Genomic DNA, 113636 nt, shown 5'->3' with positions numbered 1-113636 from the left:
GTGACCGCGATCAACGGCATGGCGCTGGGTGGTGGCTTTGAAATGTGCCTGGCCACCGATTACCGCGTCATGGACAAGAAGGCCAAGGTCGGCCTGCCGGAAGTCAAGCTGGGGATCTTCCCGGGCTTCGGTGGTACCGTTCGACTGTCCCGTCTGGTCGGCGTTGATAACGCCGTTGAATGGATCAGTGGCGGCACCGAGAACCGCGCCGACGCCGCGCTGAAGGTCGGTGCCGTTGATGCCGTGGTCGATGCCGACAAACTGGTCGATGCGGCCGTTGCCATCATCAATCAGTGTAACGAGGGTAAGCTCGACAACCAGGCCCGTCGTGAAGAGAAGAAGGGCAAGATCAAGCTGAATGCCATGGAAAGCATGATGGCGTTCGAGATCTCCAAGGCGTTCGTCGCTGGCAAGGCTGGCAAGAACTACCCGGCGCCGGTCGAGGCCATCAAGGTGATGCAGAAGCACGCCGGCATGACCCGCGACAAGGCCATCGAAGTGGAAGCCAAGGGTTTCGCCAAGATGGCGAAAACCAACGTGGCGGCCTGCCTGGTTGGCCTGTTCCTGAATGACCAGGAACTGAAGAAGAAGGCCAAGGCCTGGGAAAAGGAAGCCAGTGACGTCAATCTGGCCGCCGTACTCGGCGCCGGCATCATGGGTGGCGGTGTCGCCTTCCAGTCGGCCCTGAAGGGCACCCCGATCGTCATGAAAGACATCAATCAGGACGGCATCAAGCTGGGCCTGGAAGAGGCCAAGAAGCTGCTGGCCAAGCGCGTGTCCCGTGGCAAGATGGACGCCAGCAAGATGGCGGACGTTCTCAACAGCATCACTCCGACCCTGAACTACGGCGATTTCAAGAGCGTTGACCTGGTGGTTGAAGCCGTTGTCGAGAATCCCAAGGTGAAGGACGCGGTGCTGCGCGAGACCGAAGACGCGGTACGCGAGGACACCATTCTGACCTCCAACACCTCCACCATTTCCATCGATCTTCTGGCCAAAAACCTGAAGCGTCCGGAAAACTTCTGTGGCATGCACTTCTTCAACCCGGTGCACATGATGCCGCTGGTTGAGGTTATCCGTGGCGAGAAGACCAGTGATCGCGCCATCGCGACCACCGTGGCGTACGCCAAGGCCATGGGCAAGACCCCGATCGTGGTCAACGACTGCCCGGGCTTCCTGGTCAACCGTGTCCTGTTCCCGTACTTCGGCGGCTTTGCCGGCCTGGTCCGCGACGGCGCCGATTTCCAGAAAGTCGACAAGGTCATGGAGAAGTTTGGCTGGCCGATGGGCCCTGCCTACCTGCTCGACGTCGTCGGCATGGACACCGCCAAGCACGCCAACGAAGTCATGGCGGAAGGCTTCCCGGACCGCATGAAGGACGAGAACAAGTCCGCCATCGATGTGATGTTCGAGAACAACCGCTACGGCCAGAAGAACGACAAGGGTTTCTACAAGTACGAAACCGACAAGAAAGGCAAGCCCAAGAAGGTTGTAGATGAAGAAACCTACAAGCTGATTGAGCCTGTGGTTCAGGGTAAGAAGGACTTTGATGACGAAGACATCATTGCCCGGATGATGATCCCGCTGTGCCTGGAAACCGTTCGCTGCCTGGAAGACGGCATCGTCGAGGATCCGGCAGACGCGGATATGGGTCTGATCTTCGGTATCGGCTTCCCGCCGTTCCGTGGTGGTGCCCTGCGCTATATCGACGACATGGGTGTCGACACCTTCGTCGAGCTGGCAGACAAGTTTGCAGACCTTGGTCCTCTGTACCACCCGACCGAGAAGCTGCGTGAAATGGCCAAGACTGGCAAAAAGTTCTTTGGCTAACCCTGAACGAGATTTCCGAACGGAGAAAGATCTATGAGCCTTAATCCGAGAGACGTTGTCGTCGTCGATTGCGTGCGGACTCCGATGGGTCGTGCCAAGAATGGTTGCTTCCGTAACGTGCGTGCCGAGACCCTGTCCGCCGCCCTGATCGAAGCACTGTTTGAGCGCAACCCGAAGCTCGACCCGAAAGAAGTGGAAGATGTGATCTGGGGCTGTGTGAACCAGACCAAGGAGCAGGGCTTTAACGTGGCCCGGCAGATTTCCCTGCTGACCCGTATCCCGCACGAGTCTGCGGCCCAGACGGTGAACCGTCTGTGTGGTTCTGCCATGTCCGCGATCCACACCGCCGCCCAGGCCATCCAGACCGGTAACGGCGACGTGTTCGTGGTCGGTGGTGTCGAGCACATGGGCCATGTACCCATGACCGAAGGCTTCGACCACAACCCGGCCGCGTCCAAGTACTCTGCCAAGGCCTCCAACATGATGGGCCTGACCGCAGAAATGCTGGCCAAGATGCACGGTATCTCCCGCTCCCAGCAGGACGAGTTTGGCGCACGCTCACACCGTCTGGCCCATGAAGCGACGGTTGAGGGTCGGTTCAAGAACGAAATCGTGCCGATCGAAGGCCACGACGAGAACGGCTTCAAGACCCTGATCGAGCAGGACGAAACCATCCGTCCCGAGACGTCGGTTGAGTCCCTGGGTCAGTTGCGTCCGGCGTTCGATCCGAAGAACGGCACCGTGACAGCCGGTACCTCCTCCCAGCTCACCGACGGTGCCGCTGCGATGGTGCTGATGTCGGCCGAGCGCGCCGAGGCCCTGGGCCTCAAGCCGCGCGCACGGATCGTGAGCATGGCCGTTGCAGGTTGTGATCCCGCTATCATGGGTTACGGCCCGGTTCCGGCCACCAAGAAGGCGCTGAAGCGTGCCGGTCTCAAGGTCGAGGACATCGACTTCTGGGAACTGAACGAAGCCTTCGCCGGTCAGTCGCTGCCGGTCCTGAAAGACCTGAAGCTGCTGGGCGTGATGGAAGAGAAAGTGAACCTGAACGGCGGCGCGATTGCTCTCGGCCATCCGCTGGGCTGTTCCGGTGCGCGCATCTCCACGACTCTGCTGAACGTGATGGAAGCCAAAGGCGGCAAGCTGGGCGTCTCCACCATGTGTATCGGTCTGGGTCAGGGTATTGCGACCGTGTGGGAGCGTCTCTGATTCTCGTTTGAGGATTGGAAGCGCTTTCCGAAGGGCCCGGCATAACGCCGGGCCTTTCTGTTTCTGGCCGGTTTGAAGCCGGCTCCGGTCTGGAATAAAAAAGCAGGGCAGAAACCAAAGAATGGGTTGTCTTGCTATTCTTGACCCTGTAAAACAGTGAGCCTATACACAATAGCGGCAGTTGTTTGTTTTCTAGCCGACTGATTTTACAGCGAGTTTACGGTTTGCTGCTTGTTTGACCGATTTATCGCCAAGGATACAGATCTCCGATATGGGTAAAAGTCTCGTAATTGTCGAGTCACCAGCGAAAGCGAAGACCATTAATAAGTACCTGGGTTCCGATTTCATTGTGAAATCGAGTGTCGGGCACATTCGTGATCTTCCCGTCAGTGGCAGTGGGTCCCAGACCGACCCGAAAGAGCGCGCCCGGCAGGCCGCACTTACTCGCAAGATGAGCCCGGACGAGAAGGCCGCCCACAAGAAACGCAAGGCCCGGGAACAGCTAGTGGCGCGCATGGGCGTGGACCCGGACAAGAACTGGGACGCCCGCTACGAGATCCTGCCCGGCAAGGAGAAGGTGGTCAGCGAACTCAAGCGGCTGGCCAAATCGGCCGACCACATCTATCTGGCGACGGATTTGGACCGCGAAGGGGAGGCCATTGCCTGGCACCTGCAGGAAACCATTGGCGGCGAGCCCGACAAGTACCGCCGTGTGGTGTTCAACGAAATCACCAAGCGCGCCATCCAGGAGGCGTTCAAGGATCCCGGCGCCCTGGACAACAACCGGGTGAACGCGCAGCAGGCGCGGCGGTTCCTGGACCGGGTCGTGGGTTACATGGTGTCGCCGTTGCTCTGGGCAAAAATTGCCCGCGGGCTGTCCGCCGGTCGGGTTCAGTCGGTGGCGGTGCGCCTGATCGTCGAGCGCGAGCGCGAGATCCGCAAGTTTGTCCCGGAAGAATTCTGGCAGTTGCACGCTAACCTGGCGCCCGCCAAGGCGGATCAGCCGGTCCGCTTCGAAGTTACCCGGTACGACGACAAGCCGTATCGCCCGGTCAATGAAAGCCAGAGCAATGACCACGTCGACCGCCTGAAGGCGGGCGCATTCAAGGTTGCCAAGCGCGAAGACAAGCCGACCCGGTCACGGCCGTCGGCACCGTTCATTACCTCGACCCTGCAGCAGGCGGCCAGTAACCGCATGGGGTTCAGCGTCAAGAAGACCATGATGCTGGCCCAGCGGCTGTACGAGGCGGGTTTCATCACTTACATGCGTACCGACTCCACCAACCTGAGTCAGGACGCGGTGAACGGGTGTCGTGACTACATCCAGAAGCAGTTCGGTGACCGCTATCTGCCAGAGAAGCCGCGGGTTTACGGCAGCAAGGAGGGCGCCCAGGAAGCGCACGAAGCGATCCGACCGACCGAGGTCAGTCGCCGTCCGTCCGACATCAGCGGCCTGGAGAAAGACGCCGAAAAGCTGTACGACCTGATCTGGCGCCAGTTCATCGCCTGTCAGATGGCCGACGCCGAATTCCTGAGCACCTCTATCGTCGTCGCCAACGGCGATTACGAGCTGCGTACCCGTGGCCGTATCATCAAGTTCGAGGGTTTCCTGAAGGCTGCGCCCCAGGCCGCGAAAAAAGACGAAGACGTGGCTCTGCCGGACATCAAGGTCGACGAGGTCCTGGATCTGAAACAGCTGGACCCGAGCCAGCATTTTACCAAGCCGGCACCGCGCTACACCGAGGCCAGCCTGGTCAAGGAGCTGGAGAAGCAGGGCATCGGTCGGCCCTCGACCTACGCCTCCATCATTTCCACCATTCAGGATCGCGGCTACGTGCGCTTGCAGAACCGCCGTTTCTACGCGGAAAAGATGGGGGAGATTGTCACTGAGCGGCTGTCCGAATCCTTCCCAAACCTGATGGACTTCGATTTCACTGCCCGCATGGAGGATGAGCTGGACGATATTGCCGAGGGCGACGTCCAGTGGAAGCAGGTGCTGAACGATTTCTACGGCCGGTTCAAGCAGCAGCTGGAAACTGCCGAAAGCACGGACGAAGGTGGCATGCGGGCCAACACCCCGACTGAAACCGACATTCCGTGCCCCAGCTGTGGCCGCAACATGCAGATTCGGGTCGCCAGCACCGGGGTGTTCCTCGGATGCTCCGGTTACTCGCTGCCCCCAAAAGAGCGTTGCAAAACCACCATCAACCTGGTGTCCGGCGACGAGGTGGTGAGCGCCGACGACGATGTCGAGGGCGAGGGCGAAAGCCGGTTGCTGCGCAAGAAACGGCGCTGCTCCAAGTGCGGTACCGCCATGGACAGCTACCTCATTGATGAAGCCCGCAAGCTTCACGTGTGCGGCAACAACCCGGATTGTTCCGGGTTCGAGGTGGAGCAGGGCACTTTCCGGATCAAGGGTTACGACGGGCCGACCCTGGAGTGCGACAAGTGTGGTTCGGAGATGCAGCTGAAGACCGGACGTTTCGGCAAGTATTTCGGCTGTACCGGTGATACCTGCAAGAATACCCGCAAGCTGTTGAAAAATGGTGAGCCGGCACCGCCCAAGATGGATCCGGTGCCGATGCCGGAACTGCAGTGCCAGAAGGTGGACGACACCTATGTGCTGCGGGACGGGGCCTCCGGCCTGTTCCTGGCGGCCAGCAAATTCCCGAAAAACCGGGAAACCCGGCCGCCGTTGGTCAAAGAGATCAAGCCCCATCGTAAGGAAATCGACCCCAAGTACGATTTCCTGATGAAGGCGCCGGAGGCGGATCCCGAGGGCAACCCCACGGTGATTCGTTACAGCCGCAAGACCAAGGAGCAGTACGTGATGTCGGAGAAAGACGGCAAGGCGACTGGCTGGTCAGCCTGGTACGTCAAAGGCAAGTGGGAGCCCAAGGAGAAGTAGTAGGGGTCATCGTTGCCGGTCCAGCGGTCAGTATGAAAAAGGGGGCGTGAGCCCCCTTTTTTTGTGACCGGATGGCCCGGCGGGCCGCCGATCAGCGCAATTTACGCAGTCGCTGGATCAAGGAGGAGGTGTCCCACCGCCGTCCGCCCATGGCCTGGACGTCGCCGTAAAACTGGTCCACCAGGGCGGTAACGGGCAGTGAGGCGTTGACCTTGTTGGCCTCGGCCAGGCAAATGCCCAGGTCCTTGCGCATCCAGTCCACCGCGAAACCGTGGTCAAATTCCCCCGCGATCATGGTGGCTGACCGGTTCTCCATCTGCCAGGACTGGGCCGCGCCCTTGGAGATGACATCCACCACCTTGGTTACATCAAGATTGGCTTTCTCGGCGAAGTGCAGGGCCTCGGACAGGCCCTGGACCAGGCCGGCAATGGCAATCTGGTTGACCATCTTGGTCTTCTGGCCGCTGCCGACCGGGCCCAGCAGGGTGACCGCGCGTGCGTAATGGTCAATCAGCGGCCTGGCCTTGTCGAACGCTGAGTCCGTGCCGCCGCACATCACCGTCAGCTGACCTTTCTCGGCGCCTTGCTGGCCACCGGAAATGGGGGCATCGATGAACGCCTGATTGCGGCTCCCGGCCGCTGCGGCCAGGCGTTCGGCAACGTCCGCCGTGGCGGTGGTGTGGTCGATCAGGGCGGCACCATCTGCGGCGTTGGCGATGATGCCGTGTTCACCCTCGTACACTTCAATCAGGTCCTTGTCGGCCCCGACGCAGGTCATCACGAACTCCGCCCCTTGCACGGCGTCGGCGACGGTCTCGAAGGCCTGGCCCGGGTACTCCTTCGCCCATTGTTCGGCCTTGGCGTGGGTCCGGTTCCAGACCCGGACCTCAAGGCCGGCGTTGGCCAGGTGGCCCGCCATGGGGTAGCCCATCACCCCAAGGCCGATAAAGGTAACTCTGGTTGTCATAATCATCTCCGGGTTGTTGTTAGTGGCTGAATGGAATTGGAGAGATGTGTCTGGCAAGTCGAACGGTGAGCTTAACCCAAATTGACGCCCGATGGGACAGCGAGACCGGCCGGGCTCGCTGCCCCAAAGGCCAGGGGTGGCTTGATCAACTGGCGGAATCAAGCATGCCAAGGGCTTCCCTGAGCACTTTGACCGACTCCGCGTGTTTGCCCTGGTCGTGCAGTGCTTGGCCCTGGTCTCGCAGGGCCTGAACTTCCATCTTGCGCTCCTCGCCGATCTGGGCCGACGCCAGTTTCTGGTCAATCTGTCCGATCAGGGACGGGCATTGACCGGCCATGGCGGCCGCTGAGAAGAGTGCGGTGAACATCAGTGTCGCGATAAGTTTCATGATCCGTGCCTCCTGTGGAGTGTCTCTCCAAAGGATAGTTGAGCGCGGGCGGGGTGTCGGTGGGGAAGCGGGCAAAAAAAAGGCCGCTGAGGTCAGCGGCCTTTTCATGCGCTCCCGGTGGGGAGGCGTGGAGCTTACTTCTTCGGGTAATCCCGCGCGTCGGAGCCAGTGTACAGCTGACGCGGACGGCCGATGCGGTAGTTGCCACTGACCATTTCGTTCCAGTGGGAGAACCAGCCGATGGTCCGGGACAGGGCGAAAATCACCGTGAACATGGACGTCGGGATGCCAATGGCCTTGAGAATCAGGCCGGAGTAGAAGTCGACGTTCGGGTAGAGTTTGCGCTCGACAAAATACTCGTCCTCGAGGGCAATCTTCTCCAGGCGCTGGGCGATCTTCAGCAGGGGATCGTTTTCGAGGCCCAGCTCGGTCAGTACTTCGTGCGCGGTTTCGGCCATGACCTTGGCGCGCGGATCGAAGTTCTTGTAAACCCGGTGGCCGAAGCCCATCAGGCGGAACGGGTCGTCCTTGTCCTTGGCCTTGGCGATGTACTTCTCGATGTTGGACTCGTCGCCGATCTCGGCCAGCATGTCCAGAACCGCCTCGTTGGCGCCGCCGTGAGCCGGTCCCCACAGCGCGGCAATGCCGGAGGCAATGCAGGCGTACGGGTTGGCGCCGGTGGAGCCGGCCAGGCGTACGGTGGACGTTGATGCGTTCTGCTCGTGGTCCGCGTGCAGGATGAAGATCTTGTCCATGGCCTTGGCCAGGATCGGGTTCGGCTTGTACTCCTCGCAGGGTACGCCAAACATCATCTGCAGGAAGTTCTCGGAGTAGGACAGGTCGTTACGCGGGTACATGAACGGCTGACCGATGCTGTACTTGTAACACCAGGCCGCGATGGTCGGCATCTTGGCGATCAGGCGGTGCGCGGTGATTTCTCGCTGGTGCTCGCTGGTCACGTCCATCTGGTCGTGGTAGAAGGCCGACAGGGCGCCGACAACGCCGCACATAATGGCCATCGGATGCGCGTCCCGGCGGAAGCCGTGGAAGAAGTTGCGCATCTGGTCGTGCAGCATGGTGTGGTTCTTGATGGTGTCGTGGAAGCGCTTGTTCTCTTCCGCGCTGGGCAGTTCGCCTTTCAGCAGCAGGTAGCAGACTTCGAGGTAGTCTGAGGACTCGGCAAGCTGTTCGATCGGGTAGCCCCGGTGCAGGAGAACGCCATTTGCACCGTCGATGTAAGTGATGGCTGAATCGCAGGCTGCGGTGGAAACAAAGCCTGGGTCGTAGGTGAAAACGCCTTCCTGGACTAGGCCTCGTACGTCGATAACGTCAGGGCCGACGGTGCCGGAATATACCGGTAACTCAATGGACTTATCCCCCACCGAGAGCGTGGCTTTCCTGTCGGTCATGGTGCTCTCCTATATGTCAGCTTGTCAGCTTTTCAGCATTTATAGATGCGCTAGAAGGCGCGTATTATCGCAAAACTGGCGGCAAAATATAGGGCGTTGGCTTTTTTTGTCAATGGAAGAGTCCGGAAAAGCCAGTTTTTGGGCCCCGGGTGTCAATCAGGGAAATCCCAAATGAACGGGAAATGGGGTAGGAATAACTTTTGTCAATAGGCCTTATAGCTGGCGCAGGACCCGTAATCACGCGGTTTGCGCCGTGTTGCCCGTTTGTAATTAGTAGGGGTACTCCTTATAATCCGTAGCCCGGAATCGGGGATATGCCTAGCTCCGGCGCCATATTGCCGCCGGAATTCAAGTGTATAGTCCTTCCTCCTGAGCCAATCTCGTGCGGTCCTCGTACCTGCACGCTGATCCTTACATACCAACCACCCGCAACCGGTCCGCCGGCAATTGCGGATTCAAGAGAGAGTGTGAGAGCGCTGTGAATAGCAAACGACCAGTAAATCTCGATCTCGGCAAGTTTCATTTCCCGCTGCCAGCCATTACGTCCATCCTGCACCGCATCAGCGGCATCATCATTTTCGTTGGTGTTGCGTTCATGCTGTATGGACTCCAGCTTTCCCTGTCCGGGGAAGAAGGCTTCAGCCGGGTAAGTGAGCTGCTGGACAGCTTCCTGGCCAAGCTGATTACCTGGGGCATTTTGTCTGCTCTGCTGTACCACCTGGTTGCAGGTATCAAGCACCTGTTCATGGATATGGGCATTGGTGAAGAACTGGAAAGCGGTCGCCTCGCCTCCAAGATCACGATCGTCGTTTCCGTCATTCTCATCGTTCTTGCAGGAGTTTGGGTATGGGCATGAACAGTGTCACGAACATCGGCCGCAATGGCATTCAGGATTGGATCATCCAGCGTGTGACCGCCTACGTACTGGCTCTGTACACGCTGTTCCTGCTCGGCTTCTTTGCAACCACCGAGGTGGACTACCAGTCCTGGTCAGCGCTGTTTGACCAGTTGTGGTTCCGGATCTTTACGCTGCTGGCGTTGCTGTCCATCGGTGGTCACGCCTGGGTTGGGCTGTGGACCGTTTCAACCGACTACATCAAATCCGCTGGCCAGCGCATGCTGTTCCAGGGAATCGTCGTGCTGGCGATCTTTGTGTATGTGGTCTGGGGTATTCAGATTATTTGGGGGCTTTAATCGATGGCTAACATCAAGACGATGTCTTTTGATGCGATTGTAATTGGTGGCGGCGGCTCCGGCATGCGAGCTGCCCTGCAATTGACCGAGTCCGGCATCAACACCGCCTGTATCACCAAGGTGTTCCCGACTCGTTCGCACACCGTGTCGGCCCAGGGCGGCATCACCTGTGCCATCGCCAGTGCCGATCCCAACGACGACTGGCGCTGGCACATGTACGACACCGTCAAGGGCGGTGACTACATTGCCGACCAGGACGCCGTTGAGTACATGTGCTCCGTGGGCCCGCAGGCCGTGTTCGAGCTGGAGCATATGGGGCTGCCGTTCTCCCGTACCGAGCAGGGCCGCATCTACCAGCGTCCGTTCGGTGGCCAGTCCAAGGATTACGGTAAGGGTGGCCAGGCTGCCCGTACCTGTGCCGCGGCCGACCGTACCGGTCACGCGCTGCTGCACACCCTGTATCAGGCCAACATCAAGGGTGGCACCACCTTCCTGAACGAGTGGTACGCCGTTGATCTGGTCAAGAACGGCAAAGACGAAGTGGTTGGCGTTGTTGCCATCGAGATCGAGACCGGCGAAGTCGCCTACATCAAGAGCAAGGCCACCGTTCTGGCGACCGGCGGTGCGGGTCGTATCTACGCGTCCACCACCAACGCCCTGATCAACACCGGTGACGGCATTGGCATGGCCCTGCGTGCCGGCTTCCCGATGCAGGACATGGAAATGTGGCAGTTCCACCCGACCGGTATCCACGGCGCGGGCACGCTGGTGACCGAGGGTTGCCGGGGTGAGGGTGGTTACCTGATCAACTCCGAGGGCGAGCGTTTCATGGAGCGCTACGCGCCCAACGCGAAAGACCTGGCCGGTCGTGACGTTGTCGCCCGTTCCATGGTCATCGAAATCCTCGAGGGTCGTGGCTGTGGTCCGGACAAGGATCACGTGCTGCTGAAACTGGATCACCTGGGTGAAGAGACCCTGAACCTGCGTCTGCCGGGTATCTGTGAGCTGTCCCGCACCTTTGCCCACGTGGATCCGGTAAAAGAGCCGATTCCGGTTGTGCCGACCTGCCATTACATGATGGGTGGCGTTCCGACCAACGTTGGCGGTCAGGCTCTGACCCAGGACGAGAATGGCAATGACAAGCCGATCCCGGGTCTGTTCGCCTGTGGTGAGGCGGCCTGTGTGTCCGTGCACGGTGCCAACCGTCTGGGCGGCAACTCGCTGCTGGACCTGGTGGTCTTTGGTCGTGCGGCTGGCCTGCACATCGAAGAGCAGCTGCGTGGCGGTTTTGAGGTTGACGGTGCCAGCGAGGAAGACATCAAGCGCGCCATGGCACGCCTGGAGCGTCTGAACAACGCCTCCGAAGGTGAGAGCGTGGCAGAGGTTCGCAAGGACCTGCAGAGCTGCATGCAGCTGTACTTCGGCGTATTCCGTGACGGCAAGAGCATGGAAGAAGGCCTGAAGAAGCTGGAGGCAATTGGTGAGCGGGTCCGCAACACCAAGCTGGCCGACACCAGCAGCGCCTTTAACACCGCGCGCATTGAAGCGCTGGAGCTGGACAACCTGTACGAAGTTGCCCTGGCGACCGCGATCTCCGCGTTCGAGCGTAAAGAGAGCCGTGGCGCTCACGCCCGTAACGACTACACCGAGCGTGACGACGAGAACTGGCTGAAGCATTCCATGTTCTTCCCGGCAGACAAGCGGGTCGGGAAGCGTGACGTGAACTTCGCGCCCAAGACCGTGGACACGTTTGAGCCGAAGGTCCGGACTTACTAAGGGGAGTGTTGAAAATGTTAGTAAGCCTTTATCGTTACAACCCTGAAGCGGACAACGCGCCCTACATGCAGGACGTGGAACTTGAGCTTCCGGAAGGCAAGGACCTGATGGTCCTGGATGTGTTGAACCTGATCAAGGAGCGCGACCCTTCCATGGCGTACCGCCGTTCCTGCCGCGAGGGCGTTTGTGGCTCCGACGGCATGAACATGAACGGCAAGAACGGCCTCGCGTGCATCACGCCGGTGTCCCAGGTTGTGAAGAACAACAAGCTGGTCCTGCGTCCGCTGCCGGGTTTGCCGGTCATTCGTGACCTGGTGGTCGACATGAGCCTGTTCTACAAGCAGTACGAGAAGGTCATGCCGTACCTGGTGAACGACAACCCTGCGCCGGCGATCGAGCGACTGCAGTCGCCCGAGGATCGGGAGAAGCTGGACGGCCTGTACGAGTGTATTCTCTGTGCCTGCTGCTCCACCTCCTGTCCGTCGTTCTGGTGGAACCCGGACAAGTTCATCGGGCCGGCCGGCCTGCTCCAGGCTTACCGCTTCCTGGCGGACAGCCGCGATACCGCCCAGGCCGAGCGTCTGGCCAACCTCGATGACCCGTTCAGCGTATTCCGCTGCCGGGGCATCATGAACTGCGTTAGCGTCTGCCCGAAAGGCCTGAACCCCACAAGGGCAATCGGCCACATCCGTAACCTGCTGCTCCAGCGGGCAACCTGACAGCAGGTTCTGCGGTAGACGCTATACTGTTCTGACCAAGGTTAGGCACCCCGAAGGCCCTGCAACGACGCAGGGCCTTCAACCAAAGGCTTATAGTCAAAAGTCTTAGCCGGGTGCACACTACGCAAGCCGTGGCGGGAGCTTAAAAGGTTGTCGCACGTTTTTGCAGAGTACAAAAACCACCGGGGAATGGAAAACATCCACGCTCGGTCTGGTGGCCAAAGTCGATCCCGTAAAAACCCGTATTGACTGAGTCTTACCCCTGGCCGACCATATCGGGCTCCCCGCACCAGCCCAAGGTGAGCTATTCAAAATGCACGAAAGCATCATGGAGCAGTTATGGCAGACTTCCCACTTGCAGGGTGGAAATCTCGCCTATGTTGAACAGCTTTTTGAAACCTACCTGACAGACCCCAACGCCGTTCCCGAAGAGTGGCGAAGCTACTTCGACAAGCTTCCCAGTATCGATGGTCACCACGGCCGTGACGTTGTCCACTCCTCCATCCGCGAACAGTTCGAACACATCTCCCGCAATCAGCGCTTTTTGGCCAGCGGTGGCGTCCCAGCCAGCGCAACCTCAGACGCGGACAAAAAGCAGATTCGTGTTCTCCAGCTGATCAATGCCTACCGTTTTCGCGGCCACCAGGAAGCCAAACTCGACCCCCTGGGTGTTTGGGACCGTCCCAAGGTAGAAGACCTGGACCTGTCTTTTCACGAGCTCTCTGACACCGACAGCGATCTTGAGTTCCAGACCGGTTCACTGAATTTCGGCTCCGAGACCATGAAGCTCGGAGACATTGTCGACGGCCTGCGTCGCACCTACTGTGAAAGCATTGGTGCCGAATACATGCACGTGGTCGACACCCGCATCAAGCGCTGGTTCCAGCAGCGCATGGAGCCGGTCCGCTCACGGCCGGACTACGAAACCAAAACCCGCAAGCACCTGCTCGAACGGCTGACCGCCGCCGAAGGCCTGGAGAAGTACCTGGGCTCCCGGTACCCGGGCGTCAAGCGCTTCGGCCTGGAAGGCGGTGAAAGCCTGATTCCCTGCCTGGATGAACTGATCCAGCGGGCCGGTGGTTACGGCGCGAAGGAAATCGTTCTGGGCATGGCCCACCGCGGCCGTCTGAACGTGCTGGTCAACACCCTGGGCAAGAACCCGAAAGAGCTGTTCGACGAGTTCGAGGGCAAGAAGCTGGCCGATTCCGGCTCCGGTGACGTGAAATACCACCAGGGCTTCTCGTCCAACGTGATGACGCCGGGCGGCGAAGTGCACCTGGCCATGGCCTTTAACCCGTCGCACCTCGAGATCGTGTCGCCGGTGGTTGAGGGCTCGGTGCGTGCCCGCCAGACCCGCCGGGACGACAACGACGGTACCCAGGTCGTGCCGATCATCATGCACGGTGATGCCGCCTTTGCCGGCCAGGGCGTGGTGATGGAAACCTTCCAGATGTCCCAGACCCGGGGCTATGGCGTTGGTGGTACCATCCACATCGTCATCAACAACCAGGTTGGCTTCACCACCAGCAAGCAGGAAGACGCACGGTCGACCGAGTACTGCACCGACGTCGCCAAGATGGTGCAGGCGCCGATCCTGCACGTGAACGCCGACGACCCCGAAGCGGTCATGTTCGCCACCCAGATGGCGATGGATTACCGCAACGAGTTCAAGAACGACGTGGTCATTGACCTGGTCTGCTACCGTCGTCGCGGCCACAACGAGGCCGATGAGCCGGCGGCTACCCAGCCCAAGATGTACGAGAAGATTCGCAAGCTGAAGACCACGCGCAATCTGTACGCTGAAAAGCTGGTCGCCGACGGTGTCATCACCGAGGACGAAGCCAAGCAGATGGAGAACGACTACCGTGACGCGTTGGACGACGGCGAGCACGTGGTCAAATCCCTGGTCAAGGAACCGAACAAAGAGCTGTACGTCGACTGGACGCCTTTCCTGGGCCACGAGTGGACCGCCAAGTGTAAGTCCAGCGTCGCCCTGAAGACCATCCAGAAGCTGGGCAAGAAGCTGACCTCGGTGCCCGAGGGCTTCAGCGTTCAGCGCCAGGTGTCCAAGATCGTCAGCGACCGCGAGAAAATGACCGCTGGCGCGCTGCCCATCAACTGGGGCTACGGTGAGGTCATGGCCTACGCCACCCTGCTGGATGAAGGCCATCCGATCCGGATCACCGGCCAGGACGTCGGCCGCGGCACCTTCTCCCACCGCCATGCGGTGCTGCACAACCAGAAGGACGGTTCCACCCACATCGCGCTGGAACAGCTGTCCGACGACCAGCCCAAGTTCGAAATCTACGACTCGCTGCTGTCCGAAGAAGCGGTCATGGCGTTCGAATACGGCTACGCCACCACCGCCCCCAACGGCCTGATCGTCTGGGAAGCGCAGTTTGGCGACTTCGCCAACGGCGCCCAGGTGGTGATCGACCAGTTCCTCACCAGCGGCGAGCACAAGTGGGGCCGCCTGTGTGGTCTGACCCTGCTGTTGCCGCACGGCTACGAGGGTCAGGGCCCTGAGCACAGCTCTGCGCGTCTGGAGCGGTTCCTCCAGCTGTGTGCCGAGCACAACATCCAGGTCTGCGTGCCCACCACGCCGTCCCAGGTGTTTCACATGCTGCGCCGTCAGGTGAAGCGTCCGCTGCGTAAGCCGCTGGTCGCCATCACACCGAAGAGCCTGCTGCGCCACAAGGAAGCCACGTCCGATCTGGACGATCTGACTTCCGGCACCTTCCAGACCGTGCTGCCCGAGAAGGAGCCGTCCGATCCGAAGAAGGTGACCCGACTGATCATGTGCAGCGGCAAGGTCTACTTCGACCTGCTGGAAAAGAAGAAGGCGGACGAGCGCGACGATGTGGCGATTCTGCGCATCGAGCAGCTGTATCCGTTCCCGGCAGACGACCTGGATGCGTTGTTGGCTCAATACACTAAGCTGAAGAACGTGGTTTGGTGTCAGGAAGAGCCGATGAACCAAGGTGCCTGGTACCCGAGCCAGCATCACATGAGAAATGCCCTGCAGCGGCTGAACCCCAAGCTGTACCTCCAGTACGCCGGTCGCGAGGCCTCGGCGGCGCCAGCTTGTGGGCACATGTCCGTGCACATCGAAGAGCAGAAAAAGCTGGTAAACGACGCGTTTGAAATCTGACGAGCTACCGAACTAAGGATCCGTAATGTCAACTGAGATTAAAGCCCCCGTTTTCCCGGAGTCGGTCGCAGAGGGTACCGTTGCGACCTGGCACAAGCAGCCGGGCGAAGCCTGTTCACGCGACGAACTGATTGTCGATATCGAAACCGACAAGGTCGTCCTGGAAGTGGTTGCCCCGGCCGACGGTGTCATCGAGGAAGTCCTCAAGGGTGAGGGCGATACCGTGGAAAGCGGCGAAGTGATTGGCAAGTTCAAGGAAGGCGCGGCAGGTGAGTCCAAGCCGGCCGGTAACAAGAGCGCCGACGCGCCGAAACAGGAAGAAGCCCCGAAAGAAGAAGCCGCGGCTTCTGGCGATGCCATCCTGAGCCCGGCCGCCCGCAAGCTGGCCGAAGAGAACAGCATCGATCCGAATTCCGTCAAGGGCACCGGCAAAGATGGCCGCGTGACCAAGGAAGACGTGCAGAACGCCATCGACAACAAGCCGGCTGCTGGTGCAGCGGCCAAGCCGGCCGCCGGCATGCCGGAAGTCAATGTGGCCCCGGGCGAGCGTCCGGAGAAGCGGGTACCGATGACCCGCCTGCGCGCCAGCATTGCCAAGCGTCTGGTGGACGCCCAGCAGACCGCCGCCATGCTGACCACCTTCAACGAGGTGAACATGGCTCCGATCATGGAGCTGCGCAAGCAATACAAGGACAGCTTCGAGAAGCGTCACGGCATCAAGCTGGGCTTCATGTCGTTCTTCACCAAGGCCGCGACCGAGGCCCTGAAGCGTTTCCCGGCCGTCAACGCCTCCATTGATGGCAACGACATGGTCTACCACGGCTACCAGGACATCGGCGTTGCCGTCTCCACCGACCGTGGTCTGGTGGTTCCGGTTCTGCGCGATTCCGACGCCATGGGCCTGGCCGACATCGAAAAGAAAATCGTCGAATACGGCACCAAGGCCAAAGAAGGTAAGCTGGGCATCGAGGAAATGACCGGTGGTACCTTTACCATCACCAACGGCGGTATTTTCGGCTCACTGATTTCCACGCCGATCCTGAACCCGCCGCAGACGGCGATTCTGGGCATGCACAAGATCCAGGAGCGTCCGATGGCGGTCAACGGCAAGGTGGAAATCCTGCCGATGATGTACCTGGCGCTGTCCTACGATCACCGCATGATCGATGGCAAGGAAGCGGTGCAGTTCCTGGTGGCCATTAAGGAAATGCTCGAGGACCCGGCGCGTATTCTGCTGGACGTGTAAGCCGACACTTAACGAATCAGAAAACGGGATCAAATATGTCTGATAAGTACGACGTAATTGTCATTGGTGCGGGTCCGGGTGGCTACGTTGCCGCCATCAAGGCCGCTCAGTTGGGCCTCAAGACCGCATGTGTCGAGTCCTGGACTGGCACCGACGGAAAGAGCCAGGTACTGGGCGGTACCTGCCTGAACGTAGGCTGTATTCCGTCCAAGGCGTTGCTGGAAATCTCTCACAAGTACGAGGAAGCAACCCACGATTACGAAGCCCAGGGCATCGTGGCCAAGGATGTCAAAATGGACATCGGCAAGATGATGGAGCGCAAGGGTGGCATCGTGAAGCAGCTGACCGGTGGTATCGCCGGGCTGTTCAAGGCCAACGGCGTGACCTCCATCCACGGCCACGGCAAGCTGCTGGCCAACCGCAAGGTTGAGGTTACCGACAAAGACGGCAACGCCAAGACCTACGAGGCAGAGAACGTCATCCTGGCCTCCGGTTCCAAGCCGATCCAGATTCCGCCGGCACCGTTCGACGGCGAGTACATCGTCGACTCCGAAGGCGCCCTGGAATTCTCCGAAGTGCCCAAGCGTCTGGGCGTCATCGGCGCCGGCGTCATCGGCCTGGAGCTGGGCAGCGTCTGGGCCCGTCTGGGCTCGGAAGTGACCGTTCTGGAAGCCCAGGACACCTTCCTTCCGGCCGTGGACCAGCAGGTGGCCAAGGATGCCAAGAAGCAATTCGAGAAGCAGGGCCTGAACATCGTCATGGGCGCGCGTATGACCGGCGCTGAAGTCAAGCGCAAGCTGGTCAACGTCACCTATGAAGACTCCAAGGGCAAGCACGAAGCCAAGTTCGACAAGCTGATCGTGGCTGTGGGTCGTCGCCCTTACACCGACAACCTGCTGGCAGAAGACGCTGGCGTGCAGATGGACGAGCGTGGTTTCATCTTCGTCGACGACAACTGCAAGACCGAAGCGCCCGGCGTATGGGCCATCGGTGACGTGGTTCGTGGTCCGATGCTGGCGCACAAGGCCTCGGAAGAGGGCGTCATGGTCGCCGAGCGCATTGCCGGCCACAAGCCGCAGGTCAACTACGACTGCATTCCGAACGTGATCTATACCGCGCCGGAAGTGGCGTGGGTTGGTAAGACCGAGGAAGAGCTGAAGGCCGAAGGTGAAGACTACAACGTCGGTACCTTCCCGTTCGCCGCTAACGGTCGCGCCATGGCCGCCAACGCGGCATCCGGGCTGGTCAAGATCATCGCAGACGCCAAGACCGACCGGATCCTTGGTTTCCACGTGGTTGGTCCCCAGGCCTCAGAAATCGTCGCCCAGGGCGTCATTGCCATGGAATTCGGCTCCAGTGCCGAAGACCTGGCCCTGACCTGCTTCGCGCACCCGACTCTGTCCGAGTCCGTGCACGAGGCGGCCCTGGCCGTCGCCGGCGGTGCGATTCACGTCGCCAATCGCCGGAAAAAGAAGTAACGCAATCCCGGAAGCAGAGGCGCCAATGACGGCGCCTCACTGCCATAAAACGGCTGGCTTCCCGTTGCGCTCAGCGCGGGCTGAGGTGATCCCCGGCCCGCCAAGCCGAATTCGCAACAGCAGCCCCCCATGGCCGGGGGCTTGCGCGGGTTCTTTTCCGTACGTGGTTATCCTCCATCAAAAAGCGGGACATTAACTATGAATTTGCACGAATATCAGGGCAAGCAGCTGTTCGCTGAGTATGGCCTGCCCGTATCCAAAGGCATCGCCTGCGATACACCCAAGGAAGCAGTGGCAGCTGCCGATGAAATTGGCGGCGACGGCTGGGTGGTTAAGGCCCAGGTTCACGCAGGTGGCCGTGGTAAGGCCGGCGGCGTAAAGCTGGTCAAGAGCAAAGACGAGATCCGCGAGTTCGCCGAGCATTGGCTGGGCAAGAACCTGGTAACTTACCAGACCGATGAGAATGGCCAGCCGGTAAGCAAGATCCTGGTTGAATCCCTGACCGACATCGATCAGGAGCTGTACCTGGGCGCGGTTGTTGACCGTGGTACCCGCCGGATCGTGTTCATGGCTTCCACCGAAGGCGGTGTTGAGATCGAGAAGGTGGCCGAAGAGACCCCCGAGAAGATCCTGAAGGCCGAGATCGATCCGCTGGTCGGCGCGCAGCCGTACCAGGGCCGTGAGCTGGCGTTCAAGCTGGGCCTCGAAGGCAAGCAGATCGGTCAGTTCACCAAGATCTTCGTAGGTCTGGCCAAACTGTTCGAAGAGAACGACCTGGCGCTGGTGGAAATCAACCCGCTGGTGATCACTCCGGCTGGCGACCTGCACTGCCTGGACGCGAAAGTAGGCGTCGACGGTAACGCCCTGTATCGCCAGAAGAAAATTCACGAGATGCACGATCCTTCCCAGGAAGATTCCCGTGAAGCCGAAGCGGCCAAGTGGGAGCTGAACTACGTGGCGCTGGAAGGCAACATCGGCTGCATGGTTAACGGTGCAGGCCTGGCCATGGGCACCATGGACATCATCAAGCTGTCCGGCGGCCAGCCGGCCAACTTCCTGGACGTAGGCGGCGGCGCGACCAAAGAGCGCGTATCCGAAGCGTTCAAGATCATCCTGTCTGACGACAGCGTTAACGCGGTTCTGGTCAACATCTTCGGCGGCATCGTGCGTTGCGACATGATCGCCGACGGCATCATCGGTGCAGTGAAAGAAGTCGGCGTCAAGGTGCCGGTCGTGGTTCGCCTCGAAGGTAACAACGCCGAGAAGGGCACCCAGGTACTCGCCGACAGTGGCCTGAACATCATCGCCGCCACCAGCCTGGCGGATGCCGCAGAGCAAGTCGTTAAAGCCGCAGGGGGTAAATAATGAGCATCCTGATCAACAAAGACACCAAGGTTATCTGCCAGGGCTTTACCGGCGCTCAGGGTACCCTCCACTCCGAGCAGGCGATTGAGTACGGCACCAAGATGGTTGGTGGTGTAAGCCCGGGTAAGGGCGGCACTGAGCACCTGGGTCTGCCGGTGTTCAACACCGTGCGTGAAGCCGTAGAAAAGACCGGTGCCGAAGCCACCGTGATCTACGTACCGGCCCCGTTCTGTAAGGACGCCATCATCGAAGCCGCGGACGCTGGTATCCAGCTGATCGTGTGCATCACCGAAGGCATCCCGACCATCGACATGCTGTACGCGAAAGAGTACGTCGATCGCAAAGGCGTGCGGATGATCGGCCCGAACTGCCCGGGTGTGATCACCCCGGGTGAGAGCAAGATCGGCATCATGCCGGGCAACATCCACAAGCCGGGCAAGGTGGGTATCGTATCCCGCTCTGGTACCCTGACTTACGAAGCGGTCAAGCAGACCACCGACTTCGGTTACGGTCAGTCTACCTGCGTCGGCATCGGTGGTGACCCGATTCCGGGCTCCAACTTCATCGACATCCTGCAGCTGCTGCAGGACGATCCGCAGACCGAAGCCATCGTCATGATCGGTGAGATCGGCGGTACTGCCGAGGAAGAGGCTGCGGCCTTCATCAAGGAGAACGTAAGCAAGCCGGTGGTGTCCTACATCGCTGGTGTTACTGCGCCTCCGGGCAAGCGTATGGGTCACGCTGGCGCCATCATCTCTGGTGGTAAGGGCACCGCGGACGAGAAGTTCGCCGCCCTGAACGACGCCGGTGTCAAAACCGTGCGCAGCCTGGCCGATATCGGCAAGGCCCTGAAGGAAGTAACTGGCTGGTAAGTCAGGCTTCTTTCCCGAAACCCCCGTTTCTGCCCTGCAGAGCGGGGGTTTTTTATTTATAATGCCGGGTCGCCTGACATATGATGGCGATCTAAATTCAAGATGAGGAGTTCGTGCTTTGAGTTCTGTAGATTCCCAGCAAAGGGTTTTGTCCGGCATGCGTCCGACCGGCAAGCTGCACCTTGGTCATTACCATGGTGTGCTGAAAAACTGGGTGAAACTCCAGCACGAATACGAGTGCTTCTTCTTCGTCGCCGACTGGCACGCGCTGACCACTGAGTACGACAACCCTGCCGGGATCGAGCAGAGCGTCTGGGACATGGTCATCGACTGGCTGGCGGCCGGCGTCAATCCCGGCTCCTCGACCATGTTCATCCAGTCCCAGGTGCCGGAACACGCGGAACTGCACCTGCTGTTGTCGATGATCACCCCACTGGGCTGGCTCGAACGGGTGCCCACCTTCAAGGACCAGCAGGAAAAGCTGCGGGAAAAGGATCTGGCCACCTACGGCTTCCTCGGCTACCCGCTGCTGCAGAGCGCCGACATCCTGGTGTACCGGGCCGGTAAGGTGCCGGTGGGCGCCGATCAGGTCTCCCACGTCGAGATTACCCGGGAAGTGGCGCGCCGCTTCAACCACCTGTACGGGCGCGAGCCGGGCTTTGAGGAGCAGGCGGAAGGCGCCATCGTGAAGATGGGCAAGAAGAACGCCAAGCTCTACCGCACCCTCAAGAAGCGGTATCAGGAAGAAGGCGATCTGGATGCCCTGGAAACCGCCCGGGCCCTGCTGAAAGAGCAGCAGAACATCTCCCTGGGCGATCGCGAGCGTCTGTACGGTTACATCGAGGGCGGTGGCAAGGTGATCCTGCCGGAACCCCAGCCGCTGCTGACGCCCGAATCCAAGATGCCGGGGCTGGACGGCCAGAAGATGTCCAAGTCCTACAACAACTACATCGGCCTGCGGGAAGAGCCGGACAGTGTGGCCCAGAAGATCCGCACCATGCAGACCGATCCCCAGCGCGTGCGTCGGACCGATCCGGGCGACCCGGACAAGTGCCCGGTGTGGGAGATGCACAAGATCTATTCCGACAGCGAAACCCAGGACTGGGTCCAGCACGGCTGTCGCAGTGCCGGCATTGGCTGTCTGGACTGCAAGAAGCCGCTGATCGACGCCATCGTGGAAGAGCAGCGTCCGCTGCATGAGCGGGCTCGCGAGTACGAAGGCAACCCTGACCTGGTGCATTCCATCCTGCAGGAAGGCCGGGAACAGGCCCGCGATGCCGCTCGGGATACCCTGGAGGAAGTCCGGGCCGCCATGGGTCTGCATTACCGCTGAACCGGTCCGGGCCCAGAGCCGGGCGCGGGCGGTGATTCCTGAGGGAGGTCGATGATGGACGACAGTGCAGGCGTGACAGAGCCAGATGCCGGGCAGGCCGAGGCGGATCCATCCCCGTTGGCCCGGGTGTCCGGCAAGCCGGTTGTTGACCTGCCCAAGGACCTGTACATCCCGCCCGATGCGCTGGCGGTGTTCCTGGAAGCCTTCGAGGGGCCCCTGGACCTGCTGCTGTACCTGATCCGCCGGCAGAACATGAACATCCTCGACATTGACGTCAGCGAGATCACCCGCCAGTACATGGATTACATCGGGGCGGTGGAAGCCATGCGCTTCGAGCTGGCTGCGGAATACCTGGTCATGGCTGCGACCCTGGCCGAGATCAAGTCGCGGATGCTGCTGCCACGGCAGGAGACCGAGGATGACGAAGAGATCGACCCGCGGGCCGAGCTGATCCGGCGCCTGCAGCAGTACGAGCGATTCAAGCAGGCGGCCGAAGACATCGATGAGATGCCCCGGCTGGAGCGGGACAATTTCGAAGCCTCGGCGGCGCTGCCGAAGCTGCCATCCTCCCAGCCCCATCCAGACGTGGATATGCGCGAGATGCTGCTGGCGCTGCAGGGCGTGCTGCAGCGCGCCGACCTGTTCACCAGTCACCAGGTGGAGCGGGAGCGCCTGTCCACCCGGGAGCGGATGTCGTCCATTCTGGCAATGCTCCGGGACGACCACTTTGTCACCTTCGAAAGCCTGTTCACCCCGGAAGAGGGCAAGCTCGGGGTGGTGGTGTCGTTCCTGGCCACGCTGGAGCTGGTCAAGGAGCAACTGATCGAGGTGGTGCAGGCCGAGGTGCTGGGGCCGATTCATGTCCGGGCCCGGGCGGCCAACTGATCGCGCCGCCGACGGCGAACGTGGAAAACGGTTGATCACTATGAACGAAGAGCATCTTTTACGGATCCAGGCCATTGTTGAGGCGGCGTTGCTGGCCGCTGGCAAGCCCCTGTCCCTGGATCAGCTGCGGGAGCTGTTCACAGAAGAGGAGCGCCCGGCCCGACAGGTCATGGAGCACGTCATGGTGCTGCTGGAAGCGGCCTGTGAGGGGCGCGGCTTTGAGCTGAAAAAGGTGGCCAGCGGCTATCGGCTGCAGGTCCGGGAAGAGTTCGCGCCCTGGGTCGGCCGGTTATTCGAGGAGCGACCTCAGCGCTACTCCCGGGCATTGTTGGAAACCCTGGCCCTGATTGCCTATCGCCAGCCCATCACCCGCGGCGAGATCGAGGAAATCCGCGGTGTTACGGTAAGCAGCAATATCGTTCGAACGCTGCTTGAGCGAGAGTGGGTGCGGGTGGTGGGCCACCGCGACGTGCCTGGCCGGCCCGCGATGTACGCGACCACTAAGCAGTTCCTCGACTATTTCAATCTCACCGGTCTGGATCAGTTGCCGCCCCTGTCCGAGGTGCGGGACCTGGAAGAGATCGGTCGGGAGATCGAGAAGAACATGCAGGCTGAAATTGAATTCGATTCGCCCACCGAGGACGAATCGGATCAGCAAACACTTCACTGATTCCGGCGTGCTTTCACGCCGTCACAAAGGATTTATTCATGGGTTCAGAACGCCCGAGAGCGGCCGCAAAATCTGCCGGTGACAAGGTCACCGAAGCCGGCCCCGAACGCATTCAAAAGCTGTTGGCCCGGGCGGGCGCGGGCTCGCGACGGGAAATTGAGGGCTGGATGGAAGCCGGCCGGCTCACGGTCAACGGTCAGCCGGTGGCGCCCGGCCAGAAAGCCACCGTGGACGATCGTTTTGAGCTGGACGGGCGCCGGTTGGACGTCTCCGGCGCGGCGGAAGTGGTACGCCGGGTCCTGATTTACAACAAACCCGAGGGCGAGGTCACCACCCGCAAAGACCCGGAAGGCCGGCCCACCGTGTTCGACCGCCTGCCACGGCTGAAAGAGCACCGCTGGATCTCCATCGGCCGGCTCGACATCAACACCACCGGCCTGGTGTTGTTCACCACCGATGGGGAGCTCGCCAATCGCCTGATGCATCCGTCTCGTCAGATTGATCGGGAGTACGCGGTGCGGGTCTTCGGCGAGGTCGACGACGCCATGATCGAGCGCCTGATGCAAGGGGTGCTGCTGGACGATGGTCTGGCCAAGTTTACGGACATCACGCCCGCCGGTGGCAGCGGCATGAACCGCTGGTTTCACGTCACTCTGCTCGAGGGGCGGAACCGGGAGGTCCGGCGCCTGTGGGAGTCCCAGGGCGTCAAGGTCAGCCGCCTGAAGCGGGTGCGCTACGGGCCGATCTTCCTGCCCAGCCGACTGACCCTGGGCAAGTGGGAAGAGTTGGACCAGAAGGCCGTCGACACCCTGAGCCGGGTGGTGGATCTGGCCACCGTTGAAATTCCGAAGAAAACACCAAATGAGCAGGCGGCCCAGGATCGTCAGCGTCGCAAAAGTCCGGGGCGCAATCCCAAGCGTGGTGGCAGTCGCTGGCAGGTTGCCGATTCCCGGCCCGCCAAGGCGGCCGGCAAGCGCAAGCCGCCGCGCAAATAGCCCTCAGCTGATGGCGGCAAACACCCGGGTGCAGTTCCGGCCCTGGCGTTTGGCCTGGTAGAGCGCGTCGTCGGCGCGCGCCAACCACTGTTCGGGAGATTCCCCGGCAAGGTGGGTGGCCACCCCGCAGCTGGTGCTGACCGACAGGGTTTCCTCGCCGCAATCCACCCTGATCTGTCCCACTGCCTTGCGGATCCGCTCGGCCACATCCCGGGCGTCCGCGTCCGCGGTGTGGGGCAGGAGCACGGCAAACTCCTCACCACCAAAACGATAGACGCTGTCCGAGGTGCGCAGGGAGCGCTCCAGGCATTCCGCGGCCAGTTGCAGTAGGTGGTCACCGACGACGTGGCCGTGGGTGTCGTTGACCGATTTGAAATGATCCAGGTCGCACAGGACCAGCGAAAAGTCCCCGTGTTTGCGGTCAGACAGCTGGCTGGCTCGCAGCAGTACGTCGTCCAGTGCCCGTTTGTTGGGGATGCCGGTCAGGGCGTCGGTCAGTGCGGCCTGTTCGATGGCCATGTACTGGCAGGCATTGCGCAGCGGGCAGATCGCGGCCCCCAGTATGGTTTCCACCCCCTGCAATTCCTCCTCCGAAAAACGCTGGCGCCGGTTCAGGGTCAGGGTGCCATAGTGAACCCCTTCCAGGTTGAGGCGGTACTCGGACCGATGCTGTCCGCCCAAGCCGGTCGCAAACACGAAGTCCTGACGGGCAATCCGGTGCCGGTAGTGGAGCGAGTCGAAGGGCACCACGTCGTTGAGCTCATCCGCCAGGATGCCCAGTTGGGTTTCCAGGGACAGGGTGGTGGACAGCCGACGGGTCAGCCGGGTGAGGACGTCCGACGAATTGCTCCAGTCCTGCTGGGCTTGACGAAGCGCGGCAAGCTTGCGGGGCTGGGAGGTGGATCTCTCGATGGAAGGTATGTTTTTCACGTCGGCTCACTCTGCTGGTAGTGATCTTTGTTTACATTGCCCTTAGCAGGAACCGTGCCTGAAATATAATTAATATCCAAAACATATAGATATGAGATGTTTTTGATCTGATTTCCGGGTTTTGGCCCGGGCCCGGCGCGGGCGCGCCAAAAAAACGGCAGTCCCTTGCCGGGACGCCGGTGCCTCGGGGTCAAATTGCCAGCGTGGGGGATTGGGGTGGGGCCCGCCTGTGGTAAACTCCTGCGCTTATATCCATCGCGTCTGAAGAAGTGAGCGACTTACTGTATGAGGTTTCAGGCCCCGGAGAGTCTGTCCGAACAAATAGCCCAACATCTTGGCCAGCGGATCATCATCCGGGACCTGCCCCCGGGCGAGCGCATCCAGGAACTGAAGGTGGCCGGTGAACTCAATGTCAGTCGCGGTTCCGTGCGCGAGGCCCTGCTGATCCTCGAGCGCCGGCACCTGATCGAGATTTTTCCGCGCCGGGGGGCGGTGGTGTCGAGTCTGACCCCCGAGAGCGTGAACAGCCTGTACGACATTTACATCGATTTGCTGTGCATGCTCGGTCGCAAGGTGCTCGAGCGCTGGTCCGGTCGGGAGCTGGAGGGCGTCATGGGGCAGGTTCAGGAGCTTCAGACGGTCATTGATGCCCTCAACACCCGCAGCCCCGATGCCGCCGAGCGCGTCATCGAAGCCGGTTTCGGGGTGATGCGTTACGCTTATGGGCTCGTTGAGAACCCGTTTCTCGAGGAAACCCTGGAGAATTTCCGGCCGGCGATCAGCCGAACCTATTTCGTCGCCCTGGAGCATTTTCGCGACGAAATCGATGCCACCGCCACCTTCTTTCGGCAGTTGGCGGACGCGGCGGTCAATGATGACGCGGCCAAGCTGCAAGCCGTGATCCAGGCCTTTGGCGAACACCAGCGCCAGCAGGTCCTGACCATTCTCAGGGAGGAGGCAAGCGCCTGATATGCGCCTGAAGTCGATCAAACTGTCCGGTTTCAAATCCTTCGTGGATCCCACCACGGTGCCGTTTCCCTCCAACATGACGGCGGTGGTGGGGCCGAACGGCTGTGGTAAATCCAACATCATCGACGCCGTGCGCTGGGTCATGGGGGAAAGCTCCGCCAAGTACCTGCGCGGTGAGTCCATGACCGACGTCATCTTCAACGGCTCCAGTGCCCGCAAGCCCGTGGGCCAGGCCTCGATCGAACTGGTCTTCGACAACAGCGACGGCTCCGCGCCTGGCGAGTTCGTCTCGTTCAACGAGATTTCGGTGCGGCGCCGGGTGTCGCGGGAAGGCCAGTCCGAATACTTCCTGAATGGCTCCAAATGTCGCCGTCGCGACATCACCGACCTGTTCCTCGGCACCGGCCTGGGACCGCGCAGCTATGCCATCATCGAGCAGGGCATGATCTCCCGGCTGATCGAGGCCAAGCCCGAGGAGCTGCGGGTCTACATCGAGGAGGCGGCGGGAATCTCCAAGTACAAGGAACGTCGCCGGGAAACCGAGAACCGGATTCGCCGGACTCAGGAAAACCTGGAGCGCCTGACCGATTTGCGCGACGAGCTGGGCCGGCAACTGCAACACCTGGAGCGCCAGGCCGCCGCCGCCGAGAAGTACAAGGCCTACAAGGCCGAGGAGCGCCAGAAGAAAGCCGAGCTGACGGTGCTGCGCTGGCAGTCCCTGGACAACGATCTGCAAACCTGGCGTGGCAAGATCCGGGACACCGAGCTCGAGCTGGAAAAACTGTTGACCGAGCGGGTCAATCTGGAGACCTCGCTCGAATCCCTGCGCGAGAACCATCTGGACCGGACCGAGCACTTCAACCGGGCCCAGGCCAAGTATTACGAGGCGGGGGCGGACATCGCCCGGATCGAGCAAAGCCTGGAGCATCAGCGGGAGCGCAGCCGGCAGACCGCGGCGGAGCTGGATCAGGCCATGGCCAACCAGCGGGAGCTTGCCCGCGAGCTGGAGCAGGACGAGGACAAGCTGGCCGGCATCCAGGAAGAACTGGACATGATTGCCCCGGAACAGGAGGCACTGGCCCTGCGCTCGGAAGAATCCGGTGAGAAACTGCAGCTGGCTGAAGATGCCATGAGTGACTGGCAGCAGCAGTGGGAAGACTTCAGCAGCCGGTCGTCGGACGCCCGCCGACAGGCGGAACTGTCCCAATCCCGTATCCGGTCGCTGGAAGACGCGATTGAGCAGCTGCGCACCCGGTCCCGGAAACTCGACGACGAGCGCGCGCTGCTGGACGGTCAGATGGATCGGTCGGAGCTGGAGCAGTTGCAGGAGCAACAGGAAACCCTGGAGCTGCAGCGCGAGGAAGCGGCCGAGCGCATCGCCGCCATTCAGGATGATCTGTACGAGGCCCGCCAGAACCAGCGTGAGGCCGAGCAGGTGGTTTCCGAGGAGCGCCAGCGGGTGCAGAGTCTGCGGGCCTCACTGGATTCCCAGCAAGCGTTGCTCGACGAACAGTTGGGCGGCCAGGACAACGCGCTCCAGAACTGGCTGTCCGAGCACGGTCTGGCCGAGGCGCCACGGGTGGCCAGCCAGCTGAGCATCGAAACCGGCTGGGAGTTCGCGGTCGAGCAGGTCATTGGCCGGTTTACCCAGGGGCTGGCCCTGCCGGGCCTGGGGGACGTGACTCAGGCCATGGCCGGTGCGCCCAAGGGCGTGGCGGTGGTCAACTCGGGCGCGGCCTCACAGCACGACGGCGCGCCGGGTGATCTGATCAGCAAAGTCTCGGGCCTGCCTGCCGTGGCCTCGCTGATGGTGGGAATCAAGGCGGTCGAAACCCTGTCCGATGCACTGGGCATGCGCGATGGTCTGGACGAGGGCCAGAGTGCCATAACGCCCGAGGGAGTCTGGGTGTCGCGGGACTGGGTACTGATGCCCGATTCCGACGCCGGCCAGGTCGGTGTCATCGAACGCCAGAAAAAGGTCAGCGAGCTGACCGAACAGTTGGCACAGGCGGAAGAGGCGCTGGAGGCGGCCAGCGAGCGGCTGGACCACCTGCAGGAACGCGCCGAGCGGGCCGAGGCGGCCCGGGACGACGCCCAGGCCACTCTGAGTGACGCTGAACGCGAACTCAGCGGCCTGTCGTCCCGCATCAGCGGTCTGCGGGCCCGGGCCGAGCAGATCGATGCCCGGCTCGTGCGTATCCGGGAGGATCTCTCCGATGTGGCGCTCAACCTCGAGGATCAGGAAGAGCAGCTCCAGCAGGCCCGGGAAGAGTGGCAGCAGGCCCTGGCGTCCAGCGAGGACAGTGACGAGGAGAAGGAGCGACTGCTTGAACAGCGCGACAGCTTGCGGGAGAACCTGGATCGGCTTCGGCACGACGCCCGCCACGACCGCGATCACGCTCACCAGCTCCAGTTGCAACTGCAGTCCCTGAACAGTCAGCGCGATGGCCTGAAGCAGACCATTGAGCGCATGCAGCTGCAGAAAGAGCGGATTGAGGAGCGCCTGGAGGTGCTGCGGGAATCACGGGAGAGTGCCGAAGAGCCCATCGAGGACCTGCAGATGCAGCTGGAGGGCCTGCTGGACCGGCGACTGGCCGAGGAAGAGAAGCTCGGGGCGGCACGGGACGCCCTGGAAGATATTGATCGCGAGGTTCGGGCCAGGGAGCAGGGCCGCAGCGGTATCGATCACAAGATCCAGGAAATCCGGTCCCAGCTTGAGAAGCTCAAGATGGAATCCCAGGCCCTGGAAATCCGTTCCGGCAACCACATCGAGCAGTTGCAGGAACTGGATGTGAAGCTGCAGGAAGTGCTGGCGCAGCTGCCGGAAGGTGCCAACGACAAGGAGTGGGCAGAGGAGCTGGAGAAAATCGGTAACCGGATCCAGCGCCTGGGCGCCATCAACCTGGCCGCCATCGAGGAATACCAGGTCCAGAGCGAGCGCAAGACCTACCTGGACAGCCAGAACGACGACCTGCTCGAGGCTCTGGAAACCCTGGATAACGCCATCCGCAAGATCGACCGGGAGACCCGGCAGCGCTTCAAGGAGACCTTTGACCAGGTCAACGGCGGGCTGCAGGCCCTGTTCCCCAAGGTGTTCGGTGGCGGCAACGCCTATCTGGAGCTGACCGGCGAGGACCTGCTGGAAACCGGCGTGGCGATCATGGCCCGGCCTCCGGGCAAGAAGAACAGCACCATCCACCTGCTGTCCGGCGGTGAGAAGGCACTGACCGCGATTGCGCTGGTGTTCTCCATCTTCCAGCTCAATCCGGCGCCGTTTTGTATGCTCGATGAGGTCGACGCACCGCTGGACGACGCCAACGTGGGCCGCTATGCCAATATGGTCAAGGAGATGTCCAAGCAGGTGCAGTTCATTTACATCACCCACAACAAGATTGCCATGGAGCTGGCGGATCAGTTGATGGGCGTCACCATGCATGAGCCGGGGTGCTCACGCCTGGTGTCGGTGGATGTCGAGGAGGCGGCCGCTCTGGCGGAAGCCTGAGCATTAATCCGTCAACAATGACAATAACGCCATCTGGCCCGGCTGTGCGTTGTATTCATTACGGGCTTTTCTTAGAGTAGCAATGTTACCCGAGCCGCGAACAGGACAGCAGGACTATGTCACTTAGGGAATGGTTAATTGCCATCGGTACCCTCGTCATCATCGGTATAGTTATCGACGGAATTCGCCGTGTCCGTCGGGCGCGCAAGGAATCCCTGGCGATTTCCTCCGGCATGGGCGCCGATGAACTGGAAGAGTCTCCGCTGGACGAACATTACAACCCGGAACTGCCCAATGGGGGCGCGCGGACCATTTCCCGCGACACCCTGGAGGAGCGGGGCTATGTCAAACGGGAGCGTTCCGACCGGTTCGGTACGCCCAAGCCGAAACCCACGCGTCCGGTCACGGCCAGTGCCCGCAGTGCCCCGGTTGCCGAGGCCACCGACGCCGATCAGGACTGGGATTCCGGCTTTTCCGCCCGCGATGAGGGCGGCGCTGAGCTGGACGACGGCTGGGGCGTCACCGACGATGAACGCTCAGTGGAAGTGGCGGCAGACCCCCGGTCGGCCAGCCAGCCCCAGGATGTTCTGGACGACGAGGGTGTTGATTTCGATGCGGACGAGGCCGAGCCCTGGGATGCGCAGGACGCACCGCCGACGGTGACCAGTGAGGTCGAGGAAGACACCGCCCGCCGGGATCCGGTGGCGAAGAAGGGCAGCCAGCCGTTGGCCGGGGCCAACCGCCCCGAGGCCCGCGAAGTGATTGTCATCAATGTCCTGGCGCGGGCCGAGGAGGAGTTCAGCGGCGTCGCCCTGAAGAAGCTGTTCGAGGCCTGCGGTCTGGAATTCGGCGATATGGACATCTACCACCGGCACGAGGCGGCCGACACCACCAGCCCGGTGCAGTTCAGTGTCGCCAACGCGGTGGAGCCCGGCACCTTCAGGCCGGAGGATATGACCGCTCTGACCACGCCCGGCATCAGCTTTTTCATGAGCATGCCCGGTCCGACAAATGCGCTCCAGGCCTTTGATTTCATGTTGGAAACAGCCCAATGCGTGGTGCGTAACCTGGGCGGTGAGCTGAAAGACGAGCGTCGCAGTGTGATGACCCCCCAGACCATCGAGCATTGCCGCCAGAGGATCCGCGAATTCGACCGCAAGCAACGGTCCCAGCGGGTGTAGCCCAACAGCACAGTGTGACCAACGATGCCCGGACACGTCCGGGCATTTTTTTGACAGGTGAGCCCACAACGTTATGAGCCAAGCCTCCCCCGAGCAAATCCAGCGAGTTGCCGACCTGCGGTCCGCCATCGAGGACCACAACTACCGTTACTACGTGCTTGACGATCCTCGTATACCGGACGCCGAGTACGACCGGTTGTTCCGTGAGTTGCAGCAGCTTGAATCGGAGTTCCCCGAGCTGGCATCGGATGAGTCGCCGACCCGGCGTGTGGGCAGCAGCGTGGAAACCAGTTTTGCCGAAGTGGTCCATCGCATCCCGATGCTGTCGCTGGACAACGCTTTCAGTGAGGACGAACTGCGGGACTTTGATCGCCGGGTGCGTGAGCGCCTGGGCACCGAGGACGGCGTGGAGTACGTCTGCGAGCCCAAGCTGGATGGCCTGGCGGTCAGCCTGCACTACGAGCACGGGCTGCTGATTCGGGCCGCCACCCGCGGCGATGGTTACGCCGGCGAGGATATCACCGCCAACATCCGAACCATTCCTTCCATTCCGCTCAAGCTGCGCGGCGAGCAGGTTCCTGAGTTGGTGGAGGTCCGAGGGGAGGTGTACATGCCCAAGGCCGGCTTCGAGAAACTGAACCAGAAGCTGGCCAACCAGGGCGAAAAGACCTTTGTGAACCCGCGTAATGCGGCAGCGGGCAGCTTGCGCCAGAAAAAATCCACCGTGACCGCCAAGCGGCCGTTGGAAATGTGTGCGTACAGCGTGGCCGTGACCGACGAGGCGGAGCTGCCCGACACCCACTGGGAAGGCCTGCAGCGGGTCCGGGACTGGGGCTTTCGGGTCAATCCGGAGATGCGCCTGGCCCAGGGGGTCGAGGACTGCCTGACGGCCTATTCGGAACTGATGGACAAGCGCGATTCACTGCCTTACGAGATCGACGGCATTGTGTTCAAGGTCAACCGGCTCGATCTCCAGAACCGGCTCGGCTTTGTCTCCCGGGCGCCGCGCTGGGCCATCGCCCACAAGTTCCCGGCCCAGGAGGAGCTGACCGTCATCGAGGACGTCGAGTTCCAGGTTGGTCGCACCGGCGCCGTGACCCCGGTGGCGCGGTTGAAGCCGGTGTTCGTCGGGGGCGTGACCGTTAGCAACGCCACCCTGCACAACATGGACGAAATCCGCCGTCTGGACGCCCGCATTGGCGACACGGTGTTTATCCGCCGTGCCGGCGATGTGATTCCCCAGGTGGTCAAGGTGGTCGTCGAGAAACGCCCGGCCGATGCCCGGGAAGTGCATTTGCCGGCGCAGTGCCCGGTGTGCCAGTCCGACGTGGTGCAAATCGAGGGCGAGGCGGTGGCCCGGTGTTCAGGGGGGCTCTACTGCCCGGCCCAGCGCAAGGAGGCCATCCGCCACTACGCCTCCCGCAAGGCCCTGGACATTGAGGGCCTGGGCGACAAGTGGATCGATATCCTGATCAACCACGAGCTGGTGCAGACGGTGGCCGATCTCTACCGCCTGAAAAAGCAGGACCTGACCGGGCTGGAACGGATGGGCGACAAGTCCGCCGGCAACCTGATTGCCGCCATTGATCGCTCGCGCAACCCGGTGCTGTGGCGGTTCCTGTACGCGCTGGGCATCCGTGAAGTGGGTGAGGCCACGGCCAAGGCCCTGGCTTCGCATTTTGGCACCCTGGAGGCCATCGCCGAGGCCGACGAGGAAACCCTGCAAACCGTACCCGACGTCGGCCCCATCGTGGCCGGCCACATCCGCAGCTTCTTCGAACAGCCCCATAACCAGGAGACCCTGGCGGCGCTGAAAGCAGCGGGCCTGGTGTGGCAGGAGGAAGAGGTGGTCGAGGGCGAGGCGCCGCTGCAGGGGCAGACCTGGGTGCTCACCGGCGCCATGTCGCAGCTGACCCGGGACGAAGCCAAGGAAAAGCTGGAACGACTGGGTGCAAAAGTGGCGGGGAGTGTGTCCAAGAAAACCGCCTGCGTGGTGGCCGGGGAAGCGGCCGGGTCCAAACTGGCCAAGGCCGAAAAACTGGAAATCCCGGTGCTGGACGAAGCGGCGTTCCTGGATCTGCTGCGGGACCACGGGGTCCTGGACTCGTCGGCCTGACCTGGACCGGGCCGCCGCATCGGCCAGTGGCGCGCTGGCCGGCGAATCTGAGAACTCGCGCAGATCCCGGGTGGCACAAATTGGCTACCATGGCGTTGTTCTGTAACGGTGTGTAAACCGGCTTAGCCGGGAAAGCCCGCCACTGCCATAACAACAACGCTTAAACGGACTTTTTCATGCGCGCCGATCTCGTCTCCCGCCTTGTCTTCGCCGCCCGCCTGTCACTGCTGGTCCTCGCCTTGCTGGGGTTGGCTGGGTGCAAGACCGAGAAGGATCCCGACCAACCGACCATCCTGGGCATACCCCCGGCAACCGCTTACCTCGGCGTGGAGTACTACTACAATTTTGGCGCTTACGGCGGCGAAACCATTCTCGACTACTCCCTGACCAACGCGCCCTCGTGGCTGGCGTTAGAAGACACCAACAACAAGGCACGGCAGGGCATCATCATGCGCGGGGTGCCCGGCCTGTCCGGTGGTAACCGCGGCGACCAGGACCTGGGTAAAAACGAGGGCGTGAACCTGGTCACCACCGATGGCCGGATGTCCGGCGTCCAACCGTTTGATATCGAGGTCAAGTACAACCCCCTGTCCCTGGAGGCATCCAATTTCACCGAGGGCGAAGCGTCCGCAACCTCCGAGTCCAGTGACACCCGCTGCGAGACCCCGGCTCTGGACGGCGAGGGCCAGCACAGTTTCACCATCAACGAATACGACGAGAATGGCCAGGTTACCGGCAGCCAAGACGTCAGTTTCAAGACCCGTCCGGTCATCGTCCGGGTGGCCCTGGACCAGCCCTCGGTAACCCGGGTGACGGTGGCGTTTGAGCTCAGCTCCCAATACGATGACTCCCAGTGCGATGACGGTTTCAGCGCCCCTCATCAGCGCTGCGATTTTGGCGAAGCCAACGTCGGGGACGCCATTGTCGGCCAGGATCTGGTCGCGCTCGGGAGCGGCAGTGGTGGCCGCCTGGAAGAACTCGGTTATTTGAATTATCGCAACGACGGCCTCGGCGGCGAGGTCACCTTCGAACCGGGCATCACCGAATGCTTCATCCGCCTGGAGGTCATCGACGACACCTTCGCCGAGCCGGTGGAGACCGCCCTGATCACCTTGACGGAAGTGCGTGAGGGGCTGGCGGGTTTGGGGGAGAGCAACGCTGGTGAACGGCTGAACCTGCTGATCGAAGACGACGAGCCCCTGCTGACCCTGCGTACCCGCGCCGGCGGAACCCGGGATGCCCTCAACACCAATGGGTTCCGAGAATACGTGGCGCGCCTGTCCGGCGATCGCGACGGCATCTTCCGGGCCAGGCTGATCCACACCGAGGATTCCACGGCCCGACTGGACTCCGAATTCGTCATCGAGCAGGAGCAGGGCGGCACCTGGCTGAGCAACGACGAGCTGGCGTTTCCCGAGTCGGTGGATGAACTCACCTTCCGGATTCGGGTCCTGTCCGACAGCTACAGTAATCCCGATCTGAACGACCGCTTTATCCAGCTGGGCCTGGACAAGGACTACCAGGCGGGCCGGCAGAACTTCGCCTGGGCGCGGGGCGACAACCTGCTGCGGGTCAGCCTTAATGAATTGACCGCCGCCCTGGAACTTGACTCGGCAAACGGCTTCGTCGCCACGGATCTGGCCCTGGCGCATTCGGGCAGGGCCTTCGTCGCCGGTTACGACAGCCTGGACAATGACCGCATTCGGGTACGGATCTACGATCAGAAAGGCGATCTGCTGCAGGACATCGCGGTGTCCGACCCGGGCGATTCGCTGGCGGGGCCGGCGCCGGTGATTGCCACGGTGAAACGCAAGGTCGCCAAGGGCAACGCCAGGGTCGACCGGTTCGAGTTCGTGGTCGCCTACAGCACCGATCAAGCGGTTGCCGGCACCACCGGCCAGGGCGGTGAGGATGTGGTCGCCACCCGGTACCGATTCGATCCAGACAGCAACGGCGGCGAATACGTGCACAACTGGACCCTCCGTACCGGCACCGCCGGTGATGACCGGGTTCGATCCGTCGCCATCAACAGTCTGGCCGGCTACGTGGCCATCGCGGGCACCACTAACGGTACCTGGCCCGGTCAGAGACGGGCCGGCAACCAGGACAGCTTCCTCCAGCGCATTGATACCCAGATCGATGGCAGCGATGAAATCCCCAAGGTGGCCTGGACCCGCCAGGTAGGTTCCACGGCCGACGATTCGGTGGCCGGAGCGGCCGCCGAACAGGCGTCGCCGCTGCTATTCGGGTCGGCGCGGGGGCAGGTGAACGGTGAGTCGGTGCTGGGCGGCGAAGATGCCTTTTTCTACAGCGCCTCCAGCGCCGACGGCGCTCTCTCGATCTACCAGGTGGGTACCGACGCCGACGAGCCGGTTTCGGCCGGAACCTTCGTCGCCAATCAGCTGTGGTTGGTGGGGGCGTCATCGAGCCTGTATTCGGTGACTGAGAACGACGACGGCGAGACCCGCCTGACGCGCGACCCCACCGCCAGTGCCGCTGGTTTTCTGCTGGCCTATTCTCCAAACGGTACCGTAAACCGGGCCTTCAGCCTGAATGACCCGGGCGATGCGGCCACGGAGCGACTGGCGGCGCTGACCGCGTTTGATAATGACATGGTGGTGGCCGGCGCCACCGATGGGGTTTTCCGCAAGACCGCCGATAACCTGGGGGGCGGGCAAGCCATTCTGGCGCGGGTGTCCCTGGCGGGCGAGGACGCCGATGTCGAGGCGTCGGCCGCGACCAGTCCCTGGCGTTACCAACTGCCCAAAGCCGACTCGGAGATCCTGGCCCTGGCCAACTACCGCGACGATGAAATCCTCGCCCTGGCCCGGCAAGGGGGGGAGCGATTGCTGCTGGTGTTCAGCCCCGAGGGCCGCCTGCTGACCGCGTTGGATTAGGGCAGCGCAGCGTTGGCTTGGGATATAGGGGTGGGGCAGAGTAAGGTTAGACAGCGCCTTGCTGGCGGCTGGCACTGGCGTAAAGCCGAAGGTAGTCGGTACTGGTGACGATACCCGCCGGCTGGCCCTGGGCGTCCACCACCAGTGCGGCATTCAATTGATGGGCCAGCATCAGCCGCGCGAGCTGGTGGGCATCGGTTTCCGGGGACGCGGTCAGGAAGGCGGGCAATTCCATGTGCGTGAGGCTCTGGTTCATGGCATCGGCCTTGTGCTCATGCAGCCAGCCCAGGAGCCAGCGGAGGTCCACCAAGCCCGCCACGTTGTCGTCGGCGGTAACCACCAGGTGGGACACGCCGTGTTCATCCATGATCGAGAGTGCTTCGGCGATGGTCGCGGTGGCCGGCAGGGAATAAAGCGCCGGTGAACTGATCGACGAGACCGGCAGATAGGCGCGCTGGGATTTCGGTTCGCCCGCGGCCGAAGCGCCGTATTGCTCCAGGGCTCGTTGCCGGCCAGAGTTGGCGGCTTGTTGGTATTCCGCGTCCGTCGCTGTGCCGTCGCTTTCGCGACTGGCGTGGGTCTCCGTCAGTTCAGTGACATCATCCACCCGGCGCGCCCGGAGCGCCTGCGGTAATCGGGTTCCGATCGGACGCCCGGGTTCACTGACGAAGATTGACATGGCTTTGACTTCCCGTCTGTACGTTCTCTATTGACCGGTTATCGGCCGGCGTTCAGGTTTCTGTAGTTTTCTCCGACTTCGACGTGGCAGGGCGGCCGGCGCGCAGGCGCGCGCTGGCCAGGCGTCGGACCAGCCGCCCCGGCAGGCAGCCCGGTTGCCCGGTCAGCCGGTCGGCCAGGAATTCAGCCAGCACCGGCGCGTAACTCAAGCCCTTGCTGCCCAGGCCGGTCATCAGGTACAGGCCGGACACCGGGGCTCCGTCGGCATCGTCCACACCATCGGTGACCGGCAGGTAATCGTGGGTTGTGCAGCGGAAGGCAACACGCCCGTCGCAGCGGTCCAGGGTTTCGGCGTTTGGCGTGACCACGCCCGGCACCATGGCGTCCAGCTCCGTCAGGTTTTGCTCGTGACTGGCCCGGGTTGGCGTCGGGTTGTCGTCCCGCAGATCAAAGGTGGCGCCGGTCAGGGCTTGGCCACCGTGGGCGGGGTTCAGGTAACGGGCGCCACAGATGACCGCGTCGGGCGCCTGCACCTTGGCCTCCTCCAGATGGGTTACCTGACCCCGGATCGCCTTGAACCGGTAGCCGTCGCCGTCGGGCAATAGGGCCGGGGAGCGGTGGCCGCCGCAAATCACCACCCGATCGGCAGTGAACGACCGTCCGTCGCTGGCCACGGCGCGCCATGGGCCCTGGTTCGTCAGGCGGTCGACCTGCACGCCAAAGGCCGAATCGATGAGCGGATGCTGGCACAGGGTTGCACACAGTCGGGCTGGCTCCAGCCAGCCACTGCCAGGGAACCACAGCCCCCCGGTTCGAACCTGGAGGCCGGTCAGTGCCCGGGCTTGTTCCGGGTCCACCAGAAACAGCACTTCCTCCGGGTAGTCATTGCGTTCGAGGAACTTGTGCTGGCGCTCCTGCTCTTTGGCGTTCCAGGCCAGTTGCAGCAGGCCCGTCGGATACCAGCCCTGATCGCGGTAGGGCTGGTAAAAGCGGTGACTGAAGGTGAGGGCGGTCAGTGCCAGCTCGGTCTGGTCGTTGAATTCGACGCCCAGTTTTACATAGGTCGCACCCTGCCGGTTACCGGACGCACCGGCACCCGGATGGGCCGCGGAATCCACCAGGGTTACCGGGAACCCGCGCTGAGCCAGGTTGTGCGCCAGCAGGCAGCCTGCAATCCCGGCACCAACGATCAGGGTCGAGGGTTTGGGGGTATCGGCACCGGCGTCGGTGCTGGCGGGTGCGTTACCGGGAATGGCCGGGGTGTCCAGCGTGCCGGTCAGCATCTCCCGCTTGCGGCCGAAGCCCCGGGTCTTGCGCATGTCGAATCCGGCGTTGGCCAGGGCTCGACGCACGCGACCCACCGAGGTAAAGGTGGCGAGGGTGGTGCCGGGCCCGCTGTGGGCCTTGATCTGCGCCATGGTTTCATCCAGCCACATGCCCGGATTGCTGGCCGGCGCGAAGCCGTCGAGGAACCAGGCGTCAGCGGTGAACGCCAGTGCCTGCCAGGCCTCCACGATGTCGCCGAAATAGAGGGTCAGGCGAACCCGGCCACCGTCGAATACCAGCCGGTGCACGCCGCGGGTGAGTGGCGGGTACCGGCTCAGCAACGCCTCGGCGTATGGCGCAAGTTCCGGCCAGTGGGACAGCGCCTGGCTCAGGTCGTCGCGCCGCAGCGGGAAGCGCTCTACCGACACAAAATGCAGTGTCGCCGGGTGGTCGGGTTGGTGTTCCCGCCAGGCCTGCCAGGCGGCCAGGAAGTTCAAGCCCGTACCAAATCCGGATTCGGCAATCACGAAGTGGCCACCGGGTGCTACCTGGCGGAATCGCTCGGGCAACCGGTTGTGGTCGAGGAACACGTAACGACTTTCAGCCAGGCCATTGTCCCGACTGAAATAGATGTCGCCAAACCGGGCCGATTCAGGAACGCCGTCCTGCCAGCTGAGTTCGGCCGCTTCAATGCTCGGTGGCAGGACGGTGGCGGTCATGGCCTTATTTGGCGGGTGCCAGCACGGAAACCCGTTCGATCACCACAGGGGCAACCGGAACATCGGCCATACCCCGGGCCTGGCCGGTCTTGACCCCGGCGATGCTGTCCACGACCCCCATGCCCTCGGTGACCTTGCCGAATACGGCGTAGCCGGCGCCGCGTACGCCAGCGTCCAAGAAGCCATTGTCCACCAGGTTAATGAAGAACTGGGAGGTGGCACTGTCCGGCGCGCTGGTGCGGGCCATGGCGACGGTGCCTCGGAGGTTTCGCAGGGTTTGACTGGCTTCGTTGCGAATCGGCTGCTCGGTGGGTTTGCGGGTGAGTTCCTCGGTAAAGCCGCCGCCCTGGATCATGAACCCCGGAATGACCCGGTGAAAGATCGTGCCGTCGTAAAAACCGTTGTTCACATAGCCCAGAAAATTGTCCACGGTGTCGGGCGCCACATCGGGCCGCAGCTGCAGGACGAAGGAGCCTTCACTGGTCACGAACCGCACTTTGGGCAGGGCCTGGTTGCTGTCCCCGGCCGCGTCCTGGCCGTGGGCCGAAGTCATGGGCAGCCACGCAGCAACGACCAGAAGCAGGGCAGGGATCACACTACGGGACTGTTTTACGGAATTTAGCATTTTATTACGACTCTCCTGGTTAGCTGCAGAGTGGTTTCCTGCAATAATTCTTGGGCGGTCCTGATTGATACCGGATTTTACCAGATTGTTGTAGCGTTTCGGTCAGGGGCCAGCGGTTAAGTCCATGGCGAGCTACTAGGCTCTGGAGCCGCCTTCCCATTCAGTATGTCACGCCGGGCCGAGTTGTACGGTTTTCACCAGGTAAAAGGAGAGACGAGTGAGAATCCGCCAGGGTTTTGAAGAGAAATCGCGACTCGGCCGATTGCTGGTCAATCGGGGCTATCTGTCCGAAACACAGCTTGAAGACGGCCTGCGTTTGCAGCGGGAAACCGGCCAGCGTCTCGGTGAAGTCTTTATCCAGTCAGGCTGGATTTCCGAGAAGGAACTCAACCGGGTCCTGAAACACCAGTCACGCTACCGCAACGCGGCTGCGCTGGTCACCGTGGTTGCCTTGCCGTTCCAGCCACTGGTGAGTTTTGCGGCCAGCAACAGCGCCAGCGGGGCGCAGGTTCCGGCCGAGCAGGGTGAGCTTTACGCCAGTGCCGGGCTCGTTCCGATGGACGAGGACGAAATGGCCTCTGTTGCCGGTCAGGGGGATCCGGCCCTGCTGGATCGCCTCACACGCGTTGCCGCCATGGTCGACGGCGCCTCCGGGGATGGTGACAGCGAGGTGGATGTAGTGGAGGGGATCAAACTCACCGCCAATGTGTTTGTCCCGGTCCTGAATTTCCTGGACTCGGATTTTTCCATTGCCGGCGTGCACTACCGGGAGGGTGAAGAGCGCTATTCCCTGCGTGACGACGGTGCCCTGACCCTGGCGTTTCCGGAGCGGATCGAGGAGATCCAGATGAACAACATCCGGGTGAGCGGAAGCCGGGGGCCGTCCATGGGCAATGTCAGCATCCAGGACATCCGGTTCGCGCCCGGCTCCCAGATGACGATCTACACCCGTTGATCATCAGCGCATAAAAAAACGCCCGGGAAACCGGGCGTTTTTTGTTACGCAGACGGATCGCACGATCAGGCGCTGGCGAGCATGGTCCGGCTGGATACCGAGGTGTGCTGGCCCTTCTGACCGTAGAGCTTTTGCTGGCCAGTGGCGCCACGGAAGATGTCGGTCAGGCGCCCCAGACGCTTCTGGAGGTGGCCGACCACGCGGCCATTGTGCTCATTGAGGCCCTGGCAGTGGCGCATGGCGGCGTCGGCCTGCTTCCAGAGGTCAAACAGATCACTCATGCCGGCACTCTGGATGAAGCGCGAGGGCTCGCCGTGGTCCGGCTTGTAACCCATGGCCACCAGGCAATGGATTTTCTGCTTGGCGCGTTCCCGCACATCGCTGAGAATACGGTTCTTTTCCGAGGTCAAATCCTGCAACGCCCGAACATCGGAGGCGGACAGGCAGGCTTTCTCCTGCTCCAACACATCCGTCAGTTCCCGCAATTGCTGGAGGTCCTGAGTCAGAAGGTTCTTCAGATCGTCGTTAACGGCCATAATTCACTCACCCGAATATGCTTTCATCCATCTCAAGCATTTTCTGGGCCAGCTTCTCGGCGTCGATCTTGTAGGTGCCGTTCTCCAGGGCGGAGCGAATCTCGGCGATGCGATCGTCGTCCATCTCCGGGTAGTCGCCCAGCTTCTGTTCCAGCTGTTTCAGGTTCTTGGCCTGGTTGCTCAGGCTGACACTGTCGCCGCGTGCGGACTGGGCTGAAGATTTCGCCTGTTCAGCGGATGCCGGCTGGCTGTTCTGGGTGCCGGAACCCTTGTCGGCCGTGGTTCTCTGGGTGTTGACCTGGCCTGGGCCAATTCCATTTAAGTCAACTGACATATCGTTACCTGCTTGCCTGTGGCGTCATTCCTGGGCATGACTAACTCGAGTGTGTATCTGTGTAACGGCCGACGTGGCCAAAGCTTTAGCGATTTTTTTCGGGGATTTATTACCTTTTCTCCATGTGGGCGGTGCCCTGGAGCCGAGGGCGGCAAGACCTTGCCGCTGGGCATCGGCTTGCCGGCGAAGCGGCCTACATGGGGATCTCGACCCGCCCGGGGCCAACCACATTGGCGCGGACGGTGCGTGCCGATCTCAAATTTTCCACCAGTACCTGCTCGCCCACGGAGGCGCTGGCCAGTGCCTTGCCCCGGGAAGTCACCGCGAACGCGCCGCGCCGGGCCACGATGATAACATGATCGCCCCGTTCCACGGCGTCCGGCGCCGCCAGCAGGTCCGGAGTGATGACCGAACCCGAGTTCACCGGGCGTCGCACTTCCATACCCTGTACCTTGCCGGCGTCCCGCATCACTCCCCTTCGGCTGGCGTTAACCTGCACGGATTGGGTCGTCAGCATGTCTAAGGTGACGCGCTCGCCCCGGGCCAACGGGCGGGCGGCCACCAACGCCGGCCCCTCAATGGCAACCGAGGCGGTAACGAACATGCGCCAGGGCCGTTCGCCCTCGCAGGCGACCTGCAGTGATGGCTGGGCGCTGCGCCAGGGGTCGCCAGTAAATTCCACGGCCAGTGGCGCCTGGCAGGACGCCAGGGCCAGTCGGCTGTCGATGGTGCCGGTCTCAAAGGTCACCGTGTAGCCGCGCTCCGACTGTTCATCGGCAAAGGCCTCCAGAAAACGATGGGCGGCCTGCTCGATGTCCTCGGCGCTGGTTTTGGCGAGCGCCGCGTTGCCGAGCCCCAACATCAGGAGCGCAAAGGCAAAAATGGTGGTGCGCATACGTGTCACTTTGTCCTATGCTGTCAATGACCCGCGAAAACACCCGAAAAACGCTAAGGATTCGGGGCAGGTGGCCGTTACACGCTGTGTGGCTAACGGACCCGACGGTTTTTCGTCAGCTCGTGATTTGTACGATAGATAAAAGCAAGATGCATGCCGGTGCGTGGCCGGCAGGCCGGGGGAGACTTTGATGGCAGGGGTATTGGATAGCGTTAACCAACGGACTCAGTTGGTCGGAAAAAACCGGCTTGAGCTGCTGATGTTCCGCCTGCGCGGGCGGCAGATGTACGGCATCAACGTGTTCAAGGTGAAGGAAGTGCTTCAATGCCCGAAGCTGTCCTCCATCCCCAACAGCCGCTCCGTGGTGCGGGGTGTGGCGCATATCCGGGGTGAGACCATTCCGATCATTGATCTGAGCATGTCCATTGGCCTGCCTGGCATTCCCCAGGAGGACCTGGCCACCAGCTTCGTGATCATCACCGAGTACAACCGGAAGACCCAGGGGTTCCTGGTGGCCGGGGTCGATCGCATCATGAACATGAACTGGGAGGACATCCTGCCGCCGCCGAAGGGAGCCGGTAAGGATGTCTATCTCACGGCCGTCACTAAAATCGACGACAAGCTGGTGGAGATCATCGACGTGGAGAAGGTGCTGTCCGAGGTTTCTCCGCTCAAGGAAGACGTCACCGAAGCGGTCCTGAGCAAGAGCGCGGATCGGGTTCCCGGGCATTTGCCGATCCTGGTGGTGGATGATTCCTCGGTGGCCCGGCGCCAGATCGAACGCTGCCTGACCGCAATCGGCATGGAGGTGGTCACCAAGAACGACGGCAAGCAGGCGTACGAGTACCTGAAAGACATTACCCGGGATGGCTCCAAGGCTCGGGATCATCTCGCGCTGATCATCTCCGATGTCGAGATGCCGGAAATGGACGGCTACACTCTGGTTACCCGTTGCAAGGAAGACCCGGCACTGAGCGAGATGTTCATCATGCTGCACACCTCCCTGAGCGGGGTGTTCAACCGCGCGATGGTGCAGAAAGTGGGCGCCGACGACTTCATGGCCAAGTTCAGTCCGGACGAATTGGCCGAGCGGGTAATGGAAATTATCGACCAGGGGTGATACCACTGCCCATTGATCCACTCAACACTGAGATGCAATGAAAGCGGAAATAACCCCACAGGAATACGACGCCTTCAAAACATTCCTGCAGGATGCGTGTGGTATTTTGCTGGGTGAAAACAAACAGTATCTGGTCAAAAGCCGCCTTCGTCGGATTCTCGAAGACAACGAACTCAATACCCTCGGCGACCTGCTCGAACGCCTGAAGCGTCCGGGCAGGGGCAGCCTGCGGGAGGTGGTCATTGACGCCATGACCACTAACGAGACTCTTTGGTTCCGGGACAATCACCCGTTTCGCATTCTTCAGGACAAGCTGTTGCCCGAGTTTGCGGAGCGCAAGAGTGTGCAGCCGCTGCGTATCTGGTCGGCGGCCTGCTCGACGGGGCAGGAGCCTTATTCCGTGGGCATGATCCTGGAGGAGTTCCGGCGCCAGCGGCCGGGCAAGCTCAGGGACGTCCGGATCACCGCAACCGATATCTCCAAGAGTGTGCTGGAGGTGGCGCGCCGGGGCGAGTACGAGATGATTGCCATCGGCCGGGGACTGTCGCCCGAACGGCAGAAGCAGTTCTTCACGCCCTCGCTGAACGGCGGCTGGCAGATCCGGCCGCAACTGAAAAGCATGGTGGACTTCAAAGAGTTGAACCTGCTGGACCGGTTCATCCTGGGCAAGTTCGACATCGTCATGTGCCGCAACGTGCTGATCTATTTTTCCGCCGATCTCAAGAAAGACATACTGACCCGCATCCACGCCACCCTCAATCCGGGCGGCTACCTCATTCTGGGTGCCTCCGAATCCCTGAATGGCCTGCCGCACCTGTACGAGATGGTGCAATGCCACCCCGGTATAATCTATCGAAAGAAATAACCGATTCCGCAGCCTCGAAGGGGAGCACGCATGTTTATCGATTTCGAGGGGATGAACCCCACGGATGCCTACCACACCCTGACCCAGACGGTGATCCCCAGGCCGGTGGCCTGGGTGCTGAGCGAGAATCCCCAGGGTGACTACAACCTGGCGCCGTTTTCGTTTTTCACACCCATCACCAGCAACCCGCCTTTGCTGATGTTCTCGGTCGGCCGCAAGCCCACGGATAACGCCTTCAAGGACACCCGGGTCAATATCGAGGAGCGCCGGGATTTCGTGGTCCACATCGCCCACCGCGAGCTGGCCGGCGCCATGACCGAAACCTCGCGCACGCTGCCCCACGGTGAATCCGAGCTGGCCAACCTGGGCCTGGAGCTCACCGAGCTGGAAGGGTCCCGGCTGCCGCGGCTGAAGGACTGTCACGTGGCACTGGCGTGCGAGCTGTATGACATCAAGGAAATTGGCGCGGCACCGCAAAGCCTGGTGTTTGGCCGAATCAAAGGCGTGTACGTGTCCGATGACGCGGTCCACCATGACGACAAGAACCGCCTGAAGATCGATGGCGCCAAAATCGACCCGCTCGGGCGCCTCGGCGGCAGCGAATACGTGACCTTCGGCGATGTACTGAAAATTCCGCGGCCGTCCTGAGCCAGGCCGGCTGACGGCGGGAGAGGGCCCGTGGACCAGCTCAATCTCAAGCACCTTTATTACTTCTGGATGATCAGCCGCGAGGGCTCGATTGCCCGGGCCAGCGAGGTGCTGGACCTGGCGCCGCAAACCCTCAGCGGCCAGCTCGCCACCTTTGAGGCCTCGCTGGATGGCCTGCTGTTTCAGCGCGAACGCCGTCGCCTGATCCTGACGGACCTGGGCCGGACGGTGCTCGGCTACGCCGACCAGATCTTTGCCCTGACCGGCGAGCTCAACGATACCCTGCGTCTGGCACCTTCGGACCGGCCGCTGACGCTGTCTGCCGGGGTCTCGGCCTCCATTCATAAACTGATTGCCTACTATCTGTTGCAGCCGGCGATGGTGTTGCCCCGTCCGGTACAGTTGAATTGCCAGACCAGCGGCATCGAAGAGCTGATGCTGCGGCTCAAGCGCAAGGAGCTGGACGTGGTGCTGGCGGACCGGATTCCGCAACTGGACGAGCAGGGCAGTTTCACCGTGCATCCGCTGGCAGGCTCGACGATCAGCCTCTATGCGTCGCCCGAGCAGGCGGTGACCTTACGGACCGGCTTTCCCGGTTCCCTGAACGGCGCGCCGTTGCTGGCCAACGCTACGGACGCTCCCTATTTCGACAAGCTGATGAATTGGTTTTCCCTGCAGGGGGTGCGGATGAATGTCGTCGCCCGAATTGACGACAGCGCCCTGATCAAGGTGTTCGGGCGTCAGGGTCTCGGCGTCTTTGCCGCACCGACCGCCATTCGAGATGAGGTCTGTCGCCAGTACGAGGTGGAGGAGATCGCCTCCATCAACGAGGTCAAGGACGAGCTGTTCGCCATCACCCGGGGCAAGAACCCGGCGCACGAGGGGGTGCGCGCCATCTGCCACGGCAATGTCAGCTTCCAGCCGCTGCTCAGAGCATCGAAAAAATCGAGCAATTCGAATTAAAAAAGCTTGTTTTACCGAGCAAAGTTTCCCACCAAGATAAGGCTGTACTGGGTTCAAACGCAGAGGAGCAGCCGCCATGAAGACGATTCACAAATTCCGCCTCGACTCAGGCAAAGAGCCAACCACCTTGTCCCTGAAAGAAGGTTTCCGGGTGGTACGCTGTGAGTTCTTGGTGCCCGACAAGTCCGTGTACATCTGGGTGGAGCAGACCCTGAGACCCGGTGTCAAGTCCGGAGAACACCAGTTCCGCGTCGCGCACTCAGGCGAGCCGGTGCCGGATAATTTCGAGTACATCGACACCGCGCTGGACCCGTTTGGTCCTGAGGCCTACCACGTGTTCGAAGTGCCAGTCGCCGGACATGACCTGGACGCTGGCGCCCGGGGCACCATGGCGAACTCCGGTTGGCATCCGTCCGCACTGTCCTGAGCGGACGCCCGGCCTGACCGCGAGCCTGGACCCTGCGGGGTCCAGGTTGCCCCGTTTGTGCAAAATCCCCGTACAGTACTCCTTTGGCGATAAACCGGCCTCGTGCCACCGAACCGAAGGAGCCCTCCCATGGACTTAGTCCGCTCAGTGGCCATTGCCGCTGGCCTGACCCTGACCGCCTGTACCGGCGTGCCTGACGGTATCACCCCCATCAGTGAACTTGACGCAGAGCGCTACCAGGGTACCTGGTATGAGATTGCCCGGCTGGATCATTCCTTCGAGGAGGGCCTCAGTCGGGTCACGGCCGAGTACGAGTTGCAGGAGGATGGCAGCCTGACGGTCATCAATCGCGGCTACGACACGGTGGAGAGGCGCTGGAGTCAGGCGGAAGGCACGGCGAAATTCGTCGGCGAGGGCCAGAGCGGACACCTCAAGGTGTCGTTCTTCGGGCCGTTTTACAGTGCTTACGTCATCTTTGAGCTGGACCAGCCGGATTACCAGCTCGCCTACATCACCGGCTACAACCGGGACTACCTGTGGTTCCTGGCGCGCACGCCCGAGGTCAGCGAGGCCGCCATGGCAAGGTTCCGGGCGCGCGCCGAAGCGGAGGGCTTTGATCTGTCTGAGCTGATTGTGGTCGACCAGGGCCCCGTGCCGAGGCAATGAGTGCGGTCCGGATTCACAGGGGCAGGTGCCCGGTTTTCACCCAGATGATGGTTTCCGTCTCAACAAACGGGTGATGCTGGCTCAGGTGCGGGCTGCGCAGCCAGGTCTCGGCCGGGTAGCGCCCGTGTTCGTCGCAAAACTCCCCGGACAGCACCAGGATTTCCTCGCCGCCAAAATGCCGGTGCGGCTGGAACCGTTCCCGGGCCGGCCATTTCACCAGCGCCACGTGCTCATGCTCGAAATCGTGCAGTGGCATGACCTCGAGCCCGCCTTGGCCCGGCAACCAGGCCGTCGAACGGGTATCCACCCGCACGGTTGTGCGATCCCGATCGTCGAACTGATGCAGCTTGACGAACAGGGTGCAGCCGCCCTCGCTGAATGGCGCGTGGCCGGTGCCCGGCGGATTACGCAGGTAGGTGCCGGCCGGGTAGTCGCCGGTCTCGTCGGAAAATACCCCGTCCAAGACCAGAATTTCCTCGCCCAGCGGGTGTTCATGGCGCTGAAAGGACGCCCCCGGTTCATAGCGGACAATGCTGGTGGCATGACCGCGTTCGGCCTCTTCCCGGGCCAGGGGCTTGCGCAACACACCCCCGGCCGGGCTGGGGACCCAGTCCATCGCTGAGGTATTGACCACCACCCGCTCGGTAAAGTCCATGTTCAGCATGGTTCGACCCTTTTTACGTCGGTTCGGTTATTTGATCAGCGCCTGCACATCCCGGAACCGGGGGTGTCCGGCGTGGCGCATCCACTCGAACGCCAACATCTCCACGGTAACGATCCGGGCGCCGCTCTGGTGCAGCCGATCCAGGGCCACGTCCCGATCCAGATCGTGGCGGGAGCCGGTGGCATCGGCCACCACCCAGACCTTGAAGCCAGCTTCAAGCAGGCTCAGTGCCGTCTGCATCATGCAGACATGGGCTTCACAGCCGGCAATGACGATCTCCTGCCGGCCTTCCGGGAGCTGATTGATGAGTCCATCCGGGCAGGCATCGAAATGGTCCTTGGTGATGACCTGCTGGCAGAGCTCGGCAATGGCCTCGACGTTATGGCCCAACTTGTCCGGCATCTGTTCCGTGGCCAGCACCGGCACGCCCAGCAAGCCGGCAATGGTGGCCAGGGTGTGGCTGCGATCAACCACCTCCTGGCCCTGGCTGATGGCGGGCATGAGCTTTTCCTGCAGGTCGATCAGGACAAGGGTGGATTGGTCGGCATTCATCATCATAAGGGCGCGGTCCCGTCGTCGGTTCGTCAATGGAAGCTTCTGGGTAGGCTTCTAGGGTACGACCTTGTACGGGCAAAAAATACTCGCCGATCCGGTGCGGACAGAAAAATTTGGTCGATTTCAGGAAAGGGAGTTGCCAAACGCAGGAAAAACCATTAGAGTTTGCGCCCTCAAATGAGCGACGAGATCGCTGATTTGAAACAGTTTATTGGAGAGGTGGCCGAGTGGCTGAAGGCGCACGCCTGGAAAGTGTGTATACGTTAATAGCGTATCGAGGGTTCGAATCCCTCCCTCTCCGCCAATACAAAACCCCAGCAAAAGCTGGGGTTTTTTATTGGCCGATTGGGTGGGTAGAAGCACCCTCGCGGGTTCGACCGAAGCCTGCGCCGCAGGCTGAGGAACGTCGGAGCAGAGCGACGACGGCCCCGAAGGGGTGAGGGCCGAAGGCCCGAATAATCCCTCCCTCTCCGCCAACATAAAACCCCAGCAATCGCTGGGGTTTTTTTATGCCCGAATCACTGCTTTCGCCACACCAGCAGGCGGTTGTTCGCCGGCAGGTCAAAGTCCTGGGTCAGGACCAGGCCCGTGCTGGCGCCCAGGCGTCGCAAGTCCTCCAGATCCCGAATGCCCATGTGCGCGGCCTGCGCCCGCAGCGATTGGTTAAACCGCCGGTTGCTGTCGCTGGTGTGGCGGCCACTGTAGCTGAATGGTCCATACAGGCAGAACAGCCCATCCGATGGTAGGGTCTGCGCGACCCCGGCGAACATTGCTTCCACTTCCTTCCAGCTCATGATGTGCGCGGTGTTGGCGGAATAGGCGCCTTGGGTCGCGGGCAGGCCTGCCCAGTCATCACTGGCGACGTCCAGCGGGTACGGCGGATTGATGTTGGTCAGGTAGGTGTCGCGGATCCAGGCCAGACACAGCCGGTAGTTGTGCGGGTGGTCGCTGGGCTGCCAGGTCAGGTGCGGAAGATGCTGGGCAAAGTGAACGGCGTGCTGGCCCGTTCCTGAGCCAATTTCGAGGATGGTGCCGGGCTGGTCAAACAGCTCGGAGAGCCGGTCCAGAATGGGTTGCTTGTTGTTCTCGCAGGCCTGGGAGAAGGGCTTGTCCATGGCTTGGCTCTGGTGTGTGGTCGGGATGAGGCTCAGTGGCGAATGCCGAAATCGGAAAACTCGCCGGTGGCCGGTTGTTCGGTGATCTCAACGCTCTTTACGATCGCCGCGTCCGGGCCTTGCTGGCACCAGACTTTCAGTTGGGACAGTTGTGCGTCCGTGCCCTCGGCCACCACCTCGACCCGGCCGTCCGCCAGGTTGCGGGCGTAGCCCAGAACCCCGAGACGACTAGCCTCCTGGACCGTCGAGGCGCGGTAATACACCCCTTGCACGCGGCCGGACACCAGCAGTTGCCAGCGTTTGGTTTCCATGAGTTGCTCCCTTTGGTTCCGTCATGTCAGGCTTTGGTTCAATCTAACGGTTCTGGTTGGACCACTGCAAGGAGCCCGATGCCCGTGGACCGCACCCACATCAAACGCGATGCCTCCGGCTACGCCGAGGCCCTGTCGTGTGAAGCCGAGGGCCTGGACTGTCTGGCCAAGGCCCTTGCCGAGGCGGGGGTGACCGGCATCGGTGTGCCCGAGGTGTATCGGGTGGATGAGACCGAGTTGGAAATGACCGCCATTCAGGCGTCGTCCGGCAGCGAGCGGGGCCAGCGGATCCTCGGTGATGGGCTGGCGCGGCTGCACGAACTCCGGCAGGCCCAGTTTGGCTGGGGCCGGGACAATTTCATCGGATTGTCGCCGCAACCCAATCGCTGGTGCCAATCCTGGGGTGAGTTCTTCGTGCGGGACCGACTGGGGTATCAGGTGTCCAGAATACGGAACCCAGGCGTGCGGAGTCGGTTTGAAGCAATGCTGGCGCAGCAAGGTGACGCAGTGGCGCGGTGGCTGGACCGGCATTGCGCCCACCCCAGTCTGCTGCATGGCGACCTTTGGAGTGGCAACGTACTGTTCGACGGCGACCAGCCCTGGCTGATCGACCCTGCGATCTACTGCGGGGACCGGGAAGCGGATCTGGCCATGACCGAGATGTTCGGCGGTTTTGGCCGCGCCTTTTACCAGGCCTACGACCGGCGCTACCCGCGCACGCCAGTCTACGAACGCAAGCGGGATCTGTACAACCTCTACCATTACCTGAATCACTACAACCTGTTTGGCGGCGGCTACCTTGGCGGCTGCGAGCGCGGCTTCGACGCGGTTGCTGCGATCGGTGGCAGCGCCGGTTAGATCAGCCCGGCGCTGCGCAGAATGAACACGCCCAGGGTCACGGTCACACTGGCCACCAGGGTGGTGAGGGCAATGATGTTGGCGGCCAGGCGGTCATTGCCGCCCAGGGCCTTGACCATGACAAAGCTGGCGGCGGCGGTCGGGCTGGCAAAGTAAAGGAACATCAGGCCCAGTTCCGCGCCGCGGAAACCCACCAGCCAGGCGGCGGCGGTGCACACTGCCGGCAGCACCACCATTTTCATCATGCTGGAGCTGGTGGCGGTGCGGCTGTCGGTGCGCAGGGCGCTGAGCGACACCGTGGCACCAATGCACAACAGCGCCAGGGGCAGAGTGAGAGAGGCGAAGTAATCGCCGGAGGTCATGACCCAGCTCGGGAACTGAATATCGAGCCAGGCCACCGGGATGGCGGCAACCACCGCAAGGATCAGCGGATTGCGCACGATGTCCTGGCCGATCCGGCGCCAGCTGGCGGTCTGGCCCGGTTGGTAGGCCAGCAGCACCATCACCGACAGGGCGTTGTAGGAGATGATCACCAGGCCCAGCAGGATCCCGCCGGCGGACAGGCCGAAGTCGCCATACAGGTTGGCGGCCAGCGCCAGCCCCACGATGCCACAGTTGCCCCGGAAGGCGCCCTGCACGTACACGCCACGATCTTCCGCCTTGACCCGCCAACTCGCCCAGAGCCAGACCAGACCGAAGCTGGCCAGGGTCGCACACAGGAAAAACACCAACAGGCCCGGGTTGAGCGCGGTGTCCAGGTCGGCCCGGATGATGCTCAGGAAAACCAGGGTCGGCAGCGTGGCCTTGAACACCAGGCTGGACGCGGTGTTGACGAAGGCGTTGTCGATCCAGCCAACACGGCGCAGGCCCAGGCCGATGAAGACCATGGCGAAGACCGGCAGGGTGGTCTCCAGGGTTTGCAGAAAGATCGCGGTCAGATTCATGCAGATTCCAGCTTATTAATCGAAAGGTAATCAAATCGTATGCGTCATGGCCAGCGTCCTGGGCTATAGTGTCTACCCGTTGCAACCGAACCAGAGGACCAGGATGGACGCCATAAATCCCACGCCCGAGCAGTTGCAGAAAGTGCTTGCCGACACCCCCAAAGACCAGCCCATCGTGATGCTGAACCTGTTGCGGTTCCGCGACCGGGCCAAGTACACCGACGCTCCCCAGGAGCTGTCCGGTCGTGAGGCCTATCGGCTGTACATGCAGGAAGCAGCGGCCTGCGTCAAAGCCGTGGGTGCCGAAGTCATCTGGTCCGGCCGCAGTGTCGGCGCGCTGATTGCGCCCCCAGACGAATCCTGGGACCAGGTCCTGCTGGTTCGCTACCCCTCCATCGATGCCTTCATGGAGATGATCGAGAGCCCCGAATACCACGGCGTCGCCAAGCACCGCACGGCCGCGGTCAGTGACTCCCGACTGGTTGCCAACATCGAAGCCCAGGCCTAACCCGTCAACAGGCCGGTCTGCTGCATGGTCATGTAGCAGGCGGTGCCGGCGGCAATCGAGAGCAGGGCGTTGCCTCGCCACAGGTGGACCAGGACCACCAGCAGTCCGGCCAGCACTCCGTCAGCACCGGGTACTATCAGAGTCCAGTCCGCCGAGCGCTGCAAAAACACGGTTGCCAGCAGCGCCATGACCGCCGCGGGCAGGTAGCGCCCCAGGTGCTGTATCAGCGGGTGGTCCGTGTGCCGTTCCAGAAACAGGAAGGGGATGACCCGCGTGGCGAACGTCGCCGCCGTCGCTACCGCAATAAAGGCAGCGATGTAACCAGCTTCACCCATGGTTCACCACCGACTCCGCTGTGTCACGCCGTCCGGCCCGGCGGTAATGCAGCAGTAAAACCCCGGTCACAATAGCAATGGCGCCGATCAGTTGATGGGCGGCTGGCAGCAACAGCATGGCGATGCCGGCGGCGGCCGCCCCGGTCCAGATCGGCAGCGCGTCGCCCAGGGCCTTGAACTGTTCGATGGTCAGGACGATGAACAGCGCGACCAGGGCAAACTCAATCCCGGTGCTGTCGAAGCTGACGTTGTTCGCCAGGAGCGCACCGAGGGCGCAGCCAACCACCCAATAAAGCTGGTTGAGCGCGGTGATCTGAAAGTCCCGGATTTGCTCGGCGGCCCGATCGGGGCCTCTGGGGCGACTAGTCAGCAGCGAGTAGGTTTCGTCGGTCAGGCCGAAAATCAGGTACGCCTTGCGCCAGCCCGCTCCGCGAAACTGGCCCAGCAGTGACAGGCCGTAGAACAGGTGCCGCGCGTTCAGCACGAACATGGCGACGAACACTTCCAGCAGGCCGGCCTGGGCCGCCAGCAGGCTGACCGCCAGGATTTGCCCGGCCCCGGCGAAGATCAATACGCCCATCAGTGGGGCTATCCACCAGGCATAGTCCAGCTGGGTAGCGAACAGGACCCCGAACGCCATGCCCAGCGGCAGGTAGCCAAACAGGATCGGTAAGGTCAGACGGAAAACCGATTGATTCATTAGCTTCCAACATTTATTAAAAGCCGATGATAGGCAATCCCGCCGTGTTTTTGAAGCTGGAAAAAGGTGGTAGGGCGGGAACTTAGACCAAAGAAGCCCGGGAAGTGCCATAAATCTGTCACAAAGCGCGGATAGCCTTGCAGGCAAAGCCCCTTGCTGGAGTTGTCATGCTTGGCACTGTCCGTACCCGCATCCTCTGTTTTGCCTTTCTGTGTGTGTTTGCCCTGGCCGGGCTGGCGGCCCTGTCCTGGGCCATTATCCTGAAAGCTGAGGGCGCGTCGGATACCCTGATTCGCACCAACCTCCAGGAAACCTGGCTGCTGGCGGACCTGGAACAGTCCCATCGCAAACTTCAGGACCTGGCTTACAAGATCAAAGCCCAGCTGTTGCTGTGGGATGAAATCCAGCCTGCCTTTGCCGGGCTGGAAGACGCGCTGCCGGCCCATTGGGCCGCAGTTCAACAGAATCCGGAGCTGCAGGCCTGGGCGCAGCAGCACGACGAGGCGTTCGAGCGGGTATTGGCGTTGATGGGCGCCATGGCGTCGGGCATTGAGGAAAAAAGCTACTACCGGGTTGGCCAGGTGGTGGATTTCGACCTGTTTCCAGCCCTGGAGCCGATGTTGTCCGCGATCAACCAGCGGCAGCTGGAAAGCCGCGAAGCGGTGGGTACCGGCGCAGACGAGTTGCTCCAGTTCCTGTCGAACCAGCAGACCTACCTGGTCGCCGGTTCCCTGGGCTTTTTGCTGCTCGTGGTGCTGATGACCCTGTGGTTGCGGGGCTCGGTCATCCAGCGTCTGCAGACCATGGCGCGGGAACTCACCGCCATGGAAGAGCAGAGTGACCTGACCTGGGTGCCCGTGCTTGATGGCCGGGACGAGGTGGCCGGGGTCAGCCGAGCGCTTGGGGGCCTGGTCAGCCGCTTTGAGCAGTTCATTTCCGATATTCGTGGCGCCGCCGGTGGCCTGAACCAGCGCTCCGGCACCCTGGACGCCGGTGCGGAATCCCTGCAGGAAGCGTCCGAGCGTACCCGGCGCCAGATCCAGGACGTCAGCCAGTCCATGGCCACCATCGCGGACCAGGCCTCGGCCATCGAACTGGCCACGGACAACTCGGCCCGCACCGTCAGCGAGGCGGTGTCGGCCAACGCCGAAGTGCAGCAGCGCCTGGTCACCAGTGAAGCGGCTGCGGAGAACACGGTGGAGGTGATTGCCCGTGTCGCAGCCTCCATTCAGGCCCTGTCCGACTCCTCCGGTAAGATTGAGCAGGTGATCGGAGTGATTGCCGAGATCGCCGAGCAGACCAACCTGCTGGCGCTGAACGCCGCGATTGAAGCGGCCCGGGCCGGGGAACACGGCCGCGGATTCGCCGTGGTCGCCGACGAAGTCCGTACCCTGTCACGGCGCACCTCCGACTCCACCCGGGATATTTCCCAGTGGGTCCAGGACCTGGTGGCCGGGGTCAGTAATGCCGATGGTCAGTTGGAGGCCATGCGCGAGGCTGGTAGCCAGAACCGGGAGCATCTTGTGGCGCTGCGTGAACACCTGGAGGGGCTGGCGGTCCGCTTCGACAGCCTGGAGGCTCATAGCGAGGAAATCACCGCTGCTGTGACCACCCAGCGCGACGAAATCGGTCGGGTGGGGCGCCGCTCGGCCATGCTGGATGAAAGCGCCGATTTCCTCATTGAGAGCGTCGAAAACACCCGCTCGATCAGTGAGGCCCTGCGCCAGGAGTCCCATTCCATGCGCCAGCTGATTGCCCATTTCCGAACCGCCCACGACGCGGCCTGAGCCCCGGGCCGCGTATTTTCCCTGATAGGGCTTCTCCCTCCGTGTCTTAATCCTTACCATGTCGGGCTCGACAGGAGGATGAATGACCGACGACGCAGCCCATCAGCCCCAACCCGACCCGCGACAGGAAAAATTCGTCGTGGACAGCGAGCTTCTCACCGAAGATCAGCTCAATGGACTGGTCGAGGAATACTGTACCCGTTACCATGGACTGAACGATACTGAAGACCCCTTCGCCGAACGCAGTCGTGTCCGGGCTGCCGTCAAGCGCGGCGATTTGGTGGTCTGGTTTGATCCGGTCGAGAATACGGCCGGTCTGGGTAGCCCGTCGTGAATCCCGTTCGGGCGCCGGAGTTTCGGGTTGTACCTACGCAATGGTAAGGTGGCCGTCAGAATTCCGTTGTTTTCCCCGTAGTCCGTGTGCGAGGTGAAAGTTGATCAGGGTATTGGTTGTCGATGACCACGAGCTGGTGCGTTCGGGCATTACCCGGATGCTGGCGGATAACCCCGACCTGGAAGTCATCGGCCAGGTAGCCTCTGGGGAAGACGCCATTGAATTTGTCCGTCGGGCCCGGCCCGACATTGTCCTCATGGACATCCGCATGCCCGGTATCGGTGGCCTGGAGGCCACCCGTCGCATCCTTCGCATCGACGACACCATCCGGGTGATTGTGGTGACCGCCTGCGCCGACGACCCGTACCCGACCCGGGTTATGCAAAGCGGTGCATCCGCCTACATCACCAAGGGCGCGGATATCAAGGAAATGGTCCGGGCCATCCGCATGGCGCACTCCGGCCAGCGCTACATCAGCCCCGAAATCGCCCAGAAAATGGCCCTCAAGCAATTGAGTGGCGACCGCGATGACGATGGCGAGTTGTCGCTGTTTGAGCGCCTGTCCGAGCGGGAAATGCAGATCGCGATGATGGTGGTGGATTGCCAGAAGGTTCAGGACATCTCCGACAAGCTGTGCCTGAGCCCGAAAACGGTGAACAGCTATCGGTACCGGATCTTTGAGAAGCTGGAGATTTCCAGCGATGTTGAGCTGGCCCTGATGGCCGTGCGGCTCGGGTTGCTTGATGCCGACAAGGTCTGAATCGGTTCAGCAGCCAGCGGAGTTCGACAGTAAGAACTTCCTGAAACGGCTCACGGAACGGCCCGGCGTCTATCGGATGTACGACGAGGCTGGCTCCGTGCTGTACGTGGGCAAAGCCCGCAACCTCAAGCAACGGGTCAGCAGCTACTTCCGCAAGACCGGCCTGGCGCCCAAGACCGAGGCCCTCGTCGGCAAGATAGCCTCCATCGAAGTGACCATCACCGGCAGCGAGACCGAAGCCCTGCTGCTGGAACAGAACCTGATCAAGTCCCTGCGCCCGCCCTACAACATTCTGCTGCGGGACGACAAATCCTACCCGTACATCTATCTGTCTTCCCACAGCGATTATCCGTCGCTAACCTTCCGCCGTGGCCGCACCAAGAAAGGAGGCGGTACCTGGTTCGGCCCCTTTCCGAGTTCCGGGGCGGTCAAGGAAAGTCTTAACATTCTGCAGAAGGTATTCCGTATAAGATCCTGTACTGAAAGCTATTTCAGAAATAGGACCCGGCCGTGTCTGCAATACCAGATTAACCGCTGTACCGCGCCCTGCGTGGAGTACATCAGCCCGGAGGAGTACCAGGAGGACATCCGTCACGCCGCCATGTTCCTCGAGGGCAAGAACCCGGCCATCATCCACGACCTGATGCAGGCCATGGAGACGGCGTCCCAGAACCTCGAATTCGAAAAGGCGGCGGCCTACCGGGACCAGATCAACCACCTGCGTCATGTCCAGGAGCAGCAGTCCGTGGACGGCGAGGGTGGCGACGCCGATGTCCTGGCCATCGCCCAGGATGCCGGCATTGTCTGCATCGTGGTGATCATCGTGCGTGGTGGCCGGGTGCTGGGCACCAAGGACTACTTTCCGCGCTATTCGATCGAACAGACCGAAGGTGAGCTGCTGAGCGCCTTCCTCGGCCAGTATTATTTTGGCGGCAACACCCGCCGGGAGATTCCCCGGGACATCCTGGTGCCGGTGGACGTGGAGGGCCAGGAGCTGTTGGCCCAGGCGCTGTCAGAGGCGGCCAACCGGGAGACCCGAATTCGCGGCAACGTCCGGGGCGAACGCCGGCGCTGGTTGGAACTGGCCATGACCAACGCCCGCCAGACCCTGCTGACCCACCTGGCCAGCAAGGAAACCGTGTACCGCCGGTTGCTGGCGCTGCGGGACATGCTGGAGCTGGCGGAGACGCCGGCGCGCATGGAATGTTTCGACATCAGCCACAGTCACGGGGAAAATACCGTCGCATCCTGCGTCGTTTTCGACGAGAATGGCCCGCTCAAGAGCGATTATCGGCTCTATAACATCGCCGACATCACCGGTGGCGACGACTACGCCGCCATGCGCCAGGTACTGACCCGGCGCTACAAACGGGTGGTGGCCGGGGAGGGCAAGCGGCCCGACCTGGTTTTCATCGACGGTGGTAAGGGGCAGTTGAACATTGCCAGGGAAGTCTTTGATGAGCTTGGTATTTCCGATATTCCGCTGATCGGGGTCGCGAAGGGCGTGACCCGGCGCGCGGGGATGGAGCAGTTGATCGATGCCATGACCGGTGATGTGTTCCGGGTTCCGGCCGACTCCCCGGCCTTGCATCTGATTCAGCACATCCGGGACGAATCGCACCGGTTTGCCATCACTGGCCACCGGGCCCGCCGCGACAAGAAGCGGCGGCAATCAACGCTGGAGGGGATTGAGGGTGTGGGGCCGAAGCGGCGCAGGGACCTCATTCGCTACTTTGGCGGCATACAGGAAATCCGCAAAGCCAGCGTGGACGAGATGACCAAGGTTCAGGGCATCAGCAAGGCCCTGGCGGAAAATATCTACGCAGCACTGCATGACGAGTAAGGACAGCATGAATTTACCGAACATACTCACACTCTCTCGCATCATCATGATCCCGGTGTTCGTGATGATTTTTTATCTGCCGGTGGAGTGGAGTTATCTGGTCAGTGCCTGCATCTTCGCCCTGGCGGGCCTGACCGATTGGCTGGATGGCTATCTGGCGCGCAAGTTGGACCAGAGCACCCCGTTCGGTGCCTTCCTGGATCCGGTGGCGGACAAGCTGATGGTGGCCGTGGCGCTGGCGGTGCTGATCGAAGAGCACTCGAGCATCCTGCTGACCATCCCGGCAACGGTGATCATCGGCCGGGAAATCGTGATTTCCGCATTGCGGGAGTGGATGGCGGAGATTGGCAGCCGCGCCAGTGTCGCGGTGTCCTACATCGGCAAGATAAAGACCACCGCGCAGATGGCGGCCATCGTTGGCCTGCTGGCGTTTCCGCCCGGCGTCGCGCTGGCGGACGTTTCCATCGGCCTGCTGTACATTGCCGCGGGGCTGACCCTCTGGTCCATGGGGCTCTACCTGAAAGCAGCCTGGTCGGATCTGTTTCCCGCCACCTAGGGCTTGCTCCGCCGGCACGCCGACGCCCATCGGGCCACCGCGTTCGCCAGCTGCTCGCCGGCCTTGCCAAACGCCGCCACCACCTGCTCGATGCTGGCGCCCGGGGTTGGCTCCCGGGCCTGAAAACTCTCGGCGCACAGGGTCTTCCGGGACCGGTTGTCGATCATCTGGCCATGCAGTTGAATCACCGCCTTCACCTGGCTGTCGTTATTCTCGGTATGGAATGAGGCCAGCTCGCTCACCAGGGTCCAGTCGGCATCGGCCGGATTGCTGTCGCTGATCACGTGGGCAAAGCCGTTACTGGCCCGCAGGGTCCGGATCAGCAGATCCCGGATCACCACCGGGATGGTGTCGCGCCAGCGCACCTCATCGTACACCTGGAATTCGAACGGGTTGGGCTTGGCCAGTATGCGGTTGCTGTTGATGGGGTCGGAGGCGTAGGGCAATTCGACCCGAACACTCAAAGCCTGGGTCTCTTGGGCACGGAACTCCGGCTCGGGAACGGAGAAATCCATCACCCGGGGTGGCTCGGGGCTGGGAAACAAGGTGCACCCCGTAACCAGTCCTGCCAGAACCGCCACCAGGGCCCATCGATTCGCTGACTGTCTCACTGCGATAACTCCTTGATGGTTTCGCCGCCCCAGATGGTTCGGGTTGGGTCTTCACCGAGCCGGCGGGTGAACTGGTTCAGGTTGCGCAGGGTGCTGCGCAATTCCCGGAGCGCCGGCGCCAATTCCCCCATGCCCTGAAGCCCGGAGTCCATGGCACCTTCGTTTTCCCGGGTCAGCCGGTCGATGCGCGCCGCGGTGGCCTGAATGGTGGTCAGTGTCTGCTCCAGCGAGGCCAGGGCGGCTTGCCCGTCATTGGTGAGCAGGGTATTCACGGTGTCCGACACCTGGGCCACCTTGACCGAGGCCTCGGCGGCCCGCTGGCCGGCGGTGTCCAACCGAGTCAGCAACTGTGAAAACTCGGCACGCTGGGCCATCAGGGCTTCCACGGCTTCCCGGGTGGTGGTCAGGATGCTCGACAGGTTGTCGGTGTTCTGTTGCGAGAACATCCGGTTGGCGTTGGTCAGCAGCGCATCGGCTTGCTGCAGCAGGTCCTGGCCGTTTGCCATCAGGTTGTCGAAGGCGGAGCGCCTGGCCATGATCAGGGGCGGGTCCTCCATGCTGCCCTCGAGAATTGGGCTGTCCAGGGTGCCGCCGGTGAACTGGATGCTCATGCTGCCGGTGATGTTCGCCAGTACCAGTCCGGCCCGGGTGTTTTCGCGAATGGGGATGTCCTGGTCGACCCGGATCAGCACCCGGACGTGGCTCGGGTCCCGCGGGTCCAGATGCAGATCCACCACATCGCCCACCTGGACGCCGCTGTAGAGCACGGGGTTGCCCTTGGAGAGCCCGCTGACCGGGTGGTTGAAGCCAATTTGGTAGAACGACCAGTTCCGGTCCGCCGAGGACTTGGCCAACCACAGGGCAAACAGCAGGGCGGCGGCGAACGCCAGCAAGGTGAACAAACCGATGATGATGTGGTGGGCTTTCGGCTCCATACCCCTCCCTTACTCCTTCTGTCCGTGGGTGTTGCCCGGCACGGCGTGACTGGCGGCCCGTCCCCGGGGCCCGTTGAAATAGTCCTGGATCCACGGGTCGTCCACGGCCGCCACCCGTTCGATGCGATCGGCCACCAGGACCTTTTTCTGGGACAGCACGGCGATGCGGTCGCAGGTGGCGTACAGCGTGTCCAGGTCGTGGGTGACCATAAAAACCGTCAGCCCGAGCGCATCCCGCAAAGTCACGATCAGCCGGTCGAAGGCGGCGGCGCCGATGGGGTCGAGGCCGGCGGTTGGCTCGTCCAGGAACAGGACCTCCGGGTCCAACGCCAGCGCACGGGCCAGGGAGGCCCGTTTCACCATCCCGCCCGACAGTTCCGAGGGGTACTTCAATGCGGCCTCGGGCGGAAGTCCGGTCAGCGCCAGCTTCATGCGGGCCAGCTGTTCGGCGTCCGCTCGGTTCAGCCCGGCGTGCTCCATCAGCGGAACCGCGATGTTCTCCTGCAGGTTGAGCGAGGTGAACAGGGCGCCGCCCTGGAACAGAACGCCCAGGCGCTGCTGGGCGACCGACCGTTCCCGCTCCGGCAGTTCCTCCAGATCCTTGCCAAAGACATGGATGTGGCCGGCGGCCGGTCGGATCAGGCCGACAATGCTGCGCAGCAACACGGTCTTGCCGGTGCCGGACCCACCCACCACGCCCAGAATCTCGCCGGTCATCAGGTCCAGGTCCAGGTTTTCGTGGATGGTGTGGGGACCAAAGCGGTTGCACAGCTGGCGCACCTGGATGACGGTCTCGCCCAGGGAGGCCGGATGGGGTTCGAGTCGGTGACGCTTAACCATGACTCACCACCCCATTTCCATGAAGAACATGGCCGCGATGGAGTCGAGCAGAATGACCATGAAAATCGACTGCACCACACTCGAGGTGGTGTGTTCGCCCACCGACTGGGCGCTGCCGCTGACCTTGAAGCCCTCCAGGCAGCCGATCACGGCGATGATAAAGGCGAACAGCGGGGCTTTGCCCAGTCCCACCAGAAAATGCCGGACCTCGATGCTGCGTTCGATGATGGCCAGGAACTGGGTGAGGTAGATGTCCAGGGCCAGGGCACAGACGGTGGCACCGCCGGCGATGCCGGAAATCATGCCGACAAAAGCCAGGATGGGCAGGCTGACCATCATCGCCAACACCCGCGGAATGACCAGGAGTTCGATCGGGCTCAGGCCCAGGGTGCGGATGGCGTCCAGCTCCTCGTTGACCTTCATGGCGCCGATGTGGGCGGTAAAGGCGCTGGCGGTGCGACCGGCCAGCAGAATCGCGGCCAACAGCACCCCGAATTCCCGCAGGAAGGAAAACGTCACCAGATTTACCGTGTAAATGGTCGCCCCGAAGCTCTGCAGTACGGTGGCGCCCAGAAAGGCCACCACCGCACCGACCAGGAATGTCAGCAGCGCCACGATGGGCAGGGCATTCAGGCCGGTTTCCTGAATGGCGGCAATGAACGGGGTGATGCGCCAGCGCCAGGGGCGGGGCAGGATCCAGAACAGGGTGCCCAGGGTCTGGCCGATAAAGCCATTGAGGTCCTTGAGCAAGCCAACGATGTTTTCGGTGCGCTGGCCGGTTTCGGCCAGCAGGCCCGTCAGAAATGACACCCGGGGCGGCGCCGGTTCGGTCCGGTCCATCATGGCCTCGCAGACCGCCAACAGCAGGGCGCTTTTTTCGCGCGCCAGGTCTCGGCCCTCGCTGGCCAGCCGGTGCAGGCGCTCCGGTCCCAGAAACGACACCAACAGGGAGGCGCCGGCGGTATCCAGGCGACCGAGGCCGGCCAGATCCACCTCGGCAATCGCGGTACCTGGCGAAAACTGCGAGTCCAATGAGGCGAGGGTGCGTTTGAGGTGCTGATGGTCGGTGAGGGTCCAGTCGCCAGAGATGGCCAACGAATCACCGGCAAATACGACACTGCCCGGCGTCGTCGTGCTCGCCGCAAAAATCGGATGGTCTTCTTTGGCGGGCCTGGTCACGTTGGCTTAAGATCCGTCGGTTATTGTTGGCTTCCGTCTTACTTCCAGCTTAGAAACACTACCGCCTCTTCGCCAGTGAGCAGGGGGTAGCCCAATCGGACAAAAAATGCCCAAAATAGCCTATAAAACAAAAAGTTGAAAAAAGAGGTTGACGGAAACGGTCGAATCCGTAGAATACGCCCTCGTTGACCAAGCGGGAATAGCTCAGTTGGTAGAGCACAACCTTGCCAAGGTTGGGGTCGCGAGTTCGAATCTCGTTTCCCGCTCCAATTTCTCTCCGGTTCGCCGGTTGGAAATCACAATCCAAGTCTCTCACGCCTCCTGAGAGCAAGAGCCAAATTCAGGCTTTCCCGGCGCGGTGGCAGAGTGGTTATGCAGCGGACTGCAACTCCGTGTACGCCGGTTCGATTCCGACCCGCGCCTCCAATTTCTTCCTTATTTAATAGAGCAAAGGTTCCACCAGTGTTGTCCATTTCCGAGTGGAATGACATCGGGGCTTTATACCTGTCGCTTGGCCTATTCTCCTTCCTTTTTCTACTTCTCTTTCTCGACTCGCCGCTGGCAGCAACCCAGCCATTCGTGATTAAGTAACCTCCATCGAATGGCGAACGTGGTAATCAGCATTCAATGACAATCAGCCCATACAACCGTAACGCTCAAGCTTTTTTCACCCAATACCAGTCCCTGAATTTCGAGCAGGTCCACCGCGACTGGATTAGCCAGTTAAATGGGCAGGGTGGCCTGGCATTAGATGTTGGGGCCGGGAGTGGCCGTGATGCTCTAGGTCTTGCTGAGCGGGGTTGGGATGTGATTGCCGTGGAGCCTGCTTCGGAGCTTCGCCGGCTTGGGCAGTCCGCGACTTCTGAGAAAACTATCCAGTGGATGGATGATGCCCTTCCCGAGTTAGCCCGAATCCGTAAGCTCAGTTATCGCTTCGATCTCATTCTTGTTTCTGCTGTCTGGATGCATTTACCGCCGACTTCCAGGCAAAGGGCTTTTCGAATTCTTACTGAGTTGTTGGCGCCGTCCGGGCTTCTGGTCGTTACGCTCCGGCATGGCCCAGGGGACGGTGAAAGGCAGTTCTATGAGGTTAGCAGGGCAGAGTTGGACAGCTTTGCCCGCCAGCGGGCAGTGATCCCGGTCCTTCTGTCTGACGTGCGTCAAGCAGATGAGTTAGAGCGCAAGGATGTTTGGTGGGAAACGGCCGCCTATAGGCTTCCGGACGATGGTACCGGCGCGCTTCCAACGTTGCGCCACATCATCGTTAACGACAATAAGTCCTCAACGTACAAGTTGGGCTTACTTCGAACTCTGGTGAGAATTGCTGATAGTTCACCGGGATTGATACTCAACAGATCGGATGACTGGGTGGAGCTTCCGCTTGGTGCCGTTGGGTTGTTCTGGCTGATGCTTTATCACCCACTGGTGCTTAAGCATCGGCTCCGTCAGGCCCCTGGAGCTGCGGGCTATGGTTTTGCCCGTGAAGATTTTTACGAGTTGGAGAAGTTGTCGCCTTTGGATTTCAGGGTTGGGTTGGCCCTCTCGGAGGAGCATGCCCCTGTAGTGATGAGAGCCATAAAAGTTGCTTCGGCAAATATTCTCAAGAACCCCGCAAAATTTACAACCTGGCCAGGGACGAATCGGCAGATTTTTGAAGGCGGCAGCAGCAGGTTTCCGATTCGAGAAGAGCCAGTAAGGCTGGATAAAAAGACGCTTGAACAATTTGGGCGTTTCCGTGTTCCCGCGATGCTGTGGGATACCTTCAGTCGATATGCCTGCTGGGTTGAGCCTGCCATTGTGAATGAATGGGTTAACCTGATGGGGAGCTGGGAAATACGTTACTCCATGGATACCTTCCATCAGGCGCTGCAATGGGCAGAAGGCCGCCGCGACACTGCGTTCGTAAGGAAAATGGTGGAGGGGCAACTCTCGAGTGGGTCAGTGGAGTGTGTTTGGACAGCGCGCAATCTGAGGGCATTGAGCTACGATATTGATCATTGTTTCCCTTGGTCTCGCTGGAGCAATAACGACCTCTGGAACCTGTTGCCCGCCTCGCATTCAGCAAATGCCGCAAAGTCGGAAAAACTCCCTGCAGATTCCCTTCTGAAAGCGGCCAGACCGAGGATCATCGAATGGTGGCAGAGGGCAGTTGTTGGTACCGATCGGGAATCGCAGTTTTTCAGTGAGGCCGAAGCGGCGCTGCCGCTGTTAGGTAGCAGCCCAACTGTTGATTGTGTATTCGAGGGAATGCTTCAACAGCGGCTTCGACTGAAGAACAATCTTCAGTTGACCGAGTGGCTCGGGATGTAACCGTTCAATCCCAAGTTGAATCGTCCAATTACTTTATCTAGGTCAGAGGCAGGCAGACGGGCAGGGGGCGCCGGGGAGCAGCCGCCCCGTTACATTGACGGGCGGTGCCGTGGGATCCAATCTGAAAAGATGTTACCCAACGGACGACCACCCCATGCCCCAGGATGACTCCCCACCCACGTCTTTGGATCCCCAGGAAAAACGGGACGCGCGTCGCCGGGAGTCCCCCAGTGCCGCCGTGGTCTATGAGGCCATCCGCGGTGAGGCCGAGAACGAGCTGAGCCGGCCGCTGGTGGCCCTGGCCTGGTCGGCGCTGGCCGCGGGTCTGTCCATGGGCTTTTCCTTTATTGCCCAGGCCCTGCTGTACAGCTATTCCGGCGATGTGGCCTGGCGGCCGATCGTCAGCAGCTTCGGGTATTCGGTGGGGTTTCTGTTTGTCATCCTCGGCCGTCAGCAGCTGTTCACCGAGAACACCCTGACTCCGGTCTTGGAGGTTCTGCGGGTTCGGGACTTGGCCACCACCCTGGGCACCCTCAAACTGTGGGCCGTGGTGTTGTGCTTCAACATGCTGGGGACGGCCGTCTTTGCTTTGGTGTTAACCCAGTTCGACCTGCTCGCGCCCAAGATAGACGAGGCCCTCGAAGCCATCGCGGCCCGGGAGTACGGCCACGATTTTGGCACCATGTTCGTCCGGGCCATATTCGCTGGCTGGCTGGTGGCGCTGATGGTCTGGTTGATGCCTTTTGCCGAGTCGGCTCGGGTGGGGGTGATCATCCTGGTCACCTTCGTGATAGGCCTGGCGCACTTCCCGCACATCATCGCCGGCTCCGTGGCGGCGCTCTATGGGGTGTTTCAGGGCCCGCACGGATTTGGCGACTTCCTGTTCGGGTTCTTCGCACCCACGCTGCTGGGCAACATGGTCGGCGGCATCATGCTGGTGGCGGCCATCAACTACGCCCAGGTGAGCTACAGCAAGCCGGAAGCCGGTGGCTAAACTTTTGCCAAACCGAATAATTTGCTATCTTCCGTTCTGTGCTGGTCACCACAACGACCAGACGTGTCAGCGGGAGAGACCGTTTCGCAGTGAACACTGAAACGGCGCCGAAGGAGCAACTGCCCCGGAAACTCTCAGGCAAAAGGACCGCTCACACGAAGACTTTCCGAAGAGTTGCCGGCAATCGCGTCAGTCGGCACACCGAAGGAGCAAGCGGCGGCCCCGAATCCCGGGGCGCGTGAATCTCTCAGGTTCAGAGACGGAAGGGGTGCTTCCTGCCACATCGCGCAGGGAGGAAACCCTGGACGCTCCCTGGAGAAAGTATGAAGCGAATTGCAGTCATTGGTGGCGGTATCACCGGTATTACCACCGCCTACACCCTGGCCAAGCGTGGTCTGGACGTCACCGTTTTCGAGAAGCATCGCTACGCGGCGATGGAAACCTCCTTTGCCAACGGTGGTCAGCTGTCGGCCTCCAACGCCGAGGTCTGGAACAACTGGCAGACCGTCCTCAAGGGCATGAAGTGGATGATGCGTCCCGATGCCCCGCTGCTGGTCAACCCCAAGCCGTCCTGGCACAAGCTGAGCTGGTTCGCCGAGTTTATCGCCGCCATTCCCCAGTACGAGCAGAACACCACCGAAACCGCACGCCTCGCCATTGCCGCCCGGGAACACCTGTTCGAGTGGGCCAAGGAAGAGGGCATCGATTTCGATCTGAAGAAGCAGGGCATCCTGCACATTTACCGCGACAAGGCCGGCTTTGATCACGCCGCGAAGGTGTCCAAGCTGTTGGCAGCCGGTGGCCTGGAGCGCCGGGCGGTGACCCCGGACGAAATGAAGGCGATCGAGCCGACCCTGGCCGGCAACTACTACGGCGGTTTCTTCACCGAGAGTGACTCCACCGGTGACATCCACAAGTTTACCCACGGTCTGGCCGAGGCCATCCTGCGTCTGGGCGTCAAGACCCAGTACGGCCATACGGTGACCGAGCTGAGCGCCGACCAGAACCACGCCTGGGTCACTGCCCACGATGGCAAGGAACAACACCGCGACACCTTCGACGGCGTGGTGATTTGCGCCGGCGTCGGCAGCCGGGCGCTGGCCGCGAAACTCGGTGACCGGGTCAACATCTACCCGGTCAAGGGTTACTCGATTACCGTGGAGCTGAACGACGAGGCCTCGCAGAAGGCGGCCCCGAGCGTCAGTCTGCTGGACGACGCCACCAAGATCGTGACCAGCCGGTTGGGCGATGGCCGCTTCCGGGTGGCCGGCACGGCCGAATTCACCGGTTACAACCGGGACATTCGGGACGACCGCATTCGCCCGCTCACCCGCTGGGTGGAGGAGTGCTTCCCGGGTGTCAGTACCCGTCGGGTCATTCCCTGGGCGGGCCTGCGCCCCATGTTGCCGAACATGATGCCGAGAGTGGGAGCAGGGCGCTTGCCGACTGTGTTCTACAACACCGGCCACGGCCACCTGGGCTGGACCCTGTCCGCCATCACCGCCACCATGCTGGCGGACACCGTGGAAGCCGCTTCCTCGGGTCAGCCCATCAGCGTCACCGGCTAACGCGTGTATCAGGCCCGGTCCCCAGCGACCGGGCCTTTTCATTTCCCACCTTTATGGCTTGACGGTCCGTCATTGCCTCTCTATATCAAATAGAACACGGTACCTACTTCGGTTCCGTGTCCGATTCCCTGAGGGGGCGTTTGATATGGATCAAGAGGCCGCCACCAGCACCGAACCCAATCGGCAAGACCGACTCAACCCGATCGTTTTCTACGGCTCAGCCGCCGGCATCACCGCTTTCGCGGTACTGACCATCCTGTTTACCGACGCCGCCAGTGCCGCGATCTTCGCGGTGTTGGGCTGGATTTCCAACAGCTTCGGCTGGTTCTATTTCCTGGCGGTGGTGGTCTACCTGGTGTTCGTGATTGCCATCGGCCTGTCGCGCTTTGGCAAGCTGCGCCTGGGGCCGGCCCATTCGACCCCGGATTTCAGTGTCCTTACCTGGGCCGCCATGCTGTTCTCGGCGGGCATCGGCATCGATCTGCTGTTTTTCTGCATTGCCGAGCCGGTGACCCAGTACCTGGCGCCGCCCAGCGGTGATCCGGAGACCCTGGCGGCCGCCCGTCATGCCCTGGAGATCACCTTTCTGCATTGGGGCCTGTCCGGTTGGGGCGTGTACACCCTGGTGGGCATGGCGATGGCGTTCTTCAGCTACCGCCACGGCCTGCCACTGACCATCCGGTCCACCCTGTACCCCATCTTTGGCGCCCGGGTACGCGGTGCCATCGGGCATTTTGTGGACTCGGCCGCGGTGCTGGGGACCGTGTTCGGTATTGCCACCAGTCTGGGCATCGGCATCATCCAGCTGAACTTCGGGCTCAACTATATGTTTGGCGTGGCCGAGAGCACCGTGACCCAGTCCTTGCTCGCGGTGGCCATCGTCATCTTCTCCGCCATCTCCGCCTTCACCGGGGTCGAGCGGGGCATTCGCCGACTGTCCGAGTTCAACATGCTGTTGGCGCTGCTGCTGATGCTGTTCGTGCTGTTTGCCGGCGACACCATCTTCTTGCTGAACGCCCTGGTGATGAACGTGGGCGACTACCTGTCGAATTTCATCAGCCTGTCTTTCAACACCTACGCCTTTGACCCGCCCACCGACTGGCTGAACGCCTGGACGGTGTTCTTCTGGGCCTGGTGGATTGCCTGGGGGCCCTTCGTTGGGCTGTTCCTGGCGCGGATTTCCCGCGGGCGCACCATTCGCCAGTTCGTCGCCGGCACTCTGATCCTGCCGCTGGCCTTCATGATGGCCTGGATGTCGATCATGGGGAACAGCGCCATTGACCTGGTGATGAACGATGCTGGGGTGTCCGGTTTCGGCCAGCAGGCGATGGATCATCCGGGCTCGTCCATTTACCTGTTCCTCGAGAGCTACCCCTGGGTGGGACTGACCACGGTGGTGGTGACCATCCTGGCGGTGGTGTTCTTTGTCACCTCCGGCGACTCCGGCTCACTGGTACTGTCGAATCTGACCTCCATCCTGACCGATCCCAATCACGACGCCCCCGCGTGGATGCGCATTCTCTGGGCCGGCATCATCGGGGTGCTCACCGTGGCGCTGCTGATGGCGGGCGGGCTCAGTGCGCTCCAGAGTGCGGTGGTGGTGATGGGGCTGCCGTTTGCCTTCGTGCTGTTCCTGATGATGCTCGGGCTGTTCAAGGCGCTGAAACTGGAGGGCCTGAAGGAGGACAGCCACCGGGCCAGCATTGCCGGGCACCTGTCCGGTCGGACCGGTGGCGAGAAACACGCCGCCCTGAACTGGCAGCAGCGGCTGGGCCGAAGCGTCAGTTTCCCCGATCTGGCCCAGTTGAAACGCTTCCTGTCCGTGACGGTCAAACCTGCCATGGAGGAAATTTGTGAGGTGCTGGCGTCCAAGGGGTTCCCGGTGAAGATTGAATCGGGCGACGAGGACACCGCCTATCTTGCCTTGCACGTGGATCTGGGCGGCGAGTTGGACTTCACCTATCAGGTCTGGCCGGCCAAATGCCGGATGCCGGCGTTTTCGATCAGGGCGACCCGGGCCGACACCCATTATTTCCGGGCAGAGGTCCATCTCTCCGAGGGCGGGCAGGGCTACGATCTTTACGGCTACACCCGGGAGCAGGTGATTGCCGACATTCTCGACCAGTACGAACGGCACCTGTTCTTCCTGCATAGCCAGCGGGAGCTTCCAGGTGGCGATACCATCATGCCGAGTGGCTCGGACGAACCCTAATGTGTGAGACAGGAGGCGGGTCATGAGCGAGGCCACACCCGAGGATCACTTCGACTACATCATTGTCGGCGCGGGATCGGCCGGGTCGGTACTGGCCGACCGCCTGAGTGCCGATGGCCAATACCAGGTGCTGGTGCTGGAGTACGGCGGCAAGGACAACTCCATCTTCATCCAGATGCCCACGGCCTTTTCGATCCCCCTGAACAAGCCAAAGTTCGATTGGGAGCTCTACACCGAGTCGGAACCGGGGCTGCACGGGCGCCGGATCCATCAGGCCCGGGGCAAGGTTATCGGCGGTTCCTCGTCCATCAATGGCATGGCCTACGTTCGCGGCTGCGCCGGCGATTTCGAGGAGTGGGTGCACGAGGGTGCACAGGGCTGGAGTTACGAGGAAGTACTGCCGTATTTCCGGCGCGCCGAAGACTGCATTTACGGCGCCGACGACTACCGGGACGTCGGCGGCCCGCTGGGCGTATGCAACGGCAACAACATGAAAAATCCGCTGTATCGTGCGTTTATCGAGGCTGGTCGCCAGGCCGGCTACGGTGAGACCGAGGACTACAACGGTTACCGCCAGGAAGGCTTCTGTCGCATGGACATGACGGTCCGGGACGGACGCCGTTGCTCCACCGCCAATGCCTACCTGAAACCGGCCCTTGGTCGCAGCAACCTGACCTTGCGCATGCACGCCCTCACCACTCGCATTCTGCTGGAGGGTAAGAAAGCCACCGGTGTCGAGTACCGGCAGGACGGCAAGATCTACCAGGTCAAAGCCCGGCGGGAGGTCATCCTGAGCGCCAGTGCCTTCAACTCTCCCAAGCTGTTGATGCTCTCAGGCATCGGGCCGGCCGAGCATCTCAAGGAGGTGGGGATTGAGCCGGTGCACAATCTGCCGGGGGTGGGCCAGAATCTGCACGATCACCTGGAAGTGTGGATCCAGCAGACCTGCCGCCAGAAAATTACCCTGAACGGTTGGCTCAATCCGTTTGGCCAGGCCTGGATCGGCGCCCGCTGGCTGTTCTTCAAAAAGGGCCTGGGGGCGTCCAATCATTTCGAATCCAATGGCTACATCCGCAGCCGGGCCGGGCTGAAATACCCGGACCTGCAATACCATTTCCTGGCCGGGGCCATCGCCTACGACGGCTCCAGTGCCTCGGAAGGCCACGGCTTCCAGGCGCATTTGGGCGCCAACAAGCCCAAGAGCCGGGGCTGGGTCAAGCTGGCCTCCCGCGATCCGGCCGCACCGCCCAAAATGTTCTTCAACTACCTGCACGCGGAGGAGGACAAGCAGGCCTATCGGTCCGGCATTCGTCTGACCCGGGAGATCTTTGCGCAACCGGCGTTTGACCCCTATCGGGGCGAGGAATTGATGCCCGGCCAGTCGGTGCAGAGCGACGACGAGCTGGACGACTGGGTCGCAGACAACGCCGAAACCGCCTACCACCCCTGCGGCAGTTGTCGCATGGGGCTTGATGCCATGGCGGTGGTGGACCCCCAATGTCGGGTCCATGGCATCAAGGGGCTGCGGGTAGTGGACTCGTCCATCATGCCGACGGTCACCAACGGTAATATCAACGCACCCACCATCATGATCGCGGAGAAAGCCGCCGATCACATCCTGAACCGCAAACTGCTGAAACCCTCCGAGGCAGGCGCCTACCACGCCGAAAATTGGGCCGAGCGCCAGCGCGAACATGAGCCGGTTAGATCAACGGAGTAGTCTCGAAGGGTCAATGCCTTAGGCACGTCCTGACGGGCCGGGGACTGGCTTATCCTGCCAACCCACGCCAAAATCGGTTTGACATGTCGTTGTCCTCTACCTATGCCTATATGTAAGAACTGGTTAACAAAAACAATCATTTGTTGTAAAAAAAGTTGACGGTTTTAGTTCAGGGTGCGATGAGGTAACGAGCATGGAAGATGCAGTCGTTGTCATGGTCGATGCAACGCAGTATGGGCCTGATTCGGAGTTGGCCCAGCTGATCGGGACGCAGTTTCGGCTTCGTCAGGTTAAACAGCGCAACATGCTTAAGGATTTCATCACTCAGGATCGTCGAACCATTATCTGTTTCGAGTTTGATTTCCCCGATATCTCCACGTTGTCCCAGCTGTCCAACATCAAACGCGATTATCCCTCAATTCCCATTGTGATGTTTACCGAGCAGCACTCTGAAGCTCTGGCGGTCTGGGCGCTCAGGGCCCGGGTGTGGAATTATTTTGTCAAACCGGTGACCCCGGATGCCGTGCTCTCGTCTTTGGGTATGCTGGCTAGAACCATGGCCGGGGGAAGGGAATCAGAGGGTAGGGATATGGCCTTTCCGCCCCAGGCGCTGCCGGACGACGCCCGGTTCCACAAACACAGGGCTGGAGACAAACTGGTCGACCTTGCGGTTGCCCACATCGAGCAGCACCTGCACGAGAAACTCTCGCAAACGGACATCGCCGACCGGTGCGGCACCAGCAGTTACCACCTCAGCCGGGCCTTCAAGGAGTATTACGGCATCACCTTCCAGGACTACATCATGCGCCGGCGGCTGGATCGTGCCTGTGAACTGCTGCACAACGCCAGTGCCTCGGTGGCGGATGTGTGCTGGAGCGTGGGCTTTCGGGATGCCTCCTACTTCACCAAGATGTTCCATCGCCACACCGGTATGACGCCCTCGGAGTACCGGCGTCAGTGGCTGGGTAGCCGCTCCGAGGCGCCCCAGACCGATCTGAACGTGCCCCTGGCCCTGCGCCGACTGTAAAAAAATCGTACGCATAATTCTCCTGTTTTTCCCCAAGAATCCTCCTAACCAACTTCGACGCTCCTTTCTATTCTCCCAATACGGCGCAAGGAAAAGGCCGTAAGGGAACCAAAAATCAATAGCAGGAGCTAACCAATGAAAAACCTCAAAGCGAAAGTGTTGCAGTTTCTTCAGGAAGAAGAAGGCCTCGAACTGTCCGAATACGCAGTTGCCGGTTCACTGATTGTTCTGGGTGCAGTCGCTGCTTTCACCACCCTGGGTGGCGATATCGCTGTAGCCATTGGCACCATCTCCGATGTGATTACCACTGCCGGAGCTGGCGCCCCGTAATCAATCCGAGCTTTACAGGAAGTAAGGCGGGATCGCTCCGATCCCGCCAGTCCCAACGGAAGGCAGGGCTTGAGATGGAAACAACCTGGATGTGCATTCTCCTGACAATGGCGCTCACCGTCGCCTTGATCACCGACTATTCCACGCATCGTATTCCCAACTGGCTCACCCTGGGTCTGCTGGTTGCTGCAGTGATTGCGCAAGGTCTGGCTGATCAATGGTCCGGTCTGTTGAGTGCCCTGGCGGGGGCCTGCGTCGGGTTGCTGTGTTTCCTTCCCCTGCACATCTTCGGCGCCATGGGGGCGGGTGATGTGAAACTCATGGGCGCCGTAGGTGCGGTACTGGGGCCACAGCCAGCGTTGATTGCAGTGCTGGCGACCCTGGTATTCGGCGGTGTGATTGCACTGGTGTTCATTGGCCTGAAGGGCGGGTTGGGGCAGATGGCCCGCCGTTACGCCCGGATGGCCACGCTCGTGGCCCAGCGCCAGCCAGCGTACCTGGCACCAGCCAGTGCCGAGCCCGCCGCCCAACGAATTCCATACGCCCTGGCCATTGCCAGCGGAGCCCTCTTCGCGCTCTGGTCACTCGCCTGACTGTCGGTCAGCCAAAGGGAGATGAATGTCATGGAAGCTGAACATCTGGCACTCGAGGAAGCTCTGCTTGCTGATCATCGCAAGCCTCCGTGTCCTCGTCCGCACAGTCTGGAAGACACTGGTTTGGATTTCTTTTTCGTCGCGGACCTGGTGCTCAAACATCTGCACCAGATCAGCAACCAAACCCTCACTCAATTGGCCCGGAACATCCGCCTGCCAGGCGCGGTTCTGGAGCCGGTGCTCAACGCCCTGCGCAAAGAGGCGCGGGTAGAGACCCGGGGAGCCGCGATCGGCGACGAGGGCATCCGGTATGCGCTCACCGATCGCGGCTACGCCGGGGCCATGAAGGCCCTGTCCCACGACGGCTATTGCGGTCCGGCGCCGGTGCCACTGGCCGATTACGCGGCCCTGATTGAACAGCAGTCGGTCAGCAAATGCCTGGTGACCGAGGCCGATATGCACCGGCTGTTCGAAAACACCGTGCTGGACGAAACCCTGGTCGCCCAGTTGGGCCCGGCGGTGCACTCCGGCCGGGCCATCTTCATTTATGGCCCCCCGGGCAGCGGCAAAAGCTACATTACCCGGCAGCTGGTGAGCCTGTTGAAAGACCAGGTCTACGTGCCTTACGCGATTTCGGTGGGCGGCGCGGTGATTGCCGTGTTCGACCCCGAGTTCCACCACCCAATCAACCGCCACGACCAGGATCCGGTCCGGCTCATGGAGGGGCACGATCCCCGTTACCAGCTGTGCCACCGGCCGCAGGTCGTGGTTGGCGGCGAACTCACCATGGACCTCCTGGACCTGACCTTCGACGCCGACCGGAAACAGTACCAGGCGCCGCTTCAGCTCAAGGCCAGCAACGGCATGTTCCTGATCGACGATCTGGGTCGCCAGACCATGCCACCGATGTCGCTGTTGAACCGCTGGATTGTCCCCATGGAGGAAAAGCGGGATTACCTGCACCTCCAGGCCGGCCAGCATTTTGCGGTGCCGTTCGACATGATGCTGGTGTTTTCGACCAACCTGAACCCGCTGGAGCTGGCCGATGAAGCCTTCCTCCGCCGGATCGGCCACAAAATCCGGTTCAGCACCATGGAAAGCGAACCTTACCTGCGACTGTGGCAGCAGGTGTGCGAACAGTACGGAATTGAGAACAAACCTGAAGTGACCCGTTACCTGATGACGGAACTCTACCCAGTGCAGGGAAGCGCTTTGCTGCCATGCCATCCCCGGGATCTGCTCAGCCTGGTCAGTGACTATTGTCGCTACCAGGGTCAGGCCCCGGAACTGAGTATCGAAGCTATTCGCTGGGCCTGGAAAAGCTACTTTGTGCAGTTTAAGGATGAGAGGTGATCGCCATGTTCAAGAAACGGACTATCGTCATGCTGGTTTTCGCAATGGCCATGGGGCTGGCGGCGGCATTTGTCGCCAAGGGCTGGGCCATCAAACGCCTGACCGTGTCAACGGAAGACCCGGGTACGCCGGTGGTGGTTGCCGCCCTGCAGATTCCCTTTGGTAAGAAGCTGGAGGAAACCGATCTGCGGGTGAAAAACATGCCCAGCCACCTGGTTCCGTCCAGTGCCTACACCGACGTTGAAAGCCTGAACGGCACGGTGGCCATGGGCACCATCTACCCGGACGAAATCGTCATGCGTGAAAAGGTCACGCCGTTCGGCGGCGGCAGTGCGCTGTCCGCGGTGATCGAGCCCAACAAGCGGGCCGTGACCGTCCGGGTCAACGACGTGGTCGGTGTGGCCGGCTTCCTGATGCCGGGTAACCGGGTCGATGTGGTCGCGGCCAAGCCCGATGGCAGTCGCACCAACTACAAGTCGGAAACCCTGCTCGAAAACGTCAAGGTGCTGGCGGTAGACCAGACCGCCTCTCCAGAGAAGGACAAGCCGGTCATCGTACGGGCGGTCACCCTCGAGTTGTCCCCGCAGGATGCCGAACTTTTGGTGGAAGCGACCCAGGAAGGTGTGGTTCAGCTGGCGCTGAGAAACCCCCTGGACGACAGCAAGAAGCCCAAGGCGGAAGTGGTTGCCGAGGCGCCGAAGCCCAAGCCGGTTCGCAAGCGGGTCGTGGCAACGTCCCAGCGCGTCACCATCATTCGCGGCACCGACGTCAGTACCTCAAGAGTATCCATGTAAACGGACTGTCCAAGAAAAATCACGCAGGGAGAAGTGGGTGATGAAAACAAACAGGAAGGTGACAGGAAAGAACGGGCCAGGACTGCTGGCCGCAAGCCTCATGGCACTGGTATTCCTCGGCGCAAGCACCGTGGCCGTGGCCCAACAGCTGACACTTTCGTCAGGCCTGGAGCGTCAAATGCTCGAGGTGGCGCTGAACCAGTCCCAGATTCTCTATCTGGAGGACCCCGTGGCCAAGGTGTCACTGGGTAACCCGGACATTGCCGATATCCTCATCCTGAGGTCGCGCCAGCTCTATGTGGTTGGCAAGCAGCTCGGCTCCACCAACGTGACCCTCTGGGACAACAACAACACCGTTGTTGCGGTCCTGGGCATTGAGGTTACCCACGACCTGGAAGGCCTGAAAGCCCGCCTGTACGACATACTGCCCGATGAAACCATCGAAGTGCGTTCGGCCCAGGGCGACATCGTCCTCAGCGGGGAAGTCAGCAGTGCCCCCCGGGTGGATGCCGCCGTGCAACTGGCACGCAGCTTCCAGGGCACCAGCAAGGATCGTGGCAATGTCCTGAACATGATGCAGGTCGGTGGCGCCCAGCAGGTGATGCTGGAAGTCCAGGTGGCCGAGGTGTCCCGGGACCTGTTGAAGAACATTGGCGCCAAGTTCGAGGTTCTGAACGTTGCCAATAACATTACCTCCGGTGCCAGCCGGGGTGCCACCGCCGTCATCGGTGCGCCCATCCTTGGCGGTGGTGCCCCGATTACCGGCGACGTGTCCGCGATCGTCCGGGAACCCCTGAGCTACGACACCAGCGGTCTGTTCGCCAGCTTCCTGGATGGAACCACGCTGTTTGATCTGGTGATCGAAGCGGCCGAGGAGAACAACCTGGCCAAGGTACTGGCGGAGCCGACGCTGACCACCCTGACCGGGCAGGAAGCGACCTTCCACGCTGGCGGTGAATTCCCGGTTCCAGTAGCTGGCAAGGACAACGAGGTGACCATCGAGTTCAAGGACTTCGGTATCAGCCTCGGTTTCCTGCCCACCGTCCTGGATTCCGGAACCATCAGCCTGAAGCTCAACATCAAGGTCAGCGAGCTGAGCAACCAGAACTCAATTGCCCTCGAGATCGAGGAGGCCGGTGCCACCTTCTTCATCAACGCACTCACCAGTCGCAGTGCCTCCTCCACCGTGGAGTTGGGTAATGGCCAGACCATCGGTGTCGCCGGCCTGATCAACGAAACCCTGCGCGAGCGGGTGAACAAGTTCCCGGGTCTGGGTGACATTCCGGTGCTGGGCCAGCTGTTCCGCAGCCAGGAGTACATCCAGGGCAAAACCGAACTGGTGATCCTGGTCACGCCCCATTTCGCCAAGCCTGTCGATCGCGACCAGTTCACCCTGCCCACCGACCAGTTCGTCGACCCCAGTTCGCTGGAGTTCTACCTGCTGGGCTGGACCGAGGGCTGGGGCGCCGGGGATCCCCCGAAAGCGAAGCCGGTTAGCAAGGGTGGTGTGGAAGGTCAATTTGGACACGAACTCTAAGGTGAACGAGATGAACAGGATCAAGATCAAGTATCAGCCCGTGTTAGTCGCAGTGATGGTGGTGGCTTTGGCCGGATGTGCCTCACCGTCCTCGGAGTGGGATTTCGGCAACTCGGTTCGCAAGATGGTCGCCGCCCAGAAGCACGTCCCGGAAGGGCAGGAGCCCCCGGCCATTCCCACCATGGATGGCGCCCGGGCGGCGGGTGCGGTTGAGCGGCAACGCACTACACCGCCGGCCCAGCATCGCATTTACCAGGGCATGGGTGGCGCTGAGCTCTGAGCCCACAACCGGATGATGACAAGGAGGCACATCATGCAAGGTAAGGACGGCACACAAGGAATGGGGCAACGGCAGGACGGCGCGATCATGCCCCTGTTCGCCATCTCAGCGGTGGCGATCCTGGGCATGTCTGGCTTGGCTCTGGATATGAGCCATGCTCATCTCCAGAAGACCCGCCTGCAGAACAGCCTGGATGCGGCCGCACTGAGCGCCGCAAAAGTCCTGGACCAGACCGGCAATACCCTGGTGGCGGAAACCGCGGGCCGGGATGTGTTCACGGCCAACGTCAATGCCCCGGGTAATGCCGCCCTGGGCGAGGCGCTGTCCGGGGGCGACATGACCGTAGCGGTGGAATTCTCCTCCAGCCTCAACCCCTTTGTGCCGGCCACGGCGCCCGCCCGCTATGTGCGGGTGCGGGCCGCCGGCATGGAAGTGGACCACTGGTTCGCGCCCCTGTTCGGCCTGAACGAGACCGAGGTTCCGGGGTCGGCGGTGGCCGGTCCCAGCCCAACCCTCGGCAACGTCTGTAATGTGGCGCCCATGATGGTCTGCGGCACACCGCCGGCGTCGGCCCCTCCCGGCACAACTTATGGTTATTCCCGGGGTGACGTGGAGATGCTGAAAATCGGCGCGGGAGATTCGTCCTCGGTCGGCAATGGCAACTTCTACCTGGTGCGCCTGGACGGCAACGCCGGTGGTGCCGATGTTCGCCACGCCGCCGCGGGCGGCTATGAAAACTGCATCGAGACCGGAAACGACATTGAAACGGAGCCGGGCAACACCGTAGGCCCCTTTGCCCAGGGCATCAACACTCGGGTAGGGGTTTATAACGGTCCGGTCAATGCCAGCGATTATCCCCCTGACTGGTTCACCAACCACGACAGCTACACCGAGGCGGATTACAACGCCAACGTTGATCCCAACTACGACCTCGACTGGTACCTGAACCAGATGGCCCAGGTGAACCCGGCGGCGCCGCCGGCGGGCGTGCCCGGACGCCGGATCCTGACCTTGCCGGTTGGTCACTGCGACGGTCTGGCCAATGGCCAGAGTAGCGTCGAACTGCTCGGCTTTGCCTGCTTCTACATGATTACCCGGATGCAGCAAACCGGACAGGCGGTGTTCTTTGGCCAGTTCAAGGACGAGTGCAGTGGTAATGGTGTGCCGGGGCCCAACCCGGTGACGGGACCGGGCCCCCACATTATCCAGCTCTACAAGGACCCGGACACCGCGGATAGCTGACCGACGCCGATCGCCAGCGGCAGGGGTACAACCAAAGGAGTGGTCAAATGAACAGAATATCCCCCATCGGGTGCAAACAGCGCGGCATCGCCGCCCTGGAATTCGTGGTCTCGGCACCCTTACTGATCTTGCTGGTGTTTGCAGTCACCGAGTTGGCCTGGGCCTTTCACCAGTACCACACCATGACCCGGGCCACCCGGGACGGCGCCAGATACATGGCCGCCAATGCCACCGTCGGCAGCGTCGGCATGATTTACCTGGACGCCACCCGAGTCCAGGAAACCGGCAACCTGATCGTCTACGGCAATGTGACGGGGGCCGGCGCGCCCCTGCTGCCAGGCTGGACCCAAGGCGACGTTGCCGTCACCAGTCCCGATGCCATCCACGTTCGGGTCTCCGCCACCTACGACTACATGCCTCTGGTCGGAACCCTGCCGACCTTCTACGGCGGCGAGCCCCTGAACCTTCAGTTTGCGATGCAAAGCACCGTGGAGATGCGCGCCTTATGAACAGTCATAGCCGGACTCAGTTGGGAGTCCACACCGTAGAGTTTGCGATCGTCGGATCCATGTTCTTCATCCTGCTGTTCGGGGCGATTGAGTTTGGCCGGCTGATGTTTGTCTGGAACACGCTGGATGAAGTCAGCCGGAAAAGCGCCCGGGTTGCCGCGGTATGCCCCATCGACCACAGCGCCATCCGCCGGGTCGGCATGTTCGACGTGGCAGGTTCAAGCGGGGCCAGCCCGGTGCTGCCGGCACTGGACGAATCGAACATCCGGATTGAGTACCTGAACGCCGCCGGCGCTCCGGTCGATCCGGCCACCAACTATCTCGACATTGCCTTCGTGCGGACGGAAGTGAACGCCGTGCGGCATCGTCTGATTGTTCCGTTTTTTATGCGGGAGTTTGATTTGCCCCCGTTCACCACCGTGTTGCCCAGGGAAAGTCTCGGTGTCTCCCCGGAAGGGACAGAGTGTTTCGGCACCGTAGGCTGACATAGCAGGGATGAGGAGAGCGTTATGATCCCCACAATGAGAGTGCTTCTGGCTGGTCGCGACGCCAGCCAACTATCGGAACTGGAAAAGGTGCTGGTCAGCGGAACCTCGCACATTCTGAGCCTCAGACACATCACCTCCGGTAATCCGGACCCGCTGTTGAACCTTCCGGAGCCACCGGAAACCCTGATCTTCTGTGTGACCAAGGCCTGGGAGGAGGAGCTCCGGGCCCTGGATCAACGCCCGGCCGCGCGCCGCCCGCCGACCATTGTGGTGGGCCCGGAGAATACCGCCGTCATGCGCATGGCCATGCAGGTGGGGGCGCGGGACTACTTCAGTCTGCCGGTGCCGGAGTACGAGCTCCGCTCGTCCCTGAAGCGCATCGCCGAGGGCGCCCAGGCTGACGCCGGCATTCGCTGTGCGCCCCTGACCGCAGTGATCAACGCCAAGGGCGGGTCTGGCGCCAGCATCATCGCTGCCACCCTGGCGCACAGCCTGGCGGACCGGCTCGAACAGCGGGTGGCGCTGCTGGACCTGGATTTCCAGTTCGGCCACCTGTCATCGCTGTTCGATCTGCCCGCCGACGGCGGCCTGATTGATGCCATTGTCCGGTCCGACAGCATGGACGCGGTGGCTCTTGAGGGCCACATGCTCAAGCACAAGAGTGGCCTCCACATTCTGGGCGATACCTCCCAGCAGCTCATTGTTCCGGGCGACATTGACGAGGGGCAGCTCAAGAAGATGATCGGCGTGGTGCGCACCGGCTACGACTACGTGGTGGCCGACCTGCCGCGGCAGATCGACCCGGTGGCCGGCGTGGTGCTGGAGTCCGCCGACACCATCCTGCTGGTGGTGCAGCAGAGCATCGCCCACATCCAGGATGCCCGCCAGATGGTCCGGTACCTGACTACCTACCTGGGCATCGCGCCACAAAGGATGAAAGTGGTGGTGAACCGTTGGGAAAAACGTCTGGACCTGGATGTTACCGACATCCGCAAGACCCTGGAAATCGAGGATGTGGTCTGCATTCCCAACGATTTCGCCAAGGTTGCGGAGAGCGCCAATCTGGGCACGCCGCTACTGGAGTTTGCACCGTCATCTCCGGTCAGCCGCAGTGTCGTGAGTCTGGCGGAAAGCCTGAGTGGCAAGAAGGTCGAGAGCGGATTCGGACTTGGCCGAGTGCTGCGCAAACTGGCCCGTACATGAGGTGGATGCGATGAATACCAATGGAATGAATGAACCGTCCCTGGCCCGTTTCGGGGTCAACGGCCAGCGCCACGATGTCGAACAGGCGCGGCGGGTGGAAGAAGAACAGGAACGTCTTTGCAAGAACGCCTTGCGTAAGAAACTGATGAAGGTGCTCGACCTGTCGCTCATCAGCACCCTGGGGCGGGCCGAGGCGGAAAGCCAGATCCTGGCCATCGGCCAGCAGATGATGAACGAGGACTCGGTGCCCCTGAGCCTGAATTCCCGGCAGAAGGTGCTGAAACAGATCCTCGACGACATCCTGGGCCTGGGGCCCCTGGAGCCCTTGCTGGCGGACAAGAGCATCGCCGACATCCTGGTGAACGGATTCGACAATGTCTACGTCGAGCGCAACGGTAAGCTGCAACGGGTCGATGTCAGTTTCAGCAGCGACTCCCATTTGATGAACGTGATCGACCGCATAGTCTCCAGCGTCGGCCGCCGGATCGACGAATCCTCCCCGATGGTGGACGCGCGCCTGCAGGACGGCTCCCGGGTCAACGCCATCATCCCGCCGCTGGCGGTGGATGGACCACTGCTGTCCATTCGGCGCTTCTCCATTGGCCGGCTGACGGTGGATGCGTTGATCGAGAAGCACACCCTGACCGAGCCCATCGCCAACCTGCTCGATGCCATTGTCCGGGGCCGGATGAACGTGCTGATCTCGGGCGGCACCGGTTCGGGTAAAACCACCTTGCTCAACGTGATGTCGGGGTTCATTCCCCATAACGAGCGCATTGTCACCATTGAGGACTCGGCCGAGTTGCAGCTGCAACAGCCCCATGTGGCCCGCCTGGAAACCCGGCCACCGAACATTGAAAGCAAGGGCGAGGTGACCCAGCGCGACCTGGTGCGCAACAGCCTCCGGATGCGGCCGGACCGGATCATTGTCGGCGAGGTGCGCGGCACCGAGGCCCTGGACATGCTGCAGGCCATGAATACCGGCCACGACGGCTCCATGACCACCCTGCACGCCAACTCCCCGCGCGATGCGCTGACCCGGATCGAGAACATGGTGGCCATGGCCAGCGCTGGAATGCCGATCCGGGCCATCCGCAACCAGATTGCCTCTGCCATCGATGTGGTGTTGCAGGTAGAGCGCCAGGAGGACGGGGTGCGGCGGCTGATCAGTGTGCAGGAAATCAATGGCATGGAAGGCGATGTGATCACCATGTCCGAGCTGTTCGCCTTCAAGCGTCGTGGCAAGGATGAGGACGGCATGGTGGTCGGTAACTACGTGGCCACCGGCATCGTGCCCCGGTTCCACGAACACCTTCAGCAGCGGGGGATCGAGCTGCCGCTGTCGCTGTACAACCCGGACTGGGAGGGCTGAGCCATGGAAACGTTGGGAGACAATCTCTGGGTGTTCGTCGCCTTGGTGTTCACCGCGGTGTTCCTGCTGTCCCAGGGGCTGGTTATTCCGGTCTTTGGCGAGAGCCGAAGTGCCCGAAGACGCATGAAGCGACGCATGAAAACCCTGGTGTCGGAGTCGGAGAACCAGCAGCGGGTCTCCCTGCTGCGTGAGCATTACAGCAAGCATCTCAGCCCCCTGGAAAAACGGCTGGAATTCTCCGTGGTGCTCGAACCGCTCCGTAACCTGATCGCCCAGAGCGGATTGAAGACCGCGGCCTACAAGGTGGTCCTGCTCGCCATCGTCCTGGCGACAGTGCTGGGAGCCATCGCCTGGAACTTCAACAAGGTCTACTGGGTGCCGCTGCTGGCGGCACCGGTGGGCCTGATCCTGCCCTTCCTGTACATCCGAAGAAAACGGGCGGAGCGGATCGCACGGATAGAGGAGCAATTGCCGGATGTGGTGGACGTCATCATCCGGGCCTTGCGCGCCGGGCACCCGTTCGTGGAAGCCATTCGCCTGGTGTCGGCGGAAATGCCGAAACCGGTGGGCGAGGAATTCCAGATCACCTTTAACGAGATCAATTACGGTGGCGACGTCCGTACCGCGCTCATGGGCTTGCTGCAGCGCGTGCCCAGCATCCTGGTGATGGCGTTGATCACCGCCGTGCTGGTGCAGCGGGAGGCGGGTGGCAACCTGGCGGAGGTGCTGGAGAAGATTGCGGCCGTCATTCGGGGCCGGTTCCGGTTCCAGCGCAAGGTCCGCACCCTGTCGGCCGAGGGCCGGATATCCGCCTGGGTACTGACCCTGACGCCCTTCGCGCTGTTTGTGCTGATTTCCCTGATCAACCCGGACTACATGCCCATGCTCACGGAGAGTACCCGTGGCGCTGACATCGTCATGATTGCCCTGGGGTTAATCGTTGTTGGGGTGTTCTGGATCAAACGGATCCTCAACCTCAAGGTGTAAAGGAGAAACGCCATGGACTATTTGATGGGATTGCTGAACGCCACGCTCCAGAACCCGGAGCTGGCCGAATGGGTGTTCGTGTCGCTCATGGGCGCGGCGGTGTTCTGCGTCGGGCTGGCCGGCATCTTCCTGATCTCGACGGTATTCAACCCGGTTCGGGAGCGGCTGCAATCGGTGGTGGGTTCCGGTGCTGAGACGGAAAACCGGAAACCCGGCGCCATGGTGCTGCTGGCCGGAAAGGTCGCACCGTTTGTGCTGCCGAAAAAAGCGGGGGAGCGCAGCCGCACCAAGGAGCGGCTGATACACGCCGGTTTCCGCGGCGACAACGCACTGCCGACCTTCTACGCCATCAAGACCCTGCTGTTCATCGGCTTGCCGGTGCTGGTTTTGCTGACGATCAACTGGATTCCGGGGCTGACGTCCGAGCAAACCCTGCAGGCGGCGGCCATCGCCGTTCTGGTCGGAGTCGGTGCACCCAACTTCGTGCTGTCCAAGCTGATCAAGCGGCGCCAGCGCCTGTTGTACAACGGCTTTCCCGACGCCCTTGACCTGCTGGTGGTCTGCACCGAGGCGGGGTTTGGCCTGAAACCGGCGATGCAGCGGGTCGCGGACGAAATCTCCGTGGGTCATCCGGAACTGGCCCAGGAATTCGCCCTGGTCAACGCGGAGATGCGAGCCGGAGTGGAGCGGGCGGAGGCACTGCGCAACCTGGCCGACCGTACTGGCCTGGAGGCCATTGCGGGCCTGGTGACCCTGCTCAGCCAGAGCCTGCGTTTCGGTACCAGCATCGCCGACTCACTGCGGATCTACTCTGAGGAGTTTCGCGACAAGCGGATGCAGAAAGCCGAAGAGGAGGCTGGAAAGATCTCCACCAAACTGATTTTCCCCCTGGTGCTGTGCATGTTCCCGGCGTTCTTCGTGGTGGCCATCGGCCCCGCGATCGTCGGCTTGCTTGACCACTTCAAGGGCTAGGCCGGATTACGACGGCGACACACGACATTAACTGGTAAAAGGAGTAACACCCAATGAACGGATGTATTCGGGTGGTAAAGGGAACAGGTGTGGCCATGACACTGGCCGTGATGGTCGGTTGTGCGTCCAATCCGACGCCGGCGGGCAAGGATTACTCGGGCCTGTACAGCGGCAAGTCGGAGCTGACGTTTTCGACGCTGATGCCCATCGGCTCGGCGGAAGAGGGCATTGCCCGGGGCGACTCCGCGCTGGCGCGGGGCGAACCGGACCAGGCGATCTTCGAGTACATCCGGACCCTGGAGCTGGAGCCGGATAACGCCGAGGTGTTCTACAAGATTGGCAGCATCAACCTGCAGAAGGGCGAGCTGACCAAGGCGCACAGCGCCTTCCAGAAGGCCCTGGAGCGGGATCCCGAGCACTCACGTTCGCTTGAGGGCATGGGCCTGGTGCTGATGCAGATCCGGCAACCGGAGCAGGCCAGGATCGTGCTGGAGCAGGCGGTCAGCCTGAATGAGACCCTGGGGCGGGCCCACAATGCCCTGGGTATTCTGGCCGATCTGCGGGGCGAATTCGGCCAGGCCAGCGTGCATTACGAAAATGCCCTGCGCCTGTCGCCCCTGAGTGCGCGCATTCAGAACAACCTGGGCTACTCCCACTACCTGGCGGGGCGCTGGAACCTGGCGGAGCGGGCTTACCTGGCGACACTGAACATCGACCCCCGGTACAAGAAAGCCTGGCAAAACCTGGGGCAACTCTACGCCCGGCAGGAACGGTATGATGAAGCCCTGGATGCCCTGACCGAAGTCATGACCAAGGCGGAGGCCCTGAATGTGGTGGGTTACATTTGCATGAATGCCGGCAAGCTTGAGGACGCCGAGCGGTTCTTCCGCTATGCCACCGAGGCCTCGCCGAGCTACTACGTGGCGGCCAACCAGAATCTGGAGCAGGTACGGCGGGTGATGGCCAAGCGCTAAGCGCTTAGACCATAGCGCGGACCGGGGACCAGGAGGCACCGGCTACGCAGGGTAGCCGGTGATCTCGCGGATCTTCTGGTACAGCGGGCGCAGCTGCGGGTACATCTTCAGGTACACCTCCGAGTACAGCCGGTCGTACAGCGCCTGGGTCTCGGGTTGGGGGTAGAACACCTTGCCCACCCGGGTCATGGCCGCGACCGCGGTTTCGAAATCCGGGTGTAAACCCAGGCCGACCGCTGCGTCGATGGCGGCGCCCAGGCCGGAGGTTTCGTAGGTGTGGGGCCTCTCAGCCGGCAACCCAAAAACGTCCGCGGTCAACTGCATGGCGGCATCGCTCTGGGACCCGCCGCCGGCAACCCTCAGGGTCCGGATCGGGACGCCGGTGCGCTTCTCGATCTTCTCCCGGCCCTCACGCAAGGCGTACGCCAGCCCCTCCAGGATGGCCCGGTAGATGTGGGCGCGGGTGTGGACGTCCCCGAACCCGATGATCGAGCCTTTCGCCTCCGGTCCGGGCTGGCGCACACCCGGCGACCAGTAGGGCTGCAGCATCAAGCCCATGGAGCCGGCGGGTACCGAGCGCACCAGCTCGTCGAACAGCGCTTCCGGTTCGATGCCCCGTTGTTCGGCGATTTTCCGCTCCCGCAGCCCGAATTCCCGCTTGAACCAGCTCACCATCCAGAAGCCCCGGTAGATCATGACCTCCGTGGAGTAATGGCCGGGCCGCGCCGACGGGTAGGGCGGCATGAGGCGAATCGGCTCCACGTAGCGTTGGCTGGTGGTGTTGATGGTAGCGGTGGTGCCGTAGCTCATGCAGCCAATGTCCGGCGACAGGCCGCCGGAGCCAAGTACCTCGCAGGCCTTGTCCGAGGCCGCGGCAATGACCGGCAGTCCGGCCGCAAGGCCCAGATGCCGGGCGGCGGCTTCGGTCAGGGTCCCCAGGGATTCACCCGGTGCCACCAGTTCCGGCAGCATGTCAGCGGTGACCGGCATGGTCTGCCATTTGAAGTCCCGTCGGCCGGCCCAGCGATGCCGGCGGTAATCGAACGGCAGGTAACCGACCTGGCTGGCGGTGGAATCCCGGAACTGGCCGGTCAGTCGGTAGGTCAGGTAGCCGGACAGCAACAGGAAATGCCGGGTCTGTTGCCACACCTCCGGTTGGTTCTGGTAGATCCAGTTAGCCTGGGTTTTCTCCCGAAACCGGTTGATGGTGCCCTCCAGGCCGGTCAGCTTGAACAACCAGCCCCAGGCGCCGCCCAAGGGGCGGTCGACCCGGGCGTGGCGTTGGTCCAGCCAGATGATGGCCGGGCGCAGGGGCTGGCCGTCAGCATCGAGATTGACCACGGTGCCCCGCTGGGTGGTCAGGGTCACCCCGGCGACCTGCCCGGGCGTGGCTTCGGTACTGGCCCAGAGTTTCTGGCAGGCCTGGCCGATGCTGTCCCAGAAATACGCGGGGTGCTGCTCGGCCCAGCCGGGCTGGTCCGAGAAATAGGCTTCGATGTTCTGTTTGCCCTTGCCCACCAGATTGCCCCGGGTGTCGAAGAGCAGGGCGCGGACGCTTTGGGTGCCGTTGTCGATGGCCAGAATCAGGGAATCACCGGTCATCGTTCCGCTCCCTCTGTGGCGGGGAGCGGCAGGCTGTAGGCCTGCTGCCAGATCGCCCGGTAGCGGTCGGCTTCCCGCTGCCACTGGTCATCGGTCCAGCCGAGCACTGGTTGCAGGCGCTGTTTCAACTCCGACATCAGATCGTGGGCGCCATCGGGCAGGATGAGTCCGAGTCGGGTTCGGCGCAGCAGCAGGTCGTCCAAATGCCGGACGTCCTCGCGACCGCAGGCCCAGGCCAGCTCGGTCCACAGCAGATCGCAGACCGCCGGATCGGCGCACACCGCTTGATGGTCGCCGGCGGCCAGGACCTCGGTCAGCTCTGGCCCGTAATAGCCTTGCAGGCGCTGCCAGGTAAGGTGACTGATGCCGGTGGGGCGCGGTGCCGACGGTTGCGCCGCGAACACCGGGCGGTCTTCGTCCCGCAGCCGTTCCGACCCGGACGGCTCCAGCCCGGCATACAGGGCTTCCCGGGCGATGAGCCGAAAGGTGGTGAGCTTGCCGCCGGCGATACTGATCAGGCCCTTGTCGTTCCACAGCTGATGTTCCCGGTTTTCCTTGGACGGCGCCTTCGGGCCGCCATCGGACACGACCGGACGCACGCCGGCCCAGGTGGACAGGATGTCTTTGGCGGAAATGTCGCTGCCGGGAAAAAGCCGGGCGCAGATGCGCAGCAGGTAATCGACTTCCGGTTGGCTAATGGCGGGCTCCTGGTCCAGCGACTCGCGGTGATCCAGATCGGTGGTCCCGAGCACGGTGGTCCCTTGCCAGGGAAAAGCAAACACCGGGCGCCGGTCGTCCGGGTGCAGCAGCGACACCGAACAGGACACCGGCAGGCGTTTCCAGGGCAGCACCAGATGGCTGCCCCGCAGGGGACGGATGGTTTGCCGGTCGTCGGCGTTTTGTTGCAACTCGCCCGCCCAGGCGCCGGTGGCATTGATAACCAGTCGGCCAGCCACGGTCATGGGGCTGTCGGATTCTTCCGGCTGGATCTGCAGACCGGTGACCTGGCCCTCGGTGTCGCGTTGAACTTCAAGCGCTTTCACGTAGTTCAGGCAGAGGGCGCCGTCCCGACGGGCCTCGGCCAGGATGCGCAGCACCAGGCGGGCGTCGTCGGTGACCGCGTCGGTGAACACGCTGGCGCCCATCAGCCGGTCCTGGGCCAACCCGGGGACCCATTGCAGGCTTTCACCGGCGGTCAGGAGCCGGCGCGACCGCACACGGGCGATTCGGTCGTAGACCCGAAGCAACATCTGGAACAGCCGCGGGCCCGGGAACTGCCGGTGATAATGCGGCAGCACGAACCGCAGCGGCTCGATCAGCCCTGGCGCTTCCGCCATCAGGCGCTGGCGTTCCTGAACCGCGTCCTGGGTCAGCCCGAATTGGCCGCTGCCCAGGTAGCGAAGGCCACCGTGGACCATCTTGGAGGAGCGGCTGGAGGTGCCCCAGGCGAAATCCTTCTGCTCGACCAGCAGGGTGCGCAGGCCGCTGCCGGCCGCTTCCCGGGCGACCCCGGCTCCGGTGATGCCGCCCCCAACCACAATGACGTCGAAGGGCGCTGCCCCGGCCCGTAACGCTTCCAGGCTCTGCTCTCGGGTCACGGTCATGATCAGTCCACCAGGGTCTGCGGGTTGAGCAGGGCGTCCGGGTCAAAGCTCTTGCACAGGGAGCGCAGGGCCATCATCCCCAACTCGCCCTTTTCCACCGGCAGGTAGGGGGCGTGATCCTTGCCCACGCCGTGCTGGTGACTGATGGTGCCGCCATTGTGGACGATCACCTCGGAGGTCTGGTGCTTCAGGGCCTGCCAGCGGGCCAGGGTTTCCTCATAGGTGTCCGCCACCCGGTACACGTAGGTGGTGTAGATGCTGCACCCCTGGCCGTAGAAATGGGACAGGTGGGTAAACACGTGGGTGCTTTCTTGGCGGTCGGCCAGTCCGGTTCTGAGACTGTCTTCGATACGCCCGAGCAGGTTGTCGACGTTGTCCCAGTCCGTGGCGGTCTCCAGGGTGTCGACGGCATACCCGAGCTGCCACAGGGCCTCCCGCAGGTAGGGCATGGTGAAGCGTTTTTCGGCCCACTTGGCGCCCAGTCGGGTGCCGGTGTAGACGCCCTTGTACTCGGCGCAAATCCGGCGTGCATCGCGCAAGGCGCTTCGGCACTGGTGCCGGCTGCCGGTCAGGCCGAAGGTCATCATGCACTTGCCGTCGCCGGTGCCACGCAGGGACAGGAAGGATTCGAGCATGCCGATCAGGCGGGGATGACCGGCCAGCGCCAGTTGGGTTTCGGTTTCCACCGCGTTGCTCAGGCGCAACATGGACAACTGGGTGCGGTTCTGGACCAGCTTGCGGCAGGCCGTTCGGGCCTGGCTCCAGCTGGGAAAGAACACCACGTGGAAGCTCTCCCGGTCGGGCAACGGACTGATCCTGACCTTGACCTCGGTGATCAGTCCCAGGCGGCCTTCCGAGCCCAGGATGATCTCCCGGATGTCCGGGCCGGCACTGGAGGCGGGAATGGTGGGTATCTGCAGGGTGCCTTTCAAGGTCTCGACGGTGCCGCCGGCGAACAGCTGCTCAATGCGGCCATAGCGAAGGGATTGCTGGCCGCTGGAGCGGGAGGCCACCCAGCCCCCGACCGTCGACAGTTCGAAGGACTGGGGGAAATGGCCCAGGGTGTAGCCGTGGGCCCGAAGCTGGGATTCCACCAGGGGGCCGGGTGTGCCCGCGCCGAACGTGGCGATCTGGCTGTCCGGGTCCAGGTCCAGCAAGCGATTCATCGCGCTGAGACTCACGGTCAGAATCGGCCGGTCCAGTTCGACCGGGTTGATGTGGCCGGCCACGCTGGTGCCGCCGCCATAGGGGATCAGATGCAGGTTGTGGCGGCTGGCGTACTGCAGCAGCTGGCGAACCTCGGCCCCGGTGGAAGGCGTGGCGACCCCGTCGGGAAAGACGCCAAAGTCGCCGCTGCGCATGGCCAGCCAGTCGGCCAGGCTCTGGCCCCGGGCGTGGCGGACCCGGGTTTCGGCGCCGGTATCAATCAGCCCATCGATTGCTGGATCCTCGGGCAGGCGGGAGCGGGGCACCTTCGCGCACACGGATTCCAGAGTGGCATCGTCGAGGGGTTGGCCGGCGCCAATCCGTTCGCTCAGAAACTGATGGCCATCCGAGGGCAGTGTCAGGTTAAAGGTGTCGTCACCCCAGCCGTTCCAACGTCGCATTTCGTTACTCCATGAAAGTGGTCAGGGGGCATTCTAGACCGATTGCCCGCGAGCCCGCTGTCGTTTCCCGACATCCGGGGTGTCATATACCGACACCTGGGCAGCGACCGAAATCAGGGGCGGAGGGAATCGGTGAGGCGGGTATTCAGCTCCTGCCAGCGCGACAGCTTCTCGGCCTCGCCAATGCGCTTGCGTTCGCCGCCGGAATTGTTGAGCCAGAGCCCTTCACCATTGAAACTGTAAACAGGTTCAAGATCAGTGCGTTGAGAGGCAGGTTTAATCTCGTTTATGAGGTTGTCGAGGATCAGCGGATCGTCATCGGGTTCGGCGTACCAGGCCAGCACCATGTGGGCCTGGTTCAGCTCCAGGGCCTTGACGTAGACGATGCGCAACTGATCGTCCGGCACCCCGAGGGATTTCAGGGTCAGGTACTTGGCGATGGAGAAATCCTCGCAGTCGCCACCGTTGGTGGTCAGCAGTTCAACCGGGGTGGCCCAGTAATCCTCCTCACCCCAGTGCCGGATATCGTTCACGAAGTTGACCCGGTTGAAGAAGCGATTGACCAGGCGAAGCTGGCGGTCAACCGGGGCGTTGGCCGCCAGCTTGTGCAGGCGTTGCCAGTTTTCCAGGCGTTCGTAGGCCTCGCTGCCGAACTCCTCCTGGACGTAGTTCATCAAGCGGCTGCTGAGCTCGAACGCGCCCACGAGGGCAGCCGCCAGCAACAGCATTGGCAGGAGTGGGGCACGGCGCCAAAGCACAGGAGCAGCCGTGACCATGCCGGGCCTCAGTTACTGTTATTCCGGAGGCGTTCCCTGAGTTGCTCAAGGCGCCGGCGAATTTCCTCCCTGCGCTGTTCGTTATCAGCGGCAGACTCGGGTGTCTGGGTGGTCGAGGGTGACTGGGCAGTCGGTTCGGCCCGAGGTGGTGGCTCGCCCCGGTCGGCCGCCACGGACAGGCCAGAGCGGTTGTTTTCTTCCGGGAAGAACAGGTTTTCCAGTTTGCCGCCCCGTTCAATGACCACCCGGTTGGGGTGCACGGACCGCAACTTGGCGTTGCCCGGTAGCTCCTCGCCCACGGGGTAGGCTTCGGTGTTGCCTTTCTGGTCCTCAATCAGGGCGCTGCCGGGGAATTCGCCGTCGGCGGCGAGCACGCCGCGCAGGAACAGGCGCAGATTGGTCTCGGGCAGGTTTTCGGTCTCCAGCGGCTGGCCGCTGGCATCGCCACTGAGGGTGCCGAACAGGGCAAGAGAGGCCAATTCCACTTCCGGTGGCTCATTGGCTCCGCGGCCGCGCTCGGCCAGGTTCTCGGTGCTGGTAACGGCGGTTTGCTGCTGTTGGGCCTGCCAGAAACTAACCACCTGCCAGGCTGTCAGACCCACCATGGCGGCGCCTGCGACCAGTGCAAGCAAGAGCGGAAGCCGTTGGTTTTCAAAAGGCATGGATCATCCTGGAGCAAGTGGTGGGCGGTGAAAAAGCCCACAGGTTATCAGACGGCGATGTTTTATTGGGAGTATAGTGTATAGAGTTATTCAGCGGGTCCATATCCTGTGGTAGCCTTTCTGAATTGATTGAATCGAAAAGAATTTCAGGACGGGGAAGACCGTGACTACAGAATCCGAAATGCAGCAGCAGGATGCTCCGTTAGGTCGTCTTCCTTTCACCTTTGCCAAACGCAATGGCGTCATCCTGACGCGCTCCGAAGACGGCGACCCCATCATCCTGGTGCGACCGGGTGCCTCGCACTCGGCCCTGGCCGAGGCCAACCGGGTCAGCGGAGGTCGAGCGCGGTTCTCGACCATCGACCCGGACCGGTTCGACCACGCCCTCAACGCCGCTTATCAGAACGATTCGGCCGAAGCCATGCAGATGGTGGAGGGCATCGGCGATGACATGGATCTGGCGTCCCTGGCCGAGTCGGTGCCCGAGACCGAGGACCTGCTGGAGCAGGAAGACGACGCGCCGATCATCCGGCTGATCAACGCCATTCTCACCGAAGCCATCAAGACCAACGCCTCTGACGTTCACATCGAAACCTATGAGAAGCGTTTGGTGGTGCGGTTCCGGGTCGACGGGGTGCTGCGGGAAGTGGTGCAACCGAAACGGGCCCTGGCGCCGCTGCTGGTGTCCCGGATCAAGGTCATGGCCAAGCTGGACATCGCCGAGAAGCGGGTTCCCCAGGATGGCCGGATTGCCCTGCGGGTGGCCGGCCGGGAAGTGGATATCCGGGTCTCGACCATGCCATCGTCGAGCGGCGAGCGGGTGGTGCTGCGTCTGCTCGACAAACAGGCCGGGGCCATCCGCCTGGAATCCCTCGGCATGTCCGGGGACGACCTGAAAGTCCTGCGCAAGCTGATCAACCGTCCCTACGGCATCCTGCTAGTCACCGGTCCCACCGGTTCCGGTAAATCCACCACCCTGTACGCCTCGCTGCAGGAAATCAACGACCGCAGCCGCAACATTCTCACCGTCGAAGACCCGATCGAGTACGACCTGCCGGGCATCGGCCAGACCCAGGTCAATCCCAAGGTCGACATGACCTTTGCCCGGGGCCTGAGGGCGATCCTGCGTCAGGACCCGGACGTGGTGATGATCGGTGAGATCCGAGATCTGGAAACCGCCGAAATCGCGGTTCAGGCCAGTTTGACCGGCCACCTGGTGCTGTCCACCCTGCACACCAACACCGCGGTCGGCGCCATCACTCGCTTGATGGACATGGGCATCGAGCCGTTCCTGATTTCCTCGAGCCTGGTGGGCATCATTGCCCAGCGTCTGGTCCGGGTCCTGTGCACCGAATGCCGCGAAGCGTACACGCCGTCCGAGGAACACTGCGAATTCCTGCAGCTGGACCCGGCCCTGCCGCCCACCATCTATCGGGCCAAAGGCTGTGAGCACTGCAACGAGCTCGGCTACCGGGGCCGTATCGGTATCTACGAGGTGGTCGAGGTGACCGAGGAACTCAGCAGTCTGATCGACAAGCGCGGGGGCGAGATGGAGCTGGAGCGGTCTGCTCGCAAGCGCGGGCCGAGCATTCACGCCGATGGGGTCCAGAAGATCCTCGACGGCGTGACCAGTGTCGAAGAGGTCCTCCGCGTTACCTACCGGGGCCGCTAAACCATGCCCGCATACGACTACAAGGCGCTGGACGCACGGGGCAAACAAAAGCAGGGGGTCATGGAAGCCGACGCCCCTCGGGCGGTTCGCCAACAACTCCGTGAAAAGGGCATGACTCCTCTGGCCGTGGCGCCGGCCACCGAGAAGCAGGCCCGGGCCAACCCCCTGAGCAGTCGGGGCTCCCTGGCCGCCGCCGATCTGGCGCTGGTGACCCGTCAGCTGTCGACCCTGATCCAGTCCGGCATCCCGGTGGAGCAGGCGTTGTCGGCGGCGGCGCAGCAGTCCACCAAACCCCGTATCCGGAGCATGCTGATCGCCATCCGGGCCAAGGTCATGGAGGGCTACAGCCTGGCCGACAGCCTCGGCGAATTTCCCCGGGCTTTCCCCCGTCTGTACCGCTCAACCGTAGCGGCCGGAGAGCACGCGGGCCATCTGGATCTGGTGCTGAACCGGCTGGCGGACTACACCGAGAGCCGCCAGGAAGCGCGCCAGAAAATCCAGCTGGCCGCTATCTATCCCATCATCCTGAGCGTGGTGGCCATCGCCATCGTGGTGTTCCTGCTGACCTACGTGGTGCCGGACATCATTGACGTGTTCCTGAAACAGGGCCAGGAATTGCCGGCGCTGACCCAGGCGATGCTGGCGGTGTCGGAATTTCTGGGCAGTTACGGTGTCTATCTGCTGATCCTGCTTGTGCTGGCGATCGTGGCATTCCGCATCGCCCTGAGCCGACCTGGCTTCCGGATGAAATTTCATAAACGGTTATTGCATCTGCCCCTGTTCTCCGGAATGGTGCGCGGTGTGAATACCGCCCGCTACGCGAGCACCCTGAGCATTCTGACCACCAGTGGTGTGCCCCTGGTGGAGGCCATGCGAATTGCTGGTGAGGTACTGTCCAACGACCACCTGCGCAGTGAATTGCGGGTGGCCGCCAAGAAAGTGAGTGAGGGTGGGTCGCTGAACCGGTCCCTGGACCAGACTGGCTATTTCCCGCCCATGATGTTGCACATGATTGCCAGCGGCGAGGCCAGTGGTGAGCTGGACAGCATGCTCGAACGCACCGCCCGCATGCAGGAGAACACCCTGCAGTCCAAGATCGCGGCGATTGTCGGCTTGTTCGAGCCGATGATGCTGCTGGTCATGGGGGTGGTGGTGCTGATCATCGTGCTGGCGATCATGCTGCCGATCCTGAATATGAGCAACCTGGTGGGCTAAAGCCCGTTCGGTTGCCGGAATCCAGAACGAGACAAGGACTTCCATGCCAATGACGAGAGAAACGATGAACCTTCGAAACCTGAACAAGCGAGTCGATAACCGTGGCTTTACCCTGATCGAGATCATGGTGGTTATGGTCATTCTCGGTCTTCTGGTGGCCATCGTTGCCCCCAACATCATGGGCCGCAGCGACCAGGCCAAGGTCACGGTCGCCGAAACCCAACTCAGCAACATCGCCAACGCCCTGGATCTGTACCGGCTGGATAACAGCCAGTACCCCTCCACCCAGCAGGGCCTTCAAGCGCTGGTTACCAAGCCCAGCGGCAGCCCCGAGCCGAAAAACTGGAACCCGGATGGCTATCTCAAGAGCGTGCCCGAAGACCCCTGGGGCGCGGAATACCAGTACGTGAGCCCGGGTACCGAAGGCCCCTATGATCTGTATTCCTATGGTTCCGATGGTCAGGAAGGCGGCGACGGCGATGCGGCCGACATCAGCGCCTGGGACACCAAGGACTGATCCACGGTGCCCGTCAGGACGCAACAATCCGGCTTCACGCTGATTGAGATCCTGGTTGTCCTGATCATCGTTGGCCTGCTGGCCTCCCTGGCGGTCTTCACGTTCGGGGGCAGCTCCCAACAGCGGGAACTGGAGAACGAGGTGCGGGACCTGTACCTGCTCATGCAGACGGCCTCGGAGCAGGCGGTGTTCAACAACCGGGAGCTGGGTCTCCAGATTTTCCCGGAGGGCTACCAGTTCGTCGCCTACGAAGACGAGTCCGGCGACTGGGCGGCATCCGGTGAGCGCCTGTTCCGGTCCCGGAGTTTTCCGGACTGGCTGGAAGTCACCAAATTCATCGAAAGCGACGCGCCCAGACTGGCCTCGGCCGAGGACGAACTGCGACCGGACGTGGTGTTTTTCTCCAGCGGTGAAACCACGCCCTTCGAATTCGAGTTCACCATCCGCCGAGGCGACAGCGATTACCTCCAGGTACTGGCGTCCGATGGCGTGTCGCCCCTGGAATGGCGCAAGCCCGGGGATGACGAGGACGACCAGTGAAGACGGCGAAAGGCTTTACCCTGATTGAGGTCCTCGTTGCCTTGCTGGTGTTCGGGCTTATTGCCACCGCCGCCGCCGAGGTAGGCAGCCAGTACATCGCCAGCTACGAGCGCGTGCGCGACAAGACCCTCGCCGGCTGGCTTGCGGACAACCGCATCAATGAGCTGAGGCTGGAGGAAAACCTGCCTGGCATCTCCGAAAACTCCCGCGACACCGACTACGGCACCTTTCGCTGGCAAGTCACCACCCGGGTTCAGGGCACTTCCGAGGCCAACATGAGACGGGTTGAGGTGACGGTGGCCCGTTACCGGGGCGACGAAAGCGAACCGGCCCCGATCCATACCCTGTCTGCATTCCTGGGGCAGAACTGATGAAGCAGCTTCGACCTCAGCGTCCCTCCCAACGGGGCTTTACCCTGATGGAAGTGCTCATCGCCGTCACCATCACCGCCGTCATCGGTCTGGGGGTCTGGCAAGTGGTCGGCTCCATTGTCACCGCCCGCGACCGGGTGAACGAGCTGGCGGAAGACTTCGATGGCTTGCAGCGCGCCATGGTTCTACTGGAGCGGGACCTGATGCAGATCGTGAATCGTCCGGCCCGTGACGTGTATGGGGATTTCCAGGCTGCTCTGACCAGTCGCGAAGAAGACTTCGCCCTCATCCTCACCCGCCAGGGCTGGCGCAATCCGCTGGGAACCCGCCGCAGTGGGTTGCAGCGGGTAGCCTGGGAATACACCGGGGACGAACTGCGGCGACGGTATTGGCCCATGGTCGATCAGGGCCAGGAGGACGACAGTCGGGATATCCTTCTGCTGGAACAGGTCCTTGAGTTCGAGGTTCGTTTTTTGAATGACCGGCGTGCCTGGGAGCCCGAATGGCCAACCGACGAAATGTTGGCCAGCCTCAATCCCGGCAGCCGCCCAGACCTGCCCCTGCCCATGGGCATTGAGGTGACCCTTGAGCATGAGCGCTTTGGCGAGCTGGTGCGCACCTTCGTGCTGCCGGATTTTATCGCCGAAGAAGCACAGGGCGTGGTGAACCAGGCCAACGAAGCGGCGCAGCAAGCTGAGCCGGAGGAGTCGCCGGACGACGCCACCGACCCCAACGCCCAACCGGCGCAGGGAGGCTGATATGAACCGCTGGAGTCGGGCAGGGCGCATGGGGCGTCAGCGAGGTGTGGCACTGATCATGGTGCTGCTGGCCATGGCGCTGGTGGTCATGCTGACGGCGGGCATGACCCAGCAACAGAGCATTCGGGTGTTCAAGGCCGGCCATTACCTGGCCCAGCAGCAGGGCGTCAGCATCGCCCTTGGGGCGGAGGCCTTTGCCCGTCAGATTCTTGTCCGGGATTACGAAGAGGACAAGGAAGAGAACAAGATGATCGACACCCTTGATGAGTTCTGGGCCATGAACTCGGCCGTCCTGCCGGTGGACGACGCCGGGGTGGTCGAGGTTCAGATTGACGATCTGGGTGGCCGGATCAACCTCAACGATCTGGTCACGGGCAACGGCCAGGTCGACCCGCTGACCAAGGATCGGCTGACCCGATTGCTGGCGGCGTTGCAGATATCCGAGATCACCGTGGACGTGCTGATCGACTGGCAGGATGAAAACGACCAGACCATCAGCGCTTATGGGGCGGAGGATGGCCAGTATCTATCCGCAGAACCGGGGTATCGCGCCGGCAATCAACCGTTCGCGAGTGTGACCGAACTGCGCCTGATAGACGGCATGACCGAGGAGATCTATCAAGCCCTGGCCCCCCACGTAGCGACACTGCCGGTGTCCGGACTGGGCATCAACGTGAACACTGCGACCGGTGCGGTGTTGCGCTCCCTCAGTGATGAGCTGACGGATGCCCAGGCGAAGGCTATTCTTGAGAAGAGAGAAGAGGAACCCTTCGAGAATCTGCAGGATTTTCTGGCGCTGCCGGAGTTCGCCGGCCTCGGTCTCACCAGTGCCGGCCTCGGTCTGCAAACCCGATTTTTTGAAGTTGTTTCACGGATTACCTACGATGATCGGGTTGTGAACATGGTCAGCACCATTTTCCGCAACCCGGAGGGCGAGATCCGAACGGTTCGACGGGACACCGGCCAGAAAAACCGAATCACCAAAGAACCGGTCACCATTTCAGAAGGATAACCATGTCTTATCGGCTATACGTGCGGCCCGTGCCTCCGCTGGCGGATCCGGAGCAGAATCCTGAGGCCCAGGCCTACAACTGGGTCCTGCATGATGCGAGTGGCGATACCCAGGCTCGCGGAGTCGGCGATTCGCAATTCGACATCGAGCAGACCCTGGGCCAGAACGCCCTGGAAAATGTGCTGCTGATCGGCCTGATCCCGGGCGATGAGGCCCTGTTCTGCGTTGCCGATATTCCCGCCAAGCAAAGCCGGTTCATCCACCAGGCCCTGCCGTACGCGGTTGAGGAGCAGATCGCCCAGGACATCGACACCGTGCATCTGGCCCTGGGCAAGCACATGGATGAAGGCTTCCGGGTTGCCGCCATCGACGACGAACGCATGGCCCAATGGGTGTCCCTGTTCTCGGGGTGGGAGCACGCGCGCCTGGATGCGATCTTCCCCGACGCCGCCCTGCTGCCCACCACCGAAGGTGGCTGGTCCGTGTGCATCGACGGTGACACAACGCTGATGGTCAGTGACCGGGGCGAATGGCTGAGCATGCACTCGGCCAATCTCGGCATGTTTGCCCATACCCTCGCGGTACCGCCGTCAGAAGAGGTGGTGGCGGAAATGCCGGTGTCACTGTACGCCACCGAGGAAGAATTCAATCTGCACGAATCGGTCATCGGCGAACTCAAGGCACCGGGTCGTCTGACGGTGCGTCGCGAGACGCTGGAGCTCATGCCCCTGGAGTTGCTGGCGCACGCCCATCACCATCACCTGTCCAGCCCGATCAATCTGTGCCAGGGCAAATTCTCCGCCCGCAGCAACAAAGCCAGCCCGTTCAAGCCCTGGAAACCCCTGGTTGCCGTGGCCGCGGTCTGGTTCGGGGTTCAGGTAGCCCTGGAGATTGGTATGGGGCTCTACCACGAACGCCAGGCCAACCAGCTGGAGGAGCAGGCCATGGCGGTGTACCGCGAAGCCTTCCCCGGAGACCGACGCGCCCACGCCGGCAATGTCCGGCGGGTGATTGAGGGGCAATTGCGGGTGGCCGGCTCGGACGGCCCCGATCTCGATTTCATCAGCCTGATGAAGTACACCGGGCAGGAGTATTCGGAACTGCCGAGCGCTCAATCGGTCACCTTCAACTCCGTCAATTTCAGTCGCTCCCGGGGTGAACTGGTGGTGGATGTCAGGGCCGACAGTTACGACCGGCTGAGTACCCTGCGCAACGGCCTGGCGAACCAGGGCCTGGAAGCCCAGATTGGGTCAGTGGTGAATGAATCCAGCGGCGCCCGTGGCCGTCTGACGGTGTCGGGAGGGTAACGGCATGTTCGAGAAGCTCAAGGACCAACCTGCGGTCGGAAAACTGATCGCGCAGTATGACCAGTTGCCGCGCCGGGACCAGCAAGCCTTGCTGGTATTGGTGGTGGCGGTGTTCCTGGGACTGTTGTACTTCGCAGTGTGGCGGCCCGCAGCCGATTTCCACGATTCTTCGCTGGCCCAGCGCGAGAACGCCGCCGAATTGCTGGCCTGGATGCAAGCCAACGAACCCACCATCAAGCGCCTCGGCAGCGCGGGCGCAGAGTCCGGGCAGGGCAATGTCGACATTCCCGATGGTCGTGCCCTGATGGCACTGGTCACCCAGTCCGCCCGTGAAGCCGGGCTCTCACTCCAGCGTTTCGAGCCCAGCGGCGAAAATGCCATCCGGGTGTGGCTGGAAGACGCACCTTTCGCGGAGGTTGCAGCCTGGCTTGAGCGCCTGAATACCGGTAACGGCGTTATCATCGATCAGGCTGCCATGGACCGTGAAGATGAACCAGGACGAGTGTCGGTACGTTTAACCTTGACGATCTGAATGCGAATGTTCGTGGTCAAAGCCGTTTAGCCGTGTTGGCAGGAGAAGTGCGAGATGAGTCAAGGCAGTCAAAACAGGAAAGCTTCCGAACCGGTGGTCGTTCGCCTGGATGCAACCGCAACCAACGAAGCACGGTCCATTCTCTATCACGCCTACCGCAATGAACCGACCTTCCAATACCTGTTCGACCATCGGCGTCCGGGATACGACCAGCGCATTCGCGCCACCATTCGCGAATTGATCGACCTGTACCTGGGGTTCGAACAGGAGTCGATCGGGGTGATGGTGGACGACACCCTGGTGGCGGTGGCCTTCATCGGCGATCCGGAACTCAGGATGAACCTGGCTGATCAATTCAGCTGGCGCATCCGTATGGTTCTGACCACCGGGTTTGCCTCGACACGACGCTACCTGGATTACCACGAAAAAATTCGACGCCTCCTGCCGCAACCCCTGGCGCATCAGCTCCCCCTAATGGGAGTGAATCCGAAATACCAGAACCGGGGCTACGGGCGCTTGCTGTTGAAGGCGGTGGAGAAGCTCTGTGCCGAGAACCCCAGGGGCAGCGGTCTGGTGCTGGACACTGGCAACAGCCGCTACCTGCCGTTTTACGAGTCTGAGGGGTTCCGGAGCCTGGGCAAGATCCAGCTCGGAGACTATGAGGACCACGTTCTGTTCCGGGAAGTTCACGCCGACAGCAAGGCAGCCGCCAGCGCCCAAAATTGACCGCAGGATTTGACTGAACAAGAGGAGACACTGTGTCTGAGAACCACGATTTTGACCTGATTATCATTGGCGCGGGCTCCGGCGGCGTGCGGCTGGCCCGGGTGTCCGCCCAGCGGGGAGCGCGAGTAGCGGTGGTCGAGTCACGTTACCTGGGCGGTACCTGCGTCAACGTCGGCTGTGTGCCCAAGAAACTGTTCGTCTACGGCGCACACGTCCAGGACGAACTGGAAGACGCAGCGGGTTATGGCTGGAACGTGCCCCTGGACAGTACCCGGTTTGACTGGCCGACCCTGGTCGCCAACAAAAACGCAGAAATCGAGCGCCTGAATGGCATCTACGGCCGGATGCTCAACAATGCCGGGGTCACCATCATTGAGGGCACGGCGTCTCTCAAGGATGCCAACACCGTGGTGGTGGGGGATCAGTCCTACAGCGCCCGTCATATCACCGTGGCCACGGGCAGCTGGCCGGTGGTGCCGGACATTCCCGGCAAGGAATCCGTCCTGACCTCGAACGAAATGTTTTACCTGCCGCAGTTGCCGAAGCAGGCGGTGGTCTGGGGTGGTGGCTACATCGCGGTGGAGTTTGCCGGCATCCTGGCAGGTCTGGGAGTCGAGGTTACCCTGTTGTACCGGGGCGAACTGTTCCTGCGCGGTTTCGATACCGACGTCCGGGAATTTATCGATCAGGAAATGCGCAAGAAGGGCGTGACCCTGAAGTATGGCGTCACCATCGAGTCGGTCGAAAGCGAAGGCGCGCACTATCGGGTTCATCTGAACAATGGTGAAACCCTGACCACTGGCCTGGTCATGGCCGCCACCGGCCGGCGGGCGCTGGTGGATGGCCTGGGGCTGGCGGAGCTGGGCGTGGAATTCACCGATTCCGGGCACGTGGCGGTGGACGACCATTTCCAGACCGCCGTGCCCTCGATCACCGCGCTGGGCGACGTCATTGGTACGCCGCAGCTGACACCCGTGGCGCTGGCTCAGGGGATGGTCCTGTCCCGTCGCCTGTTTGGCGACGGCCAGGGCGACATGGACTACTCGGCGATTCCGACCGCGGTGTTCTGTCAGCCCAGCATCGGGACTGTGGGCCTGACCGAGGACGAAGCCCGCGAGGCTGGCTACACGGTGCGTATTTACCGCTCGGAGTTCCGCCCGATGAAATACACCCTCAGTGGCCGGGACGAGCGCAGTTTGATGAAGCTGGTGGTGGACGACGGCACCGACCGCGTGTTGGGTGCCCACATGGTTGGACCCGAGGCCGGGGAAATCACCCAGGGGCTGGCGGTTGCCATCAAGGCCGGCGCGACCAAGGCGCAGTTCGATGCCACTCTCGGCATCCACCCCACCTCGGCCGAAGAGTTCGTCACCATGCGCGAGCCGGTGGCCTAAGTTCAGGCCCGAGTCTGGCGCCCAGGGAAGGGCGCCTGGACTCAGAGCTGCACCCAGCGGCTCAACACCGCCTGCAGGTTTTCCTTGCGAACGGGCTTGGCCAGATAGTCGTTCATGCCGCAATCCAGGCAGCTCTTCTCCGTTCCCGGCAAGACGTCGGCCGTCAGGGCAATGATGGGCGTGCCACTCTGGCCATTGCCTTGCTCCCATTCCCGGATCATGCGGGTGGTTTCGTAGCCATCCAGAATCGGCATCTGGCAATCCATTAGGATCAGGTCATAGCCCTTGTGGTTGTTGCGCACTTTCTCGAACGCATCCTTGCCGTTGTCGGCGGAGTCGGTCTGAAAACCGAGTCGGGCCAGCAGCGCCATGGCCACCCGCTGGTTCACCAGGTTGTCCTCCACCACCAGGGCATGGGCGGCACCGTGCGCGGAGCGCCGAGCCGATTCCTCCGGCGGTTTCTTGCTCTCGGCACCGTTGGCCAGTTCGAACGGCAGCTCGAAGCGGAAGGAGGAGCCCTTACCCAGGTCGGTCTCGACCTTGATGTGCCCGCCCATCAGTTCGATCAGCCGCTGCACCAGTGACAGGCCGAGACCCGTTCCGCCGTGGCGCCGGTCGTCGCCGTTCTCCAGCTGCTCGAAGGAATTGAAGATATCGGAAAGCCGATCAACCGGGATGCCGGAGCCGGAATCGCTCACCGAGCAGTTCAGAATCAGGCAGTTATCTTCCAGGGCTACGCAGCCGGCCTGGATGTTGATGAACCCGTCCCCGGTGAACTTGATGGCGTTGTCGATCAGACCGGCGAGGATCTGGCGCAGGCGGGGCGCGTCACCGACGACGATGGGGGTGTCCGGCCATTCGCCGTAAAAGCTCAGGTTCAGCGGCAATCCCCGCTCCTCGGCCAGATGCCGGTAGGTGGCCGTGCAGTTCTCGATCAGTTTACGCAGGTCGAATTCCTGGCTGTCCAGCACCAGGGACCCGTTGTCGACGCGCGAAAAATCCAGGATATCGCTGATGACGGTGAGCAGGTCCTCGGTGGATTGGCGTGCGGTGTCCAGGTAATCCCGTTGCCGGGTGGTGAGCGGGTCTTCCTGAATCAGGTCGATCATGCCCAGCACGCCGTTGAGCGGTGTTCGCAGTTCGTGACTCATGGTGGCCAGGAACTCGGATTTGGCCTGGTTGGCAGATTCGGCCTTCTGGCGGGCGCTTTCCGAGGCCGCGAGGGTTTGTTCCCGAGCGTTGTTCAGTTCGGTCAGGTGACGCGCCAGTTCATTCAGTTGTTGCTCCAGGGCGACCACTTCCCGGGCGCCCCGGCTGCCGCTGTGGGCCACTTCCTGATAGTCGCGGTTGATGAGCCGGCCAACACGCCCCGAGAGGTTGCGGATGGGCGCCAGAATGCTGCCCAGGAAATGATTGATCAGCAGAATGGAAAACAGCAAGAGAGCGGTACCGACCGCCAGTGAACTCCAGAGGATGTCCTGTCTCCGGTTTTCCAGGATCTCGGTGCTGACGCCCACCTGCACGGTGCCCACCCTGAGGGCGCCGGAGCCGAATCCGTACTCCGGGGTGAACCATTCGGTATCCTGGGCCGAGTCGAGTTCCAGGGGTTGCTGAAGGATTTCCGCTTCGTAGACGTTGAACGGCCCGGCGTCGGAGTCATCGTCGCTGGCACCAATGCCAACCCGACCGATCTGGGTCCCCATGACGTCAACAACCCGAATCCAGTCCGCCTTGCTGCGCCGCAGGGATTGGGTCAGTACCTGCTCCAGCGCAACGGAATTTCCGGACACCACGGCGTATTCCAGGGCCGGAGCCAGGCTGTCGGCCAGCATCTGACTGCTGCCGGAAAGATCCTGTCGGGCATCGTCCAGCCGCGCTGAGGTGAAGAACACCATCAGGACAATAAACATGACAACGGCTGGAAGCGCGCCCAGAAGCAGCAGCTTTCTGGACAGGGGGGCATGCGCCTGGTCCGGTTTAGTCACCCTGTGGCCCTCCTGCATTGGTGAGTTCATCCTGAATGGTTTGATTGAGCGCTTCCCGATCCGGAATGGGAATGTTGAGGGATCGGGCAACCTGGTCATTGATTTCTACCCGGTACCGCGTCGGATACGACGGATCCGGGAATTGGCCGGTGGCAAAGTATTCCTTCAGTGCGTTGGCACCGAGGTTGGCCATCTCGGGGAACGGGGCGTAACTCGAAGCGAGGGCGCCGGCCCGGACATAGGCCTGGCTCGGCCCAATGACAATCTTATTGCGCCGGTACGCCGTCAGCAGGATGTGTTTGATGGTGCGCGGGTTGTAGATGGCGTCGTCCGGCGCGGCCAACAGGAAATCGCCGTAGCCGAGGGCGCGAACCAGGGTGGGTATCAGGTCGCCGTCACTTTCAACCACAAACACCCGGGCGGTCATGCCATGGAGCGGCAACTGGTCAAGGAGCGGCTCGTAGAGTTCGACCGAACCGGGTGTCGCCAGAATCGCCACGGTGTTGGCCTGGGGCAGGATGGCCTTGCCGGTCAGTGCCTGCCGGAGCAGCGGGACATCGTACAGAACCCCCGAGATCTGACCGGGAGCCAGTTCGGCGAAGCCGTCGATGAACGACTGCTGCACCAGCATGGCGAGAATCGGGATGCTTCGATTGGCTTGGCGCACGCGGGAAAAGGCGGCCGGTCCCACCGACACCACGGGGGTGTTTTCGATCAGTGGGATCTGGTCATCAGAGATCGGGAGCAGGGTGACTCCATCCCCGAGTCGATCCTGCAGCAGGCTACCAATATGCTGGTCGAGTGCAGTATTGCCCGACCCGGCAAGGTAGACGGTTTGGTTGGCAGAGTCCTGGGCGTGGGCGGCCACGGTGAAGACAAGACTGGAAAAGACCCAGAGGGCCCACACTGCGAAAGCGCGGACCCCGGGAAGCAGAGTGCTTCGCCACCTGATACAGCCGTCTCGTGTCATACCTTCCCGGGTTGGTACCTGTCCTTGGTCATCAATCAGAAGCGAATTCCGGCCTCTACGAAATACTGGTTGGGATGATCAATCACATTGTCAGGGCTGATCCATGGCTCCTGCTCAATGTAGTGCTGCAACGTCAGGGCCAGCACGTAACTGAAATCCGGCATGTCCACGCGACGGGCCAGGCGGAAATCGGCCCGTTTGAACCGGGTCTCACGCACCTCTTGGGCATAATAGAAAGCGGCGGAGGAGGTCAGATCCCAGGGCAGATCCTGAATCCAGGCCAAACTACCGGAGTGCCGAGCCGAGAGGCGTGCCAGCAGGTCAACGGCCCGCTGCTGGGTCCGTGCGGACAGGGCGTCCGGATCCCCTGAATAGCGGCCGTCCTGGTCGAGGTACGCGTAGGTGGCGCGCAACATGGTGCCAGAGAACTCCAGCGAGGTTTCCAGCTCGACGCCCTCCTGTTCCATGGCCACGTTGTTGGCGATGTACCAATCTTCCTCGTTGATCACGCCACTGATCATATCCCGAAAATAGTCGTTAAAGTACCGCACTTCAACGTTCATGAGCGCGCTATCTAAATGAAATTGCCCGAAATAACTGATCTCACGGGAGGTGATCCGTTCTTCCTCCAGTTCCTCGCCAAAGGTGGACGTGCTCGGGTCCACCAGGTCCTCGACCCGAACCCGTGCACCTTCCAACACCTGGAAGGGCGCATTCACATTGCGGAAGCGATAGGACCAGTCAGGATCCTGCTCGAACGCATCCGGGGTACGAACGGCCCGGGAGAACACGAAGCGCAAGGCGTGGTTGTCGTTCAGGATGAAGTTGGTGGCCACCCGCGGCGAGAAATAGCTTTCGTCGGTGGTTGTGGTCTTTTCCCAGTTACCCCCGGCGTTGAAGGTGAGCCAGTTCAACGGTGAATACTCGGCGTTGGCGAATAACCGGGTCTGGTAGTTGTGACCGGTCCCGTTGAAAAAGGTCTCGGATTTGAACCTGTCTTCGCGATAACCCAGGCCGGACACCAGCTTGACCTGGGGGCTAAAGATGAGGGTGTCCTGCAGCTCGAATTCCAGACGGGATTCTTCGGCGTCTTCATTCAGGCGCGCGTTGAATGGCTGGGCTTCACTCGGTGTCGGGGAGCCCGGTGGCAGCAGGGAACTGATCAGCGCCACGCCATTATCGATGGGGTTGTCTTCACCGGCGATTGGGATGGAGATGTTCCAGCGCTGACGACGGATCTGGTTCTGGTAGCTCGCCTGGAGGTGGTAGAAGTGCTGGTCGGACGTGGCACCGTTCAGGCGAGTCTGGAAATAGTGGCTGTTGATGTCGATGTCGGGGTTTTCGGTGGCGCCAAGCTTACCCGATTTGAACTGATCCTCTTCGTTGACGCCGTCCACCACGCCGGCCCGAACGTCGATCGAGAAGTCGTTGCTCAGGTTGAGGATGCTGTCGAAGTTAATGTTGTTGATGTCGTGGCCGTCGTGATAGGCCCTTTCTTCACCACCCTCGACCTGGGCATCAAAACCATTGGATTTGCGTTTCTCGTAGGAGAGGCGCCAGCTGCCGTTGCCATCGGCATCGCCAACCGAGGTAAAGGTGCGCAAATGACCACGGGAACCAGCGGCAGCGTAGGCCTCAACGCCGGCGGTGTCGGTCGGCGAGCGGGTGATGATATTGATGCTGCCGAGAAAGGCGTTGATACCGTGGGCGGCGGAATTGGGGCCGCGGCTGACTTCGATTCGTTCGATGTTCTCCAGGGCCACCGGCATGGAGATCCAGTCTACGTCCGCCAGACTGGCCCGGTAGGCGGTGCGCCCGTCAATCTGTACCTGCAGGCGGCGCTGCTCGTACTGGGAGGTTCCGTGATAGGTGGTGACCGGGTTGCTGCTGCCGGAGACACCAACGATCATGCCGGGCACCAACCGGAACACCTCGACCAGGTTCATGATGCCCAGGTCCCGGATCATGTCACCGGTAATGATGGTCGTGGTGCCGGGCACCCGAAGCTTGGATTGCCGGAGCCGGGTGGTGGTGAGCACTTCCGGCAGCTGGGACTGTTCGCCCTCGGCATCGAGGATTGGCGGGTACAGCAGGGCTCCCTCGGACTGGCTCCAGCCCAGGGTTGGGAGCATCAGTGCCATCGAGACGGCGGCGCAAAGGGAAGCCCGTCGGGCAGTGAAACGATGCCCGCAGGCAAAGGGTGTCGAATTTTGCATGGGTGACAATCTATAATCTGCCGAGCTGGAGATTGGAAACCGGTCTGTAACTGTTTGGTCTATCGTATGGAACTACAGACGGTTTGTCTCTCAAAAATGTAATGAATTTAAGAGCTCGGAGTTGCAGCCTTATGACTTGCTGGGAAATCCTCGGTATCGAACCCACGACTGATCAGCACCGGATTCGTCAGGCGTACGAGCAGCAGATGAAGTTTGCCTCTGGTGACGAGGCGGCCAGGCTGGATCAGGCGTTCCGCGATGCCACCGGCCAAGCGCCTGCGCCGGCGCCGACCGAGGAGCGCCGTGAGCAATCCGCGCCGGAGGCGCGGCCGCTGGATGGCAACGATGGCCAGGTGGTGCGTGAAGTCGTGCTTCAGATCAAGGCGCTTTTGAACGACTCCAGGCGCAGTCAGGACGTGGGTATCTGGCAGGCCATACTGTGCGAGCCTCCGGCCGACCAAGAGCCGGTGCGGGCTGAAATTGCCCGTCAGCTTGAGCCCCAGATCCGCCCCATGGCGGAGAACGGCAGTCTATCCTCGTCGGTGGCGAACTTTCTGGGGAACTGGTTTGAGTGGTCCAGTCTTCAGGGGCTGGCCGAGCCCAGGGAAACCGCCATTGATGATGACAGCCCTGACAACTTCCCTGGCGAGGCGGACCAGCCGCCGCAGCTTGTGAATTTCTGGCCCGCGGTCATCGGCTGGATCGTGGGGCTGGCCGTTCTGGCCATGCTGTTCGGGGGCATGGGCGGTGGTGGCTAATTCTTGCTGCCACCTGCCTGCGCCTCGATCCGCGCCTTGTATTTCTGGGCAAGAATAGCGCCCACGATGACCTGAATCTGGTTGTAGCACATGATCGGCAGCACGATCATGCCGAAGCCCGGATGGCCGGAAAACAGGACCTTGGCCATGGGCAGGCCGGACGCCAGGCTTTTCTTGGAGCCGCAGAACACCACCGCAGCCTCATCCTCCAGGCTGAACCCGAAGCGCCGGACCAGAATCCGCGCCATCAGCATGAACAACCCCAGCAGGCCGAAGCAGAGCAGGATGGCCAGGACAATGGCCTTGACCGGGAGATTCTGCCAGAGCCCGCTTGCCACCGAGTGGGAAAAGGCCGAGTAGACGATCAGCCAGATCACGCATTTGTCGTAACGCGCCATCATGCTTTCATTACGCCCCATGAAACCGCCCAGCCAGGGTCGCAGGGCGTGCCCGACCATGAACGGCAACAGCAGTTGCAGCACGATGTCCTTTAGCGCCTCGGCCACGGAAAACTCGCCGGTGCCTGAGGTGCTGACCAGCAGCAGGAGCAGGAAGGGCGTCAGCATCATGCCGAACACGTTCGAGGCTGCTGCACTGCAGATGGCGGCCGGCACGTTGCCCTTCGCCATTGCGGTGTAGGCGATGGAGGAGGAAACCGCCGACGGCAACACCCCCAGATAGAGAAAGCCGAGGCCCAGATCCCGCGGCATCCAGCTCGGCGCAAGGTCACTCAGGCCATGGATCGGCAAGACCGCCAGCGGAAAGAACACGAAGGTGAGGGCAGTGATCAGGATGTGCAGACGCCAGTGGGTTGCGCCGGCGATGATCTGTTCCCGAGACAGGGCTGCGCCGTGGAAGAAGAACAGCAGGGCCACGGCAATGGTCCCGGCGGTGGCCAGCACATCGCCGGCGGTTCCGGTCGCAGGCAGTACCGAGGCCAGGACAATGGCGCCGAGCAGGAGCAGGGTGAAGGTGTCAATCCGGAAGGGCATGGGTCAGCGCTCCTCGTTGCGCAGGGCATTCAGGCTGGGCCGGAGCAGGGCCCTGGCCAATTGCTCGGCTTTGCCGGTGTCGCCACGGCGAATGGCGGCAAGCAGCAGTTCGTGGTCTTCCTGGGAGGGTTCCGGCAGATCGGCGTCGGTCTCGGTGCGCTCAATGGTCTGGCCGACGGCCTGGGCAAAGTAGTCGTACAGGCCGATCAGGGCGCTGTTGTGACAGGCCTGAACGAGCCGGTGGTGGAAGGTCTGGTCGTGATGGATCCGCTGCTCCAGGTCGTCGCCGGCACGTGCCCGCGCATCCAGCGCCTGGGTCATGGCCCGCAGGTCGGCCTCGGTGCGCCGGGAGGCAGCCAGGGTTGCCGCCTCGGTCTCCAGCATGATTCGGACTTCAAGTTGCTCCGCCAGCCGGGTCCTACTGATCCGCCGCAGGGTCTCGCCGGCATCGCGGGTGGCGCGCACGTAGGTGCCGTCGCCTTGGCGGGTATCCAGCATGCCCACGTGCACCAGCACACGCACCGCCTCGCGCACGGTGTTGCGGCTTACGCCGAGTGCGTCGGCCAACTCCGCCTCCACCGGCAGTTTGCTGTTCACTGGCCATTGGCCGCCCTCTATGGCCTGGCGCAGGCTTTCAATGGTGGTTTCCACCAGGGAGCCTTTGCGAATCTTTTCCAGCATCGTTCTATCATCCAAAAACAGGGTTAACCAATCATCCTATGAATTTGGGCAAGGCGCAACCGGGCAGGTTGCCAACGCCCGTGGTTGGGACGTTAGGCGGGCTTGCCCGGGTACAGGAAGTGGTAGTCCGCGGTATCCACCCGACGGGTGGCAAATCGGTAGCTGAAGGTGAATCCTGGCCAGTTGATGGTGTTCCGGCCGTTGGCGTCCAGGTACCAGGAGGTGCAGCCCGAGGCCCAGACGCTGTCCTGAAGGCCATCCTGCACCCAGGCGGCGAAACGGTCCTGGCGGTCCTGGCGCACGTCCATGGCCGACCCCGGGTATTTCTTCAGGGCCTGCAGTGCGTCCAGGACGTAGCGAAACTGGGATTCCAGCATAAAGATGATGGAGTTGTGGGCCAGATTGGTGTTCGGGCCATAGAGCATGAACAGATTGGGGAACCCGTTCACCGCAATCCCTTTGAACGCGGACGCACCGTCCTTCCATGCCTCATTCAGGGTTTGACCCCCACGCCCGGTGATCTGGATCGGCGACAGGAATTCCGAGGCCCTGAAGCCGGTACCACAAATGATGGCATCAACCGGGTAGTGCCGGCCGGTTTGGGTGACCACGCCGTCCGGTTCGATGCGATCGATGGTTTCGGTCACCAGGCTCACGTTCGGTCGATTGATGGCCGGATACCAATCGTTGGAGATCAGGATCCGCTTACAGCCAATCCGGTAATCCGGAATGATGTGCTGCAGTTTGGCGGGATCGGTGACGTGCCGGTGGGCCTCCTTGCGGGCTTGCCGCGCGAACACCTCCAGCAACCGATTGAAGCGGGTGAACGCCAGAGCCCGGCTCTCATTCTTCCAGTAGATCAGATACCGATACAGTCGGTCCCACCAGGGCAGCGCCTGAAACAGGGTCTGCTCCCAGCGTCGGAAGGGGCGATCCGGTTTCGGCAGCACCCAGGCCGCCGAGCGCTGAAACAGCGCCAGGGAGCGGACCTGGTCGGCGAGTTCCGGGACAAACTGGATCGCGCTGGCGCCGGTTCCAATCACCGCAACGCGCTTATTGCGCAAATCCGTCGAGTGGTCCCAGCGAGCCGAGTGGAACAGCGGGCCCGCGAACCGCTCCATCCCGTCTACCTTCGGCCACGCCGGCTGATTGAGTTGGCCGGTGGCGGTAATCAGCACATCGGCGCTGAGCTGGCTGCCATCGGTCAGGGTCACGGTCCACTGGTTCTCGGTCTCGTCGAACCGGGCCTCGGCAATTTCGCTGTGGAAGCGCAGGTGGGGCCCCAGCTGGTACTTGCGGACACAGTGACGCATGTATCCGAGGATCTCCTCCTGCAGCCCGAATTTCCGGGACCAGTCGTGCTTGGGTTCGAACGAGTAGGAATAAAAGTGGGACTGGACGTCACACGCGGCCCCGGGGTAGGTGTTATCCCGCCAGGTGCCACCGACGTCACCGGCTTTCTCCAGAATGGTGAAGCCGTTGAATCCGGCGGATTTCAGGGTGATGGCCATGCCCAGGCCGCCAAAGCCTGCGCCAATGATCAGGATGGATGGCCGGTGCGTGGGTGCGCGTTGCGTCATCTGGAGGCCTGCGTTGTTTTTGTTGGCGTATGGTCTGTCAGCAGTATACGAGGCCCAGTGCCATCCTTGGATGACCTATTCTGACGGACGGCCCGGTCAGATCGACCAACCCGGCCGACGGGATCTCACGCTTCGCTGGCGGTGTTCAGCAGCTCGGGCTTTTTCAGGGCTTTCTGGAACAGGTCTTTTTCTTCGGCAATGGCCATGGCGCAGAGCTCGGCCTGGTCGTCGCTCAGACCCTCGACCTTGCGGCTCAGGAAAATCTGGATCTCCTCCGCCAGCTCCAGGATCTTGTCGCGGGCGTCCGCGTCTGCCTTGGTTGTGAAAAGCATGGTGTCTGGATGTTTCAGCGCCATATCAAGGCCGTCCCTATCAGAAAAATAGACTGCTTGTACCGCCATGGTTACTCCTCGCAGTGAATGTGATGAACACTGTATGAAAATACAGTATAGCCTGAGGGCCCCTGGGCACTCAATCATGATTTTCGTGTCAGGTACTGGAATCCACGTTACAAAAAGCCACATCTCGGCCTAAAGTAAGAACGTATACCGGCCGTGCTTTTGAATAGGGATTTTTTGTGGGCAGGTCGGCTGGTGTTAGACAGACAGTTCGGGTTTCAGGGCTTGGGTTCCACTTCATGAATGTAGGTAAGTTCCTCTGGGCTATCCTGTTTCTCCTGGTCGGGCTGGGCCTGAGCCTGGCGCTTGGCCGGTTTCTGTACCAGGAGGAGTCCAAGGCCATCGAACTCGGGTTCCGGTCGGACATCGACCAGCTTTCGGCGGTGTTTGAACGGGAAGTTCTGCTGAATCTGGAAATACTGTTTGCCCTGCGTGAATCGGTGTCGGTGCTGCCGGACATGGATTCGGAGCGGTTCCGGATTCTCACCCAAAAGCTTCTGGAGCGCTCGCCGGCCATTCAGGCGTTTGCCTGGGCACCGGTGGTCCGGCACGAAGATCTGTCGGGGTTCGTTGGCCTGCAGCGGGAACAGTTCGTCAATTTTGCTCTCAAGGAAGCCGTGGGCACGGGGCTGAGAGCGGCGCAGGAGCGGCCCTGGTACGTGCCGGTTCAGTTCATTGAGCCGCTGTCCGAAAACCGGGCGGCCCTGGGCTACGATCTTGCGAGCGAGGGCTCCCGGCTGGCGGCCTTGCTGGCGGCGCGGGAGACCGGGACCATGGCGGCCACCGCCGGTATCCGCCTGGTTCAGGAGCCGGAAAACCAGAAGGGGTTCCTGGTATTTGCCCCGCTGTACCGTCCGGCCTCGTCCGGTCGCGGCCTGAGGGATGGCATGGAGCATTACGGCTTTATCAACGGCGTGTTTCGCGTCGGTGAACTGGTGCATCAGGCCATTGGTCACGAACTCGGCAACGATTTCCTGTTCCAGGTCTACGACCGGTCCGGTGACGAGAATGTCCTGCTGTTCAGCTCGGCCGACCCCAAGCTTGCCGATTGGGACGCCGAGGGTCGATACAGGTCGGCCATCTTCGACATTGGCGGCCGGCAATGGGTGGTGGAAGCGGTACCCGCGAAGGCGTTTATAGAGCGAAGGCGCGGCCGGCTGCCGGTATTCGTCGCGGGCTCTGGGGTGCTGTTTGCGGGGTTGTTGTTCAGCTACCTGCTGGTCAGTGATCGCCGGGCGGCGGAACTGAGTGCGGCGAAAACCGAGCTGGAGCGCATCTCACTGACCGACTCGCTGACCGGGTTGGCCAATCGTCGCCACTTCGATGCGGTTCTGGAGGCGGAGTATCGGCGGGCAATCCGGCAAGGCACGGCCTTATCCCTGATCATGCTGGATATCGACCATTTCAAGGAATACAACGACCTGTACGGCCATCCGAAGGGCGATGCTTGCCTGGCTCTGGTTGCCGACGCGCTGCGCCAAGTGGTGCACCGCCCGGCGGATCTGGTCGCGCGTTATGGTGGGGAGGAATTTGCGATTATCTTGCCGGATACCCCCGACGCGTCCGAGGTGGCCGACGCCTGCCGCCAGGCGGTGGAGGCTCTCGGCATCGACCATGAAACTTCGGGCGCGGCCAAGGTGGTGACCATCAGCGTGGGTACCGCGGTGCTGACCCCGGAGACCTGGCAGCAGAACTCCACGGATTTGCTCAATCGCGCCGACGATGCGCTGTACCAGGCCAAGGAAACCGGCCGCAACCGGGTGTGCAGCGCCTGACTCAGTAGCGCAGCAGGGCAGAACCCCAGGTGAAGCCGCCGCCGAAGGCTTCCAGCAGCAGGACTTCGTTGCGCTTGATGCGACCATCGCGCACGGCCACATCCAGGGCCAGGGGGATGGAGGCGGCGGAGGTGTTGCCGTGTTCGTTGACGGTGACCACCACCTGATCCATGGACATGTTCAGCTTCTTGGCGGTGGCAGCGATGATGCGAAGGTTCGCCTGGTGGGGCACCAGCCAATCAATGTCTGACTTAGCCATGTGGTTGGCGCTCAGAGTCTCGTCCACAATCTTGCCCAGCGTGTTCACCGCCACCTTGAAGACTTCGTTGCCTTTCATTTCAACGAACGCGCGTCCGGCTTTGACCTGATCATAGCCATCGGCAATACCGCAGGGCACATGGAGCAGTTCTTCGTACTGGCCATCGGCGTGGATGTGGGTGGACAGGATGCCGGTCTCTTCGCTGGCTTCCAGAACCACCGCACCGGCGCCGTCGCCGAACAGCACGCAGGTGCCGCGGTCTTCCCAGTTGATGATGTGGGAAAAGACTTCGGCGCCAATCACCAGGGCCCGCTTGCTGGCGCCGGTTTTGATGAACTTGTCGGCGGTTGCCAGAGCGTACACGAAACCACTGCACACCGCCTGGATGTCAAAGGCCGGACAGCCGCGGATGCCCAGGCGGGCCTGCAGGATGCAGGCACAGCTCGGGAAGATCTTGTCCGGCGTGGAGGTGGCAAAGACGATCAGGTCAATATCGCCCGGTTCCAGCCCGGCGGCTTCGATGGCCCGGCGGGCGGCCGGCTCGGCCAGATCAACCGTGGTCTGGCCCTCGACGGCAATGTGTCGACGTTCAATGCCGGTGCGTTCACGGATCCATTGGTCGGTGGTGTCGACCATCTTTTCAAGATCCTGGTTGGTAACGATGTTCTCAGGCAGGTAAGAACCCGTGCCGGCAATTCGTGCAAACGTCATTCGCGATAGTCCCGAGGTGTCTCTGTTTATGCTTTCTCCATCCTATACCTCCATTGCCGGCAGCGTTATTAGCGATTTGTCAAAGGCGTTCCCAAACTGGCAGGCTCGGCTATTATGAGAGGATAGGGGCCCGACACTCTGCAACGAATAGGAGAGCATCGTTATGGGGATTTCCAATCACCAACTTCACCAAGAGTTTCCGCAATACAGGGACCTGATTGACGAGTTGCGAAACACCAATCCAAAGTTCGGGGACAAGTTCAACCAGTACGCAGAGCTGGACCAGGAAATCGAAGGCCTGGAATTGCGGGATGCCCCCATCGGCGACGACAAGCTGCACCGGCTCAAGCAGAAGCGGGTTCAGCTCAAAGATGAGATCTACCAGGCCCTGGTTCAGAACGGTCGGGGTACGTAATTCCCACCAACCTCAATACCGCCGGAAAGCGCTCCTGATAGGGGTTTCCAAGTATTCAGCACATCCGATTCGGCCATTAAAATAGGGGCCTATCTAATGAGGACTCCGTGAGGTTTTCACCCGTTACGGAGCGTGTTGATTTTTGGAGGTTAAAATGAAGCGTGCTTCGGCGTTTTACAGAGGTTGGCGCATGAAACGTAACTTTGTTCACCTGGTGATGACGACCGATCGTCGCCTGCTGAACGACGTTGGTTTCTCGCCCGATGTCGTTCACCAGAAACTGCGGACGCCTTTCTGGAAGTTCTGACAGTCTCAAGAAAAAAGCCGGGTTGACCAAAAATCAACCCGGCTTTTTTGTGCCTGTCGGTTTTGGGTTCCGCTCAGCGGACCTGAAACCGGCGAACCATTTCGTTAAGATCCTCGGCCATGTCGGCCAGTGAGGTGCTGGAACCGTTGACCTGACCGATGTCGTCTGCCAGCTTGTCGATGGCTTCGCTGCTGGATTCCACGTTCTGGGTCATTTCCGCCGCCGTTGCCCGCTGCTGCTCGGTGGCACTGGCAATCTGCGTGGTCATCTCCACGATGCGGTGCACCGCGGACAGGATGTCGGCCAG

General features: G+C 61.8%; 104 protein-coding genes, 3 tRNA genes and 1 riboswitch (2 of these 108 cut by a window edge). Of the genes, 72 read left to right on the top strand and 35 right to left on the bottom strand.

Annotation, left to right across the window (positions count from 1 at the left end):
• From fadB to topA, 3 genes are all read left to right on the top strand, one after another.
• On the top strand, positions 1 to 1830 hold the 3' portion of the coding sequence (gene fadB, locus U5822_RS16320) for a fatty acid oxidation complex subunit alpha FadB (RefSeq protein ID WP_322856670.1). Its footprint begins 318 nt before the window's first position; the window shows 1830 of its 2148 coding nt (coding positions 319-2148); its start codon lies off the left edge, out of view; it ends in the stop codon at positions 1828 to 1830.
• A gap of 33 nt (positions 1831 to 1863) precedes the next feature.
• The gene (gene fadA / locus U5822_RS16315; RefSeq protein WP_322856669.1) at positions 1864 to 3039 is read left to right on the top strand and encodes an acetyl-CoA C-acyltransferase FadA; all 1176 of its coding nucleotides are present in this window, start codon (positions 1864 to 1866) and stop codon (positions 3037 to 3039) included.
• Between the two features lie 271 nt (positions 3040 to 3310).
• Positions 3311 to 5947, top strand: coding sequence for a type I DNA topoisomerase (gene topA / locus U5822_RS16310; RefSeq protein WP_322856668.1), 2637 nt, complete (start codon positions 3311 to 3313; stop codon positions 5945 to 5947).
• Between the two features lie 91 nt (positions 5948 to 6038).
• On the opposite strand, the gene U5822_RS16305 is transcribed toward topA, so the two are convergent.
• The 3 genes from U5822_RS16305 to gltA form a co-directional block, all read right to left on the bottom strand.
• Positions 6039 to 6914: an NAD(P)-dependent oxidoreductase gene (locus tag U5822_RS16305; protein ID WP_322856667.1), complete on the bottom strand. Its 876-nt coding sequence runs from the start codon at positions 6912 to 6914 to the stop codon at positions 6039 to 6041.
• Between the two features lie 145 nt (positions 6915 to 7059).
• On the bottom strand, positions 7060 to 7302 hold the full coding sequence (locus tag U5822_RS16300) for a hypothetical protein (RefSeq protein WP_322856666.1): 243 nt from the start codon (positions 7300 to 7302) through the stop codon (positions 7060 to 7062).
• A 134-nt stretch (positions 7303 to 7436) separates the two neighbouring features.
• Positions 7437 to 8711, bottom strand: coding sequence for a citrate synthase (gene gltA / locus U5822_RS16295; RefSeq protein ID WP_322856665.1), 1275 nt, complete (start codon positions 8709 to 8711; stop codon positions 7437 to 7439).
• A gap of 478 nt (positions 8712 to 9189) precedes the next feature.
• Here gltA and sdhC point away from each other — a divergent pair, with 478 nt between their 5' ends.
• The 13 genes from sdhC (at position 9190) to rluB (ending at position 24395) form a co-directional block, all read left to right on the top strand.
• Entirely contained in the window at positions 9190 to 9567 is a 378-nt protein-coding gene (sdhC, locus tag U5822_RS16290; RefSeq protein ID WP_322856664.1) for a succinate dehydrogenase, cytochrome b556 subunit, read from the top strand.
• Positions 9564 to 9905, top strand: coding sequence for a succinate dehydrogenase, hydrophobic membrane anchor protein (gene sdhD / locus U5822_RS16285; protein ID WP_425259334.1), 342 nt, complete (start codon positions 9564 to 9566; stop codon positions 9903 to 9905). The genes sdhC and sdhD overlap by 4 nt, the downstream gene beginning before the upstream one ends.
• Before the next feature lie 3 nt (positions 9906 to 9908).
• Positions 9909 to 11681 (top strand): succinate dehydrogenase flavoprotein subunit, encoded by a 1773-nt coding sequence (gene sdhA, locus U5822_RS16280; protein WP_322856662.1) that lies wholly within the window; start codon positions 9909 to 9911, stop codon positions 11679 to 11681.
• A gap of 14 nt (positions 11682 to 11695) precedes the next feature.
• Positions 11696 to 12400, top strand: coding sequence for a succinate dehydrogenase iron-sulfur subunit (locus U5822_RS16275; protein ID WP_322856661.1), 705 nt, complete (start codon positions 11696 to 11698; stop codon positions 12398 to 12400).
• A 313-nt stretch (positions 12401 to 12713) separates the two neighbouring features.
• Positions 12714 to 15551 (top strand): 2-oxoglutarate dehydrogenase E1 component, encoded by a 2838-nt coding sequence (locus tag U5822_RS16270; protein ID WP_322856660.1) that lies wholly within the window; start codon positions 12714 to 12716, stop codon positions 15549 to 15551.
• Between the two features lie 25 nt (positions 15552 to 15576).
• On the top strand, positions 15577 to 16797 hold the full coding sequence (odhB, locus tag U5822_RS16265; protein ID WP_322856659.1) for a 2-oxoglutarate dehydrogenase complex dihydrolipoyllysine-residue succinyltransferase: 1221 nt from the start codon (positions 15577 to 15579) through the stop codon (positions 16795 to 16797).
• Positions 16798 to 16832: 35 nt separating this feature from the next.
• Complete coding sequence (gene lpdA / locus U5822_RS16260; RefSeq protein ID WP_322856658.1) at positions 16833 to 18275, top strand: dihydrolipoyl dehydrogenase; 1443 nt, start codon at positions 16833 to 16835, stop codon at positions 18273 to 18275.
• A gap of 198 nt (positions 18276 to 18473) precedes the next feature.
• The gene (sucC, locus tag U5822_RS16255; protein WP_322856657.1) at positions 18474 to 19640 is read left to right on the top strand and encodes an ADP-forming succinate--CoA ligase subunit beta; all 1167 of its coding nucleotides are present in this window, start codon (positions 18474 to 18476) and stop codon (positions 19638 to 19640) included.
• Positions 19640 to 20512, top strand: a complete 873-nt coding sequence (sucD, locus tag U5822_RS16250; RefSeq protein WP_322856656.1) for a succinate--CoA ligase subunit alpha — start codon at positions 19640 to 19642, stop codon at positions 20510 to 20512. The genes sucC and sucD overlap by 1 nt, the downstream gene beginning before the upstream one ends.
• Before the next feature lie 118 nt (positions 20513 to 20630).
• Positions 20631 to 21845 (top strand): tryptophan--tRNA ligase, encoded by a 1215-nt coding sequence (locus U5822_RS16245; RefSeq protein ID WP_322856655.1) that lies wholly within the window; start codon positions 20631 to 20633, stop codon positions 21843 to 21845.
• A gap of 51 nt (positions 21846 to 21896) precedes the next feature.
• On the top strand, positions 21897 to 22730 hold the full coding sequence (locus tag U5822_RS16240; RefSeq protein WP_425259331.1) for a segregation and condensation protein A: 834 nt from the start codon (positions 21897 to 21899) through the stop codon (positions 22728 to 22730).
• Between the two features lie 40 nt (positions 22731 to 22770).
• Entirely contained in the window at positions 22771 to 23400 is a 630-nt protein-coding gene (gene scpB / locus U5822_RS16235) for an SMC-Scp complex subunit ScpB (RefSeq protein ID WP_322856949.1), read from the top strand.
• A gap of 38 nt (positions 23401 to 23438) precedes the next feature.
• Positions 23439 to 24395 (top strand): 23S rRNA pseudouridine(2605) synthase RluB, encoded by a 957-nt coding sequence (gene rluB / locus U5822_RS16230; RefSeq protein ID WP_322856653.1) that lies wholly within the window; start codon positions 23439 to 23441, stop codon positions 24393 to 24395.
• A 3-nt stretch (positions 24396 to 24398) separates the two neighbouring features.
• On the opposite strand, the gene U5822_RS16225 is transcribed toward rluB, so the two are convergent.
• Positions 24399 to 25325 carry a GGDEF domain-containing protein gene (locus U5822_RS16225; RefSeq protein ID WP_322856652.1) on the bottom strand — a complete coding sequence of 309 codons (927 nt, stop codon included), beginning with the start codon at positions 25323 to 25325 and terminating at the stop codon, positions 24399 to 24401.
• Positions 25326 to 25610: 285 nt separating this feature from the next.
• Between U5822_RS16225 and U5822_RS16220 the strand changes: the two genes are divergently transcribed.
• From U5822_RS16220 to U5822_RS16200, 5 genes are all read left to right on the top strand, one after another.
• On the top strand, positions 25611 to 26294 hold the full coding sequence (locus U5822_RS16220; protein ID WP_322856651.1) for a GntR family transcriptional regulator: 684 nt from the start codon (positions 25611 to 25613) through the stop codon (positions 26292 to 26294).
• 1 nt (position 26295) lies between these two features.
• A complete protein-coding gene (smc, locus tag U5822_RS16215; protein WP_322856650.1) occupies positions 26296 to 29796 on the top strand; it encodes a chromosome segregation protein SMC in 3501 nt (1166 codons plus the stop codon).
• A gap of 116 nt (positions 29797 to 29912) precedes the next feature.
• A complete protein-coding gene (gene zipA, locus U5822_RS16210) occupies positions 29913 to 30977 on the top strand; it encodes a cell division protein ZipA (RefSeq protein ID WP_322856649.1) in 1065 nt (354 codons plus the stop codon).
• Between the two features lie 73 nt (positions 30978 to 31050).
• Entirely contained in the window at positions 31051 to 33093 is a 2043-nt protein-coding gene (ligA, locus tag U5822_RS16205; protein WP_322856648.1) for an NAD-dependent DNA ligase LigA, read from the top strand.
• A gap of 176 nt (positions 33094 to 33269) precedes the next feature.
• On the top strand, positions 33270 to 35990 hold the full coding sequence (locus U5822_RS16200; protein ID WP_322856647.1) for a CaCA family sodium/calcium exchanger: 2721 nt from the start codon (positions 33270 to 33272) through the stop codon (positions 35988 to 35990).
• Between the two features lie 46 nt (positions 35991 to 36036).
• On the opposite strand, the gene U5822_RS16195 is transcribed toward U5822_RS16200, so the two are convergent.
• From U5822_RS16195 to U5822_RS16185, 3 genes are read right to left on the bottom strand one after another with little or no spacing between them, the layout of a single operon-like run.
• The gene (locus U5822_RS16195; RefSeq protein ID WP_322856646.1) at positions 36037 to 36669 is read right to left on the bottom strand and encodes a CBS domain-containing protein; all 633 of its coding nucleotides are present in this window, start codon (positions 36667 to 36669) and stop codon (positions 36037 to 36039) included.
• A 52-nt stretch (positions 36670 to 36721) separates the two neighbouring features.
• Entirely contained in the window at positions 36722 to 38653 is a 1932-nt protein-coding gene (mnmC, locus tag U5822_RS16190) for a bifunctional tRNA (5-methylaminomethyl-2-thiouridine)(34)-methyltransferase MnmC2/FAD-dependent 5-carboxymethylaminomethyl-2-thiouridine(34) oxidoreductase MnmC1 (protein WP_322856645.1), read from the bottom strand.
• Between the two features lie 4 nt (positions 38654 to 38657).
• Complete coding sequence (locus U5822_RS16185) at positions 38658 to 39278, bottom strand: peptidylprolyl isomerase (RefSeq protein ID WP_425259326.1); 621 nt, start codon at positions 39276 to 39278, stop codon at positions 38658 to 38660.
• A gap of 217 nt (positions 39279 to 39495) precedes the next feature.
• Between U5822_RS16185 and U5822_RS16180 the strand changes: the two genes are divergently transcribed.
• Complete coding sequence (locus tag U5822_RS16180; protein WP_322856644.1) at positions 39496 to 40233, top strand: cyclic di-GMP-binding domain-containing protein, MshE-related; 738 nt, start codon at positions 39496 to 39498, stop codon at positions 40231 to 40233.
• 65 nt (positions 40234 to 40298) lie between these two features.
• On the opposite strand, the gene U5822_RS16175 is transcribed toward U5822_RS16180, so the two are convergent.
• The 3 genes from U5822_RS16175 to flgA all read right to left on the bottom strand — a co-directional run bounded on the left by U5822_RS16175 (position 40299) and on the right by flgA (position 41998).
• Positions 40299 to 40769: a flagella synthesis protein FlgN gene (locus U5822_RS16175; RefSeq protein ID WP_322856643.1), complete on the bottom strand. Its 471-nt coding sequence runs from the start codon at positions 40767 to 40769 to the stop codon at positions 40299 to 40301.
• A 7-nt stretch (positions 40770 to 40776) separates the two neighbouring features.
• The gene (gene flgM / locus U5822_RS16170; protein ID WP_322856642.1) at positions 40777 to 41103 is read right to left on the bottom strand and encodes a flagellar biosynthesis anti-sigma factor FlgM; all 327 of its coding nucleotides are present in this window, start codon (positions 41101 to 41103) and stop codon (positions 40777 to 40779) included.
• A 193-nt stretch (positions 41104 to 41296) separates the two neighbouring features.
• Positions 41297 to 41998, bottom strand: a complete 702-nt coding sequence (gene flgA, locus U5822_RS16165) for a flagellar basal body P-ring formation chaperone FlgA (protein WP_322856641.1) — start codon at positions 41996 to 41998, stop codon at positions 41297 to 41299.
• A 190-nt stretch (positions 41999 to 42188) separates the two neighbouring features.
• On the opposite strand from flgA, the gene U5822_RS16160 reads away from it, so the two are divergent.
• From U5822_RS16160 to U5822_RS16135, 6 genes are all read left to right on the top strand, one after another.
• Positions 42189 to 43118 carry a chemotaxis protein CheV gene (locus U5822_RS16160; protein WP_322856640.1) on the top strand — a complete coding sequence of 310 codons (930 nt, stop codon included), beginning with the start codon at positions 42189 to 42191 and terminating at the stop codon, positions 43116 to 43118.
• A gap of 37 nt (positions 43119 to 43155) precedes the next feature.
• The gene (locus U5822_RS16155) at positions 43156 to 43983 is read left to right on the top strand and encodes a CheR family methyltransferase (RefSeq protein ID WP_322856639.1); all 828 of its coding nucleotides are present in this window, start codon (positions 43156 to 43158) and stop codon (positions 43981 to 43983) included.
• Positions 43984 to 44013: 30 nt separating this feature from the next.
• Entirely contained in the window at positions 44014 to 44631 is a 618-nt protein-coding gene (locus U5822_RS16150) for a flavin reductase family protein (protein WP_322856638.1), read from the top strand.
• A 30-nt stretch (positions 44632 to 44661) separates the two neighbouring features.
• Positions 44662 to 45594: a LysR family transcriptional regulator gene (locus U5822_RS16145; RefSeq protein WP_322856637.1), complete on the top strand. Its 933-nt coding sequence runs from the start codon at positions 44662 to 44664 to the stop codon at positions 45592 to 45594.
• Between the two features lie 76 nt (positions 45595 to 45670).
• Entirely contained in the window at positions 45671 to 46021 is a 351-nt protein-coding gene (locus U5822_RS16140) for a DUF7352 domain-containing protein (RefSeq protein WP_322856636.1), read from the top strand.
• 129 nt (positions 46022 to 46150) lie between these two features.
• A complete protein-coding gene (locus U5822_RS16135; protein WP_322856635.1) occupies positions 46151 to 46687 on the top strand; it encodes a lipocalin family protein in 537 nt (178 codons plus the stop codon).
• A 13-nt stretch (positions 46688 to 46700) separates the two neighbouring features.
• Here U5822_RS16135 and U5822_RS16130 read toward each other — a convergent pair whose 3' ends face one another.
• Positions 46701 to 47351, bottom strand: coding sequence for a cupin domain-containing protein (locus tag U5822_RS16130; RefSeq protein ID WP_322856634.1), 651 nt, complete (start codon positions 47349 to 47351; stop codon positions 46701 to 46703).
• A gap of 27 nt (positions 47352 to 47378) precedes the next feature.
• On the bottom strand, positions 47379 to 47909 hold the full coding sequence (locus U5822_RS16125) for an isochorismatase family protein (protein ID WP_322856633.1): 531 nt from the start codon (positions 47907 to 47909) through the stop codon (positions 47379 to 47381).
• A 210-nt stretch (positions 47910 to 48119) separates the two neighbouring features.
• Here U5822_RS16125 and U5822_RS16120 point away from each other — a divergent pair.
• Positions 48120 to 48210 (top strand) — tRNA-Ser (locus U5822_RS16120).
• 214 nt (positions 48211 to 48424) lie between these two features.
• Here the strand turns inward: U5822_RS16120 and U5822_RS16115 are convergent.
• Positions 48425 to 49021, bottom strand: coding sequence for a DUF938 domain-containing protein (locus U5822_RS16115; protein ID WP_322856632.1), 597 nt, complete (start codon positions 49019 to 49021; stop codon positions 48425 to 48427).
• Between the two features lie 32 nt (positions 49022 to 49053).
• Entirely contained in the window at positions 49054 to 49332 is a 279-nt protein-coding gene (locus U5822_RS16110; protein ID WP_322856631.1) for an acylphosphatase, read from the bottom strand.
• 84 nt (positions 49333 to 49416) lie between these two features.
• Here U5822_RS16110 and U5822_RS16105 point away from each other — a divergent pair, with 84 nt between their 5' ends.
• The gene (locus U5822_RS16105; protein WP_322856630.1) at positions 49417 to 50190 is read left to right on the top strand and encodes a fructosamine kinase family protein; all 774 of its coding nucleotides are present in this window, start codon (positions 49417 to 49419) and stop codon (positions 50188 to 50190) included.
• Here U5822_RS16105 and U5822_RS16100 read toward each other — a convergent pair.
• On the bottom strand, positions 50187 to 51134 hold the full coding sequence (locus tag U5822_RS16100; RefSeq protein ID WP_322856629.1) for an AEC family transporter: 948 nt from the start codon (positions 51132 to 51134) through the stop codon (positions 50187 to 50189). The two genes, U5822_RS16105 and U5822_RS16100, sit on opposite strands and share 4 nt — an antisense overlap.
• A 103-nt stretch (positions 51135 to 51237) precedes the next feature.
• Between U5822_RS16100 and U5822_RS16095 the strand changes: the two genes are divergently transcribed.
• Positions 51238 to 51642, top strand: coding sequence for a DUF1330 domain-containing protein (locus U5822_RS16095; RefSeq protein ID WP_322856628.1), 405 nt, complete (start codon positions 51238 to 51240; stop codon positions 51640 to 51642).
• On the opposite strand, the gene U5822_RS16090 is transcribed toward U5822_RS16095, so the two are convergent.
• Complete coding sequence (locus tag U5822_RS16090; protein WP_322856627.1) at positions 51639 to 51977, bottom strand: branched-chain amino acid transporter permease; 339 nt, start codon at positions 51975 to 51977, stop codon at positions 51639 to 51641. The two genes, U5822_RS16095 and U5822_RS16090, sit on opposite strands and share 4 nt — an antisense overlap.
• A complete protein-coding gene (locus U5822_RS16085) occupies positions 51970 to 52677 on the bottom strand; it encodes an AzlC family ABC transporter permease (RefSeq protein WP_322856626.1) in 708 nt (235 codons plus the stop codon). Before U5822_RS16085 ends, U5822_RS16090 begins: the two co-directional genes overlap by 8 nt.
• 167 nt (positions 52678 to 52844) lie before the next feature.
• Between U5822_RS16085 and U5822_RS16080 the strand changes: the two genes are divergently transcribed.
• From U5822_RS16080 to pgsA, 5 genes are all read left to right on the top strand, one after another.
• A complete protein-coding gene (locus U5822_RS16080) occupies positions 52845 to 54464 on the top strand; it encodes a methyl-accepting chemotaxis protein (protein ID WP_322856625.1) in 1620 nt (539 codons plus the stop codon).
• Between the two features lie 82 nt (positions 54465 to 54546).
• The gene (locus U5822_RS16075) at positions 54547 to 54798 is read left to right on the top strand and encodes a YheU family protein (protein WP_322856624.1); all 252 of its coding nucleotides are present in this window, start codon (positions 54547 to 54549) and stop codon (positions 54796 to 54798) included.
• Positions 54799 to 54898: 100 nt separating this feature from the next.
• The gene (uvrY, locus tag U5822_RS16070; RefSeq protein ID WP_322856623.1) at positions 54899 to 55558 is read left to right on the top strand and encodes a UvrY/SirA/GacA family response regulator transcription factor; all 660 of its coding nucleotides are present in this window, start codon (positions 54899 to 54901) and stop codon (positions 55556 to 55558) included.
• Positions 55542 to 57401, top strand: a complete 1860-nt coding sequence (gene uvrC, locus U5822_RS16065; RefSeq protein ID WP_322856622.1) for an excinuclease ABC subunit UvrC — start codon at positions 55542 to 55544, stop codon at positions 57399 to 57401. Before uvrY ends, uvrC begins: the two co-directional genes overlap by 17 nt.
• Positions 57402 to 57408: 7 nt before the next feature.
• Positions 57409 to 57957, top strand: a complete 549-nt coding sequence (pgsA, locus tag U5822_RS16060) for a CDP-diacylglycerol--glycerol-3-phosphate 3-phosphatidyltransferase (RefSeq protein WP_322856621.1) — start codon at positions 57409 to 57411, stop codon at positions 57955 to 57957.
• Here pgsA and U5822_RS16055 read toward each other — a convergent pair.
• Genes U5822_RS16055 through U5822_RS16040 form a run of 4 tightly spaced genes read right to left on the bottom strand, consistent with a single transcriptional unit; the run spans position 57954 to position 61492 of the window.
• Entirely contained in the window at positions 57954 to 58568 is a 615-nt protein-coding gene (locus U5822_RS16055) for an ABC-type transport auxiliary lipoprotein family protein (protein ID WP_322856620.1), read from the bottom strand. The genes pgsA and U5822_RS16055 overlap by 4 nt on opposite strands.
• Entirely contained in the window at positions 58565 to 59503 is a 939-nt protein-coding gene (locus U5822_RS16050) for an MlaD family protein (RefSeq protein ID WP_322856619.1), read from the bottom strand. Before U5822_RS16050 ends, U5822_RS16055 begins: the two co-directional genes overlap by 4 nt.
• Positions 59504 to 59512: 9 nt before the next feature.
• A complete protein-coding gene (locus tag U5822_RS16045) occupies positions 59513 to 60343 on the bottom strand; it encodes an ABC transporter ATP-binding protein (RefSeq protein ID WP_322856618.1) in 831 nt (276 codons plus the stop codon).
• A gap of 3 nt (positions 60344 to 60346) precedes the next feature.
• Positions 60347 to 61492 carry an ABC transporter permease gene (locus U5822_RS16040; protein ID WP_425259429.1) on the bottom strand — a complete coding sequence of 382 codons (1146 nt, stop codon included), beginning with the start codon at positions 61490 to 61492 and terminating at the stop codon, positions 60347 to 60349.
• Between the two features lie 223 nt (positions 61493 to 61715).
• On the opposite strand from U5822_RS16040, the gene U5822_RS16035 reads away from it, so the two are divergent.
• The 22 genes from U5822_RS16035 to U5822_RS15930 all read left to right on the top strand — a co-directional run bounded on the left by U5822_RS16035 (position 61716) and on the right by U5822_RS15930 (position 83987).
• Positions 61716 to 61791, top strand: a tRNA-Gly gene (locus U5822_RS16035).
• 83 nt (positions 61792 to 61874) lie between these two features.
• Positions 61875 to 61948 (top strand) — tRNA-Cys (locus U5822_RS16030).
• Between the two features lie 201 nt (positions 61949 to 62149).
• Positions 62150 to 63832: a class I SAM-dependent methyltransferase gene (locus U5822_RS16025; protein WP_322856616.1), complete on the top strand. Its 1683-nt coding sequence runs from the start codon at positions 62150 to 62152 to the stop codon at positions 63830 to 63832.
• Between the two features lie 154 nt (positions 63833 to 63986).
• Positions 63987 to 64826, top strand: a complete 840-nt coding sequence (locus U5822_RS16020) for a formate/nitrite transporter family protein (RefSeq protein WP_322856615.1) — start codon at positions 63987 to 63989, stop codon at positions 64824 to 64826.
• A gap of 60 nt (positions 64827 to 64886) precedes the next feature.
• Positions 64887 to 64986: riboswitch (glycine riboswitch) on the top strand.
• 163 nt (positions 64987 to 65149) lie between these two features.
• Positions 65150 to 66394, top strand: coding sequence for a D-amino acid dehydrogenase (locus U5822_RS16015; RefSeq protein WP_322856614.1), 1245 nt, complete (start codon positions 65150 to 65152; stop codon positions 66392 to 66394).
• 145 nt (positions 66395 to 66539) lie between these two features.
• A complete protein-coding gene (betT, locus tag U5822_RS16010) occupies positions 66540 to 68606 on the top strand; it encodes a choline BCCT transporter BetT (protein ID WP_322856613.1) in 2067 nt (688 codons plus the stop codon).
• 22 nt (positions 68607 to 68628) lie between these two features.
• Complete coding sequence (betA, locus tag U5822_RS16005; protein WP_322856612.1) at positions 68629 to 70326, top strand: choline dehydrogenase; 1698 nt, start codon at positions 68629 to 68631, stop codon at positions 70324 to 70326.
• A 193-nt stretch (positions 70327 to 70519) separates the two neighbouring features.
• Positions 70520 to 71353 carry a response regulator transcription factor gene (locus U5822_RS16000; RefSeq protein ID WP_322856611.1) on the top strand — a complete coding sequence of 278 codons (834 nt, stop codon included), beginning with the start codon at positions 70520 to 70522 and terminating at the stop codon, positions 71351 to 71353.
• A 135-nt stretch (positions 71354 to 71488) separates the two neighbouring features.
• Positions 71489 to 71683 (top strand): Flp family type IVb pilin, encoded by a 195-nt coding sequence (locus tag U5822_RS15995; protein WP_322856610.1) that lies wholly within the window; start codon positions 71489 to 71491, stop codon positions 71681 to 71683.
• A 74-nt stretch (positions 71684 to 71757) separates the two neighbouring features.
• Positions 71758 to 72276, top strand: a complete 519-nt coding sequence (locus tag U5822_RS15990) for an A24 family peptidase (RefSeq protein ID WP_322856609.1) — start codon at positions 71758 to 71760, stop codon at positions 72274 to 72276.
• A 30-nt stretch (positions 72277 to 72306) separates the two neighbouring features.
• Positions 72307 to 73629 (top strand): P-loop NTPase family protein, encoded by a 1323-nt coding sequence (locus U5822_RS15985; protein ID WP_322856608.1) that lies wholly within the window; start codon positions 72307 to 72309, stop codon positions 73627 to 73629.
• A gap of 5 nt (positions 73630 to 73634) precedes the next feature.
• Complete coding sequence (gene cpaB, locus U5822_RS15980; RefSeq protein WP_322856607.1) at positions 73635 to 74423, top strand: Flp pilus assembly protein CpaB; 789 nt, start codon at positions 73635 to 73637, stop codon at positions 74421 to 74423.
• 100 nt (positions 74424 to 74523) lie between these two features.
• Entirely contained in the window at positions 74524 to 75960 is a 1437-nt protein-coding gene (locus tag U5822_RS15975; RefSeq protein WP_322856606.1) for a type II and III secretion system protein family protein, read from the top strand.
• Between the two features lie 10 nt (positions 75961 to 75970).
• Positions 75971 to 76240, top strand: coding sequence for a hypothetical protein (locus U5822_RS15970; protein ID WP_322856605.1), 270 nt, complete (start codon positions 75971 to 75973; stop codon positions 76238 to 76240).
• Positions 76241 to 76273: 33 nt separating this feature from the next.
• Positions 76274 to 77482 (top strand): Tad domain-containing protein, encoded by a 1209-nt coding sequence (locus U5822_RS15965; protein ID WP_322856604.1) that lies wholly within the window; start codon positions 76274 to 76276, stop codon positions 77480 to 77482.
• 47 nt (positions 77483 to 77529) lie between these two features.
• Complete coding sequence (locus U5822_RS15960; RefSeq protein ID WP_322856603.1) at positions 77530 to 77991, top strand: TadE family protein; 462 nt, start codon at positions 77530 to 77532, stop codon at positions 77989 to 77991.
• Complete coding sequence (locus tag U5822_RS15955; RefSeq protein WP_322856602.1) at positions 77988 to 78476, top strand: TadE/TadG family type IV pilus assembly protein; 489 nt, start codon at positions 77988 to 77990, stop codon at positions 78474 to 78476. The genes U5822_RS15960 and U5822_RS15955 overlap by 4 nt, the downstream gene beginning before the upstream one ends.
• A gap of 24 nt (positions 78477 to 78500) precedes the next feature.
• The gene (locus U5822_RS15950; protein WP_322856601.1) at positions 78501 to 79682 is read left to right on the top strand and encodes a CpaE/TadZ family protein; all 1182 of its coding nucleotides are present in this window, start codon (positions 78501 to 78503) and stop codon (positions 79680 to 79682) included.
• 10 nt (positions 79683 to 79692) lie between these two features.
• Complete coding sequence (locus U5822_RS15945; protein ID WP_322856600.1) at positions 79693 to 81054, top strand: TadA family conjugal transfer-associated ATPase; 1362 nt, start codon at positions 79693 to 79695, stop codon at positions 81052 to 81054.
• Between the two features lie 3 nt (positions 81055 to 81057).
• Positions 81058 to 82041, top strand: coding sequence for a type II secretion system F family protein (locus U5822_RS15940; protein ID WP_322856599.1), 984 nt, complete (start codon positions 81058 to 81060; stop codon positions 82039 to 82041).
• Positions 82042 to 82053: 12 nt separating this feature from the next.
• Positions 82054 to 83013 carry a type II secretion system F family protein gene (locus U5822_RS15935; RefSeq protein ID WP_322856598.1) on the top strand — a complete coding sequence of 320 codons (960 nt, stop codon included), beginning with the start codon at positions 82054 to 82056 and terminating at the stop codon, positions 83011 to 83013.
• Between the two features lie 95 nt (positions 83014 to 83108).
• Entirely contained in the window at positions 83109 to 83987 is an 879-nt protein-coding gene (locus U5822_RS15930) for a tetratricopeptide repeat protein (protein ID WP_322856597.1), read from the top strand.
• A gap of 42 nt (positions 83988 to 84029) precedes the next feature.
• On the opposite strand, the gene U5822_RS15925 is transcribed toward U5822_RS15930, so the two are convergent.
• From U5822_RS15925 to U5822_RS15905, 5 genes are all read right to left on the bottom strand, one after another.
• Positions 84030 to 85589, bottom strand: coding sequence for an FGGY-family carbohydrate kinase (locus U5822_RS15925; protein ID WP_322856596.1), 1560 nt, complete (start codon positions 85587 to 85589; stop codon positions 84030 to 84032).
• A complete protein-coding gene (locus tag U5822_RS15920; RefSeq protein WP_322856595.1) occupies positions 85586 to 87193 on the bottom strand; it encodes a glycerol-3-phosphate dehydrogenase/oxidase in 1608 nt (535 codons plus the stop codon). The genes U5822_RS15925 and U5822_RS15920 overlap by 4 nt, the downstream gene beginning before the upstream one ends.
• 2 nt (positions 87194 to 87195) lie before the next feature.
• Entirely contained in the window at positions 87196 to 88800 is a 1605-nt protein-coding gene (locus U5822_RS15915) for an FAD-binding oxidoreductase (RefSeq protein WP_322856594.1), read from the bottom strand.
• A 113-nt stretch (positions 88801 to 88913) separates the two neighbouring features.
• On the bottom strand, positions 88914 to 89576 hold the full coding sequence (locus U5822_RS15910; protein ID WP_322856593.1) for a transglutaminase-like cysteine peptidase: 663 nt from the start codon (positions 89574 to 89576) through the stop codon (positions 88914 to 88916).
• An 8-nt stretch (positions 89577 to 89584) separates the two neighbouring features.
• Positions 89585 to 90238, bottom strand: coding sequence for a type II secretion system protein N (locus U5822_RS15905; RefSeq protein WP_322856592.1), 654 nt, complete (start codon positions 90236 to 90238; stop codon positions 89585 to 89587).
• A 181-nt stretch (positions 90239 to 90419) separates the two neighbouring features.
• Here U5822_RS15905 and gspE point away from each other — a divergent pair, with 181 nt between their 5' ends.
• The 11 genes from gspE (at position 90420) to gorA (ending at position 100282) form a co-directional block, all read left to right on the top strand.
• Positions 90420 to 91910: a type II secretion system ATPase GspE gene (gene gspE, locus U5822_RS15900; RefSeq protein ID WP_322856947.1), complete on the top strand. Its 1491-nt coding sequence runs from the start codon at positions 90420 to 90422 to the stop codon at positions 91908 to 91910.
• Positions 91911 to 91913: 3 nt separating this feature from the next.
• Positions 91914 to 93125, top strand: a complete 1212-nt coding sequence (gspF, locus tag U5822_RS15895) for a type II secretion system inner membrane protein GspF (RefSeq protein WP_322856591.1) — start codon at positions 91914 to 91916, stop codon at positions 93123 to 93125.
• A 64-nt stretch (positions 93126 to 93189) separates the two neighbouring features.
• A complete protein-coding gene (gspG, locus tag U5822_RS15890) occupies positions 93190 to 93642 on the top strand; it encodes a type II secretion system major pseudopilin GspG (RefSeq protein ID WP_322856590.1) in 453 nt (150 codons plus the stop codon).
• A 6-nt stretch (positions 93643 to 93648) separates the two neighbouring features.
• On the top strand, positions 93649 to 94182 hold the full coding sequence (gene gspH, locus U5822_RS15885; protein ID WP_322856589.1) for a type II secretion system minor pseudopilin GspH: 534 nt from the start codon (positions 93649 to 93651) through the stop codon (positions 94180 to 94182).
• Complete coding sequence (gene gspI, locus U5822_RS15880) at positions 94179 to 94553, top strand: type II secretion system minor pseudopilin GspI (protein WP_322856588.1); 375 nt, start codon at positions 94179 to 94181, stop codon at positions 94551 to 94553. The genes gspH and gspI overlap by 4 nt, the downstream gene beginning before the upstream one ends.
• Positions 94553 to 95311, top strand: a complete 759-nt coding sequence (gene gspJ, locus U5822_RS15875) for a type II secretion system minor pseudopilin GspJ (RefSeq protein WP_322856587.1) — start codon at positions 94553 to 94555, stop codon at positions 95309 to 95311. The genes gspI and gspJ overlap by 1 nt, the downstream gene beginning before the upstream one ends.
• Position 95312: 1 nt before the next feature.
• On the top strand, positions 95313 to 96323 hold the full coding sequence (gene gspK, locus U5822_RS15870; protein ID WP_322856586.1) for a type II secretion system minor pseudopilin GspK: 1011 nt from the start codon (positions 95313 to 95315) through the stop codon (positions 96321 to 96323).
• Positions 96324 to 96325: 2 nt separating this feature from the next.
• Complete coding sequence (gspL, locus tag U5822_RS15865; protein WP_322856585.1) at positions 96326 to 97630, top strand: type II secretion system protein GspL; 1305 nt, start codon at positions 96326 to 96328, stop codon at positions 97628 to 97630.
• A gap of 4 nt (positions 97631 to 97634) precedes the next feature.
• Complete coding sequence (locus tag U5822_RS15860; protein WP_322856584.1) at positions 97635 to 98162, top strand: type II secretion system protein M; 528 nt, start codon at positions 97635 to 97637, stop codon at positions 98160 to 98162.
• 54 nt (positions 98163 to 98216) lie between these two features.
• Positions 98217 to 98888, top strand: coding sequence for a GNAT family N-acetyltransferase (locus U5822_RS15855; RefSeq protein ID WP_322856583.1), 672 nt, complete (start codon positions 98217 to 98219; stop codon positions 98886 to 98888).
• Between the two features lie 32 nt (positions 98889 to 98920).
• Entirely contained in the window at positions 98921 to 100282 is a 1362-nt protein-coding gene (gorA, locus tag U5822_RS15850) for a glutathione-disulfide reductase (RefSeq protein WP_322856582.1), read from the top strand.
• 41 nt (positions 100283 to 100323) lie between these two features.
• On the opposite strand, the gene U5822_RS15845 is transcribed toward gorA, so the two are convergent.
• From U5822_RS15845 to U5822_RS15835, 3 genes are all read right to left on the bottom strand, one after another.
• Positions 100324 to 102267 (bottom strand): ATP-binding protein, encoded by a 1944-nt coding sequence (locus tag U5822_RS15845; protein ID WP_322856581.1) that lies wholly within the window; start codon positions 102265 to 102267, stop codon positions 100324 to 100326.
• Positions 102260 to 103174, bottom strand: coding sequence for an ABC transporter substrate-binding protein (locus U5822_RS15840; protein ID WP_322856580.1), 915 nt, complete (start codon positions 103172 to 103174; stop codon positions 102260 to 102262). Before U5822_RS15840 ends, U5822_RS15845 begins: the two co-directional genes overlap by 8 nt.
• A gap of 98 nt (positions 103175 to 103272) precedes the next feature.
• Entirely contained in the window at positions 103273 to 105378 is a 2106-nt protein-coding gene (locus tag U5822_RS15835) for a TonB-dependent receptor plug domain-containing protein (protein ID WP_322856579.1), read from the bottom strand.
• Positions 105379 to 105584: 206 nt separating this feature from the next.
• Between U5822_RS15835 and U5822_RS15830 the strand changes: the two genes are divergently transcribed.
• On the top strand, positions 105585 to 106211 hold the full coding sequence (locus tag U5822_RS15830) for a J domain-containing protein (protein WP_322856578.1): 627 nt from the start codon (positions 105585 to 105587) through the stop codon (positions 106209 to 106211).
• On the opposite strand, the gene U5822_RS15825 is transcribed toward U5822_RS15830, so the two are convergent.
• The 4 genes from U5822_RS15825 to U5822_RS15810 all read right to left on the bottom strand — a co-directional run bounded on the left by U5822_RS15825 (position 106208) and on the right by U5822_RS15810 (position 109865).
• Positions 106208 to 107203: a bile acid:sodium symporter family protein gene (locus U5822_RS15825; RefSeq protein WP_322856577.1), complete on the bottom strand. Its 996-nt coding sequence runs from the start codon at positions 107201 to 107203 to the stop codon at positions 106208 to 106210. The genes U5822_RS15830 and U5822_RS15825 overlap by 4 nt on opposite strands.
• A gap of 3 nt (positions 107204 to 107206) precedes the next feature.
• On the bottom strand, positions 107207 to 107884 hold the full coding sequence (locus tag U5822_RS15820; protein WP_322856576.1) for a FadR/GntR family transcriptional regulator: 678 nt from the start codon (positions 107882 to 107884) through the stop codon (positions 107207 to 107209).
• Between the two features lie 92 nt (positions 107885 to 107976).
• Positions 107977 to 109464, bottom strand: a complete 1488-nt coding sequence (locus U5822_RS15815; protein WP_322856575.1) for a flavin-containing monooxygenase — start codon at positions 109462 to 109464, stop codon at positions 107977 to 107979.
• A gap of 125 nt (positions 109465 to 109589) precedes the next feature.
• A complete protein-coding gene (locus U5822_RS15810; protein WP_322856574.1) occupies positions 109590 to 109865 on the bottom strand; it encodes a YebG family protein in 276 nt (91 codons plus the stop codon).
• Between the two features lie 236 nt (positions 109866 to 110101).
• On the opposite strand from U5822_RS15810, the gene U5822_RS15805 reads away from it, so the two are divergent.
• Entirely contained in the window at positions 110102 to 111637 is a 1536-nt protein-coding gene (locus tag U5822_RS15805) for a CHASE domain-containing protein (RefSeq protein WP_322856573.1), read from the top strand.
• A gap of 1 nt (position 111638) precedes the next feature.
• Here U5822_RS15805 and U5822_RS15800 read toward each other — a convergent pair whose 3' ends face one another.
• Complete coding sequence (locus U5822_RS15800; RefSeq protein WP_322856572.1) at positions 111639 to 112607, bottom strand: beta-ketoacyl-ACP synthase III; 969 nt, start codon at positions 112605 to 112607, stop codon at positions 111639 to 111641.
• A 163-nt stretch (positions 112608 to 112770) separates the two neighbouring features.
• Here U5822_RS15800 and U5822_RS15795 point away from each other — a divergent pair, with 163 nt between their 5' ends.
• Positions 112771 to 113022, top strand: a complete 252-nt coding sequence (locus U5822_RS15795) for an HP1242/YdcH family protein (RefSeq protein WP_322856571.1) — start codon at positions 112771 to 112773, stop codon at positions 113020 to 113022.
• A gap of 380 nt (positions 113023 to 113402) precedes the next feature.
• On the opposite strand, the gene U5822_RS15790 is transcribed toward U5822_RS15795, so the two are convergent.
• Positions 113403 to 113636, bottom strand: the end of a protein-coding gene (locus tag U5822_RS15790) for a methyl-accepting chemotaxis protein (RefSeq protein WP_322856570.1). 1464 nt of this gene lie beyond the right edge of the window; 234 of the gene's 1698 nt are visible here — the last part of the coding sequence; its start codon lies beyond the right edge, outside the window; the stop codon is at positions 113403 to 113405.

This window comes from Marinobacter qingdaonensis, assembly GCF_034555935.1.
GTDB lineage: Bacteria > Pseudomonadota > Gammaproteobacteria > Pseudomonadales > Oleiphilaceae > Marinobacter > Marinobacter qingdaonensis.
The sequence above is the reverse complement of the archived record's forward strand: the minus strand, read 5'-3'. Positions and strand labels throughout refer to the sequence as shown.

Excerpts from the sequence above, each read along its gene's own strand:
- U5822_RS15950 (WP_322856601.1), top strand. The coding sequence starts at position 78,501 with ATGATCCCCACAATGAGAGTGCTTCTGGCTGGTCGCGACGCCAGCCAA.
- U5822_RS15810 (WP_322856574.1), bottom strand. The coding sequence starts at position 109,865 with ATGGCGGTACAAGCAGTCTATTTTTCTGATAGGGACGGCCTTGATATG.
- flgA (WP_322856641.1), bottom strand. The coding sequence starts at position 41,998 with ATGCGCACCACCATTTTTGCCTTTGCGCTCCTGATGTTGGGGCTCGGC.
- U5822_RS16275 (WP_322856661.1), top strand. The coding sequence starts at position 11,696 with ATGTTAGTAAGCCTTTATCGTTACAACCCTGAAGCGGACAACGCGCCC.
- U5822_RS15940 (WP_322856599.1), top strand. The coding sequence starts at position 81,058 with ATGGAAACGTTGGGAGACAATCTCTGGGTGTTCGTCGCCTTGGTGTTC.
- gspF (WP_322856591.1), top strand. The coding sequence starts at position 91,914 with ATGCCCGCATACGACTACAAGGCGCTGGACGCACGGGGCAAACAAAAG.
- U5822_RS15805 (WP_322856573.1), top strand. The coding sequence starts at position 110,102 with ATGAATGTAGGTAAGTTCCTCTGGGCTATCCTGTTTCTCCTGGTCGGG.
- gspK (WP_322856586.1), top strand. The coding sequence starts at position 95,313 with ATGAACCGCTGGAGTCGGGCAGGGCGCATGGGGCGTCAGCGAGGTGTG.
- U5822_RS16240 (WP_425259331.1), top strand. The coding sequence starts at position 21,897 with ATGATGGACGACAGTGCAGGCGTGACAGAGCCAGATGCCGGGCAGGCC.
- U5822_RS16115 (WP_322856632.1), bottom strand. The coding sequence starts at position 49,021 with ATGGACAAGCCCTTCTCCCAGGCCTGCGAGAACAACAAGCAACCCATT.
- U5822_RS15935 (WP_322856598.1), top strand. The coding sequence starts at position 82,054 with ATGGACTATTTGATGGGATTGCTGAACGCCACGCTCCAGAACCCGGAG.
- U5822_RS15990 (WP_322856609.1), top strand. The coding sequence starts at position 71,758 with ATGGAAACAACCTGGATGTGCATTCTCCTGACAATGGCGCTCACCGTC.
- sucC (WP_322856657.1), top strand. The coding sequence starts at position 18,474 with ATGAATTTGCACGAATATCAGGGCAAGCAGCTGTTCGCTGAGTATGGC.
- U5822_RS16130 (WP_322856634.1), bottom strand. The coding sequence starts at position 47,351 with ATGCTGAACATGGACTTTACCGAGCGGGTGGTGGTCAATACCTCAGCG.
- U5822_RS15920 (WP_322856595.1), bottom strand. The coding sequence starts at position 87,193 with ATGACCGTGACCCGAGAGCAGAGCCTGGAAGCGTTACGGGCCGGGGCA.
- U5822_RS16125 (WP_322856633.1), bottom strand. The coding sequence starts at position 47,909 with ATGATGATGAATGCCGACCAATCCACCCTTGTCCTGATCGACCTGCAG.
- lpdA (WP_322856658.1), top strand. The coding sequence starts at position 16,833 with ATGTCTGATAAGTACGACGTAATTGTCATTGGTGCGGGTCCGGGTGGC.
- U5822_RS16305 (WP_322856667.1), bottom strand. The coding sequence starts at position 6,914 with ATGACAACCAGAGTTACCTTTATCGGCCTTGGGGTGATGGGCTACCCC.
- fadA (WP_322856669.1), top strand. The coding sequence starts at position 1,864 with ATGAGCCTTAATCCGAGAGACGTTGTCGTCGTCGATTGCGTGCGGACT.
- U5822_RS16090 (WP_322856627.1), bottom strand. The coding sequence starts at position 51,977 with ATGGGTGAAGCTGGTTACATCGCTGCCTTTATTGCGGTAGCGACGGCG.
- scpB (WP_322856949.1), top strand. The coding sequence starts at position 22,771 with ATGAACGAAGAGCATCTTTTACGGATCCAGGCCATTGTTGAGGCGGCG.
- U5822_RS15855 (WP_322856583.1), top strand. The coding sequence starts at position 98,217 with ATGAGTCAAGGCAGTCAAAACAGGAAAGCTTCCGAACCGGTGGTCGTT.
- U5822_RS16195 (WP_322856646.1), bottom strand. The coding sequence starts at position 36,669 with ATGTCAATCTTCGTCAGTGAACCCGGGCGTCCGATCGGAACCCGATTA.
- pgsA (WP_322856621.1), top strand. The coding sequence starts at position 57,409 with ATGAATTTACCGAACATACTCACACTCTCTCGCATCATCATGATCCCG.
- betA (WP_322856612.1), top strand. The coding sequence starts at position 68,629 with ATGAGCGAGGCCACACCCGAGGATCACTTCGACTACATCATTGTCGGC.
- U5822_RS15965 (WP_322856604.1), top strand. The coding sequence starts at position 76,274 with ATGCAAGGTAAGGACGGCACACAAGGAATGGGGCAACGGCAGGACGGC.
- U5822_RS15960 (WP_322856603.1), top strand. The coding sequence starts at position 77,530 with ATGAACAGAATATCCCCCATCGGGTGCAAACAGCGCGGCATCGCCGCC.
- U5822_RS16160 (WP_322856640.1), top strand. The coding sequence starts at position 42,189 with ATGGCAGGGGTATTGGATAGCGTTAACCAACGGACTCAGTTGGTCGGA.
- gspL (WP_322856585.1), top strand. The coding sequence starts at position 96,326 with ATGTCTTATCGGCTATACGTGCGGCCCGTGCCTCCGCTGGCGGATCCG.
- U5822_RS15825 (WP_322856577.1), bottom strand. The coding sequence starts at position 107,203 with ATGCCCTTCCGGATTGACACCTTCACCCTGCTCCTGCTCGGCGCCATT.
- U5822_RS16080 (WP_322856625.1), top strand. The coding sequence starts at position 52,845 with ATGCTTGGCACTGTCCGTACCCGCATCCTCTGTTTTGCCTTTCTGTGT.
- cpaB (WP_322856607.1), top strand. The coding sequence starts at position 73,635 with ATGTTCAAGAAACGGACTATCGTCATGCTGGTTTTCGCAATGGCCATG.
- flgM (WP_322856642.1), bottom strand. The coding sequence starts at position 41,103 with ATGTCAGTTGACTTAAATGGAATTGGCCCAGGCCAGGTCAACACCCAG.
- U5822_RS15795 (WP_322856571.1), top strand. The coding sequence starts at position 112,771 with ATGGGGATTTCCAATCACCAACTTCACCAAGAGTTTCCGCAATACAGG.
- U5822_RS16140 (WP_322856636.1), top strand. The coding sequence starts at position 45,671 with ATGAAGACGATTCACAAATTCCGCCTCGACTCAGGCAAAGAGCCAACC.
- zipA (WP_322856649.1), top strand. The coding sequence starts at position 29,913 with ATGTCACTTAGGGAATGGTTAATTGCCATCGGTACCCTCGTCATCATC.
- gspE (WP_322856947.1), top strand. The coding sequence starts at position 90,420 with ATGCAGCAGCAGGATGCTCCGTTAGGTCGTCTTCCTTTCACCTTTGCC.
- odhB (WP_322856659.1), top strand. The coding sequence starts at position 15,577 with ATGTCAACTGAGATTAAAGCCCCCGTTTTCCCGGAGTCGGTCGCAGAG.
- U5822_RS16175 (WP_322856643.1), bottom strand. The coding sequence starts at position 40,769 with ATGGCCGTTAACGACGATCTGAAGAACCTTCTGACTCAGGACCTCCAG.
- U5822_RS15835 (WP_322856579.1), bottom strand. The coding sequence starts at position 105,378 with ATGGCACTGATGCTCCCAACCCTGGGCTGGAGCCAGTCCGAGGGAGCC.
- U5822_RS15860 (WP_322856584.1), top strand. The coding sequence starts at position 97,635 with ATGTTCGAGAAGCTCAAGGACCAACCTGCGGTCGGAAAACTGATCGCG.
- U5822_RS16095 (WP_322856628.1), top strand. The coding sequence starts at position 51,238 with ATGGACGCCATAAATCCCACGCCCGAGCAGTTGCAGAAAGTGCTTGCC.
- U5822_RS16155 (WP_322856639.1), top strand. The coding sequence starts at position 43,156 with ATGAAAGCGGAAATAACCCCACAGGAATACGACGCCTTCAAAACATTC.
- U5822_RS16300 (WP_322856666.1), bottom strand. The coding sequence starts at position 7,302 with ATGAAACTTATCGCGACACTGATGTTCACCGCACTCTTCTCAGCGGCC.
- U5822_RS15970 (WP_322856605.1), top strand. The coding sequence starts at position 75,971 with ATGAACAGGATCAAGATCAAGTATCAGCCCGTGTTAGTCGCAGTGATG.
- U5822_RS16110 (WP_322856631.1), bottom strand. The coding sequence starts at position 49,332 with ATGGAAACCAAACGCTGGCAACTGCTGGTGTCCGGCCGCGTGCAAGGG.
- U5822_RS15975 (WP_322856606.1), top strand. The coding sequence starts at position 74,524 with ATGGCACTGGTATTCCTCGGCGCAAGCACCGTGGCCGTGGCCCAACAG.
- sdhA (WP_322856662.1), top strand. The coding sequence starts at position 9,909 with ATGGCTAACATCAAGACGATGTCTTTTGATGCGATTGTAATTGGTGGC.
- betT (WP_322856613.1), top strand. The coding sequence starts at position 66,540 with ATGGATCAAGAGGCCGCCACCAGCACCGAACCCAATCGGCAAGACCGA.
- U5822_RS16085 (WP_322856626.1), bottom strand. The coding sequence starts at position 52,677 with ATGAATCAATCGGTTTTCCGTCTGACCTTACCGATCCTGTTTGGCTAC.
- U5822_RS15995 (WP_322856610.1), top strand. The coding sequence starts at position 71,489 with ATGAAAAACCTCAAAGCGAAAGTGTTGCAGTTTCTTCAGGAAGAAGAA.
- U5822_RS16150 (WP_322856638.1), top strand. The coding sequence starts at position 44,014 with ATGTTTATCGATTTCGAGGGGATGAACCCCACGGATGCCTACCACACC.
- U5822_RS15910 (WP_322856593.1), bottom strand. The coding sequence starts at position 89,576 with ATGGTCACGGCTGCTCCTGTGCTTTGGCGCCGTGCCCCACTCCTGCCA.
- U5822_RS16075 (WP_322856624.1), top strand. The coding sequence starts at position 54,547 with ATGACCGACGACGCAGCCCATCAGCCCCAACCCGACCCGCGACAGGAA.
- sucD (WP_322856656.1), top strand. The coding sequence starts at position 19,640 with ATGAGCATCCTGATCAACAAAGACACCAAGGTTATCTGCCAGGGCTTT.
- U5822_RS16000 (WP_322856611.1), top strand. The coding sequence starts at position 70,520 with ATGGAAGATGCAGTCGTTGTCATGGTCGATGCAACGCAGTATGGGCCT.
- ligA (WP_322856648.1), top strand. The coding sequence starts at position 31,051 with ATGAGCCAAGCCTCCCCCGAGCAAATCCAGCGAGTTGCCGACCTGCGG.
- U5822_RS15905 (WP_322856592.1), bottom strand. The coding sequence starts at position 90,238 with ATGCCTTTTGAAAACCAACGGCTTCCGCTCTTGCTTGCACTGGTCGCA.
- U5822_RS15820 (WP_322856576.1), bottom strand. The coding sequence starts at position 107,884 with ATGCTGGAAAAGATTCGCAAAGGCTCCCTGGTGGAAACCACCATTGAA.
- U5822_RS16270 (WP_322856660.1), top strand. The coding sequence starts at position 12,714 with ATGCACGAAAGCATCATGGAGCAGTTATGGCAGACTTCCCACTTGCAG.
- U5822_RS15930 (WP_322856597.1), top strand. The coding sequence starts at position 83,109 with ATGACACTGGCCGTGATGGTCGGTTGTGCGTCCAATCCGACGCCGGCG.
- U5822_RS15945 (WP_322856600.1), top strand. The coding sequence starts at position 79,693 with ATGAATACCAATGGAATGAATGAACCGTCCCTGGCCCGTTTCGGGGTC.
- U5822_RS15915 (WP_322856594.1), bottom strand. The coding sequence starts at position 88,800 with ATGCGACGTTGGAACGGCTGGGGTGACGACACCTTTAACCTGACACTG.
- rluB (WP_322856653.1), top strand. The coding sequence starts at position 23,439 with ATGGGTTCAGAACGCCCGAGAGCGGCCGCAAAATCTGCCGGTGACAAG.
- U5822_RS15985 (WP_322856608.1), top strand. The coding sequence starts at position 72,307 with ATGGAAGCTGAACATCTGGCACTCGAGGAAGCTCTGCTTGCTGATCAT.
- mnmC (WP_322856645.1), bottom strand. The coding sequence starts at position 38,653 with ATGACCGCCACCGTCCTGCCACCGAGCATTGAAGCGGCCGAACTCAGC.
- U5822_RS15815 (WP_322856575.1), bottom strand. The coding sequence starts at position 109,464 with ATGACGCAACGCGCACCCACGCACCGGCCATCCATCCTGATCATTGGC.
- gltA (WP_322856665.1), bottom strand. The coding sequence starts at position 8,711 with ATGACCGACAGGAAAGCCACGCTCTCGGTGGGGGATAAGTCCATTGAG.
- U5822_RS16025 (WP_322856616.1), top strand. The coding sequence starts at position 62,150 with ATGACAATCAGCCCATACAACCGTAACGCTCAAGCTTTTTTCACCCAA.
- gspJ (WP_322856587.1), top strand. The coding sequence starts at position 94,553 with ATGAAGCAGCTTCGACCTCAGCGTCCCTCCCAACGGGGCTTTACCCTG.
- U5822_RS16015 (WP_322856614.1), top strand. The coding sequence starts at position 65,150 with ATGAAGCGAATTGCAGTCATTGGTGGCGGTATCACCGGTATTACCACC.
- U5822_RS15800 (WP_322856572.1), bottom strand. The coding sequence starts at position 112,607 with ATGACGTTTGCACGAATTGCCGGCACGGGTTCTTACCTGCCTGAGAAC.
- U5822_RS16220 (WP_322856651.1), top strand. The coding sequence starts at position 25,611 with ATGAGGTTTCAGGCCCCGGAGAGTCTGTCCGAACAAATAGCCCAACAT.
- U5822_RS15830 (WP_322856578.1), top strand. The coding sequence starts at position 105,585 with ATGACTTGCTGGGAAATCCTCGGTATCGAACCCACGACTGATCAGCAC.
- U5822_RS16100 (WP_322856629.1), bottom strand. The coding sequence starts at position 51,134 with ATGAATCTGACCGCGATCTTTCTGCAAACCCTGGAGACCACCCTGCCG.
- U5822_RS16050 (WP_322856619.1), bottom strand. The coding sequence starts at position 59,503 with ATGGAGCCGAAAGCCCACCACATCATCATCGGTTTGTTCACCTTGCTG.
- U5822_RS16020 (WP_322856615.1), top strand. The coding sequence starts at position 63,987 with ATGCCCCAGGATGACTCCCCACCCACGTCTTTGGATCCCCAGGAAAAA.
- sdhD (WP_425259334.1), top strand. The coding sequence starts at position 9,564 with ATGAACAGTGTCACGAACATCGGCCGCAATGGCATTCAGGATTGGATC.
- U5822_RS16200 (WP_322856647.1), top strand. The coding sequence starts at position 33,270 with ATGCGCGCCGATCTCGTCTCCCGCCTTGTCTTCGCCGCCCGCCTGTCA.
- U5822_RS15925 (WP_322856596.1), bottom strand. The coding sequence starts at position 85,589 with ATGACCGGTGATTCCCTGATTCTGGCCATCGACAACGGCACCCAAAGC.
- U5822_RS15955 (WP_322856602.1), top strand. The coding sequence starts at position 77,988 with ATGAACAGTCATAGCCGGACTCAGTTGGGAGTCCACACCGTAGAGTTT.
- U5822_RS16045 (WP_322856618.1), bottom strand. The coding sequence starts at position 60,343 with ATGGTTAAGCGTCACCGACTCGAACCCCATCCGGCCTCCCTGGGCGAG.
- smc (WP_322856650.1), top strand. The coding sequence starts at position 26,296 with ATGCGCCTGAAGTCGATCAAACTGTCCGGTTTCAAATCCTTCGTGGAT.
- topA (WP_322856668.1), top strand. The coding sequence starts at position 3,311 with ATGGGTAAAAGTCTCGTAATTGTCGAGTCACCAGCGAAAGCGAAGACC.
- uvrC (WP_322856622.1), top strand. The coding sequence starts at position 55,542 with ATGCCGACAAGGTCTGAATCGGTTCAGCAGCCAGCGGAGTTCGACAGT.
- U5822_RS16135 (WP_322856635.1), top strand. The coding sequence starts at position 46,151 with ATGGACTTAGTCCGCTCAGTGGCCATTGCCGCTGGCCTGACCCTGACC.
- gspG (WP_322856590.1), top strand. The coding sequence starts at position 93,190 with ATGAACCTTCGAAACCTGAACAAGCGAGTCGATAACCGTGGCTTTACC.
- U5822_RS16185 (WP_425259326.1), bottom strand. The coding sequence starts at position 39,278 with ATGCTAAATTCCGTAAAACAGTCCCGTAGTGTGATCCCTGCCCTGCTT.